At 29.1% G+C, this 111,878-nt stretch carries 130 protein-coding genes and 1 other RNA gene (1 of these 131 running past the window's edge); 69 read left to right on the top strand and 62 right to left on the bottom strand.

The window, feature by feature from the left end:
* On the top strand, nt 1–685 hold a 685-nt coding region (locus ACFO3U_RS11710), incomplete at its 5' end, for an OmpA family protein (RefSeq protein WP_379742484.1).
* Nucleotides 686–762: 77 nt separating this feature from the next.
* On the opposite strand, the gene ACFO3U_RS11715 is transcribed toward ACFO3U_RS11710, so the two are convergent.
* The 6 genes from ACFO3U_RS11715 to pyrR all read right to left on the bottom strand — a co-directional run bounded on the left by ACFO3U_RS11715 (nt 763) and on the right by pyrR (nt 5,063).
* A complete protein-coding gene (locus ACFO3U_RS11715) occupies nt 763–1,257 on the bottom strand; it encodes a CAP domain-containing protein (RefSeq protein ID WP_379742487.1) in 495 nt (164 codons plus the stop codon).
* Between the two features lie 161 nt (nt 1,258–1,418).
* Nucleotides 1,419–2,063, bottom strand: coding sequence for a pyridoxamine 5'-phosphate oxidase (pdxH, locus tag ACFO3U_RS11720; protein WP_379742490.1), 645 nt, complete (start codon nt 2,061–2,063; stop codon nt 1,419–1,421).
* A gap of 168 nt (nt 2,064–2,231) precedes the next feature.
* On the bottom strand, nt 2,232–3,137 hold the full coding sequence (locus ACFO3U_RS11725; RefSeq protein ID WP_379742493.1) for a ribonuclease Z: 906 nt from the start codon (nt 3,135–3,137) through the stop codon (nt 2,232–2,234).
* A 36-nt stretch (nt 3,138–3,173) separates the two neighbouring features.
* Complete coding sequence (locus ACFO3U_RS11730; RefSeq protein WP_379742496.1) at nt 3,174–3,506, bottom strand: ribonuclease Z; 333 nt, start codon at nt 3,504–3,506, stop codon at nt 3,174–3,176.
* A gap of 44 nt (nt 3,507–3,550) precedes the next feature.
* Nucleotides 3,551–4,480, bottom strand: coding sequence for an aspartate carbamoyltransferase catalytic subunit (locus ACFO3U_RS11735; RefSeq protein WP_379742499.1), 930 nt, complete (start codon nt 4,478–4,480; stop codon nt 3,551–3,553).
* Between the two features lie 43 nt (nt 4,481–4,523).
* Nucleotides 4,524–5,063 (bottom strand): bifunctional pyr operon transcriptional regulator/uracil phosphoribosyltransferase PyrR, encoded by a 540-nt coding sequence (gene pyrR, locus ACFO3U_RS11740; protein WP_379742502.1) that lies wholly within the window; start codon nt 5,061–5,063, stop codon nt 4,524–4,526.
* Nucleotides 5,064–5,221: 158 nt separating this feature from the next.
* Between pyrR and rlmD the strand changes: the two genes are divergently transcribed.
* The 4 genes from rlmD (at nt 5,222) to ACFO3U_RS11760 (ending at nt 9,033) form a co-directional block, all read left to right on the top strand.
* The gene (rlmD, locus tag ACFO3U_RS11745) at nt 5,222–6,634 is read left to right on the top strand and encodes a 23S rRNA (uracil(1939)-C(5))-methyltransferase RlmD (protein WP_379742505.1); all 1,413 of its coding nucleotides are present in this window, start codon (nt 5,222–5,224) and stop codon (nt 6,632–6,634) included.
* Nucleotides 6,635–6,704: 70 nt separating this feature from the next.
* Nucleotides 6,705–7,202, top strand: a complete 498-nt coding sequence (locus ACFO3U_RS11750) for a DUF6452 family protein (RefSeq protein ID WP_379742508.1) — start codon at nt 6,705–6,707, stop codon at nt 7,200–7,202.
* On the top strand, nt 7,183–7,869 hold the full coding sequence (locus ACFO3U_RS11755; RefSeq protein WP_379742511.1) for a DUF6048 family protein: 687 nt from the start codon (nt 7,183–7,185) through the stop codon (nt 7,867–7,869). The genes ACFO3U_RS11750 and ACFO3U_RS11755 overlap by 20 nt, the downstream gene beginning before the upstream one ends.
* A gap of 105 nt (nt 7,870–7,974) precedes the next feature.
* Nucleotides 7,975–9,033 (top strand): glycosyltransferase family 9 protein, encoded by a 1,059-nt coding sequence (locus tag ACFO3U_RS11760; protein WP_379742514.1) that lies wholly within the window; start codon nt 7,975–7,977, stop codon nt 9,031–9,033.
* A gap of 3 nt (nt 9,034–9,036) precedes the next feature.
* On the opposite strand, the gene ACFO3U_RS11765 is transcribed toward ACFO3U_RS11760, so the two are convergent.
* Nucleotides 9,037–9,270, bottom strand: a complete 234-nt coding sequence (locus ACFO3U_RS11765) for a hypothetical protein (protein ID WP_379742517.1) — start codon at nt 9,268–9,270, stop codon at nt 9,037–9,039.
* A gap of 42 nt (nt 9,271–9,312) precedes the next feature.
* Nucleotides 9,313–10,482, bottom strand: a complete 1,170-nt coding sequence (locus ACFO3U_RS11770) for a THUMP domain-containing class I SAM-dependent RNA methyltransferase (protein ID WP_379742519.1) — start codon at nt 10,480–10,482, stop codon at nt 9,313–9,315.
* 131 nt (nt 10,483–10,613) lie between these two features.
* Between ACFO3U_RS11770 and ACFO3U_RS11775 the strand changes: the two genes are divergently transcribed.
* The 8 genes from ACFO3U_RS11775 to ACFO3U_RS11810 all read left to right on the top strand — a co-directional run bounded on the left by ACFO3U_RS11775 (nt 10,614) and on the right by ACFO3U_RS11810 (nt 15,558).
* The gene (locus ACFO3U_RS11775) at nt 10,614–11,378 is read left to right on the top strand and encodes a class I SAM-dependent methyltransferase (RefSeq protein ID WP_379742522.1); all 765 of its coding nucleotides are present in this window, start codon (nt 10,614–10,616) and stop codon (nt 11,376–11,378) included.
* Nucleotides 11,378–12,112, top strand: coding sequence for a ZIP family metal transporter (locus ACFO3U_RS11780; RefSeq protein WP_379742525.1), 735 nt, complete (start codon nt 11,378–11,380; stop codon nt 12,110–12,112). The genes ACFO3U_RS11775 and ACFO3U_RS11780 overlap by 1 nt, the downstream gene beginning before the upstream one ends.
* Before the next feature lie 3 nt (nt 12,113–12,115).
* Nucleotides 12,116–12,610 carry a hypothetical protein gene (locus ACFO3U_RS11785; protein WP_379742527.1) on the top strand — a complete coding sequence of 165 codons (495 nt, stop codon included), beginning with the start codon at nt 12,116–12,118 and terminating at the stop codon, nt 12,608–12,610.
* 29 nt (nt 12,611–12,639) lie between these two features.
* Nucleotides 12,640–13,452, top strand: a complete 813-nt coding sequence (gene murQ, locus ACFO3U_RS11790) for an N-acetylmuramic acid 6-phosphate etherase (RefSeq protein ID WP_379742530.1) — start codon at nt 12,640–12,642, stop codon at nt 13,450–13,452.
* 63 nt (nt 13,453–13,515) lie between these two features.
* On the top strand, nt 13,516–13,743 hold the full coding sequence (locus ACFO3U_RS11795) for a DUF6095 family protein (RefSeq protein WP_379742533.1): 228 nt from the start codon (nt 13,516–13,518) through the stop codon (nt 13,741–13,743).
* Nucleotides 13,730–14,305: a DUF1572 family protein gene (locus ACFO3U_RS11800; RefSeq protein ID WP_379742536.1), complete on the top strand. Its 576-nt coding sequence runs from the start codon at nt 13,730–13,732 to the stop codon at nt 14,303–14,305. Before ACFO3U_RS11795 ends, ACFO3U_RS11800 begins: the two co-directional genes overlap by 14 nt.
* A 48-nt stretch (nt 14,306–14,353) precedes the next feature.
* The gene (locus tag ACFO3U_RS11805; protein WP_379742539.1) at nt 14,354–14,767 is read left to right on the top strand and encodes a DNA topoisomerase IV; all 414 of its coding nucleotides are present in this window, start codon (nt 14,354–14,356) and stop codon (nt 14,765–14,767) included.
* 20 nt (nt 14,768–14,787) lie between these two features.
* Nucleotides 14,788–15,558 carry a TerC family protein gene (locus ACFO3U_RS11810; RefSeq protein ID WP_379742542.1) on the top strand — a complete coding sequence of 257 codons (771 nt, stop codon included), beginning with the start codon at nt 14,788–14,790 and terminating at the stop codon, nt 15,556–15,558.
* Nucleotides 15,559–15,614: 56 nt separating this feature from the next.
* Here the strand turns inward: ACFO3U_RS11810 and ACFO3U_RS11815 are convergent, their stop codons facing one another.
* From ACFO3U_RS11815 to ACFO3U_RS11835, 5 genes are all read right to left on the bottom strand, one after another.
* On the bottom strand, nt 15,615–17,405 hold the full coding sequence (locus ACFO3U_RS11815) for a cytochrome-c peroxidase (RefSeq protein WP_379742545.1): 1,791 nt from the start codon (nt 17,403–17,405) through the stop codon (nt 15,615–15,617).
* A gap of 1 nt (nt 17,406) precedes the next feature.
* Nucleotides 17,407–18,858 carry an alkaline phosphatase PhoX gene (locus tag ACFO3U_RS11820; RefSeq protein WP_379742548.1) on the bottom strand — a complete coding sequence of 484 codons (1,452 nt, stop codon included), beginning with the start codon at nt 18,856–18,858 and terminating at the stop codon, nt 17,407–17,409.
* 209 nt (nt 18,859–19,067) lie between these two features.
* On the bottom strand, nt 19,068–20,006 hold the full coding sequence (locus ACFO3U_RS11825; protein WP_379742551.1) for a TlpA family protein disulfide reductase: 939 nt from the start codon (nt 20,004–20,006) through the stop codon (nt 19,068–19,070).
* A 152-nt stretch (nt 20,007–20,158) separates the two neighbouring features.
* Entirely contained in the window at nt 20,159–22,861 is a 2,703-nt protein-coding gene (locus tag ACFO3U_RS11830) for a DNA gyrase/topoisomerase IV subunit A (RefSeq protein ID WP_379742554.1), read from the bottom strand.
* A gap of 73 nt (nt 22,862–22,934) precedes the next feature.
* The gene (locus ACFO3U_RS11835) at nt 22,935–24,791 is read right to left on the bottom strand and encodes a DNA topoisomerase IV subunit B (RefSeq protein ID WP_379743515.1); all 1,857 of its coding nucleotides are present in this window, start codon (nt 24,789–24,791) and stop codon (nt 22,935–22,937) included.
* Between the two features lie 259 nt (nt 24,792–25,050).
* On the opposite strand from ACFO3U_RS11835, the gene ACFO3U_RS11840 reads away from it, so the two are divergent.
* The 3 genes from ACFO3U_RS11840 to ACFO3U_RS11850 all read left to right on the top strand — a co-directional run bounded on the left by ACFO3U_RS11840 (nt 25,051) and on the right by ACFO3U_RS11850 (nt 26,347).
* The gene (locus ACFO3U_RS11840) at nt 25,051–25,707 is read left to right on the top strand and encodes a hypothetical protein (RefSeq protein ID WP_379742557.1); all 657 of its coding nucleotides are present in this window, start codon (nt 25,051–25,053) and stop codon (nt 25,705–25,707) included.
* 122 nt (nt 25,708–25,829) lie between these two features.
* On the top strand, nt 25,830–26,066 hold the full coding sequence (locus ACFO3U_RS11845; protein ID WP_379742560.1) for a hypothetical protein: 237 nt from the start codon (nt 25,830–25,832) through the stop codon (nt 26,064–26,066).
* Nucleotides 26,048–26,347: a type II toxin-antitoxin system RelE/ParE family toxin gene (locus tag ACFO3U_RS11850; RefSeq protein WP_379742563.1), complete on the top strand. Its 300-nt coding sequence runs from the start codon at nt 26,048–26,050 to the stop codon at nt 26,345–26,347. Before ACFO3U_RS11845 ends, ACFO3U_RS11850 begins: the two co-directional genes overlap by 19 nt.
* 98 nt (nt 26,348–26,445) lie before the next feature.
* Here ACFO3U_RS11850 and ACFO3U_RS11855 read toward each other — a convergent pair whose 3' ends face one another.
* Nucleotides 26,446–27,369, bottom strand: a complete 924-nt coding sequence (locus tag ACFO3U_RS11855) for a winged helix-turn-helix domain-containing protein (protein ID WP_379742566.1) — start codon at nt 27,367–27,369, stop codon at nt 26,446–26,448.
* A gap of 119 nt (nt 27,370–27,488) precedes the next feature.
* On the opposite strand from ACFO3U_RS11855, the gene ACFO3U_RS11860 reads away from it, so the two are divergent.
* Entirely contained in the window at nt 27,489–28,055 is a 567-nt protein-coding gene (locus tag ACFO3U_RS11860) for a hypothetical protein (RefSeq protein ID WP_379742569.1), read from the top strand.
* An 81-nt stretch (nt 28,056–28,136) separates the two neighbouring features.
* Here ACFO3U_RS11860 and ychF read toward each other — a convergent pair whose 3' ends face one another.
* Both ychF and ACFO3U_RS11870 read right to left on the bottom strand, forming a co-directional pair.
* A complete protein-coding gene (ychF, locus tag ACFO3U_RS11865) occupies nt 28,137–29,231 on the bottom strand; it encodes a redox-regulated ATPase YchF (RefSeq protein WP_379742571.1) in 1,095 nt (364 codons plus the stop codon).
* A 42-nt stretch (nt 29,232–29,273) separates the two neighbouring features.
* Nucleotides 29,274–30,392, bottom strand: a complete 1,119-nt coding sequence (locus ACFO3U_RS11870; protein ID WP_379742573.1) for a hypothetical protein — start codon at nt 30,390–30,392, stop codon at nt 29,274–29,276.
* A gap of 262 nt (nt 30,393–30,654) precedes the next feature.
* Between ACFO3U_RS11870 and ACFO3U_RS11875 the strand changes: the two genes are divergently transcribed.
* On the top strand, nt 30,655–31,188 hold the full coding sequence (locus ACFO3U_RS11875; protein WP_379742575.1) for a hypothetical protein: 534 nt from the start codon (nt 30,655–30,657) through the stop codon (nt 31,186–31,188).
* A gap of 59 nt (nt 31,189–31,247) precedes the next feature.
* Here ACFO3U_RS11875 and ACFO3U_RS11880 read toward each other — a convergent pair whose 3' ends face one another.
* Nucleotides 31,248–31,598 (bottom strand): 4Fe-4S dicluster domain-containing protein, encoded by a 351-nt coding sequence (locus ACFO3U_RS11880; RefSeq protein ID WP_379742578.1) that lies wholly within the window; start codon nt 31,596–31,598, stop codon nt 31,248–31,250.
* A 134-nt stretch (nt 31,599–31,732) separates the two neighbouring features.
* Between ACFO3U_RS11880 and ACFO3U_RS11885 the strand changes: the two genes are divergently transcribed.
* Nucleotides 31,733–32,791 carry an acyl-CoA reductase gene (locus ACFO3U_RS11885; protein ID WP_379742581.1) on the top strand — a complete coding sequence of 353 codons (1,059 nt, stop codon included), beginning with the start codon at nt 31,733–31,735 and terminating at the stop codon, nt 32,789–32,791.
* 62 nt (nt 32,792–32,853) lie between these two features.
* Here the strand turns inward: ACFO3U_RS11885 and ACFO3U_RS11890 are convergent, their stop codons facing one another.
* Nucleotides 32,854–33,420: a fasciclin domain-containing protein gene (locus ACFO3U_RS11890; protein ID WP_379742584.1), complete on the bottom strand. Its 567-nt coding sequence runs from the start codon at nt 33,418–33,420 to the stop codon at nt 32,854–32,856.
* A 229-nt stretch (nt 33,421–33,649) separates the two neighbouring features.
* On the opposite strand from ACFO3U_RS11890, the gene serC reads away from it, so the two are divergent.
* The 5 genes from serC to ACFO3U_RS11915 all read left to right on the top strand — a co-directional run bounded on the left by serC (nt 33,650) and on the right by ACFO3U_RS11915 (nt 37,252).
* The gene (serC, locus tag ACFO3U_RS11895) at nt 33,650–34,726 is read left to right on the top strand and encodes a 3-phosphoserine/phosphohydroxythreonine transaminase (RefSeq protein WP_379742587.1); all 1,077 of its coding nucleotides are present in this window, start codon (nt 33,650–33,652) and stop codon (nt 34,724–34,726) included.
* A gap of 33 nt (nt 34,727–34,759) precedes the next feature.
* On the top strand, nt 34,760–35,716 hold the full coding sequence (locus tag ACFO3U_RS11900; protein WP_379742590.1) for a D-2-hydroxyacid dehydrogenase: 957 nt from the start codon (nt 34,760–34,762) through the stop codon (nt 35,714–35,716).
* A 45-nt stretch (nt 35,717–35,761) separates the two neighbouring features.
* Nucleotides 35,762–36,409: a DUF937 domain-containing protein gene (locus ACFO3U_RS11905; RefSeq protein ID WP_379742593.1), complete on the top strand. Its 648-nt coding sequence runs from the start codon at nt 35,762–35,764 to the stop codon at nt 36,407–36,409.
* 86 nt (nt 36,410–36,495) lie between these two features.
* Entirely contained in the window at nt 36,496–36,924 is a 429-nt protein-coding gene (locus tag ACFO3U_RS11910; RefSeq protein ID WP_379742596.1) for a DUF6146 family protein, read from the top strand.
* Between the two features lie 4 nt (nt 36,925–36,928).
* Complete coding sequence (locus tag ACFO3U_RS11915) at nt 36,929–37,252, top strand: DUF6787 family protein (RefSeq protein ID WP_379742599.1); 324 nt, start codon at nt 36,929–36,931, stop codon at nt 37,250–37,252.
* Between the two features lie 35 nt (nt 37,253–37,287).
* Here ACFO3U_RS11915 and ACFO3U_RS11920 read toward each other — a convergent pair whose 3' ends face one another.
* Nucleotides 37,288–37,596, bottom strand: coding sequence for a hypothetical protein (locus tag ACFO3U_RS11920; protein ID WP_379742602.1), 309 nt, complete (start codon nt 37,594–37,596; stop codon nt 37,288–37,290).
* 48 nt (nt 37,597–37,644) lie between these two features.
* Nucleotides 37,645–38,301 (bottom strand): peptide-methionine (S)-S-oxide reductase MsrA, encoded by a 657-nt coding sequence (msrA, locus tag ACFO3U_RS11925; protein WP_379742606.1) that lies wholly within the window; start codon nt 38,299–38,301, stop codon nt 37,645–37,647.
* Between the two features lie 278 nt (nt 38,302–38,579).
* Here msrA and ACFO3U_RS11930 point away from each other — a divergent pair, with 278 nt between their 5' ends.
* The 4 genes from ACFO3U_RS11930 (at nt 38,580) to ACFO3U_RS11945 (ending at nt 41,909) form a co-directional block, all read left to right on the top strand.
* On the top strand, nt 38,580–38,741 hold the full coding sequence (locus ACFO3U_RS11930; RefSeq protein WP_379742609.1) for a DUF1328 family protein: 162 nt from the start codon (nt 38,580–38,582) through the stop codon (nt 38,739–38,741).
* Nucleotides 38,742–38,884: 143 nt separating this feature from the next.
* Nucleotides 38,885–39,547 (top strand): ABC transporter ATP-binding protein, encoded by a 663-nt coding sequence (locus ACFO3U_RS11935; protein WP_379742612.1) that lies wholly within the window; start codon nt 38,885–38,887, stop codon nt 39,545–39,547.
* A complete protein-coding gene (locus ACFO3U_RS11940; RefSeq protein WP_379742615.1) occupies nt 39,547–41,151 on the top strand; it encodes an LIC_10190 family membrane protein in 1,605 nt (534 codons plus the stop codon). The genes ACFO3U_RS11935 and ACFO3U_RS11940 overlap by 1 nt, the downstream gene beginning before the upstream one ends.
* Nucleotides 41,148–41,909, top strand: coding sequence for a TIGR02757 family protein (locus ACFO3U_RS11945; RefSeq protein ID WP_379742618.1), 762 nt, complete (start codon nt 41,148–41,150; stop codon nt 41,907–41,909). The genes ACFO3U_RS11940 and ACFO3U_RS11945 overlap by 4 nt, the downstream gene beginning before the upstream one ends.
* A gap of 62 nt (nt 41,910–41,971) precedes the next feature.
* Here the strand turns inward: ACFO3U_RS11945 and ACFO3U_RS11950 are convergent, their stop codons facing one another.
* Nucleotides 41,972–42,313 carry a DUF2853 family protein gene (locus tag ACFO3U_RS11950; protein WP_379742621.1) on the bottom strand — a complete coding sequence of 114 codons (342 nt, stop codon included), beginning with the start codon at nt 42,311–42,313 and terminating at the stop codon, nt 41,972–41,974.
* A gap of 48 nt (nt 42,314–42,361) precedes the next feature.
* Nucleotides 42,362–44,014: a 2-succinyl-5-enolpyruvyl-6-hydroxy-3-cyclohexene-1-carboxylic-acid synthase gene (gene menD, locus ACFO3U_RS11955; RefSeq protein ID WP_379742624.1), complete on the bottom strand. Its 1,653-nt coding sequence runs from the start codon at nt 44,012–44,014 to the stop codon at nt 42,362–42,364.
* 116 nt (nt 44,015–44,130) lie between these two features.
* Here menD and ACFO3U_RS11960 point away from each other — a divergent pair, with 116 nt between their 5' ends.
* The gene (locus tag ACFO3U_RS11960; protein ID WP_379742627.1) at nt 44,131–44,640 is read left to right on the top strand and encodes a GNAT family N-acetyltransferase; all 510 of its coding nucleotides are present in this window, start codon (nt 44,131–44,133) and stop codon (nt 44,638–44,640) included.
* On the opposite strand, the gene ACFO3U_RS11965 is transcribed toward ACFO3U_RS11960, so the two are convergent.
* Both ACFO3U_RS11965 and ACFO3U_RS11970 read right to left on the bottom strand, forming a co-directional pair.
* A complete protein-coding gene (locus tag ACFO3U_RS11965; RefSeq protein WP_379742630.1) occupies nt 44,637–45,059 on the bottom strand; it encodes a hypothetical protein in 423 nt (140 codons plus the stop codon). The genes ACFO3U_RS11960 and ACFO3U_RS11965 overlap by 4 nt on opposite strands.
* On the bottom strand, nt 45,059–46,228 hold the full coding sequence (locus ACFO3U_RS11970; protein ID WP_379742633.1) for a hypothetical protein: 1,170 nt from the start codon (nt 46,226–46,228) through the stop codon (nt 45,059–45,061). Before ACFO3U_RS11970 ends, ACFO3U_RS11965 begins: the two co-directional genes overlap by 1 nt.
* Nucleotides 46,229–46,344: 116 nt before the next feature.
* Between ACFO3U_RS11970 and ACFO3U_RS11975 the strand changes: the two genes are divergently transcribed.
* The gene (locus ACFO3U_RS11975; protein ID WP_379742636.1) at nt 46,345–46,686 is read left to right on the top strand and encodes a helix-turn-helix domain-containing protein; all 342 of its coding nucleotides are present in this window, start codon (nt 46,345–46,347) and stop codon (nt 46,684–46,686) included.
* Between the two features lie 63 nt (nt 46,687–46,749).
* Here ACFO3U_RS11975 and ACFO3U_RS11980 read toward each other — a convergent pair whose 3' ends face one another.
* Together ACFO3U_RS11980 and ACFO3U_RS11985 are read right to left on the bottom strand one after the other, a co-directional pair.
* Nucleotides 46,750–47,358, bottom strand: a complete 609-nt coding sequence (locus tag ACFO3U_RS11980) for a hypothetical protein (protein ID WP_379742639.1) — start codon at nt 47,356–47,358, stop codon at nt 46,750–46,752.
* 18 nt (nt 47,359–47,376) lie between these two features.
* Nucleotides 47,377–47,964, bottom strand: a complete 588-nt coding sequence (locus ACFO3U_RS11985; RefSeq protein WP_379742642.1) for a glutathione peroxidase — start codon at nt 47,962–47,964, stop codon at nt 47,377–47,379.
* 111 nt (nt 47,965–48,075) lie between these two features.
* Here ACFO3U_RS11985 and prmA point away from each other — a divergent pair, with 111 nt between their 5' ends.
* Together prmA and ACFO3U_RS11995 are read left to right on the top strand one after the other, a co-directional pair.
* The gene (gene prmA / locus ACFO3U_RS11990) at nt 48,076–48,909 is read left to right on the top strand and encodes a 50S ribosomal protein L11 methyltransferase (protein WP_379742645.1); all 834 of its coding nucleotides are present in this window, start codon (nt 48,076–48,078) and stop codon (nt 48,907–48,909) included.
* A gap of 40 nt (nt 48,910–48,949) precedes the next feature.
* Nucleotides 48,950–49,225 carry an ATP-dependent Clp protease adaptor ClpS gene (locus tag ACFO3U_RS11995; protein WP_379742648.1) on the top strand — a complete coding sequence of 92 codons (276 nt, stop codon included), beginning with the start codon at nt 48,950–48,952 and terminating at the stop codon, nt 49,223–49,225.
* A 36-nt stretch (nt 49,226–49,261) separates the two neighbouring features.
* Here the strand turns inward: ACFO3U_RS11995 and ACFO3U_RS12000 are convergent, their stop codons facing one another.
* The 3 genes from ACFO3U_RS12000 to ACFO3U_RS12010 form a co-directional block, all read right to left on the bottom strand.
* A complete protein-coding gene (locus ACFO3U_RS12000; RefSeq protein ID WP_379742651.1) occupies nt 49,262–49,690 on the bottom strand; it encodes a lipocalin-like domain-containing protein in 429 nt (142 codons plus the stop codon).
* Between the two features lie 99 nt (nt 49,691–49,789).
* A complete protein-coding gene (locus tag ACFO3U_RS12005; RefSeq protein ID WP_379742654.1) occupies nt 49,790–50,203 on the bottom strand; it encodes a DUF6691 family protein in 414 nt (137 codons plus the stop codon).
* A gap of 2 nt (nt 50,204–50,205) precedes the next feature.
* Nucleotides 50,206–50,763 carry a YeeE/YedE family protein gene (locus ACFO3U_RS12010; protein ID WP_379742657.1) on the bottom strand — a complete coding sequence of 186 codons (558 nt, stop codon included), beginning with the start codon at nt 50,761–50,763 and terminating at the stop codon, nt 50,206–50,208.
* Between the two features lie 86 nt (nt 50,764–50,849).
* On the opposite strand from ACFO3U_RS12010, the gene ACFO3U_RS12015 reads away from it, so the two are divergent.
* The 4 genes from ACFO3U_RS12015 (at nt 50,850) to ACFO3U_RS12030 (ending at nt 53,557) form a co-directional block, all read left to right on the top strand.
* A complete protein-coding gene (locus tag ACFO3U_RS12015; protein WP_379742660.1) occupies nt 50,850–51,332 on the top strand; it encodes a DUF4199 domain-containing protein in 483 nt (160 codons plus the stop codon).
* Between the two features lies 1 nt (nt 51,333).
* Nucleotides 51,334–51,783 (top strand): 2-dehydro-3-deoxyphosphooctonate aldolase, encoded by a 450-nt coding sequence (locus ACFO3U_RS12020; protein WP_379742663.1) that lies wholly within the window; start codon nt 51,334–51,336, stop codon nt 51,781–51,783.
* Nucleotides 51,784–51,878: 95 nt separating this feature from the next.
* Nucleotides 51,879–52,697, top strand: a complete 819-nt coding sequence (kdsA, locus tag ACFO3U_RS12025) for a 3-deoxy-8-phosphooctulonate synthase (protein ID WP_379742666.1) — start codon at nt 51,879–51,881, stop codon at nt 52,695–52,697.
* A gap of 14 nt (nt 52,698–52,711) precedes the next feature.
* Nucleotides 52,712–53,557, top strand: coding sequence for a hypothetical protein (locus ACFO3U_RS12030; protein ID WP_379742669.1), 846 nt, complete (start codon nt 52,712–52,714; stop codon nt 53,555–53,557).
* A 57-nt stretch (nt 53,558–53,614) separates the two neighbouring features.
* Here ACFO3U_RS12030 and ACFO3U_RS12035 read toward each other — a convergent pair whose 3' ends face one another.
* From ACFO3U_RS12035 to ACFO3U_RS12055, 5 genes are read right to left on the bottom strand one after another with little or no spacing between them, the layout of a single operon-like run.
* Nucleotides 53,615–55,072, bottom strand: coding sequence for a MoxR family ATPase (locus tag ACFO3U_RS12035; protein WP_379742672.1), 1,458 nt, complete (start codon nt 55,070–55,072; stop codon nt 53,615–53,617).
* A 1-nt stretch (nt 55,073) separates the two neighbouring features.
* Complete coding sequence (locus tag ACFO3U_RS12040) at nt 55,074–55,559, bottom strand: hypothetical protein (RefSeq protein ID WP_379742675.1); 486 nt, start codon at nt 55,557–55,559, stop codon at nt 55,074–55,076.
* A 24-nt stretch (nt 55,560–55,583) separates the two neighbouring features.
* Nucleotides 55,584–56,702: a vWA domain-containing protein gene (locus ACFO3U_RS12045; protein WP_379742678.1), complete on the bottom strand. Its 1,119-nt coding sequence runs from the start codon at nt 56,700–56,702 to the stop codon at nt 55,584–55,586.
* A gap of 57 nt (nt 56,703–56,759) precedes the next feature.
* Nucleotides 56,760–57,113 carry a DUF1801 domain-containing protein gene (locus ACFO3U_RS12050; RefSeq protein WP_379742681.1) on the bottom strand — a complete coding sequence of 118 codons (354 nt, stop codon included), beginning with the start codon at nt 57,111–57,113 and terminating at the stop codon, nt 56,760–56,762.
* Entirely contained in the window at nt 57,110–57,307 is a 198-nt protein-coding gene (locus tag ACFO3U_RS12055) for a hypothetical protein (RefSeq protein ID WP_379742684.1), read from the bottom strand. Before ACFO3U_RS12055 ends, ACFO3U_RS12050 begins: the two co-directional genes overlap by 4 nt.
* Nucleotides 57,308–57,451: 144 nt before the next feature.
* Here ACFO3U_RS12055 and ACFO3U_RS12060 point away from each other — a divergent pair, with 144 nt between their 5' ends.
* The 6 genes from ACFO3U_RS12060 (at nt 57,452) to creD (ending at nt 61,323) form a co-directional block, all read left to right on the top strand.
* The gene (locus ACFO3U_RS12060) at nt 57,452–58,087 is read left to right on the top strand and encodes a hypothetical protein (RefSeq protein ID WP_379742686.1); all 636 of its coding nucleotides are present in this window, start codon (nt 57,452–57,454) and stop codon (nt 58,085–58,087) included.
* Between the two features lie 79 nt (nt 58,088–58,166).
* Nucleotides 58,167–58,463 carry a winged helix-turn-helix domain-containing protein gene (locus ACFO3U_RS12065; protein ID WP_338377255.1) on the top strand — a complete coding sequence of 99 codons (297 nt, stop codon included), beginning with the start codon at nt 58,167–58,169 and terminating at the stop codon, nt 58,461–58,463.
* A 55-nt stretch (nt 58,464–58,518) separates the two neighbouring features.
* Nucleotides 58,519–58,974, top strand: a complete 456-nt coding sequence (locus tag ACFO3U_RS12070; RefSeq protein WP_379742689.1) for a hypothetical protein — start codon at nt 58,519–58,521, stop codon at nt 58,972–58,974.
* A gap of 125 nt (nt 58,975–59,099) precedes the next feature.
* A complete protein-coding gene (locus ACFO3U_RS12075; RefSeq protein ID WP_379743518.1) occupies nt 59,100–59,633 on the top strand; it encodes a DUF1361 domain-containing protein in 534 nt (177 codons plus the stop codon).
* Nucleotides 59,634–59,637: 4 nt separating this feature from the next.
* Nucleotides 59,638–59,940 carry a hypothetical protein gene (locus ACFO3U_RS12080; RefSeq protein WP_379742692.1) on the top strand — a complete coding sequence of 101 codons (303 nt, stop codon included), beginning with the start codon at nt 59,638–59,640 and terminating at the stop codon, nt 59,938–59,940.
* Nucleotides 59,941–59,967: 27 nt separating this feature from the next.
* On the top strand, nt 59,968–61,323 hold the full coding sequence (creD, locus tag ACFO3U_RS12085; protein ID WP_379742695.1) for a cell envelope integrity protein CreD: 1,356 nt from the start codon (nt 59,968–59,970) through the stop codon (nt 61,321–61,323).
* A gap of 89 nt (nt 61,324–61,412) precedes the next feature.
* Here creD and ACFO3U_RS12090 read toward each other — a convergent pair whose 3' ends face one another.
* Complete coding sequence (locus ACFO3U_RS12090) at nt 61,413–62,615, bottom strand: NAD(P)-dependent oxidoreductase (protein WP_379742698.1); 1,203 nt, start codon at nt 62,613–62,615, stop codon at nt 61,413–61,415.
* 167 nt (nt 62,616–62,782) lie between these two features.
* Between ACFO3U_RS12090 and ssrA the strand changes: the two genes are divergently transcribed.
* Nucleotides 62,783–63,180, top strand: a transfer-messenger RNA (tmRNA) gene (ssrA, locus tag ACFO3U_RS12095).
* Nucleotides 63,181–63,202: 22 nt separating this feature from the next.
* Here ssrA and ACFO3U_RS12100 read toward each other — a convergent pair.
* From ACFO3U_RS12100 to ACFO3U_RS12110, 3 genes are all read right to left on the bottom strand, one after another.
* A complete protein-coding gene (locus tag ACFO3U_RS12100) occupies nt 63,203–64,984 on the bottom strand; it encodes an ATP-binding protein (protein ID WP_379742701.1) in 1,782 nt (593 codons plus the stop codon).
* Between the two features lie 299 nt (nt 64,985–65,283).
* The gene (locus ACFO3U_RS12105) at nt 65,284–65,490 is read right to left on the bottom strand and encodes a hypothetical protein (RefSeq protein ID WP_379742704.1); all 207 of its coding nucleotides are present in this window, start codon (nt 65,488–65,490) and stop codon (nt 65,284–65,286) included.
* Nucleotides 65,491–65,760: 270 nt separating this feature from the next.
* Nucleotides 65,761–66,456 carry a LytR/AlgR family response regulator transcription factor gene (locus ACFO3U_RS12110; protein ID WP_379742707.1) on the bottom strand — a complete coding sequence of 232 codons (696 nt, stop codon included), beginning with the start codon at nt 66,454–66,456 and terminating at the stop codon, nt 65,761–65,763.
* A 78-nt stretch (nt 66,457–66,534) separates the two neighbouring features.
* Between ACFO3U_RS12110 and ACFO3U_RS12115 the strand changes: the two genes are divergently transcribed.
* The 5 genes from ACFO3U_RS12115 to ACFO3U_RS12135 all read left to right on the top strand — a co-directional run bounded on the left by ACFO3U_RS12115 (nt 66,535) and on the right by ACFO3U_RS12135 (nt 69,791).
* Nucleotides 66,535–67,206, top strand: coding sequence for a response regulator (locus ACFO3U_RS12115; RefSeq protein WP_379742711.1), 672 nt, complete (start codon nt 66,535–66,537; stop codon nt 67,204–67,206).
* 43 nt (nt 67,207–67,249) lie between these two features.
* Complete coding sequence (locus ACFO3U_RS12120) at nt 67,250–68,143, top strand: phospholipase A (RefSeq protein ID WP_379742714.1); 894 nt, start codon at nt 67,250–67,252, stop codon at nt 68,141–68,143.
* 82 nt (nt 68,144–68,225) lie between these two features.
* Nucleotides 68,226–68,588, top strand: coding sequence for a hypothetical protein (locus ACFO3U_RS12125; protein WP_379742717.1), 363 nt, complete (start codon nt 68,226–68,228; stop codon nt 68,586–68,588).
* Between the two features lie 3 nt (nt 68,589–68,591).
* Nucleotides 68,592–69,284, top strand: a complete 693-nt coding sequence (locus ACFO3U_RS12130) for a DUF4339 domain-containing protein (protein ID WP_379742720.1) — start codon at nt 68,592–68,594, stop codon at nt 69,282–69,284.
* Nucleotides 69,285–69,332: 48 nt separating this feature from the next.
* Entirely contained in the window at nt 69,333–69,791 is a 459-nt protein-coding gene (locus tag ACFO3U_RS12135) for an RNA methyltransferase (protein WP_379742723.1), read from the top strand.
* Nucleotides 69,792–69,822: 31 nt separating this feature from the next.
* On the opposite strand, the gene ACFO3U_RS12140 is transcribed toward ACFO3U_RS12135, so the two are convergent.
* From ACFO3U_RS12140 to trxA, 3 genes are read right to left on the bottom strand one after another with little or no spacing between them, the layout of a single operon-like run.
* Nucleotides 69,823–70,035, bottom strand: a complete 213-nt coding sequence (locus ACFO3U_RS12140) for a YgaP family membrane protein (protein WP_379742726.1) — start codon at nt 70,033–70,035, stop codon at nt 69,823–69,825.
* 18 nt (nt 70,036–70,053) lie between these two features.
* Nucleotides 70,054–70,440 (bottom strand): rhodanese-like domain-containing protein, encoded by a 387-nt coding sequence (locus tag ACFO3U_RS12145; RefSeq protein ID WP_379742728.1) that lies wholly within the window; start codon nt 70,438–70,440, stop codon nt 70,054–70,056.
* A gap of 37 nt (nt 70,441–70,477) precedes the next feature.
* Nucleotides 70,478–70,780 carry a thioredoxin gene (gene trxA / locus ACFO3U_RS12150; RefSeq protein WP_379742731.1) on the bottom strand — a complete coding sequence of 101 codons (303 nt, stop codon included), beginning with the start codon at nt 70,778–70,780 and terminating at the stop codon, nt 70,478–70,480.
* Between the two features lie 134 nt (nt 70,781–70,914).
* On the opposite strand from trxA, the gene hemN reads away from it, so the two are divergent.
* Nucleotides 70,915–72,279 (top strand): oxygen-independent coproporphyrinogen III oxidase, encoded by a 1,365-nt coding sequence (gene hemN, locus ACFO3U_RS12155; RefSeq protein WP_379742734.1) that lies wholly within the window; start codon nt 70,915–70,917, stop codon nt 72,277–72,279.
* A 200-nt stretch (nt 72,280–72,479) separates the two neighbouring features.
* On the opposite strand, the gene ACFO3U_RS12160 is transcribed toward hemN, so the two are convergent.
* The 8 genes from ACFO3U_RS12160 to ACFO3U_RS12195 form a co-directional block, all read right to left on the bottom strand.
* Nucleotides 72,480–73,181 carry a sulfite exporter TauE/SafE family protein gene (locus tag ACFO3U_RS12160; protein ID WP_379742737.1) on the bottom strand — a complete coding sequence of 234 codons (702 nt, stop codon included), beginning with the start codon at nt 73,179–73,181 and terminating at the stop codon, nt 72,480–72,482.
* A 190-nt stretch (nt 73,182–73,371) separates the two neighbouring features.
* Nucleotides 73,372–73,818: a FixH family protein gene (locus ACFO3U_RS12165; RefSeq protein WP_379742740.1), complete on the bottom strand. Its 447-nt coding sequence runs from the start codon at nt 73,816–73,818 to the stop codon at nt 73,372–73,374.
* Nucleotides 73,819–73,829: 11 nt separating this feature from the next.
* Nucleotides 73,830–75,248, bottom strand: coding sequence for a cytochrome c oxidase accessory protein CcoG (gene ccoG / locus ACFO3U_RS12170; protein WP_379742743.1), 1,419 nt, complete (start codon nt 75,246–75,248; stop codon nt 73,830–73,832).
* Between the two features lie 53 nt (nt 75,249–75,301).
* Entirely contained in the window at nt 75,302–76,243 is a 942-nt protein-coding gene (locus ACFO3U_RS12175) for a cbb3-type cytochrome c oxidase N-terminal domain-containing protein (protein ID WP_379742746.1), read from the bottom strand.
* 5 nt (nt 76,244–76,248) lie between these two features.
* Entirely contained in the window at nt 76,249–76,428 is a 180-nt protein-coding gene (locus tag ACFO3U_RS12180) for a CcoQ/FixQ family Cbb3-type cytochrome c oxidase assembly chaperone (protein WP_379742749.1), read from the bottom strand.
* 2 nt (nt 76,429–76,430) lie between these two features.
* Nucleotides 76,431–78,626, bottom strand: coding sequence for a cytochrome-c oxidase, cbb3-type subunit I (gene ccoN, locus ACFO3U_RS12185; protein WP_379742752.1), 2,196 nt, complete (start codon nt 78,624–78,626; stop codon nt 76,431–76,433).
* A 3-nt stretch (nt 78,627–78,629) separates the two neighbouring features.
* Nucleotides 78,630–78,815: a cbb3-type cytochrome oxidase assembly protein CcoS gene (ccoS, locus tag ACFO3U_RS12190; RefSeq protein ID WP_379742755.1), complete on the bottom strand. Its 186-nt coding sequence runs from the start codon at nt 78,813–78,815 to the stop codon at nt 78,630–78,632.
* 90 nt (nt 78,816–78,905) lie between these two features.
* On the bottom strand, nt 78,906–81,284 hold the full coding sequence (locus tag ACFO3U_RS12195) for a heavy metal translocating P-type ATPase (protein WP_379742758.1): 2,379 nt from the start codon (nt 81,282–81,284) through the stop codon (nt 78,906–78,908).
* Between the two features lie 107 nt (nt 81,285–81,391).
* On the opposite strand from ACFO3U_RS12195, the gene ACFO3U_RS12200 reads away from it, so the two are divergent.
* Nucleotides 81,392–82,066, top strand: coding sequence for a Crp/Fnr family transcriptional regulator (locus ACFO3U_RS12200; protein ID WP_379742761.1), 675 nt, complete (start codon nt 81,392–81,394; stop codon nt 82,064–82,066).
* 35 nt (nt 82,067–82,101) lie between these two features.
* Here the strand turns inward: ACFO3U_RS12200 and ACFO3U_RS12205 are convergent, their stop codons facing one another.
* Nucleotides 82,102–82,407 (bottom strand): rhodanese-like domain-containing protein, encoded by a 306-nt coding sequence (locus ACFO3U_RS12205; protein WP_379742764.1) that lies wholly within the window; start codon nt 82,405–82,407, stop codon nt 82,102–82,104.
* Nucleotides 82,408–82,539: 132 nt separating this feature from the next.
* On the opposite strand from ACFO3U_RS12205, the gene ACFO3U_RS12210 reads away from it, so the two are divergent.
* From ACFO3U_RS12210 to ACFO3U_RS12220, 3 genes are read left to right on the top strand one after another with little or no spacing between them, the layout of a single operon-like run.
* On the top strand, nt 82,540–82,995 hold the full coding sequence (locus ACFO3U_RS12210) for a MarR family winged helix-turn-helix transcriptional regulator (RefSeq protein WP_379742767.1): 456 nt from the start codon (nt 82,540–82,542) through the stop codon (nt 82,993–82,995).
* A gap of 19 nt (nt 82,996–83,014) precedes the next feature.
* Entirely contained in the window at nt 83,015–83,647 is a 633-nt protein-coding gene (locus tag ACFO3U_RS12215; protein ID WP_379742770.1) for an NAD(P)H-dependent oxidoreductase, read from the top strand.
* 30 nt (nt 83,648–83,677) lie between these two features.
* Nucleotides 83,678–84,244, top strand: a complete 567-nt coding sequence (locus tag ACFO3U_RS12220; protein ID WP_379742773.1) for a YceI family protein — start codon at nt 83,678–83,680, stop codon at nt 84,242–84,244.
* 65 nt (nt 84,245–84,309) lie between these two features.
* On the opposite strand, the gene ACFO3U_RS12225 is transcribed toward ACFO3U_RS12220, so the two are convergent.
* On the bottom strand, nt 84,310–85,368 hold the full coding sequence (locus ACFO3U_RS12225) for a sialidase family protein (protein WP_379742776.1): 1,059 nt from the start codon (nt 85,366–85,368) through the stop codon (nt 84,310–84,312).
* A 169-nt stretch (nt 85,369–85,537) separates the two neighbouring features.
* Between ACFO3U_RS12225 and ACFO3U_RS12230 the strand changes: the two genes are divergently transcribed.
* The 3 genes from ACFO3U_RS12230 to ACFO3U_RS12240 all read left to right on the top strand — a co-directional run bounded on the left by ACFO3U_RS12230 (nt 85,538) and on the right by ACFO3U_RS12240 (nt 89,304).
* Nucleotides 85,538–86,842, top strand: coding sequence for a hypothetical protein (locus ACFO3U_RS12230; RefSeq protein ID WP_379742778.1), 1,305 nt, complete (start codon nt 85,538–85,540; stop codon nt 86,840–86,842).
* Nucleotides 86,843–86,954: 112 nt separating this feature from the next.
* On the top strand, nt 86,955–88,169 hold the full coding sequence (locus ACFO3U_RS12235; protein WP_379742781.1) for an RsmB/NOP family class I SAM-dependent RNA methyltransferase: 1,215 nt from the start codon (nt 86,955–86,957) through the stop codon (nt 88,167–88,169).
* Nucleotides 88,170–88,179: 10 nt separating this feature from the next.
* A complete protein-coding gene (locus ACFO3U_RS12240; RefSeq protein WP_379742785.1) occupies nt 88,180–89,304 on the top strand; it encodes an endonuclease in 1,125 nt (374 codons plus the stop codon).
* On the opposite strand, the gene ACFO3U_RS12245 is transcribed toward ACFO3U_RS12240, so the two are convergent.
* On the bottom strand, nt 89,301–90,029 hold the full coding sequence (locus ACFO3U_RS12245) for a biotin--[acetyl-CoA-carboxylase] ligase (protein ID WP_379742788.1): 729 nt from the start codon (nt 90,027–90,029) through the stop codon (nt 89,301–89,303). The two genes, ACFO3U_RS12240 and ACFO3U_RS12245, sit on opposite strands and share 4 nt — an antisense overlap.
* 85 nt (nt 90,030–90,114) lie before the next feature.
* Here ACFO3U_RS12245 and rsfS point away from each other — a divergent pair, with 85 nt between their 5' ends.
* The 8 genes from rsfS (at nt 90,115) to ACFO3U_RS12285 (ending at nt 96,770) form a co-directional block, all read left to right on the top strand.
* Nucleotides 90,115–90,486, top strand: a complete 372-nt coding sequence (rsfS, locus tag ACFO3U_RS12250; RefSeq protein ID WP_379742791.1) for a ribosome silencing factor — start codon at nt 90,115–90,117, stop codon at nt 90,484–90,486.
* Nucleotides 90,487–90,488: 2 nt separating this feature from the next.
* On the top strand, nt 90,489–92,438 hold the full coding sequence (gene ftsH, locus ACFO3U_RS12255) for an ATP-dependent zinc metalloprotease FtsH (RefSeq protein WP_379742794.1): 1,950 nt from the start codon (nt 90,489–90,491) through the stop codon (nt 92,436–92,438).
* 97 nt (nt 92,439–92,535) lie between these two features.
* Complete coding sequence (locus ACFO3U_RS12260; protein WP_379742797.1) at nt 92,536–93,129, top strand: lactate utilization protein B/C; 594 nt, start codon at nt 92,536–92,538, stop codon at nt 93,127–93,129.
* 1 nt (nt 93,130) lies between these two features.
* Nucleotides 93,131–93,949, top strand: a complete 819-nt coding sequence (locus tag ACFO3U_RS12265; protein WP_379742801.1) for a phosphatidate cytidylyltransferase — start codon at nt 93,131–93,133, stop codon at nt 93,947–93,949.
* Nucleotides 93,939–94,586: a phosphatidylserine decarboxylase family protein gene (locus ACFO3U_RS12270; RefSeq protein WP_379742804.1), complete on the top strand. Its 648-nt coding sequence runs from the start codon at nt 93,939–93,941 to the stop codon at nt 94,584–94,586. The genes ACFO3U_RS12265 and ACFO3U_RS12270 overlap by 11 nt, the downstream gene beginning before the upstream one ends.
* A 5-nt stretch (nt 94,587–94,591) precedes the next feature.
* A complete protein-coding gene (locus tag ACFO3U_RS12275; protein WP_379742807.1) occupies nt 94,592–94,879 on the top strand; it encodes an acyl-CoA-binding protein in 288 nt (95 codons plus the stop codon).
* Nucleotides 94,880–94,899: 20 nt separating this feature from the next.
* Nucleotides 94,900–95,667 carry a superoxide dismutase gene (locus tag ACFO3U_RS12280; protein WP_379742810.1) on the top strand — a complete coding sequence of 256 codons (768 nt, stop codon included), beginning with the start codon at nt 94,900–94,902 and terminating at the stop codon, nt 95,665–95,667.
* Nucleotides 95,668–95,672: 5 nt separating this feature from the next.
* Nucleotides 95,673–96,770: a hypothetical protein gene (locus ACFO3U_RS12285; protein WP_379742813.1), complete on the top strand. Its 1,098-nt coding sequence runs from the start codon at nt 95,673–95,675 to the stop codon at nt 96,768–96,770.
* Here ACFO3U_RS12285 and ACFO3U_RS12290 read toward each other — a convergent pair.
* Together ACFO3U_RS12290 and ACFO3U_RS12295 are read right to left on the bottom strand one after the other, a co-directional pair.
* Nucleotides 96,767–97,822 (bottom strand): RluA family pseudouridine synthase, encoded by a 1,056-nt coding sequence (locus ACFO3U_RS12290; protein WP_379742816.1) that lies wholly within the window; start codon nt 97,820–97,822, stop codon nt 96,767–96,769. The genes ACFO3U_RS12285 and ACFO3U_RS12290 overlap by 4 nt on opposite strands.
* A 2-nt stretch (nt 97,823–97,824) precedes the next feature.
* On the bottom strand, nt 97,825–98,463 hold the full coding sequence (locus ACFO3U_RS12295) for a PASTA domain-containing protein (protein ID WP_379742819.1): 639 nt from the start codon (nt 98,461–98,463) through the stop codon (nt 97,825–97,827).
* A 173-nt stretch (nt 98,464–98,636) separates the two neighbouring features.
* On the opposite strand from ACFO3U_RS12295, the gene ACFO3U_RS12300 reads away from it, so the two are divergent.
* The 3 genes from ACFO3U_RS12300 to ACFO3U_RS12310 all read left to right on the top strand — a co-directional run bounded on the left by ACFO3U_RS12300 (nt 98,637) and on the right by ACFO3U_RS12310 (nt 101,973).
* Nucleotides 98,637–99,626 carry a D-alanine--D-alanine ligase gene (locus tag ACFO3U_RS12300; protein ID WP_379742822.1) on the top strand — a complete coding sequence of 330 codons (990 nt, stop codon included), beginning with the start codon at nt 98,637–98,639 and terminating at the stop codon, nt 99,624–99,626.
* 90 nt (nt 99,627–99,716) lie between these two features.
* Nucleotides 99,717–100,172, top strand: a complete 456-nt coding sequence (gene coaD / locus ACFO3U_RS12305; protein WP_379742825.1) for a pantetheine-phosphate adenylyltransferase — start codon at nt 99,717–99,719, stop codon at nt 100,170–100,172.
* Nucleotides 100,173–100,437: 265 nt separating this feature from the next.
* The gene (locus tag ACFO3U_RS12310; protein ID WP_379742828.1) at nt 100,438–101,973 is read left to right on the top strand and encodes a SulP family inorganic anion transporter; all 1,536 of its coding nucleotides are present in this window, start codon (nt 100,438–100,440) and stop codon (nt 101,971–101,973) included.
* Between the two features lie 267 nt (nt 101,974–102,240).
* On the opposite strand, the gene ACFO3U_RS12315 is transcribed toward ACFO3U_RS12310, so the two are convergent.
* From ACFO3U_RS12315 to ACFO3U_RS12335, 5 genes are all read right to left on the bottom strand, one after another.
* Nucleotides 102,241–103,773, bottom strand: a complete 1,533-nt coding sequence (locus ACFO3U_RS12315) for an ATP-binding protein (RefSeq protein ID WP_379742831.1) — start codon at nt 103,771–103,773, stop codon at nt 102,241–102,243.
* Between the two features lie 6 nt (nt 103,774–103,779).
* A complete protein-coding gene (locus tag ACFO3U_RS12320) occupies nt 103,780–104,658 on the bottom strand; it encodes a hypothetical protein (RefSeq protein WP_379742834.1) in 879 nt (292 codons plus the stop codon).
* A gap of 1 nt (nt 104,659) precedes the next feature.
* Complete coding sequence (locus ACFO3U_RS12325) at nt 104,660–105,577, bottom strand: DNA-methyltransferase (RefSeq protein ID WP_379742837.1); 918 nt, start codon at nt 105,575–105,577, stop codon at nt 104,660–104,662.
* Nucleotides 105,578–105,802: 225 nt separating this feature from the next.
* On the bottom strand, nt 105,803–106,432 hold the full coding sequence (locus ACFO3U_RS12330) for a class I SAM-dependent methyltransferase (protein ID WP_379742840.1): 630 nt from the start codon (nt 106,430–106,432) through the stop codon (nt 105,803–105,805).
* Between the two features lie 369 nt (nt 106,433–106,801).
* Nucleotides 106,802–108,148, bottom strand: a complete 1,347-nt coding sequence (locus tag ACFO3U_RS12335) for a DEAD/DEAH box helicase (protein ID WP_379742843.1) — start codon at nt 108,146–108,148, stop codon at nt 106,802–106,804.
* Between the two features lie 292 nt (nt 108,149–108,440).
* Here ACFO3U_RS12335 and ACFO3U_RS12340 point away from each other — a divergent pair, with 292 nt between their 5' ends.
* Together ACFO3U_RS12340 and ACFO3U_RS12345 are read left to right on the top strand one after the other, a co-directional pair.
* Nucleotides 108,441–110,162, top strand: a complete 1,722-nt coding sequence (locus ACFO3U_RS12340; protein WP_379742846.1) for a M14 family zinc carboxypeptidase — start codon at nt 108,441–108,443, stop codon at nt 110,160–110,162.
* 168 nt (nt 110,163–110,330) lie between these two features.
* Nucleotides 110,331–110,462 carry a hypothetical protein gene (locus ACFO3U_RS12345; protein ID WP_379742850.1) on the top strand — a complete coding sequence of 44 codons (132 nt, stop codon included), beginning with the start codon at nt 110,331–110,333 and terminating at the stop codon, nt 110,460–110,462.
* A gap of 111 nt (nt 110,463–110,573) precedes the next feature.
* On the opposite strand, the gene ACFO3U_RS12350 is transcribed toward ACFO3U_RS12345, so the two are convergent.
* The 3 genes from ACFO3U_RS12350 to ACFO3U_RS12360 form a co-directional block, all read right to left on the bottom strand.
* On the bottom strand, nt 110,574–111,020 hold the full coding sequence (locus ACFO3U_RS12350) for a ferritin-like domain-containing protein (protein ID WP_379742853.1): 447 nt from the start codon (nt 111,018–111,020) through the stop codon (nt 110,574–110,576).
* A gap of 84 nt (nt 111,021–111,104) precedes the next feature.
* Nucleotides 111,105–111,383: a heavy metal-binding domain-containing protein gene (locus ACFO3U_RS12355; RefSeq protein WP_379742856.1), complete on the bottom strand. Its 279-nt coding sequence runs from the start codon at nt 111,381–111,383 to the stop codon at nt 111,105–111,107.
* Between the two features lie 16 nt (nt 111,384–111,399).
* A protein-coding gene (locus ACFO3U_RS12360; RefSeq protein WP_379742859.1) for an NUDIX hydrolase crosses the window boundary here: on the bottom strand, nt 111,400–111,878 show its 3' portion. 124 nt of this gene lie beyond the right edge of the window; only the last 479 of its 603 coding nucleotides appear in the window; its start codon lies beyond the right edge, outside the window; it ends in the stop codon at nt 111,400–111,402.

Genomic DNA, 111,878 nt, shown 5'->3' on the forward strand with positions numbered 1-111,878 from the left:
CATTCCATTACCATACAAATGCGAGCAAACATTGGCAATTGCAGTTGTAGATCAAGAAACAGGAGAAGCAATTCCAAATGTTCAAATCACCTTAATGGATGAAAACATGCAAACTATTGAACAAGTATTTGCCGATGAAAAAGGAATGTATACTTTTGAAAAAGACAAAATAGAGTGTGATAAAGACTACACAGTTCGTGTAACAGGAATCAACGGTTACTCATCAAACGAAAAACCAGTTCACACTGCAAACAAAACAGGAGAAACATTTGTTGAAATTCCATTGGAAAAAAACACAAAGAAAATTGGACCTGAGACAGATTTAGCGGAGACTTTTGGCATTAAAAACATTCTATTTGATTTAGATAAATCAAACATCAGAAAAGATGCAGCAGCACAGTTAGCTCTTTTAGTTGAAGTGATGAATGATTATCCAACGATGAAAATTGATGTACGTTCACACACAGATAGTCGTCAAACACATGAGTACAACGAAAGATTATCAGAAAGAAGAGCCAAATCTACAATTGCATGGTTAGTTAAAAACGGAATTGCAAAAGACCGATTAACAGGTCGTGGATATGGAGAAACACAATTAGTAAACAAATGTGCTGATGGTGTTGATTGTACCGAAGAAGAACACCAACAAAACAGAAGAAGTCAGTTTATTATCCTAGAAATGTAAACTATAAACAAACTTTAAAATCATAAAAAAACCATCTCTTTTATTGAGATGGTTTTTTTATGCTGTATAATTTTATGTTACTTTTTAATAAAAATATTGGTGTAAAACTTTTGACCTGATTCGTTCTCTCGAATTGAAATTCCAAAGTGAGTATAATCACCATCTAAATTTGCTTTATGACTCGCACTTTTTATCCAAGCTTTAACTGCTGATTTTGGAGAACTGTAGTTAAATGCTACGTTCTCTCCTACTTTTAAAGCACCTAAAGCAGTATGCAAATTTGCTTGCCTTTCAGCAAAATTATCATGACCTACAATATTAGTTTCAACCATATATTCGGTATGTTCATAAGATTTATATGAAATATGGTTTATTTTTTCTAAAGTAGAAAGACCAACTGAGTCTCTATATCTATTAATTAAATCTAATGTTTCATTTTCTGCTTCATTGTATTCATAAAATTGAACAACTTCTACAGATTCAATTGAAGCCTCTTCAGGTGTAGAACAAGATACAGTAGTGAATAAAACAATTGCAACAATTGTAAATATTCTAAAAAATTTAGCATTCATAGTAGGTTAAGGTTTAAAAAGATAAAAGCTTTGGGGAACTTTTAAAACTTGTTATATTTAATATTTGTTTTGTTATACTAAATTATAAATATATTTCTTCTTAAAAAACAACCATTACAACATATGCATTAAAACAGTAAAAGCTTTACGGTAAAACCTTACTAAGGTGCTAATCTTTGAATTTTCCACAACATTTTATCACTTATCTTAAAAATAATTCTGTCATGAAGACGATTGGGACGACCTTGCCAAAATTCTACTGAAATAGGTCTCACTAAAAATCCACCCCAATTTTTAGGTCTTGTAATTTCTTTTCCTTCATAAGAAGTTTCTATTTCTTTTAATTTATTTTCTAAAAAACTTCTGTTAGGAATTATTTCACTTTGTGGAGAAACTATTGCTCCTAGTTTACTACCATCTGGTCGTGAAGCAAAATAATTATCTGAAATTGCTTCTGAAGTTTTTTCAGCAATTCCTTTTATGATAACTTGTCTTTCTGCAGCTGGCCAAAAAAAAGATAAACACACATTTGGATTTTGAAGAATAGATTTTCCTTTTTCTGAATTGTAATTGGTATAAAAAATAAAACCTTCTTCATTGAATTTTTTAAGTAGCACTACTCTACTTTTAGGAAAACCATCTAACCCTATTGTAGAGACTGTCATAGCATTAACTTCACTTGCAGTATCCATTGCTTCTACTTCATGAAACCATCTGTGAAATAAATTGATTGGATCTTCAGGTATTAAAGATTCTAATAATTCACTTTTTTCGTATGATTTTCTGTAGTTTCCTAAATCTTTCATGGTTTACCTTTATATGATTTGACAAATTTACGAAGAATAAACTTTACAAGTATGCCTAACAAAAGTTAAATAGCCCTGATGGGAATGGCATCCTTTTTTTGAAAAAAAAAGATAGAATGGACAGCAGGAAAATGGTAGCTAGATAAAGCCCAAGCGATTTGCTCCTACTTAAAACTCAAAACTTTTTCCGTCGTCAGCTAAATGGATATTTTCAAAGATAGTTCCTGCTTCTTCTTTAAACAAATCAATATTACCGTAACGTGTAGAATAATGTCCCATTATGAGGTTTTTGACATTGGCATTTTTTGCAATTTGGGCAGCTTGTTTAGCTGTTGTATGCATGGTTTTTTCAGCCAAATGAGCTTCTGTTTCTAGAAACGTACTTTCGTGATACAAGACATCTACATCTTTAATTATAGGTAAAATATCTTCATTATAAACCGTGTCACTGCAAAAAGCATAACTTTTTTCGTAATCTGGTTCAAAGGAAAGTTCAGCATTTGGAATGGTTCTTCCATCTTCTAAAGTTACATCACCACCAAATTGTATTTTTTGGTAATAACAGGTATCTATTTTGTACCTTTCAATGACTTCAAGATTTAATTTTCTTTTTACATTCTTTTCTTTAAACAAATAACCGTTTGTGTAAACTCTATGTTTTAAAGGAATTGTTTTAACTTGCACTTTTTCGTCTTCAAAAATTATTTCACTTTCTGTTGAACTTAATTCATGAAAATATAAGTTATAACCTGTGTAAGAATTGGAAATTTTAAGCTGTAATAAAATGATTTCTTTGATACCAACTGGACCATAAACATGTAAATCGTTTTCTCTATTTAAAAGGGTGAAAGTCGAGATTAAACCAATTAAACCATAAAAATGATCACCATGTAAATGTGAAATGAATATGTGATTAATGCGTGAAAATTTTATTTTTTGCTTGCGTAATTGGACTTGAGTTCCTTCTCCACAATCAATTAAAAAATGTTGGTTTTTTAGTTCTAAAACTTGAGATGTAGGATTAGTAAAGGTTCTTGGAGTAGCCGCATAACAGCCTAAAATATGAATTTTCAATTTATTTGTGTAATAAGTTATTTCTAAAAGTAGCGATTAAAAGCCTAAATCTCGCTCAATTTCTTCCATTTCTATGATATCTTGAGCTTCTAAAATAGAAGGAACTACTAATAAATAATCTGGAATTTCATTAAAATCAATATTTGAAGCGACAAAAACCATTGTTTTCTTTTCTTTTTTATGCTTTTTATTCAAATCCTTGGCAATTTTTAAATCCTTAATACTAAGATTTTCATCTTTAGAAACATCTAAAATTAGATTTTGTTCTTTAAAAGAATTGAATTGCTCTGTGATTTTTTCAATAAAATTTGAAAAACTACCTTGAGTATCTTTAAGAATTGTGGTATGTCCTTTTTGATCTACTTTCATTTTTTTTGAGTTTAAAAGTAACTTAGGTACTAAGCAACTTCTATTTATTGTTTAATCTTACTTGCCAAAAGATAAATTACAGCCATTCGAACTGCTACTCCATTTTCAACCTGGTTTAAAATTACTGAATGATTTGAATCTGCCACATCAGAAGTGATTTCCACTCCTCTATTAATTGGTCCTGGATGCATAATTACGATTTCTTTATTTAAAGAATCTAACAAGTTTTTATCCAAACCATATTGCTGCGCATATTCACGTGTTGATGGAAAATAATTAACATCTAAACGTTCATTCTGCACACGAAGCATATTAGCAACATCACACCATTTAAGTGCTTTTCTTAAATTTGGTTCCACTTTAACTCCTAGCGAATCAATGTATTTTGGAATCAATGTATTTGGTCCACAAACTTTTACTTCTGCACCTTGCATTTGCAAAGCATATATGTTAGATAAAGCAACTCTTGAATGCAATATATCACCCACAATTACAACTTTTTTTCCTCCAACATCTCCCAATTTTTCACGAATAGTGTAACTATCTAATAAAGCTTGTGTTGGATGTTCATGAGCTCCATCACCAGCATTTACAATACTTGCTTTTACATTATTAGCTAAGAAATGAGCTGCTCCAGGGTTACTATGTCTCATTACAACTAAATCAACTTTCATGGAAAGAATGTTGTTCACAGTATCAATAAGCGTTTCTCCTTTTTTAACTGAAGATTGAGCTGCCGAAAAACTAATCACATCAGCAGAAAGTCTTTTTTGAGCTAATTCGAAAGATAATTTGGTTCTAGTACTATTTTCAAAGAAGATATTAGCAATAGTTATATCTCGTAAAGAAGGTACTTTTTTAATGGGACGATTAATGACTTCTTTGAAATGGTCTGCTGTTTCAAAAATTAAATCAATATCGTTTTTATTGATATATTTTATGCCTAGTAAATGATTTACTGATAATTCTTTCATTTATTATGTTGTTGTGTGTTGTCTTTTCTCTTTCTTCTTTGTTCTATTTTCTTTCCAAATAAACAGCATCTTCTCCATCATTTTCTTGCCATTTTACTAGAACCTTTTCGTTGTTAATGGCATCTACTTGTCTTCCTCTATAATCAGGTTGAATGGGTAAATGACGACTAAATCGTCTATCTATTAAAGTTAAAAGTTCTATTTCTGAAGGTCTTCCAAACGATTGAATAGCTGTTAAAGCCGAACGAATACTTCTACCTGTATATAGTACATCATCAATGAAAACAATTTTTTTATCTTCAACTATAAAATCAATTTCGGTTCTATTGGCTTCTAACGTTTTTTCTCCTCTTCTAAAATCATCTCTAAAAAAAGTAATGTCTAAAAAACCCACTTTTAAATCTTTAATTTGGTACTCTTCTTTTAATATTGAAGCTAATCTATTGGCTAAATATGTTCCTCTTGGTTGAATACCAATAAGAATTGTATTTGAAAAATCGAGATGGTTTTCAATTAACTGACAAGCCAAACGATGCAGTATGATATTGACTTCCTTTGCAGTGAGCAATATTTTTTGACTCATAATGTAGTGTTGTGTTTGGTTGGTAAAAATACATAAAAAATTTTAGTTTAAAAGTTTAGAAGTTTAAAAGTTTAAGAGTTGAGCCTAAATATCTTTTAATATTCAAATCTTTCAATCCAATTACAAAAATCTATAAAAATTCTTTCTATTTTTGTGCCATGGGAAAAAGACGTACAGAAAAAATAATTTTCGAAAATATTGAAGTCCTTGATGCTGGTGCAAAAGGAGTTTCGGTGGCAAAAGCACCAGATGGAAAGGTAATATTTTTACCAAATGTTGTACCTGGTGATGTGGTTGATGTACAAACCATGAAGAAAAGAAAAGCTTACTACGAAGGAAGAGCTACAACTATTCATACATATTCTGAACACAGAACTGAGCCAGTTTGCCAACATTTTGGTGTTTGTGGTGGTTGTAAATGGCAGAATATGAAATATAGCCAACAACTTTTCTATAAAAATCAAGAAGTTTTTAATAATTTAAAGCGAATTGGTAAAATTGAATTACCTGAATTTGAGCCAATTTTAGGTTCTGAAAAACAATTTTTCTACAGAAATAAAATGGAATTTGGTTTTTCAGATTCACGTTGGATGACGAATGAAGAAATAGCTTCTGGTGTTGAATATGACAATAAAAATGCTTTAGGTTTTCATATTCCAAGAATGTGGGACAAAATTTTAGATATTGAAAAATGCCATTTGCAAGAAGATCCTTCAAATGCTATTCGTAATGAAGTTAGAAGTTTTGCCAATGCAAATAACATGACTTTTTTCAACCCAAGAAATCATGAAGGTTTATTGCGAACATTAATGATTAGAACAGCTTCAACTGGAGAAATCATGGTGTTGATTCAGTTTTTTGAAGATGATAAAGCTAATCGTGATTTGATGATGAATCATTTGGCTGAAACTTTTCCTGGAATTATTTCGTTATTATATGTAATTAACAGCAAACCGAACGATACTATTTACGATCAAGATATTAAATTATTTAAAGGTCGTGAATACATTTTAGAAGAAATGGAAGGTTTACATTTCAGTATAAATGCAAAATCTTTCTATCAAACCAACTCAGACCAAGCTTATGAATTGTATAAAATCACTAGAGATTTTGCCGGTTTAAGTGGAAATGAATTGGTTTATGATTTATACACTGGAACTGGAACAATTGCTCAATTTGTATCTAAAAAAGCAAAAAAAGTAATTGGTGTTGAAGCTGTTCCTGAAGCTATTTTGGATGCCAAAGCGAATGCTGAACGTAATACTATAACAAATTGTGAGTTCTTTGTAGGAGATATGAAAAATGTGTTCAATGATGAATTTATTGCTCAACACGGTCATCCTGATGTGATTATAACTGATCCACCAAGAGATGGAATGCATAAAGATGTTGTGGCTCAAATTCTAAAAATTGCTCCTGAAAAAGTAGTCTATGTAAGCTGCAACAGTGCTACACAAGCCAGAGATTTAGCTTTGATGGATGAACATTACAAAGTTACACGTGTTAGACCAGTAGATATGTTTCCTCAAACGCATCATGTGGAAAATGTTGTACTTTTAGAGAAACGTTAAATAATATTGTTTCAGGTTTAAAAATTGGTAACATTGTGTCTAAATTTTGAGCTTGTAATAGAAAATCAATATGAAAAAATATATAATCACATCACTAGTAATTGTTTTAGCAGTTTCTTTTTGGAATTGCGAAAAAGACGATATTTGTGCTCAAGAAACTCCTACAACACCTCGACTTATCATTGAGTTTTATGATGCTGCTAATCCAACAGAATTGAAAAACGTAACAAATCTCGGAATTGCAGAACCTACTTTTGAAACTGGTTATGCATTTAACGCTGTAAGTTCGATAACAATTCCATTAAGAACAAATCAAGATACTACTACTTTAAATTTTGTTTTAAATGGAAGTGATGAAGATGCTACTAATGATTTAACTGATGTTGTTACTTTTAATTATAGTAGAATTGAAACTTATATTTCAAGAGCCTGTGGTTATAAAACAACTTTTATTTTAAACGATACTGATGGATTAGTTATTCCAACATCAAATTGGATTTCTAGTTATGAAATTGTTCAAACAAACATAAATAATGAAGATGAAACACATGTCAAAATATATTTTTAGTCTAATTTGTCTGTGTTTTTCACTTCAAGGAATAGCTCAAGTAAAAGACACTATCAAACAAAAAGAACGTTATGGAGTTCGTGTAGGTGTTGATTTACACAGAATAACAAAATCATTCTACGATAAAGATTATCAAGGAATTGAATTTGTGGGTGATTATAGAATTTCACAAAAATTTTATCTTGCTGGAGAATTGGGTAATGAAGATAAAACTGTGGACGATGATCGATTTAATTTTACTACAAAAGGAACTTATTTTAAAGTAGGTTTTGATTATAATTCCTATGAAAATTGGTTAGACATGGAAAACATGATTTATGTAGGTATGCGTTACGGAGTTAGTTCTTTCAATCATACATTGAACACTTACTCTATTTATGATCCTACAAATTATTATGGATTAACTACTTTAGAATCTGGAGAGAAATTTGAAGGATTAAATGCCAGTTGGATTGAAATTATTGGAGGTTTAAAAGCTGAAGTTTTCAGTAATTTTTATGTGGGGTTTTCAGTTCGATTGAACTATTTAGTTTCAAATAAAAAACCAGAAAATTTCGACAATTTATTTATTCCTGGTTACAATAGAACTTATGATGGAAAATTTGGAGCTGGATTTAATTATACAGTTAGTTATATGATTCCACTTTATAAAAAAACCAAAAAATAGTTTTACATTTTTAATATTAAAAAAGTTATTAAAATATTAAATTCTCAATTAAATTTTTATTAGAGGCTATAAAATTTTATTTTTACTAAAATTAGACTCATAAAAATGAATTTATTAAGTAAAATAAATATTTATAGGAGAAAAGTAACTAAAAAATTGACCAATTCAATTGGAAACTCTGGTGGTTCGTTTTCAAACATTGAATTTATTGATGATTTTTCAAAAATTAAGCGTGTTTTAATTGTTAGACCCAATCATAGACTAGGTAATACTTTATTATATACACCTGTAGTTTTAGAAGTAATTGAAGCATTTCCACAAGCTTCTATAGACTTATTTGTAAAAGGAAAAGTAGCCAAAATAGTATTCAAAAATTATACTTCTGTTAATCGATTTATTGTTTTACCAAAAAAACACTTTAAAAAATTACATAAATACTTGTATGGTTGGTTTTCATTAATCACTAAAAGATATGATTTGGTAATTAATGTAGATGTAAAATCATCTTCAGGAAAAATTGCAACAAAAATATCCAATTCAAAATATAAATTCTACGGTTCTGAGTTTGAAAAAATAATAAAATTTAATGCCAAACAAAAGCATTTTGCAAAATTACCCGTTTACAAGCTTAGAAATTATTTATACAACTCTTCTGATAAAATAATTGAAAATCCAATAAAAGAATTAAATCTTCAATTAAGCAAAAATGAAATTTTAAGTAGTAAAGAAAAATTGAATTCAATTGTTAGTGATACTAAAAAAGAGACCATAGGCATTTTTACTTATGCAACTGGAAACAAATGCTATAGTGAAGATTGGTGGAATGAAATGTATTCAAAGTTATTAATTGAATTTAAAGACTACAACATTGTGGAAATTTTACCTGTAGAAAATATTTCACAAATTAATTTTAAAGCTCCAACATATTATAGTAAAGATATTAGAGAAATTGCTGCTTTCATTTCAAACACAAAATTATTTATAGGTGCAGATAGCGGAATGATGCATTTAGCTTGTGCCACTAAAACAGCTGTTATTGGTTTATTTTCAAAAACACCAAAAGAAAAATATGGTCCTTATGGCAAAAATAAATTTGGAATAAACACTAATGAAGTTTCAATTGATTCAACTATTGAAATCATTAAAAAAACACTCAAGAAATAACTGCTATTTAATCTCTCTCAACCCTTTTACAAACAACCATTTCATAAATAATTTTTCTCCTTCACTGGTCTTAACAGTTTGAAATTTTGGAGCTAGAATAGTTGAAATCACAAAACTTGTAGCTGCAATCCAAAGTCCTTGCAAACCACCAAATGTAATGATTAATGCATAAGCTATGATATAGAAAAAAGTAAATCCTAAAAGGTTAAATAAAAATGCTTTTGTTTTTTTACTCATTTTTTTAAGGTTAAAAGGTTAAAAGGGTTTGTCTGAAAATCCTTAATCCAAATCATTGGTTTGAAATTTCGTTCTCTTACTTCCAGCATACATTTCATATTTTACGAAACGAGCTTCTAGTTTTCCGTTAAATAATTTAATTTTTCTTGAAGGTCTTAATCCTACAAACTTCAAAGCTTCTAAATTAGCTGTAATAAACCAAGCATTTGTGTTGGAATAGTTATTCTTCAATATGTCACCAATTTCTCTGTAAAAACGTTCCATTTCAATATTCAAACGTTCGCCATAAGGTGGATTGAAAACCATGTGTAAAGGTCCATCCGTTTGTTTTTCAGTTTCAAAAAAGTTAGCTTCTCTAATTTTTACAAACTCGTCTAAATTGGCATTTTTAATGTTATCTTTTGCTTTCATTACAGCACTTGGAGCTTTATCATAACCTGTAATAGTGTAATGAAAATCACGCGTTTTCTTTAGTAAGGATTCTAAAATTTTATCAAATAATTCGCTATCCCAATCACTCCATTTTTCAAAAGCAAATTCTTTTCTATTGATATTAGCTGGAATATTACAAGCAATCATAGCAGCTTCAGCCAAAATAGTTCCACTTCCACACATAGGATCTATGAAATGAGAAGTTCCATCCCAACCTGACAATAACAACATTCCAGCAGCTAAAACTTCGTTTATCGGAGCAATGTTTGTAGCTGTTTTGTATCCTCTTCTGTGCAAAGATTCTCCTGAAGTATCTAAAGAAACCGTAACCAAATCTCTATCAATATGGACATGTATTTTCACATCTGGAAAATCTTTGTCAATATCTGGTCGTGTTCCTGTTTTTTCTCTAAATTGATCAACAATAGCATCTTTTGATTTCAAAGCCACAAACTGACTGTGATTAAAATGATCAGAATGCAAAGTCGTTTCGATTACAAAAGTTTGATGTTGTGTCAAATACTTACTCCAATCAATTCGTTGAATTCCATCATATAAAGATTTATCATTAAAAGCTTTAAATTCATGAATAGGTTTTAAGATTTTTAAAGCAGTTCTCAATGCTAGATTTGCTTTGTACATAAACCCTTTATCACCATAAAAAGTCACGACACGAGTTCCTGCTTTTACTTTTTGAGCACCTAATTGTGTTAATTCTTTTTCTAAAAGTTCTTCAAAACCAAATAAGGTCTTGGCAACCATTTTAAAATTATCTTCCATCCTATAAAATTCCAAATATTAAAATTCCAAATTCCAAAAAGCATAAATCTTATACATCAACTCTAAATTTTGGAATAAGTTCAGCAAAAATACACTAATTTTGCCACTTGAAAGAAATGAAATCAGAATAAATGTCAGAAATAAACCAACAACCATCAACCAAAAACAATCAACCATCAACTAATTGGTTTGCTTCATGGTTTGATACGAAGTATTATCACATTTTATATAAAGATAGAGATTATAAGGAAGCACAAACTTTCATGGATAATCTAACCCATTATTTAAACTTACCAGAAGAAGCCAAAATCTTGGATTTGGCATGTGGAAAAGGTCGTCATTCGGTGTATTTGAATTCTTTAGGTTATGATGTGACTGGTGCTGATTTATCCGAAAACAGTATAAAAGAAGCTTCAAAATTTGAAAATGAAAAACTGCATTTCAAAGTACATGATATGCGTGATGTTTGTGATTCAAAATATGATGCGATTTTTAATTTGTTTACCAGTTTTGGGTATTTTGAAAACGATGCGGATAATTTAACAACGCTAAAAGCTATCAAGCACAGTTTAACCGAATATGGTTTTGCTTGTATTGATTTCATGAATGTGGATTATGTGATTGATAATTTAGTTCCAGAAGAAGTAAAAACGGTTGAAAACATTGATTTTCATATCAAAAGATACGTAAAAGACAATCATATTTTCAAAGAAATTGATTTTGAAGATAATGGTGAAAAGTTTCATTTTACAGAAAAAGTACAAGCTCTGCGTTTAACTGATTTCGAAAAAATGATGGAAGAAGCCGATATTTATTTATTAGATATTTTTGGAAATTACAAATTACAACCTTTTTACAAAAATCAGTCAGAACGTTTAATTATGATTTTTAAATAATGAACTATTCGATTTACATTTATCCATTACTTTCAGTTGTTTTAGGTTATTTGATTGCGTTTTTTTTACAACCCAAAAACAAGAAAAATCTAAAATTACTTTTGGCTTTTAGTGGTGCCTTTTTGCTTTCTTTAACTGTAATGCATTTGTTACCTGAAGTTTATGCAGCAGAAGCTCTTTTGCATGAAGGTCACAATCACGCAACTCATGATCATAGTCACAATCATGGTACAAATACAATTGGGCTTTTCATAATGATTGGAATTGTGTTTCAAATTATTTTGGAATATTTTTCAAAAGGAGCTGAACACGGACACGTTCATGGCCATGATAAAATGGATACGATTCCTTGGTTGTTGTTTTTTAGTTTGTGTTTACACGGTTTGTTAGAAGGAATGCCAATAAGCCAACACAATGAATTAGCTTATGGAATTGCGATTCACCACTTCCCTATTGCTATTATTTTGACCTTATTTTTCATGAATGCTGAATTGAATAAAAAAGCTATTCTATTTTTTATGTTGATTTTTGCTTTCATGACACCTTTAGGAACTTATGTTTCTTCAAATTTAGGTTTCTTGACGCAATATTACACGCAAATTTCTGGAGTTGTAATTGGAATTTTATTTCATATTTCTTCAACTATCATCTTTGAAAGTAGCGAAGGACACAAATTTAATTTGGCTAAATTAATTGCTATTATTTTAGGGATTGCTTTAGCTGTTTTTGTTTAGATTATGAAAAAAATAATAATTTTATTAACTTGTATTTTTATATTCAGTTCATGTTCTATAATGAATATCAAAAATATTGATTCTAGTGTTGTTTTAAATAATGAAACAACATTTTGTATCGCTAATGATGAAGATAAAATTGGAACAGTTAAAAATTTAAGACAATTTTTGGAAGACCAAGACATATATATTGTACCATTTGAAAATGCAAAAAATGCAATCGAAAATAGACCAAATTATGCAAACAATATTGTTGTAAAAGATATTGAAAAAATATTTAACATAAAAAATATAAATTCAGTTTATTCTATTGTACTTGATTATCAATATGAAAGAGTTTTAGGAGAAACTATATTTAAGAGATTTAGATATAATATAGTTGATTTAAATTCTGGGAAAACTGTAATTTATGGAAATTCACATTCAAATGAATTGGGAAATACTAATATTACCCTAAAAACTTTAGCTAAAAAGATTAAAAAGCGAATGACTAATTAATATCTCTCAAAATTTTATTACTTTTAGAAATGAACTTCACTAAAACTACAGAACAGGCTTCCAAATATGACCATTTAGAAAAAATGGCTGTTTCGGAATTACTTTCCAATATTAATAATGAAGATAAAACCGTTCCATTTGCCGTTGAAAAAGCGTTACCACAAATTGAAAAATTAGTCGAAAAAGTGGTCGCTAAAATGAAACAAGGTGGTCGCTTGTTTTACATTGGAGCAGGAACTTCTGGTCGACTGGGCATTTTAGATGCTTCAGAATGTCCTCCAACTTTTGGTGTTCCGTTTGATATGGTAATCGGATTAATTGCTGGTCGTGATGTAGCTATAAGAAGAGCTGTCGAAAATGCAGAAGATGATACCGAACAAGCTTGGCACGATTTAAATGAATGCATGATTACAGAAAAAGATGTAGTCGTTGGAATTGCAGCTTCTGGAACAACTCCTTATGTAATTGGTGGTTTAGAGAAATGTAATGAAAACAACATCACTACTGCTTGTATCACTTGTAATGAAGGTAGTCCATTAGCAAAAGTGGCTAAATTCCCAATTGAAGTTGTAGTTGGACCAGAATTCGTTACAGGAAGTAGCCGAATGAAAGCTGGAACTGCTCAAAAATTGGTTTTAAACATGATTTCTACTGCAACCATGATTCAATTGGGAAAAGTGAAAGGCAACAAAATGGTTGACATGCAATTGAGCAATGATAAGTTGGTTGACAGAGGTATAAAAATGATTATAGATGAAATTGACGTAGATTATAAATTAGCTTCTATTTTACTAAAAAAATATGGCAGTGTAAGAAGTGCTGTTGAAAATTATAAACCTTGATTCAATTTCGAATTATCAATTACGAATTATCAATTACGAATTACCAATAGTCAATTAAATATCATGCCAACAAACAAAAAAATACTAGCTAAAGGAATTCAATATTTATCAGGAGCTTTGCCACTTTTATTTATTGGGCCAGTTGTGATCAATAGTTCCTTTAAAAACCAAGAGAATCCTTATTATGAAATTGTATTAGGAGTTGGAATATTATGTTGTGCTTTAGCTGTTTTTTTTATGTTTAAAGGAGTCAATACAATCGTTAAAAGTTTATTCGATGGAGATAAATGATATTTACTTAGTCAGTGTAAAGAAGCAAATGCTTTACTACAAAACCATAGCTGAAAAAGCCATCGAGCAATTGGAAGAAGAACAATTATTTGTTTCGGTCAATGAAGACACCAATTCAATTGCAACTATTATAAAGCATATGGCTGGAAACATGCTTTCACGATGGACTGACTTTTTAACTACTGATGGAGAAAAAGAATGGAGAAATCGCGATGGAGAATTTGAAAACACAGTTAATTCTAAAGAAAAATTATTAAAAATTTGGAATACAGGTTGGGAATGTTTTTTTAAAGCCATTGAAGAATTGAAACCAGGACAACTTTCACAAATAATTTACATCAGAAATGAAGGTCAGACTGCTTTAGATGCTATAAACAGACAATTGGCTCATTATCCTTATCATATTGGTCAAATCGTTTTTTATGCCAAAATGTTAAAAAAAGAAGAATGGACAAGTCTTTCTATTCCAAAAAACAAATCCAACAGTTATAATGCAGAAAAATTTGCCCAAGAAAAAAGCAATAAGCATTTTACAGATGATGAATTAAAAAAATTACAATAACAAGTGCAATGTCAATTACAAGTGCAAAAAATAATTACAAATTCAAATATGAAAATCAACTCAAAACATACAACTTACAACTTACAACCCATCACCTATTACCTATTAGCCATTAGCTTTTTACTAACTTCTTGCTACAACCAAGAACGAAATTGCCAAGATTTCAAAACCGGAAAATTTAAATCGGAAATTGAAGTTGATGGCAAAAAATTAGTTACTACTTTTGAGCGAAATGATTCTATTCAGATTGAAACTTTTGATGGTGTAACTGATACCTATGATGTACGCTGGACAAACGATTGCGAATATGTAATAAAAAACAGTGAACCCAAAAATATGGCTGAACGAAAAGCAGTTCAAGTAAAAATATTGACTACTTCAAAAAAATCTTATACTTTTGAATATAATTATATTGGAGAATCATTAAAACAAAAAGGTATAGTCTACAAGTTAGATAAATAACATATTAAAACCTCAAATCAATGGAAGTTTTTTTAAATGCTGATGCTTGGATTGCTTTACTAACCTTAACTTTTTTGGAAATTATTCTAGGTATAGACAATATTATATTTATCTCTATAGTTACAGGAAAATTACCAGAAGAGAAACGTAAAAAAGCTACACAAATTGGTCTGTTTTTAGCTATGTTTATGCGAATTGGACTATTATTTGGAATTACTTTATTAATTGCAATGAAAGCTCCTTGGTTTAGTTTTGATTTTGGGTGGTTTTCTGCAGAAATTACCGGTCAAGCTTTAATTTTATTGTTAGGTGGATTATTCTTAATTTATAAAAGTACTAAAGAAATTCATGAAAAAGTAGACCATAAAGGAGAAGAAGAAAAAGAATTAAAAGTTTCTGGTTCTGCTACATTTAGTAGTGTTATTACTCAAATTTTAATGATTGATTTAATCTTTTCTATAGATAGTATTTTAACTGCTGTAGGAATGACAAATGGTTTAGAAGGAGCTTTAATTATTATGATTACTGCTGTTGTTATTTCTGTGGGTATAATGATGCTTTTTGCAGTTCCTGTTGGAAATTTTGTAAACAAAAATCCATCGATACAAATTTTAGGATTAGCTTTCTTAATCTTAATTGGTTTTATGTTAATTACCGAAAGTATGCATTTATCAAATGCTGAATTAGCTGGTCAACATGTTGGTGCTGTTCCTAAAGGGTATTTGTATTTTGCCATAGCTTTTTCATTAGCTGTTGAGTTTTTAAACATGAAAATGAGAAAGAAAAAATAATATTTTTTTGAAATTATATCAAAAGAAAAGCTTCTCGTTATTGAGAAGCTTTCTTTTTATATCTTATCAGTTAGCGTTTTCATAAAAGCAACTAAATCTTTCTTTTCTTGATTCGTTAAGTTTAATTTATCAGATGGCAAAGTTTGGAATTCTAATTCAATTCCTAAACCAGCTGCTCCTCCTTTGTTATAAAAATCAACAATTTCTTCCAAAGTTGTATAAACTCCATTGTGCATGTAAGGAGCTGTTTTTTCAATATTTCTAATTGTTGGTGTTTTAAAAAAGTGCTTTTTTTGTTCGGTTTTATAGATTCCATATCGTCCTAAATCTGTACTAACAATTGCATTTATAGTGTCTTTAGAATTTGGAACACCAATTAATTCTAATTCAGATTCTTTGAAAACTGTTGGAACCAAACCGTTAAATAAGGGTGCAAAATGACAAGTAGCACATTTGGCTTTTCCCATAAAAAGATTAAATCCATTTTTTTCGCTCTGTGTCAACGAATTTTCTTTTCCTTGCATATTCTTATCAAATTTTGAATTAAATGGTGTTAATGACATTATATAAGAGGCAATTGCATTTCTAATCAACTGATTATTGATGGGTTCTGCATATACTTTTTCAAAGGTTTCTTGGTAAGTTGAATTTTCTAAAACTCGTTTTTCTAAATCATTCAAAGACAAGTGAAACTCATTTAGGTTATTCACCACATCAACAACTTGACCTTCTAAACTTCCGGTTCGTTTATCATGAAAAAAACCTTTTTGCAAAGCTGCATAAAATAATGTTGGAGAATTTCGTGTTGTGCCTGGAGATTTTGCTAAACCATCAGTAAAATACAATTCTTGTTTATGACACGTAGCACAGCTCATTGTTTTATCGTTAGACAAAGAAGTGTCATTAAATAATGTTTTTCCTAAAGCAACTTTGTCAGCTTCAATAGGATTTCCTTTTTGATCTGTGAAATAATTAATATTGAATGTTTTATCCGTAAATAAATTAGTAGCATTATTATAAATAGCTTTTTCAAATGGAAATTCAACTTGCCAATTCTTGACAATTTTATGCCATAAAATCAAACTTTGATGGGTGTTTTCTTTGATAAAAGTATAGCGATCAAACTTTTGAAACGTAGATTTACTTAATGCATTAATATTTGAATCTAATTGTTTATTCCATTGAAAAAATAGCTTTTCATCTTGAAATTCATTTTCAAAAAAAGAGATTATTTCTTTTACACTATTATAAACTGTAGTACTTTCTACTAAAGAATTTTCAAGAACTGGAGAATCAAAACCTGTTATTCCAGTTAAAGCTACTCTGTTTATTGCATCTCTAACAATCCATAAAACATGATGTTTCTTTAGAAATTTTAAATGTTGATTTTTATGGATGAATTTAATTCTGTTACTAGTAAGAGCCACATTTTTTTTCAATTCTTCTACATCTACTGTTTCATCAAAAAGAGTTTCTTCAATAACCTGAAATCCTGTTGGTTGTTTTATTTTTATATCTGTAAAATCTTCCTCTTCTACTTTTAGTAAATTGGGTTGATTTAAATAGAAATAACTATCAGAATCAATATAAGCTAAAATTGGTTCAACCTTTTTAAAATGCATTCGAGCCTTTTTATATAATCGTTTCTTCTCATTTAAAGAAGTTGAACTATTCAAACTATCTGAAACTTCAGAAGATTTTGCAAGTTGGTTTTTAAAATAGGTTTCTAATTTTATAAAACCCGAAACATCATCATACTTTTCTTTGTTTTGACAACCTACAGTAAAAACCAAAAGGCTATAAATGATTATAGCCTTTAAAGTATTGTTAATTAGATTTTTAATCATATTATCTTTCTAAACCTTTTATCAAATATAATTGGCTACCTTCATCACTGGCCGAATTTGGATTTGCTTTTGGATCTGTAAAATTAACATTAGACCAACCGTGATTTTGTGTGCAGATTAAGAAACTTCCTTCAACACCAATAATGTCAGAAACATCAATCATACCTGTTAATTCCCATAAATTTGAAGCAGTTCCAATTCCAGCAGTTTGAGCTGCATTTTGATCACATTCTAAAACTACTTTTAAAGCTCCAGTTGTAATATTATATTGATATAAATATGAAAAGTGAGTTTTATCTGCTGTATCAGGATATCCATTTGGATCTTCCATGATGTACACATAATTTTTAGTTACTACAACATTATCTGGACTGTGAAATTGTTTTGCAATTCCGTTTAATTTATCACCATCTAACACACAAGTAATTGTTGCTTGAGTTGGATCATTTTGATTTAAAACTACTTTATAAATTCTTCCATAAAAAGAACCTTTACCTGTTAAAGCTGTTTTCTTTCTACCAGTAACAGCAAAATAAATTTCTCTGTTGTTTGAACCTGAGCCTTTTCTATAATCGATATCTTCAACTCTTGAGAATCCCATAATTCCTTTATTTCTTGATTCAAGCTCTAATTCATCTAAAGTTCTTTCTTGATATTCTACAAACTCAGCTTGGTAAGTAACACCTTCTTGCATGTCCATTTCAAAGTTGATTCCAGCTGTGTTTACTTTTAAACCGTATAAACTTCCACTTGCTAAATCTCCTCTGTTTCCAACATACATTGCTAATTGACCAGATGGAGTTGTATCATCACTTGTATCATCACCAATAAAAGCAACAGTTTTTGTAGGATATGCATCTTTTCCAATCACAACTGCATTTTCAGTTGACCATTGACCTAAAGCTGGTAATAAAGTAGCTAATTCAGCATTTTCTGCACTTCTAAAAGGATCTGTTGCAAAAACTCCTTTTGAAGCTCCACCCCATTCTCCACCAGATAAATATAGTGGACCAAATCCATGCTCTTCTGGAGTAATTAAACTTCCTGAACATTGTGCTGTTGAAGCTGTTGCCAAAGCATTTAAGATATATTCTCCTTTAACTGGTTTAAACGTTTTATCAAATGTAATTCTAGCTACCGAATAATCTGCTTCAATATTATTGATTAAAGTGAATGTTCCGTCAGCGTTTTTCATTAAACCCATTCCATCAGCCATTGAACCATAAACAAATTCTGGAGATTCTGATAATTGATCTCCTGAACTTAATAGAGAATAAATTTCTAAATTTTCAAAACCCGACTTTTTTAATAAGAAAGGAGCTGTTGCTGAATGATTTGCCAAAGTAACTTTTGCGTCAGCTGCTGGTGTTGTTGCATTATCATCATCTTGATTACAAGAAATAATTGCAAATGAAGAAGCAATTAATAATAAGGCTTTAAAATTTGTTTTCATAAGTACTAGTTTGTTGTTTTTTAAGTTTTGTCAAAACTACTGCTAGACTGTAAACAAAAAGTAAACTCAGTTTTACTAAAAACAAACCAATAAATCATCAAAACGTTACCATCTTAATTAATTATCAACTAAAAATCAATTGAACGTTTAGAAAGAGCAAAAAAAAACTTCTCGAAGATGAGAAGTTTTGTATTTCTTAAAGCAATAAATTAATGTACATTATTAGAACTAGCAACCGTTTTAAATAAAGTACTTAAAACTAAATTCATTTCTTGTTTCAATGTACTATTAGAACCTCTCCATCTTCCAATAATGATTCCGTTCTTATCAATTAAAATTTTTTGTGGAATTGAGTTTACAAAATAACTTTCTAATAAAGGTACATCATTAATAATAATGGGAATGTTTTTAAACATATCAATCTTTTGAAAATCAATTGCTTTTCTTAAAACTTCCATATTTTCATCAATAGAGACATTTACAATTTCTAATCCGTTTTGATGGTATTTTAAATAAACTTCTTTTAAGTAATTATTTTCATCACTGCATACTTGTGAAGTGCTGTTCCAAAAAGACAATAAAATATAATTTTTGCCTTTAAATGAAGATAAATTCAATGTATTATTTCTAATGTCTTTAAGGGTAAAATCTGGTGCTTCGCTACCAACATTACTTTTCTTAAAATTAACTAGCATTTCTTTTAATTGAAGACCTTTTGGACTATTTTGCAAATCAAAAGTTAAACTTCCAAATAAAGAATTAAAAACTTCATATTTTAACGCTGCTTCTGGTTTTGTAATTTTATAATGTAATATATCTAGTGAAATTGGATTAGAAGAGAATTGTCTAATAAATCCAAATTCTCTATCTAATTCCTTTTCTGCATTTTGAGCTGCAGCAATGTCTAATTCATTAATTTTCTTAAATAAATTGTTTTTGATAATTGTATCGTTAGTATATCCAATCTTTTCATATATAGCTTTGTAAATTATAGCTAATGAATCTCTTGTCTTAAACGTAGACTTATGAATAATGTTTAATTTATTAATAATTTCTTTTTGCTGTTTCACATCTTGAGCAAAACTAGTTACTGTAGAAAAAAAGATAACAATAATTAAAATAATACACTTAAGTTGAGTAGCTTTCATATTATTTAGATTTTAGTTTTTTGTTGACTTATTAACAGTAAATTTAAATAAATTATCAACAACAAACAGCCCAATAATAAAGTAATAATCAATAATTATCAACAACAAAAAGGCTGTTTATCAACATTTTATCATCTCTGATTGAAATATATTTAATCTAAAGAAAGTGTAATTTGACCATCATCATCCAAATCCGTTTTTATATCTTCAGAAACATTATCTTCTCCTTCAACTTCCATTTCTTCTGGAATTTCAGGTGCTGGTTCCTCATAAGGTAATGGTTCTAACAAATTAACTTGTTTGACTTTATCTGTAGTCAATTGATTTCCTAAAGCTTTTATTCCTTTTACGGCAATAAATTCTTCCATATTGACTTGCATTGTTTCTTTTTGTTCTCCTTTTACTTTAGCAAAAACAACTTCAGCCATTGGTTTCCAATCCGTAGAAACAATTTCTAATTGCGATTTAGCATGTTCAGATATAAAAATTTCTTCTTTATTTTCATTTTCCACTAAGAAACGCTTGACATAATAACGTTCCTTTTCACCATCATAATAGATAGCAGAAATTGGTTTCTTTGGATTCCATTTTTCCAACACTATCATATCTTCATCAAAATGAGTTGTCAATTCTGGAATAATCGTCTTTAATTTACCTGATTGATTCACAATTAACAGTCTGTCATTAGGTCTAAATTCACCCAGCAACTCACCTCTTCCGTCAACGTTAAGTCTTTGAACGGTATCATCAAACCAAACTTTTCTTGGTCGTAAAGTCGAAATTCCTTTCTCTTTTAATTCAATTTTCTTGATAGGATATTTGGTAACTGTATTTCCTTTTGAACTTCTTCCTTTGATTAAAATTTCAGAGAAATCTAAATCCCATTTCAACTTTTTAACACTTCCCACTTGACGCAACAAAATAGTAACTGTTTCCGCTTCACCATTTGGATTAGCTGTAAAATATAAGATTTGAGAACCTGGTTTTTCTTGGGTTAGATGATAATCTTTATCACGTGTAACTCCAGAAACATTAAAACGTTTTACAAAAGAAGCACCATTTTTTCCATCACGATAAATAACGTTGTAAATCGTGCGTTTGTCATTTTTATCAAAAACGGCTATGTGAATGATGTCTTTTCCAACGAATTTTTTCTCATCTACTTTGGTAATAATCATTCGACCATCACGCAAAAAGACAATTACATCATCAATATCAGAACATTCTCCAACATATTCATCTTTCTTCAAACCTGTTCCTAAGAAACCTTCTTCTTTATTGACATACAATTTCGTATTTCTCAAGACTACTTTGGTAGCTTCAATGTTTTCAAAACTTCTCAATTCAGTTTGACGTTCACGACCTTTTCCGTATTTATCTTTCAAATTTTGGAAAAAAGCAATAGTAAAATCAATGATGTTGTCTAAATCATGTTTCACCTTTTCCATGTCAGCTTCTAACTTAGCAATAGCATCATCTGCTTTGTCTGAATCGAATCGAGTGATACGAATCATTGGAATTTGGGTTAACTTCTGTAAATCATCATCATTAATTTCTCTAACAAAGTCCTTTTTGAAAGGCTCAAAACTCTTATATAAATATTGGTATAAAGATTCTCTGTCGGAATATAATTTGAAATCAATGTACATTTCTTCGCGTATGAAGATTTTTTCTAATGTAGAAAAATGCCATTTGTTCTCCAATTCATCTAACTGAATTTCAAGTTCTCTTTTTAGTAGTTGAACGGTTCTGTTAGTCGAAATTTTCAACATTTCAGAAACACCAATAAACATTGGTTTATTATCACCGATTACACAACCTAAAGGAGCAATTGATGTTTCACAAGCCGTAAAAGCATATAAAGCGTCAATCATTTTATCTGGTGAAACTCCTGGTGTTAAATGAATTAAGATTTCAACCTCAGCAGCTGTGTTGTCTTCGATTTTCTTAACCTTAATTTTTCCTTTTTCGTTGGCTTTTAAAATACTATCAATCAACGTTGAAGTATTGGTTGAAAATGGAATTTGCGTAATGACTAAAGTCTGCTTATCCAATTGCGAAATTTTAGCACGAACACGAACTCTTCCACCACGAAGTCCATCGTTATAATTAGAAACATCCGCAATTCCAGCTGTTGGAAAATCGGGATAAAGTGTAAAAGGTTTTCCTTTTAATATTTTGATTGAAGAATCTATTAATTCGTTAAAATTATGAGGCAATACTTTTGTGGAAAGTCCAACGGCAATTCCTTCTGCACCTTGTGCTAAAAGTAACGGAAATTTTACAGGAAGATTTATGGGTTCAGCACGACGACCATCATAGGAAGTTCCCCATTCTGTAATTTTTGGAGAAAATAAAATATCGTGACCTAATTTTGAAATTCGTGCTTCAATATAACGAGAAGCTGCTGCAGAATCACCTGTAAGGATATTTCCCCAGTTTCCTTGCATATCAATCAACAAATCTTTTTGACCAATTTGCACCATAGCATCACCAATACTAGCATCTCCATGAGGATGATACTGCATGGTGTGACCAACAATATTCGCTACCTTATTATAACGACCATCATCCAACTCTTTCATGGAGTGCATAATTCGTCGCTGTACAGGCTTAAAACCATCTTCAATGGCAGGAACTGCACGTTCTAGAATTACATAAGAAGCATAATCTAGAAACCAATCCTTGTACATTCCAGTTACTTTCGTAATAGTATCTTCTGGATTTTCATTGTTTTCATAGAAATGATGTCCTGATGAAACATGAATATCATCAAAACCTTCTTCGTTTGTAGATTCATTCAACGGTTCGTTGTTTTCGTCTTCTGGTACTATGTTTTCTTCGTCTTCGTTCATTTATGCTGAATTATTTTCAGTATCTTTTATCTTAATTCAAAATCACTGCTCACTAAAAACTGAACACTGAACACTACTCCTTTTCAATCACATCCAATTCCACTTTCAAGTTATTGATGATGAACTCTTGTCGGTCTGGTGTGTTTTTACCCATGTAGAATTCTAGTAATGTTTCAATTGATGTGGCTTTATCTAACATAATTGGATCTAATCGAATGTCTTCTCCAATGAAATGCTTGAACTCATCAGGTGAAATTTCTCCTAATCCTTTGAATCGTGTGATTTCTGGTTTTGGTTTTAACTTTTCAATCGCATTAACTCTTTCTTCATCACTATAACAATAAATAGTTTCCTTTTTATTTCGGACTCTAAATAAAGGTGTTTGCAAAATATATAAATGTCCGTCTTTAATCAATTCTGGAAAAAACTGTAAAAAGAAAGTAATCAACAGTAAACGAATATGCATTCCATCGACATCGGCATCGGTTGCAATTACAATATTGTTGTAACGCAAATCACCCATATCTTCTTCAATGTTTAGAGCAGCTTGTAATAAATTGAACTCTTCGTTTTCGTATACAATTTTCTTGGTCATACCATACGAATTCAAAGGTTTTCCACGCAAACTAAAAACCGCTTGTGTATTTACATCACGACTTTTGGTAATGGAACCTGAAGCTGAATCTCCCTCAGTAATGAAAAGCGTACTTTCTAAACTTCTCGGATTTTTAGCATCGGTTAAATGCACTCTACAATCTCTTAATTTTTTATTGTGAAGACTGGCTTTTTTTGCTCTGTCTTTGGCTAACTTACGAATACCTGATAATTCCTTACGTTCTCTTTCGGCTTGCAAAATTTTACGTAGTAAAGCATCGGCAACTTCTGGGTTTTTGTGTAAATAATTATCAAATTTAGTTTTGATGAAATCATTTACAAAAGTTCGAACCGTTGGACCTTTCGGACCAATATCTGTTGAACCTAATTTGGTTTTCGTCTGACTTTCAAAAACAGGTTCTTCAACTTTTACCGAGATAGCAGAAACAATCGATTTACGAATGTCTGAAGCTTCAAAAGGTTTGTTGTAGAATTCTTTAATTACACGTACAATGGCTTCTCTAAAAGCACTTAAATGTGTTCCACCTTGCGTTGTATTTTGTCCGTTTACAAACGAATGGTATTCTTCTGAATATTGGGATTTACTGTGTGTTACTGCAATTTCGATATCATCACCTTCTAAGTGAATTATTGGATAGACCATATCTTCTTCAGCAATGTTTTCATCCAATAAATCTTTTAAACCATGTTCTGAAACGTATTTTTCACCGTTGTAATAAATGGTTAAACCGCGATTTAAGTAACAATAATTTTTAAGCATCTTAATGATATACTCATTGCGATACTTGTAATTTTTGAAAATTGTTTCATCAGCCACGAAAGAGACTTTGGTTCCTTTTCGTTTGCTTGATTCTTGAACCTCTTCTTCAATGGTAAGATTTCCTGCTGAAAATTCGGCTGCTTTTTGTTGGTTATCTCTAACGGATTCTACTCTAAAATAATTGGAAAGTGCATTTACGGCTTTGGTTCCGACACCATTTAAACCTACAGATTTTTTGAAGGCTTTGGAATCGTATTTTCCACCAGTATTCATTTTGGAAACTACATCTACTACTTTTCCTAAAGGAATTCCACGACCATAATCGCGAACGGTAACCATTTTATCTTTGATGGTGACTTCGATGGTTTTTCCTGCACCCATGACAAATTCATCGATACAGTTGTCGATAACTTCTTTGATTAAGATATAAATACCATCATCTGGAGACGAACCATCACCGAGTTTTCCAATATACATACCAGGACGCATTCGGATATGCTCTTTCCAATCGAGTGAACGTATGTTGTCTTCGTCGTATCTAGTTTCTACTGCCATGTGTTGTATAGGAATTTGTGCTAATATACTCAAATTGACTCCAATTTTAAAGGCTTAAAACCATAAGATATTAAGAATGTTATTCACAATTTTTAATTTAGAAGTTTGAATTTAGAAAAAAGAGGAAAGAAGCAAGAGAAAAGATTTTTGAATGGAAAATTGTTTATATTTGGAGTATTAACTTACAGATGATTATAAATTAATGTAAAAATTCATTAGTTATTTATATATTTAAGTATTAAACAAGTTGAAAAACAGAATGGAAAAAGAAGTATTTGGAAAAAGTTTTATTGAAAAATTAGATAAAAACTTTCCTGAACTATCGAAAAATTTTGACTTTAGATTTAAGATATTTTCTGAATTTAACACGTTAATTTTTGAATTAAACAAATGTCTAATTCTTGAATTAAATAGAGCATCAATTACTCTTACAAATCATTTACTTGAACGACTTTTAAAGTTAGCACTTATTTATGATGAATCAGGTTTTGGACCAACACCACTAGAGGAATGGAATAAAAAGTTTGGAGAACCGAACAAAAAATATAGTTCAATTTCTTTAGGTAATTCTATTGAATTATGTAAAAAGAAAGGACTAATTTCTGATTCTGAAAAAGATATTCTTTTCAATACAATAAGAGTTTTGATGAGAAATGGATTTTCTCACGCTGATTCAACTGATATTTTAGCTAATATTCCTGATGAAACTCCTATGTTCTTAGGAAATCTAAAAAGACCAAATGACAAATTGAAAGAAATTGGAGTGAATCAAAAAATAATTCCAACTTTTCAAGCCTTACAGATGGAAGATTTTGCTAAGGAAAATGCTAAACCATATTTCCATTTTGTTTTTAAATTAATTCATAAAATAGAAATTCGGATAATTGAAAGAAATAAAACCTTAAATAAACCTTAGCTTCTTCTATTTTCTATTCTCTTTGTTCTATATTCTAAAAACTTCACATTAAAAAAATTCAAACGAAAATTCAACTATTTAAAAATTATTCTTTAATTTTGATTACTACAAAAAGAATTCCTATGAATACAACTTCTCAAATAAAAAAGAATTTAATTTCTAGAATTAAGGAATCAAAAGACATCAATCTACTTAATGCGCTTCAAACTATTTTTGATTCTTCTGAACAAACGTTATTTCAATTATCATCTGAACAGGAGTCAGCAATTGAGGTTGGAAGAAATGAAATAAAAAACGACCAATTCTTTAAAAACGAAGAAGTAATTTCAGAAATGAAACAATGGTTAAAAAAGAAATAGTTTGGTCTAAATTGGCAAAAACGCAAGTTAAAGCTGTACTTGAATATTATGTACTGCAAAATGGAAATGCAAACTACAGTTTAAAACTTTTAAATCAAGTTGAAGATTTATTAAACACGCTTTCTAAATCTGAACTAATTGGCAGACTCACTTCCAATAAATTTACTCGAGTAATTGCTATGAAAAATTATTTGATTTTTTATGAAATCAATAAAAATAGAATTGAAATAATTTCTTTTTGGGATAACCGACAAAATATAAAAAACAGAAAGGTTCAATAACTCATTTTTTTTTTAATGGGTAATATAGATTAAAAAAACTGCAATCAAATCAAAGGTTTTTCTTTCTTCTTTACTCTTGTCTCTTTCTTCTAATATCACTATTCACTTATCTCCAACTTATACCCAACTCCATGAATATTAATAAGTTTAATCGATTCATCCGCTTTTAGTTTATTGCGAAGTTTTGAAATATAGGTATCCAAACTTCTTCCTACAAAAACTCCGTGATCTTCCCAAACTTTTTTGGTTAGTTCATCTCTTTTTATCACTTGGTTGGGTTGTTCCATAAAAATAGTTAACAACTCACATTCTTTTTTGGATAGACTGATTTCAACGGCTTCTTTAATCAATTTGTTTTGTTCTGGATAAAATTTGTATGTTCCAATTGTTGTGTAATTTGCTGTATTTTCTACAGATACTTCTTTAGTTTTTCGTTTAAAATAAAGAAATGTTAGTAATCCGATAATTCCTAAAATTAATAAAGAAATAATCCAAACATATAAAGAACTTTTGTTGGATTCCATGTTTTTATTAAATCTTACATTTATTAGATAACATTCTTTATGTAATTGCCTTCCACTGCAAGGAATAATGCCTTTTTCTACATTTTGGTTCATTTGGTAACTATAGGCAATTTCTTTGTCTTTGCATTGCACTACTTCAACCAAATAATCTTGTGGTAAATTGGCTTTTTGAAAACTTTTTTTAACTAAAATCACTAAACTATCAGGATTTATGGTTAATTGATTTTCAAAAGTCAATTGGTATTGTAAACCCTTTGCATTGGTAACAGGTTTTACCAAAGAAATAGAATCTTGATTGCTAAGTAACAATTGATGTCCAACATCGCGTAAAGCTACTTTTGTCAAAGCAGATAAGTCTTCATTTGATTCATGGGAACACGAAATCAAAGCAGTGAATAATCCGAAAAGCGTTAAAAAACGAAAGAAATATTTGATAGTGTAATTCATAATTAGTTGTAAATTACTTACATTTTCATGACATTTTACAACAGTTGACACTTTTTTTACATTTTTTTGACACTTTCAGGTTTTATGAATAGTAGTTTTACAATGTCATTAAATAATAGCTCAAAGTTTAGGGCATTTTAAATCAATATTAATTCCTAAAAAAATGAAAAATGAAAAAACTAATTTATGCACTGATTGCATCGTTGATTGTAGTAAGCGGACTGGTTTATGCTAATCGAGAAATTAAAACAGAAAGTTCTAATAAAGTTATCTCAAAAACTAACTCTTCTAAAGATAAAAATACTGAATTAAAAAAATGGGAAGCTTCACCAGATGGAATCATGTTCAACAATTGGAAAGAATCTCCAGCAGGAAAAAAAGTCCTTGAAAGTATTGCAAAAATAAGAAAACCAGTTAAGGAATTTAATGAAATGGAAGCTATTGTAACTTCACTTTCACTTCCTGAAGGTTCAAGATTGGGTTTTGGAATTATGGTGAAGATTGATGGTGAAGATTATATTTTAGCTTTTGGAGTAGAAAAATATGAGCCAAATAATTATAATTTAGGTGTAGAATTTGAGCAATTATATAGCTTGAAAGTAAACGACAAAATAATTATAAGAAGTCGAAGTGTTTCGTATGCTCCAAAGTATGCTTATCCAATAATAGCTGGTGATTATGTAGAAAAAGAAGGTAAAATTCTTTACAAAAGAGAACCAAATAAAGATGGTTGTTAAGCGAATAACAAACCAAAAAACCTGCAATTAAAATCGCAGGTTTTTCTATTTTCTATTCTATTTGTTCTATTTTCTAAAAAACTACACATTAAAACGGAAATGCATCACATCACCATCTTTAACGATGTATTCTTTACCTTCAACTCTTAGTTTTCCGGCTTCTTTTACTTTGGCTTCTGTTCCGTAAGTCACATAATCATCGTAGGCAATAACTTCTGCTCTAATGAATCCTTTTTCAAAATCGGTATGAATTACACCAGCTGCTTGAGGTGCAGTGTCTCCAATATTAATTGTCCAAGCACGAACTTCTTTTACACCAGCTGTGAAATACGTTTGTAAGTTTAATAATTTGTAAGCAGCACGAATTAAAACCGCTGAACCAGGTTCTGTTAATCCCATATCTTCTAAGAAAACTTGACGTTCTTCGTAGCTTTCTAATTCTGTGATATCTGCTTCTGCTCCTACAGAAAGGATGATTACTTCTGCTTGTTCATCTTTTACCAATTCACGAACTTGTTCTACATATTTGTTTCCACTTACTGCAGCTGATTCATCTACATTACAAACATATAAAACTGGTTTTGTTGTAATCAATTGAAATTCTTCCATCAAAGCTTCTTCATCTGCATTTTGAGGAATAACCGTTCTTGCTGATTTGGCTTGTAATAAAGCTTCTTTAATTCTATCTAATAAGGCTTTTTCAGCTTGTGCTTCTTTGTTTCCAGTTTTGGCTGCACGATTTGTTTTTTCTAAACGTTTTTCAACGGTTTCTAAATCTTTTAATTGCAATTCAATATCAATCGTTTCTTTATCACGAATTGGATTTACATTTCCGTCAACGTGAACTATATTATCGTTATCAAAACAACGTAACACGTGAATAATTGCGTTACATTCTCTAATATTTCCAAGAAATTGATTTCCTAAACCTTCACCTTTACTTGCTCCTTTTACTAAACCAGCAATATCTACGATATCAACGGTTGCCATTTGCACACGTTCAGGTTTCACTAATTCTTCTAATTTTGCGATTCTTGGATCAGGTACGTTTACTACTCCAATATTTGGTTCTATAGTACAAAAAGGAAAGTTAGCACTTTGCGCTTTTGCATTTGATAAACAATTAAATAAGGTTGATTTTCCTACGTTTGGTAATCCTACAATTCCTGCTTTCATCTTGAAATTTTAAATAAGAGTGCAAATATAGAAAATGTAGCGTTAGTTTTTCAAGTTATTGATAATATCTTTTTCGGTTTGCGTCAATAAAACACCTGTGTCGATTTCCCAATATTCTGTCAACACACTATCTTTTTTATTAAGGAGTGTTTTATCTTTAAAAATTTCAGCATCATCATATTTGAATATATTGGTTCTAAATTCTGTAGTGATTAAATAGTTACTTACTTCAAACTTAGTTTCTATTTTGTTTTTTTCTGTTGTAAAACCAATTTCTTCTTTGGAATTTGCTAAATAATAATCTCTCGTTTCAAGTCTATAAGTATTTTTAAAAACTGATTTATAAATTTTTCTATTTTTAAAATCTAAAAAAGTGGAATTATTTTGTGCTCTATCTTCAGGTAAAAATGAAGTAACTTCTAATATTATTTTCTTTTTGCTATCATATAAAATACTGTATTCTGACATAAAACCATCTATAGTTGTGTAAGGTTTCACTTTTATGAGTAAATAATTTTGATTTTGCGGATAGGTAAGTAATTGAAAATCATATTTTTTCTTGGCTCTAGAATCTAATATTTTATCCAAATATTTAAATTGATAATAATTTTCCATTAAATTATTCAAGTTGTAACCTAATAAATCTTTGTCAAATTCATCTATCAAACCAATAGTTCTATTTTGTTCCACTAAAATATCTGTTTTTATATTTCTTTTTTCATCTAAAATCTGAAAATTTACCAAACCATCATTATAAAATGAATATTTATCATCTGTCTTAAAAAATTCTCTCGTAAAAACACGTAAATTGGCTGGAACTGTTAATTTTTTTAATGAATTTTTTACCAAATCTTTCAAAATTTCTTGAGGATGTCTTTCCGTTAAAATTACTTCTTGTAAAATTTCTGTTTCTTTTTCAAGAGTAATTATATTAGTTCCATCTTCAATAAGCGTATTTGATTTAACTTGTAATTTTTTATAAGAAGTATGAGAAATTTCAAGTAGAGAAGGTCTAGTTAAGTTCAATTTAAAAACACCTTCTGCATTACTAATAAGTCCTTCGTTAGTTCTTAATATTGTAATTATAGCATCTCCAATAGGTAAATCTGTATCAGCATCTTTTAGAATTACAGTTATTTCAGACTGAGAAAAACCAATCATGCTAAAAAACATAAAAACAAAGAGGCAAATTTTCTTTATATGTTTTTCTTGCTTATACAATGGATTATGCGTTTAAAATTCTTAGCTAATTTATTACAAATTAAAGTATTATAACAGTCTTTTGAAAAGACTTTTTAACAAGAACTGCTTAAGTAATTAACAATTGAAGTGGTAATTATATAACGAATTTAAAAAATATTAAAACGTAAAATGCTATGAATCAGGTAATTTTGTAGTGTAATCAATTAAAACTTTAAAAATTATGAAAAATCTAATAGTAACTCTATCCTTAATCTTATGTACAAGTTATGGATTTGCTCAAAACAAGAATGTTCAAACTGAAGAAAAGACTACTGTGAGAACAGTAAGAGACTCTGATGGTGAGAAAAAAATAGTCAAAAAAGAAGAGAAACAAGAAGTACAAAACATTGAATTTGAAGACAATGGAAAAAATACACTTAACAAAGACATGAAAAATACTCCTGTAGAAGTAACTTCAAAAACTGAAGTTAGCGTTGATGGTGTAACACGTTCAATAGATGTTGACCGTTCTGCTTATTATAATTTAGATGGAACAAAATATGAAGTAGCAGTTGACAAAACAGGTTATAGTTTAAAAAATACTAAAGGTAAAAATCTTGGTATTTTAAGAAAAACATCTAACAATAATTATATTTATGTTGAAAATAATAAAGTTTCTGTTGGATATTTTGACAATGATGGAAATTTAATTTTGGAAACTTATGACAGTAAAAATGATGTTATGATTGTGGATAAATACATGGTTGTAAAATAATATTACCAAAACTTAACTATAAAAAAATCCTGAAGTTCGCTTCAGGATTTTTTTTTACTTTATTCGTTGTGCAAAAATGCTTGTCTATTTAAAAGTGTTTCTTCGCTTTCCACATGATTATCATCTGGAACACAACAATCCACTGGACAAACAGCTGCACATTGAGGTTCTTCGTGAAAACCTTTACATTCAGTACATTTTCCAGGAACTATATAATATAAATCATCTGAAATTGGAGTTTGAGCAGCATCAGCATCTACTTCTGTTCCATCAGGAAGAATAATTTTTCCAGAAAGTTTTGTTCCATCCTTATATCTCCAATCATCAGCACCTTCATAAATTGCAGTATTAGGACATTCTGGTTCACAGGCTCCACAATTTATACATTCATCAGTTATTATAATTGCCATTTATATTAAATTTAGAAATTAGAAGTTAGAATTTTGAAGTATTTATAAATCTACAATTAGCTTCCAACTTTATTGCTTATTTTTGTGCAAAATTACAATGTTATCTACTCATAAACAAGTTACAAATGTTACAAATGTCAAAAATTGAAATAAAAAACTGTTTTATCGATTTAGGAAAGTTCTTAAATCAATTTTCATTGGATAAAAATATCAAAAATGAAGATGTAAAAAACAATGAAATATTTTTTGATTCTTTTGTAGAATTAATTGCTTTATCACAATCACATAATGGTTGGTTTACACCTGAACAAGTTTATTTTTCAATACAATCTTGGGCAAATGCTCTAACAGAAGAAAACCTTACCAAATGGCTTTCTGCTTATAATTTTGAAGAATCTAAACCTAAAAAAATTGGTTTAATTTTAGCAGGAAATATTCCTTTAGTTGGCTTTCACGACTTTTTAACGGTTTTAATTACAGGAAATGACGTTTTAGTAAAAACATCTTCAAACGATCAACATTTAATAAAATTTTTAGCCAAATATTTAATTACTTTAGACGAAAGATTTTCTTCAAAAATAACTTTTGTAGAAGGAAAATTAGAAGGATTTGATGCCGTAATTGCAACTGGAAGTAATAACACTTCAAGATATTTTGATTATTATTTTAAAGATGTTCCTAATATTATTAGAAAAAACAGAAATTCAGTTGCAGTACTAAATGGAAAAGAAACTAAAGAAGATTTATTCAATTTAGGAGAAGATATTTTTAGATACTTTGGCTTGGGCTGTAGAAATGTTTCTAAACTTTTTGTTCCAAAAGGATATGATTTTAAGATGTTTTTTGAAGCTATCTTTTCGTACAAAGATGTAATTTTCTATGAGAAGTATGCCAATAACTATGACTACAATAAAGCTGTTTTTTTAATGAGTCTTTATAAATTATTAGATAATGAGTTTTTAACTTTAAAAGAAGATTCGAGTTACTCCTCACCTATTTCAAGTGTTTTTTATGAGTTTTATGAAGATTTAGAAGAAGTAAAATCACGCTTAAAAACTGATGAAGAACAAATTCAATGTGTTGTTTCCAATGATTTAGTTGAAAATAGCATTTCATTTGGGCAAACTCAAAAACCAATGCTTTGGGATTATGCGGATAATGTGGACACAATTAAATTTTTAAATAGTATCTAAAAAAAGAAAAGAGCTCCCTCTCGGTAAGCTCTTCTCAAACAAAAAACAAATCTAAACTAAAACTATGCTTTAGGTGTAACAACCGCGTCAATTACATGAATTACTCCATTTGACTGGTTTACATCTGAGATAGTAACTTTTGCCGACATTCCGTTTTCGTCTGTCAAATAAATATCTTTACCTTTCATCCAAGCTGTTAAAGTTCCACCACTAACTGTAGTCAATGAAGCTTTTCCATCTCCTTTTTTAATGGCAGCCATAATATCTTTTGCACTCATTTTTCCAGCAACTACGTGGTAGGTTAACACAGTTTGTAACAATTTCTTGTTTTCTGGTTTTAGCAAAGCTTCAACAGTTCCATCTGGTAATTTATCAAACGCTGCATTTGTTGGGGCAAAAACGGTGAATGGTCCTTCTGACATTAATGTTTCAACTAAGTCAGCTGCTTTTACGGCTGCTACTAAAGTTGTGTGATCTTTTGAATTAACTGCATTTTCAACAATGTTCTTTGATGGGTACATTGGAGCACCACCAACAGTTACAGTTTTTTCTTTTTGTGCGAAAGCATTTCCTGTTAACATTAACGTAAATGCAATCATTGCCACTGATAAAATTTTCTTAGTTTTCATATTTTTTTATTAAGTTATAATTTCATTTACGCAACATGTTTAAGTTTGGTTTTAAAAAAGTTTATTTTTTTTTAATTTTAACATATTAAATTATAAAAAAAGCAAATTTAGGCCCAACTAAAACGTTATAGTTAATAAGATAGACTTATTAGTTTTGTTTTAATACATTCATTTTATTTTCAATTTCCGAAATTTGCTTTATAGAATTAACTACTTTACACTACTTACAATGAAAAAACACAATTATAGCGCTGGGCCTTGTATTTTACCACAAGAAGTATTTGAGAAAGCTTCACAAGCCATTTTAGATTTTAATAATTCTGGATTATCTATTTTAGAAATTTCACACAGAAGTAAAGATTTTGTTGCTGTTATGGATGAAGCCAGAGCGTTGGTTTTAGAATTATTAGGATTAGAAGGTAAAGGTTATCAAGCTTTATTTTTACAAGGTGGTGCTAGTTTAGAGTTTTTAATGATTCCTTATAACTTAATGAAAATAGAAGGTAAAGCTGCCTATTTAGATACAGGAACTTGGGCAAGTGGAGCCATCAAAGAAGCAAAACCTTTTGGTGAAACTGTTATCGTTGCATCTTCAAAAGAAAGTAATTATACTTTTATTCCTAAAGACTATAGCATTCCTGCAGATGCTGATTATTTTCACTGTACATCAAATAATACCATTTTTGGTACACAAATGAAATCATTTCCAGAAACAAATGTTCCTGTTGTATGTGATATGAGTTCAGATATTTTCTCAAGAACTTTAGATTTTTCTAAATTTGATATCATTTATGCTGGTGCACAAAAAAATATGGGACCAGCAGGTACAACTTTAGTAGTTGTAAAAGAAGAAGTTTTAGGAAAATCAGGAAGAACTATTCCAAATATTTTAAACTATGAGCAACATATTGCTAAAGAAAGTATGTATAACACTCCTCCTGTTTTTGCGGTTTATACATCTTTACTTACCTTGCAGTGGTTGAAAAACAAAGGTGGAATTGCTGCTATTGAAAAAGAAAATGAATCAAAAGCTGCTTTGTTATATGCTGAAATTGACAGAAACTCTCTATTCAATGGTGTTGTTGCTACTGAAGATAGAAGTTTTATGAATGCAACTTTTACGTTAAAAAATATTGAACATCAAGAAACTTTTGATGCTCTGTGGAAAGCAGCAGGAATTTCAGGAATAAACGGACATCGATCTGTTGGAGGTTATAGAGCTTCAATGTATAATGCTTTACCAATTGAAAGCGTTCAAGTTTTAGTAGATGTAATGAAAGAATTTGAAAATAAAATAATAAAATAATATCGATAGATATCAAATTAAAATTATCAAAAAATGAAAGTATTAGCCAACGACGGAATTTCAAAAAGTGGAATAAAAGCCTTAGAAAAAGCTGGTTTTGAAGTTATCACAACAAAAGTAGCTCAAGAACAAGTTGAAAATTATATAAACTCTCACAAAGTAGATGTAATTTTGGTTAGAAGTGCAACAAAAGTTAGAAAAGACATTATAGATAATTGTCCTAGTTTAAAAATAATTGGTCGTGGTGGTGTTGGAATGGACAATATTGATGTCGATTATGCTCGTAGTAAAGGATTACATGTAATCAACACTCCTGCTTCATCCTCAGAATCTGTTGCTGAATTAGTTTTTGCTCATTTATTTAGTGGAGTTCGTTTTTTACATGATTCAAATAGAAATATGCCTTTAGAAGGTGATACCAATTTCAATGGTCTAAAAAAAGCTTATGCCAATGGAATGGAACTAAGAGGCAAAACATTAGGTATCATAGGTTTTGGTAGAATTGGTCAAGCTGTTGCAAAAATAGCTTTAGGATTAGGAATGAAAGTTATTGCATCTGATAAATACGTTGGTGAAGCTGTAATTCGTGTTGACTTTTATAATGGACAATTCATAAATGTTGATATTGCAACAGAACCTTTAGAAGATTTATTGAAACATTCAGATTTTATTACTTTACATGTTCCTTCCCAAGATGGTTATGTTATTAGTAGAGAAGAATTAAAAATAATGAAAGAAAATGTTGGAATAGTAAATGCTGCAAGAGGTGGAGTAATTGATGAAGTAGCACTAATAGAAGCTTTAGATGAAGATAAAGTATTGTTTGCTGGTTTAGATGTTTTTGAAAATGAACCAACTCCAGAAATACGAATATTAATGCATCCAAAAATTTCATTAACACCACATATTGGAGCTGCTACAGATGAAGCACAAGATAGAATTGGAACAGAACTTGCTGAACAAATTATCAGTTTACTTAAAAACAATTAATATTTTTATTATCTTTATGTACTAACCAAAATAAATAAAAAAATTATGTCAGGAATATCAGATTTATTAAATAGTGAAATAGGAAAACAATTAGTGAGTAATATTTCACAAAAAACTGGAATTAATCCTGTTCAAGCTAGTGATGTAGTTTCTTCAAGTGTACCAGCATTATTAGGCCAAATGCAAAACAACGTTCTTTCTGGTGAAGGTGCAAGTGGATTATTAAGTGCTTTAACAAGCGGAAAACATGATGGAAGTATTTTAGATAACCTAAGTGAATTTTTAAACGGTGGTGATTTTTCTGATGGAAATAAAATTCTTAATCATGTTGCTGGCAATAATCAAGATTCAATGGTTCAAGGATTAAGTGCTAAAACTGGTGTAGATTCTAGTATTATATCTAAAATTTTACCGATGCTTGCTCCAATAATTATGGGCTACTTAGGAAAACAAACCAAAAATAAAGGAGTATCTTCAACTCCAGATTTAGGAGGTCTTTTAGGAGGTTTACTTGGTGGTGGAAATAGCTCTGATAAAGGAAGTTCGCTTGGTGGTTCCTTATTAACTTCCGTATTAGATCAAAATGGAGATGGAAAACTAGATGTTAGCGATGCTATGTCTGCCTTAAGTGGTAATAATAAGAAAAAAGGTGGTTTAGGAGGTCTTCTAGGAGGTCTTTTCGGAAAAAAATAATATCCATTAAAATACAAATTCAAATGTTAAAAGCATCGGCTATGTCGATGCTTTTTTTTATCTTTATAATCTAAATTAATAATACTATGAAAACATACATTTTTATATTTACATTAGTATTTATTTCTTTAATTAGTTGTAATTCAAGTAAAGAAATTACTAATAATGACGATCCTAAACTTGTAAGTGATACTGTTCGTATTGCAAATGACGAAATTGAATATGAAGTAATAATTATTGATGGTGGTTTTACTAGTTGGTTCAATTCTATGGCAAAACCAAGAAGTTTCTACACTCAAAGTTATCTTGAAGCTAGAAATCGTTTTTGGGTTTTAGAATGGAATAGAAGAGCTAATTTGCCTACGGTTTATAATTCAAATTTATATGAAATGCCTATTAATTATGAAACGGGAATCGATTATGGTTTTGAAGTTAATTATATGATATACAACTACCTAACTTATTTTCAATTAACAAATAAACAACAATTAGGAGGTTTTCCTGCTCGATTATAGAAGAATGAACAAACTTAAGAAACGCTGGAATATTACCTCAAATTGGCAATTGATACTAATTTTTGTTGTTTTTGCAATTACTGGTTCAACTGCAGCCTATCTATCAAAACCTTTTACAGATTTTATTGGTTTACACAAAGAATCTGTTTCTTTATGGCTTTATTGGCCTATTCGATTATTAATAATTTTTCCAATTTATCAAATAATGTTAGTTCTTATTGGAGCACTGTTTGGTCAGTTTAAATTCTTTTGGGAATTTGAAAAGAAGATGTTAGAGAGATTAAAACTTGGCTTTATAGCTGATTTTGTTGATAAAAAAATTAAATAAAAAAGACATATTTTTCAATATGCCTCTTTTTAAAATTAATCCTTATCTTTTTTAATTTTATATTTATAAATCCATGTTAAAGTAAATGTTGGAATAAAATCTATAAAAGGAAACGCTTCTTCAATAAAACTAATAATTCCAGCTACTTTTCCTGTTGTTCCTTTATACATTGCCATCATAATGAATCCAGAAATTGGGGCCCAAACAATGTCTGTTGCTTCAGCAAAAACTGGAACTAAATAAGAAAGCATTCCAATTAAATCAAAAACAATTCCTAAAATTAGTTTTGTTTTCTTATTACTTTTTGATTTAGGTTGAATAATCTCAACTTTTGGTTCATTCATTTAATCTTTTTTTTAATTCAATTAAGAACTTACAAATAAGATGCCAATTTATTTTAATTTTGATTTATAATATTTTCTCAATTTTTCTAATTTAGGTGCAATAACCATTTGGCAATATCCTTGAGATTTGTTTTGATTATAGTAATCTTGATGATAATCTTCTGCTTCATAAAAAACAACAGCTGGTGAAATCTTTGTAACAATAGGATCATCATACAATTTTTCTTTTTCTATCAAAGCAATGTACTCTTCAGCAGCTTTTTTTTGTGCTTCAGAATGGTAAAAAATTTCACTTCTATATTGTGTACCAACATCAGCTCCTTGTCTATTTAAAGTAGTTGGATTATGTGAACTAAAAAAGATTTCTAACAAATCTTCATAGGCAATTAATTTTGGGTCATAAGTAATCTGAATTGCTTCTGCATGTCCAGTAGTTCCATTACAAACTTCTCTATAAGATGGATTTTTTACAGTTCCACCTGTATAACCAGAAACAACACTTTCAACTCCTTTTAATTCTAAAAAAACTGCTTCAGTACACCAAAAACAGCCACCTGCAAAAGTTGCAATTTCTTTTCCTTCTTTAATATTCATTTTAATAGGTTCTTTATAAATTTTATTTTCATTAATGTTAGTTTGATCTTCATTTTTAACTTTTCCATTACAGGAAGATATTAAAATTAGTGATAATAATAGGCTTTTCATAATAATATTATTTTTTATACAAATTTAATCAAGTGTAACTAAAACTTATGTTAATTAGCTTACACATTAACATTTACGTAAAGAAAATAAGTTTAGTTTTTAATTTAATGAAACCTTAATAATAGTCATTGAAGAGCAACAAATGGTAATACTATAATATATAGCTAAAATATTGTAAATAAAACTATTGGGTGATTCTTAAATTTGTATAGTAATGCTAAAGTAATTATTTCTTTTCCATTGCAAAAAAAAACAATACTAACTAAAAACAATTTATTATGTTAAGATGGACAATCATATTTATTATTCTAGCCATAATTGCTGGAGTTTTAGGTTTCGGAGGAATTGCTGCTGGTGCAGCTAGTATAGCTAAAGTATTATTCTTTATTTTTATCGTTCTTTTTATTTTATCGCTCATAAGTGGAAGGAAACGTATTTAAAATGGCATACTTTAGAAGATTGTGTAAGTTGATTAATACTAATTGACTTACACAATTGCTATTATATATAATTTACTCAAATTAATTGGTAACAGTTTTACAAAACACAAAAAATCTTTGTTTCTTTGTATAAATAGTCAAAAATGATATCAGTTACTCAATTACATAAATACTATGGAGATTTACAAGTTCTAAAAGGTGTAAATCTTCATATCAAATCTGGTGAAATCGTTTCAATTGTTGGAGCTTCTGGAGCAGGTAAAACTACTTTGCTACAGCTTTTAGGAACATTAGACAAACCAAACATTGAAAATAACTCATCTCTCACCATCGATGGAACAGATGTTCTGAAATTAAACGATAAAGAATTATCTAAGTTTAGAAATTTAAACTTGGGATTTATTTTTCAATTTCATCAATTATTACCTGAATTTACTGCTTTAGAAAATGTATGCATTCCTGCTTTTATTGCCAATAAAAACAAGGTAGAAACCGAGACTGAAGCAAAACGTTTGTTAGATTATTTAGGTTTAAAAGATAGAATACATCACAAACCTAGTGAACTTTCTGGTGGTGAACAACAACGTGTTGCAGTTGCAAGAGCTTTGATTAATAAACCAAAAATCATTTTTGCTGATGAACCTTCTGGAAATTTAGATACCCAATCAGCTGAACATTTACACCAATTATTTTTTAAATTGCGAGATGAATTTGGTCAAACATTTGTAATCGTAACTCATAACGAAGAATTAGCTGATATGGCTGACAGAAAGTTAGTTATGAAAGACGGAAATATCATGGTTTAATGCTTATACTTTTAGTTTATTGGTTCATTTTATTTCTGTTTGCTTCTTTATCAGGAATTGCATTTCAAAATTTATGTGGCCTTTCTAAAAGTAATTCTTCTTTTACATTATTATTTGGAATAATTTTTCAAACACTTTTTTTAAGCTTTTGTGCTTTTTTTTTCAATATAAATACAGAAGTTTTTATTTTAAATTGTGCTTTTCAAATTGCTTTCGTCCTTAAATATAAGTCTGAGTTTTTATTTTTCTTAAAATCAATTTTTAAATCTTTTTCAAGAAAGCAATTTTATTTATTTTTTGGATTAACACTTTTACTTGCTTTAAAATCAGCTCAAACACCCACAATATTTGATAATGAAAGCTATTATATTCAAACTATTAAATGGTTAAACGAATATGGTTTTGTAAAAGGTGTTGCCAATGTCCATCCTTTTTTAGCACAATTTTCATTTTGGCATGTGTTGCAAAGTGGTTTCAGCTTTTCATTTTTGCCCATAAATTTTAATGATATCAATGGATTTATAGTTTTAATTGGAATTCTTTATTTCATAGAGAATTACAATAAAACAGGATTTAATTGGACTTTTTTTGGAATACTATTTCTTATTTTTTATTATCAATTTATAGATGCTCCTTCACCAGATTTACCTATTCTCATCTTTTCAGTTATAATATTTAATGAATTTATTCAAGAAACTAAAGATGTAAAAACCATCTTTATTTTTATCATTTATATGATATTCTTAAAAGTTACCATTGCTCCTATTCTATTACTTGCAATTATATACCTTTTTAGAAATCAAAAAACAGTTCCCTTTTTTGGATTTATTTCTTTATTTTTTGGAACTATTTGGATAGCAAAAAACCTAATAATAACAGGCTATCCATTATTCCCTTTATCATTTTTAGAGACTAATTTTGATTGGAAAATGAGTAATAACGTTTTAAATAAATTAGCTCAAATTACTGTTGATGCTGGTTATGCTGAAAACTTATTGGAAACTAAAAATTTAACTCTTTTGGAAAAAATAAAGCTTTGGATAAATCTTGAAGGAATAAATTCGATTTTTAACAAAGGCATTTTACTATTGTTTTTAGTTGTTCCCTTTACAAAGTTTTTTAAACAAACTTCAAAATTCAGAATACTGTATTTTATATTATTATTTCACTTTATATTCTTACTTGTAATTTCACCTCAATATCGTTTTTTCTTACCTACATTTATTTTATTTTCTACTATAATCATTTATGAAATAGCAACTTATTTAAAATTCTCAATTAAGAATAGTGTTATCATAATTTCTTTGTTATTAGTTTCTTTTAGCACATTTATAGATATAAAAAGTGGTGCTAACAAAAGTACATTTGCATTAAATCAATTAATCATTCCAGAATCAATAACAAAATACAAAATCAACAATTTTGAAGCGAAAAAAATAGAGAATTTCTATTATAATGATCCTAAACTTCCTAATTTATATGAAACTTCAAATGGAAATTTACCATGTGTAAATGAAAAATTGTTTCATTATTACAACTATTTTCCACAACAGCGAACCAATCAATTAAAAGATGGTTTTTATGCAAAAGAGTTAAAACAATGAATAAATCCGAATTAAAAGATTTTCTTGACGAAAAAGTCATTCAGTACAATAATTTTGATTTTATTGAAAGTGATCCTATTCAAATTCCACATTCCTTTTCACAGAAAGAAGATATTGAAATTGCTGGTTTTCTAAGTGCAACAATTGCTTGGGGAAATAGAAAAATGATTATCAATAATTCTAAAAAACTAATGGATTTAATGGGAAATTCTCCTTATGATTTTGTGATGAGTCATTCGGAAGATAATTTAGATTCATTAGACAAATTTGTGCATAGAACGTTTAATGCACTTGATGCTAAAACTTTTATAAAATCGTTACAACATATTTATAAAAATCATAATGGTTTAGAAGCTGTTTTTTCAAAAAACCAAGAAGAAAATAGTATGCAAAAAAGCATTCATGAATTTAAAAAAATCTTTTTTGAAGTTGAACATTTACAACGAACACAAAAACATATTTCAGATCCTTTAAACAATAGTGCTGCCAAAAGAATCAACATGTACTTACGTTGGATGGTTCGTAATGATAACAAAGTTGATTTTGGAATTTGGAAAACCATTCCAACCTCAAAATTATCATGTCCTTTAGATGTACATTCTGGAAATGTGGCTCGAAAACTTGGTTTACTTAAAAGAAAACAAAACGATGGAAAAGCGTTAGCTGAATTAGATTTAGCTTTACGAAAATTAGATAAAACCGATCCTGTTAAATATGACTTTGCCTTATTTGGCTTAGGAGTTTTTGAAGGTTTTTGACATAAAAAAATCCTAAACGAGTTAGGATTTTTAATAGTTTGGTTGGTTTGGTTATTGGAATCTTATTTATAAACAGATTCTTTTTTGAAATGAACAGCAAGTAAATAATATACTACTGCTCTATATTTATTTTTGTTTGAGCGACCATACTTTTCAATCACTGCATCAATTGCTTTGTCTAATTCAGGACCGTCTTTTAATCCTAATTTTTTTACTAAGAAGTTATTTTTTACAGTAACTAATTCTTTTTCATCAGAACCTGCAACAGTAGCTGAGTCTGCATTGTATATTGATGGTCCACATCCAATAGTTACTTTTGTTAGCAAATCCATGTTTGGAGTAACACCGCATTTATCTTTTAAATCTGCAGCGTATTTAGTGATTAATTCGTCTCTTTTACTCATTTTAATATAGTTTTTTATTTATAGTGAACCCAAATTTAGTTAAAAAAATTAACTTTTAAAATAGTTAATCAATATTTTATCATTAATTTTCTCAGGAGTAAAAATTTCGAGAATAGAAGGAATATTATTTTGATTTATAAATGATTGCCACTTGTTTTCAAGACTTTTTTCATCTTTGGCATCAAAGTAATTAAATCCAAACATTTTGGCTAAATGTGATGCATTCAACTGATGCGAAGTTTCAAAAAATGTATTAAAAACTTCCGTTTCTTGATGACCTGGTAAAATTCTAAAAATACCACCACCAGAGTTGTTTATCAATATAATTTTGAAATTTTTTGGAATATAGTTGTTCCACAAAGCATTGCTATCATAAAAGAAACTAATATCTCCAGTAATAAAAATAGTTGGTTTATCATATTGCAAAGCTGCTCCAATGGCTGTTGAAGTTGAACCATCTATTCCACTAGTTCCACGATTGCAAAAAACTTCGATAGATGTATCAATATCAACTAACTGCAAATAACGAATAGCTGAACTATTACTAACTTGTAATTGAATGTCTTTTGGTAAATGTTGACTCACAAATTCAAAAACTTTAAAATCTGAAAACGGAATTTCAGCAACATATTTTGAATGCTTTTCTTTTCTAAGTTGATTAACAGCAGAATAAGTTGGCTTATAATTACTAACCAAAGAATTCTTATCAATCAATAATTGCTTAAAAAAACTGTTTGGATTTGTTTGAAAGTGTTCAGATAAACTTCCATATGTATCATAAGCTCTTAATTCATCAATATGCCAATGTTCTTTAGGTTTATATTTTCTCAAGAAAGCTTTAACTCTCTTTGAAACAACCATTCCTCCAAAAGTTACTAAAATATCAGGTTGAAAATCTTTAAAATTTTCATCTGAAAATGGAGTAATCAAAGTATCAATCGTATCAATAAAAGTTTCATGATGCAAATTAGAAGTTTTTTCAGTTAAAACTACAACTGAATCATCTTTTGCCAACTTTTCAATAATTGAATTTTCAATAGAATTTGGTTTTAATTCTCCTACTAAAATTAATTTCTTTGCTGCAAAATTCCAGTTTTCTATGAACTTTTTGTCTAAAAAAAAATCATTAACTTCATTTTCATAAGGAAGCAATTTTGGTTCAACCGAAAGTTCAGTAACCAAATCATACAAAGGTTCTTCAAACGGAACATTGATGTGTGTTGGCCCTTTTTTCACAATAGCTTCATGAATGGCAACGTTAATTTTAATATCGTTTTCGTTTGAAGCATATTCAGTTAAATTCGCATTATATAAACTATGGTTAGCAAAAACATTTTCTTGACGAATAGTTTGTCCATCACCAATATCAATCTTGCTTTGAGGTCTATCAGCACTAACAATAATCAAAGGAATTTGACTGTAAAATGCTTCAGCAACAGCTGGATAATAATTTAACAAAGCTGAACCCGAAGTACAAACAACTGCAACAGGTTGGTTTAATTGTTGAGCCATTCCCAATGCGAAAAAAGCAGCACAACGTTCGTCTGCAATACTATAACATTTAAAAGTCTCTTGTTGATTAGAAAAACCAATGGTCAAAGGTGCATTTCTTGAACCTGGAGAAATTACAATATGATGGATTCCTTTTGCTTTAAAAATTTCGATTACACTTTGAGCTAAAGGTATTTTTGGATAAATCATTTTTAAATTTTCTGAATTACAAATATACGAATTAGAGTGATTAGTAAATAGTGATTAGTAATTAGTAATTTTCATTCTCAAACTTTGTAACTTTGAAACTCTGAAACCTTATAAAAATGAATTATATCATTCGAAAAGCAACTGAAAAAGATTTAGAATCAATTTTAGAAATTGTAAATTATAATATTCTAAATACTACTTCTATTTATGATTATGAGCCTAGAACTTTAGCACAACAAAAAGAAATTTTTGATGAGAAAACAAAATCAGGTTTTCCTTTAATTGTTATTCAAATTGATAATGAAATTGCTGGTTTTGGAACATATGGAACTTTTCGTTTTAAAGAAGGTTATAAATTTACGGTTGAACATTCGGTGTATGTTTCGATAAATCATCAAGGAAAAGGTTTGGGAAAATTTTTATTGGCTGAATTAATTGAATTGGCTAAAAAACAAAAACTCCACACTATGATTGCGGTTATTGATGCCGAAAATCAAAATAGTGTGGAATTTCATAAACAGTTTGGATTTGAAACTGTTGGTGTTATTAAAGAATCTGCCTTTAAGTTTAATAAATGGCTGGATACTGTTTTTATGCAATTAATTTTAAAAAAAAATCCTGATTAATCAGGATTTTTAGTTTTAGTTAAAAATGTTATATTATTTATATATTCATCATTTTCACAAAGTTTTACTTTCTGAATATTTAAAAGAGTATTTTTATTTATAAAAAAATCTTTTTTAATATGATTATTATTTTGAACATAAATTAATGAAATTTTGTTTTTATTATAATTCCATCTTCCTTTAAAATTATTAACAGAATTATCGCTATTAATGTCTTTTAAATAAAAAACACTATCACATCTTAATGTTAAAATATATTTACCTTTATTTTTTCTTAAATATTTTAGTGAATCTAATTTTTCTTGTAATATTTCTTTTTCAAATTTTGTGCTATCAAGAATTTCATAAGTTCCACAAATTTGATTTTTGCAACTTAACATGAATGGTAAAATAAGAAAAATTAAAAAATTTGATTTCATTAATTATTTAATTGATATATTATCTCTCCTTTAGTTTTGTTTTTATATGATTGTAAATCTATTTCAAATTTATTAAAAATGTTTTGATAAACTGAACTACTATCATAAACTTTATATTTATTAATTAAGGATTGTAAATATGTAGCATCTGAATTATTAAGAATAATTGTTGAATTGTCTGAGAAAACAAACTTAATAGCTTTACTTTCAATAAAATCAAACAAAAGTTTTAATTCATCTCTATTAGTATTATATAAATTATTATCTTCAAATAACTGACTTAATGCGTAATACATATCAACATATTCTTCTCCCTTGGTTGAATTACTAAAAATGAAATACTTAATATAATACATTGCATCTCTTCCTTTTATATCCTCATCATCAGACTTAACTTGTCTTCTTCCACATATTGGTTCTTCACCTTCTTCAGTTCCTCCATCTTCTATATATGATGAAGCATTGCAAATCACATCTCTAACACCCTCATCAAAAGCACAAAAACCATCATTACCAGAACATTCTGTACAAGCATGTGAAATATTTAATTTTGAAAATAATATATCATTTTTTATTTCTGGATAAAGAATACTAATGTTGTTAATATTTAGCTTATTTTTTAAACCCTTTCTTTTATTAATTTTACTATTCTCCAAACAAATTATACTTACAAATGAATTGTTATTAGCATTTATAACTTTAGACATATATCCAAAATGTTGAGTTAATAAAAAATCATATGATTTTGAATATTTATCTAATTTATTTAAATTATTTCCTTTGGTTTGAAATATTTCTTGGAAATAACCATCTTCTCCAGTTGATATAACAGAAATACCTTTTATTTCATTAATATTTCTTATTTCTAAACCATTTCCGAAAAAAGTAATTATTTTATTATTTTTGTTATATTCTATATTAAATTTTTCTTTTAACTCAACCAAAACATTGTTAAAATCATTTTCAGAAACATACAGAAAGTTGGAAGAAATCTTATCATTTATACCGAAAATAGTTGGTGAACTTTCACTTTTACTATAGTTAACAAAACTATAATTTTTTCCGAATATAGTTAGACTATCATTAAATTCATTTGTGGACTCATTTTTATCACAATTTGATAAAATTAACAAGAAAAAAAAACCTAAAAGACAATTTTTAATTTTCATAATATAAAAAAATTTAGTTAATATTACCAAAATTGGATTAAAAAAAAATATTTCTTCATAATAAAAATTATTATTACAATAATAAATCTTATTTTATTAAATTTGATAAAAAAAACATGGAAGTTGGAACAAAAATTCAGAAATTAAGAGAACAAAGAAAAATTACTCAACAAGAATTTGGTAATATAATTGGTGTAAGCCAAGTTACAGTAGCTAATTGGGAAAAAGGTAAAACTATTAAACATACTCATTTAAAAGAAATAGCAGATAATTTTGATATTCCTATTGACTTTCTACTTGATAATAACAAAAAAATAAAAATAATACAAAAGAATAAAGACACTTCTAAAGATAATATAAATGGTTATGAAATAACTATAAATACACCCTCAACTCTAATAACTGAATTATTTAATAAGCTAGATAATATGATTGAATTACTAAAAAAGGATAATTAAAGAATCAGCCTATAAATTTAATAAATGGCTGGATACAGTTTTTATGCAATTGATTTTAAAAAATTAGAACTTAATTTTTCCAGTTTTTAAATATTCTATTGTGTTTTCAATAGATTTTTCAGTGGCTCTTTCAACAATTTTTTTATAATCACTTTCTGAATAATCTGATTCACCTATTACATAAAACTCGGCAAAAGCTTTTTTTGAAACTTTATCATAAACCTTTATTCTAGTTTTAACAGAACTCTTTTTTTTATAAGAATTTCCTAAGTTTACTGCATAACTATTATTTTGAGAACTTTCAAAATAGGCAGCAATTTTAAAATCTTCAATTGAAATTATTAAATCAACCTTATTGTTCGAAAAAATACTTTCAATGTCATATTTCCCTTCTGATGAAATAACTTCTTTAAAAAGATTATTAACAGTTAATTGTTTATCAAAATTGTTTGTGTAATACTCCGAAAATTCTTTTTTATCTTTAAAGTTTTTGGAAAATTCTTTGTCAAATTCATATAAAATAACTTCATCTTTGGAAATCACTACTACAGATTTTGAAGCATCTGCAATAGGTTCTGAAGGCTTTTTTAATTCTTCAACATATTTTTTTGCACATGAAGTACTTGCTGAAACCAGTAGAAATACACAAAATAATTTTAATAGTTTAATCATATAAAAATAATTTTAAAATTAACCTTCAATCCATTTTATTACTGAATCATCAGTTGGTAAAGTTCTTGGAGCAATTACTTTTTCTAATTCTCCATTTTCGTTAATCAAATATTTTTGAAAGTTCCATTGCACTTCACTATCTTCTAATCCATTCTTACTTTTTTGAGTTAAAAACTGATAGATTTCATGCATATCATTTCCTTTTACTGAAATTTTAGACATCATTGGAAAAGTTACTCCATAATTTTTTTCGCAAAAAGCTGCAATTTCTTTATCACTTCCTGGCTCTTGCGAACCAAAATTGTTTGCAGGAAATCCAACAATTACAAAATTTTTGTCTTTGTATTTTTCGTAAATAGTTTCTAAGTCTTTGTATTGAGGTGTTAATCCGCATTCTGAAGCTGTGTTAACAATCATAATTTTCTTTCCTTTTAAAGTAGAGAAATCAAATTCTTCTCCATACAAATCCGTTACTTTAAATTGATAAATAGTTTCTTTTGCCATAATTGAGTTGTTGTTTGCAACAGAAGTAACTTTATTTTGTGCTTTATTTTGACAACTAAATAAAAGAGTAGTTAAGACAATTGCAATAAATGATTTTTTCATAATTTTTCTTTTTTATTCAAATATACACAATCAAAAGGTTTTTGGTTGTTAACAAATGATAAATTATTCTAAAAAACGAAAGCTTTGTTTACCTTTGCAAAAAATAAATTTATGTCAAACAATTATATAGGATATCATTTTACAATTAGTCCAAAAGAATTAGGAAGCGAAATTTTAGTAGCTGAATTAGAAGACAAAGCTTTTGAAAGTTACATGGAAACGGAAGAAGGAATTTCGGCTTATGTTCAAAAAGAATTATGGTCTGAAAATATATTAGATGATGTTTCAATTTTAAAAAATAAGGAATTTCAAATTTCTTATAAAATTGAAGAAATTGAACAAGTAAATTGGAATGAAGAATGGGAAAAAAACTTTGAACCTATTGATGTTGATGGAAAATGCCATGTTAGAGCACCTTTTCATTCGATGACAGATGCTGAGTTTGATATTGTAATTGAACCAAAAATGAGTTTTGGAACTGGTCATCATGAAACAACTCATATGATGATTCAACATTTATTAGAAACTGATGTTATCAATATGAAAACTTTAGATATGGGTTGCGGAACAGCCATTTTAGCCATTTTAGCCGAAATGAAAGGAGCAAAACCTATTGATGCAATCGATATTGACAATTGGTGCTATTTGAATTCAATTGAAAATGCAGAACGCAATAATTGCAAAGAGATTAAAGTATATCAAGGTGATGCTTCATTGTTAGTTGGAAAAAAATATGATCTAATAATTGCTAATATCAATAGAAATATTTTATTGAATGATATGCAACAATATGTAGATTGTCTAAATCCAAAAGGAACAATTTTATTCAGTGGTTTTTATACAGAAGACATTCCATTTATTGATGAATCTTGCACAAGCAAAGGATTAACATATGTTAAAAAGTTTGAAAGAAATAATTGGGTATCTTTAAAATATGTAAATTAGCATTATAAACCTATTACCCATAACCTATTACCAAAAAGAAATGAGTACTAGAGAAAAAATACAAGAAGAAGTTGATGTCTTAGAAGAGATATCAAACAACAATGAAATTGTTTTATACAATGATGATGTAAACACTTTTGATCATGTTATTGATACATTAATCAGAGTTTGTGATCATACTAATGAACAAGCCGAGCAATGTGCTATTCTAGTTCATTATAAAGGAAGATGCACTGTTAAAACAGGAAGTTATGAAGAACTAAAACCACAATGTTCTTCTTTACTCGATGCTGGTTTAAGTGCAGAAATACAATAAAAAAATCCCTTTCAAATTTGAAAGGGATTTTTAAATTTATTTTCTGGTAAAAACAATAATTCCTACTTCATTTGTATCAGGATCAGTCGCTTTAACTTTCAAAGTTGTATTGTTTAATTCTAATATTTCACCACCTTCAGTATAACCTGAATAGGTCGCCAAAAAAGAATTTCCATCTTTTACCCAAGTTCCTGTTTCACTTTCTTCATAACATCCATCACCATCATCATAAAAGTAATGATCAACTATAGCACCTCCTGATTTAATTTCAATAAAATCTTTATTACAACCTGGTGTATGTTCATAATCAACTAAAAATTCTTGTCCAGACAAAATACCTCCATATTTTGAAAATTCCCAATTTCCTTCAATTGAACCTGAACCTGAATCATCATCTTTGTTACAAGAAACAATCGTTACTGATGCTAGTAAAAACAGTATCAACAATTTTTTCATTTTTTTCATCTTTTTTTATTTTCTATTTGTTTAATATTTTACAAAAGTATTTTTTTTCTTACATATCGAACTAATACAAAAAAAATATTTATAGTACTACAACAACAATTAATGAGGTAACTTATCCTTGAGTAAACCATAAATAAAATTACCTAAAAGAGCTCCAAAAAGGACAATTAAAATTGGAGTAATTCCAGCTCCTAATAAAACAAAAATTGGTCCCGGACAGCAACCTACTAATGCCCAACCTAATCCAAACATAATTCCACCAATTATATAACGAAAAGGTGCTAATTCTTTATCTAAAATTTCAATTGAATGTCCTTTATAGTCTTTTATATCTCTTTTCTTTAGAAATCTAATTCCAATAACTCCAGTTATAATAGCGGTAAAAATTACACCATACATGTGAAAAGATTGAAAATGAAACATTTCATATATTCTATACCAAGAAATAGCTTCTGTTTTTGTTAAAACGATTCCAAAGATAAATCCAACAAGTAAAAAACGAAATAATTTCATAGTCAAAATAATAAAGGAATTATAAAATAAGAAGTAATTAACCCTCCGATAAAAAAGCCAATTACAGCTATCAATGAAGGTAATTGCAAATTACTTAAACCCGAAATAGCATGACCTGAAGTACATCCACCAGCATAAGGTGTTCCAAACCCAATTAATAAACCTCCTATTAACAATATTGAAAATCCTTTTGGAGTTTGCATCGCTTCTATACTAAATAAAGCATCAGGGACAATTTTCCCTTCTGGTGCATCAATATTTAACTTACTTAATTGTTCAATTGTTTTAGGGTTAATGTTAACAATATTTGGACTACTTAAGAATTGAGTAGCAAAATATCCTCCTAAAATTGCCCCTAGAACCATGGCTAAATTCCATTTTTGTTCTCTCCAATCAAAATCAAAAAAATCACTAAATCGTTTTGCTCCACCAATAGTACAAAGTGTTCTCAAATTAGATGACATTCCAAAAGATTTACCAAAATAAACCAATAATAACATTATCATTCCTATCAAAAAACCTGAAATTGACCAATGCCAAGTTCCATATATAAAATCCATAATTTTAATTTTAAGCAAATATAATTAATGTATTCAATTTGATAAACATTTATTACTTTTATAGCGTTTTAATTTAAAATAAAAAAATGGAAAAATTTAAAATCGAATTAAAATGGGCTGTTATTTATTCAATATGCTTATTAATTTGGATGTATTTTGAAAGAACTATGGGTTGGCATACTGAAAAAATTAAATTTCAACCTATTTATACTATGCTTTTTGGCATTGTAACTATTATAATTTACATTTTAGCACTTATAAATAAAAAGAAAGATTACTACAACAATCAAATAGAATGGAAACAAGGTTTTTTATCTGGTGCAATACTTTCATTACTTATTGCAATCCTAACTCCTGTTGTTTTATTTATAACATTTGAATACATTTCCCCTGATTTTTTCTCAAATATTATTAATTATAAAGTTGAAAATTCAAAAATGACATTAGAAGATGCTCAGAAATATTTTTCGTTTTCTAACTACATTTATACCAATACTTTTTCAACCTTATCAAATGGAATAGTTCTAAGTGCAATTATTTCTTTTTTCATAAAATCTAAAACCAAATAAAATGAAAAAAATAATTTTGATTCTATATATTTTAGCATTTACTTCATGTGTCAGTACAAAATCAACAATAAAAAATATTGATAATGATGCAATAAGACCTCCTATTAAAAATGGAATGTTTATAATCACAGAATACGCAACAGATTCAAAATACGGAGTTGATGCCGATTATCCTGTGAATATTGGATTATTGAGTGCAGCTTCTGAAGAATCTTATGTGAAATACTATTTTAATGGTTTAGAAGGTCCAAATGGGGAAAAAATTGAATTTAAAAAGACTGAAACTTGCTGTCCTTTTCCAACTGAACATTCTAACATGGGAGTTGGATTACTTTCTTTGTATGAGGTTAATTTTGAAGGCTCTACCAAAAAACAGACTTTTTATTTCAATACGTATGAAAAAGGAAAAGTAGTTTGTCCAAAAGGTTTTTCAATAAAAAAACAACCATAAATATTAAAATTGTCTTAATGTAACATAAGTAACCTTTTAAACTTCGGTTTGGAAGGTATTTCTTTTTATCTTTGCCACTTCAAAAACAATATTTTATGAACATAAATAATATTCCACAAATAAAACATACAACTAGTGGTAATTTCTTCTTATTAGCTGGTCCTTGTGCCATTGAAAGCGAAGAAATGGCTATGAAAATTGCCGAAAAACTAGTAAAAATTACTGATAAATTAGAAATTCCTTATGTCTTTAAAGGTTCTTTCAAAAAAGCAAATCGTTCTAGAATTGACAGTTTTTCTGGAATTGGAGACGAAAAAGCTTTAAAAATTTTACAAAAAGTTTCTAAAGAATTTGGAGTTCCAACTGTTACAGATATTCATACTAATGAAGATGCTCCAATGGCTGCTGAATATGTTGATATTCTTCAAATTCCTGCATTTTTGGTTCGTCAAACGGATTTAGTAGTTGCTGCTGCAAAAACAGGAAAAACAGTAAACTTAAAAAAAGGACAATTTATGAGTCCAGAAAGTATGAAACATGCTGTTCAAAAAGTATTAGATTGCCAAAATGAAAACGTTATGGCAACTGATAGAGGAACAATGTTTGGCTACCAAGATATGATTGTTGATTATAGAGGAATACCGACCATGCAACAATTTGCTACAACTGTTTTAGATGTAACACATTCCCTACAACAACCTAATCAAACTGCTGGTGTAACTGGAGGAAGACCAGATATGATTGAAACCATAGCAAAAGCAGGAATTGCAGTTGGTGTAGACGGAATTTTCATTGAAACTCATTTTGATCCAGCTAATGCTAAAAGTGATGGTGCAAATATGTTGCATTTAGACTATTTTGAAGCTTTAATGACCAAATTAGTAGCAATTCGTAAAACTGTAAATCAATTTTAATTATTTATACTTTAATGAAACAATCATTTTTAATGGTTGTACTAACTTTTTGTGTTTTTTCACAGTACACCTTTTCACAAGAAACAGTTGAAAATCCTGAAAAATACACGGCAAACAACAAAGGTAAATTTTATATTTATTGGGGAGGAAATAGAGAGTCATATTCTAAATCAGATATTCGTTTTAAAGGAGCTGATTATGACTTTACCATTTATGATGTTGAAGCTCACGATAAACCAAAAGGATTGCATGTAGACTATATCAATCCGGCTAGAATGACTATTCCACAAACCAATTTTAGAATTGGTTATTATATTAGTAATCATTACAACGTTTCTCTTGGTGTTGATCACATGAAATATGTAATGTATCAAGATAGAAGGGTAAATTATTCTGGTTATTATCCAAATGCTGGAAGTTACAATGAAAATCCATCAAGTAATCAATTGACTTTAGATTACCAGTTTTTAACTTTCGAACATACAGATGGTCTAAACTATATTAATACAGAAATAGCAAGAGTAGATGATATTTCTTTTATTTTTAAACTTCCTAATACAGACAAATTTCAGATAAACACAGTAGCAGGAATTGGTGGTGGTATTCTGTTTCCAAAAACTAACGCAAAAGTATTAACTATGGAGCGTCATGATGATTTTCATGTGTCTGGTTTTGGTGCTTCTGCAAAAGTGGGTTTAAATTTCACTTTCTTTAAACACTTTTTTATTCAGGCAGAATATAAAACAGGTTATATAGAAATGAACGATATTAGAACAACCAATAATCCTGTAGACAAAGCTGAACAAAACTTTTGGTTTGTTCAAAGATTAATTAATATTGGTGGAATTTTTAGAATTTAAATATATTAAACTTTATAAAAAAAGTCGCTTTATTAATTTAAAACGACTTTTTTGTTTTTATAACTTACTGATAAAATTACTATACAAATCTTTGTATTGATAGCCCGAATTCACTCGATTTTTGGTAAGTTTTTTATATTCCACTAAAGCCCAAAGAATGAATTCTTTCATAAAATAAATATCTTCTTTTGGTGTATCAGGTTGGTATTTTTTGACTAAAACATCTAAAGGTTTTACATCATCTAGTATTTTTTGATATTCAGCATTACTTTCATCATCTAATAATTCAAAACCACTTTCATTGAAAAACCATTCTAGTAAATCCGTGTAAGCGTTTTTTTCATTTTCTTTTTCCAACTTTTCTATCTTTGGAAAATATCCGGGAAATAAAGTATGAATAGCATCACCAATTAAATATTGAGCAACCGTAGCTGCACCTTCTTGTTCGCCTTCATAAACCAATTCTACTTTTCCAGTAATGGCAGGAATTATTCCCATAAAATCAGATAATCTTACCGTTGTTTTTTCTTCACCAGCTAATAAAGTTCTTCGTTCAGCTGTGGAAATTAAGTTTTCATAAGCTGTAATACTCATACGAGCTGAAACTCCACTTTTAGCATCTATAAATTCGCTATCTCTGGCTTCAAATGCGATTTGCTCCAACAAATCTTTAGCTAAAGCTGGTACATAAACTGCTTCGGATTGATTTTGATCTAATTTTGATTCTTGTTGAGTAATGGTTCTAGCAATTCCAATACTTTCAGGATAATGCGTTAAAATTTGTGAACCAATTCGGTCTTTCAAAGGTGTTACAATACTTCCTCTATTAGTATAATCTTCAGGATTCGCAGTGAAAATAAATTGTAAATCTAAAGGCATTCTCAATTTAAAACCGCGAATTTGAATATCACCTTCTTGCAAAATATTAAATAACGCAACTTGAATTCGAGCCTGTAAATCGGGTAATTCATTAATCACAAAAATACAACGATTGGCTCTTGGAATCATTCCGAAATGAATTACTCGTTCATCAGCATAATTTAGTTTCAAATTTGCTGCTTTTATAGGGTCAACATCTCCAATTAAATCGGCAACAGTAACGTCTGGAGTTGCCAATTTTTCAAAGAAACGTTCACTTCTGTGCAACCATGTAATTGGAGTATTATCACCTTTTTCTTCAATCAAATCTTTGGCAAATCTAGAAATTGGATTTAATGGATCATCATTAATTTCTGAACCCTCAACAACAGGAATATATTCGTCTAAAAGTTCTATCATTTTACGAGCCAAACGTGTTTTAGCTTGACCACGAAGTCCTAATAAATTAATATTATGTCGTGATAAAATAGCTCGTTCCAATTCAGGAATTACCGTGTTTTCAAAACCATGAACACCTTCAAAAGTAGTTTCACCTGCTTTTATTTTGTTACGTAAATTGGTTCTTAATTCGTCTTTTATGTTTTGGGATTTGTATCCTGATTTTTTTAATTCTCCTAATGTTTTTATTTCTTTCATTTCAATTTTTTATTTTTTTTTTACTTTCCTGAATACTTTTTGTCGTTTTATTTAGAATATCAATTCCTTCTCTAAAGCCAATTGATGTTGAACAATCTCCGATACATTTATAGAGTTCTCTTGTTTCTAAATAATTTTTATTTTTTTCTAAAGTCCAATTATAACATTCAAAACCATTAGATAAATAAAAATAAGTCCCTTCATTTGCTAATATTGTTGCCATTTCTTTCAATCTATCAAATATTTGATTTCTTATATCTGTAAAATCTATCTTTTCTTTCACATTATACATAATTTCTAATGTATTTAGACATTCCCAAATAGTATTCAATTGTAAATCTTTAAAGACTGGATAATCTGGTAGAACTAATGGTTTAGATAATTCAAATCTTCTATTATAAATATCTAAGGCTAATGAATTTGAATCATTTTGACTAAAAGTTAAATTTGAAATTAGAACTATAGAGAATAGAATTATTTTTTTCATTATTGCTTTTATTTAAACTGAACATTAGCGTAACTTCTTCTTTCTATTCGCCTCATAATCTTGAAAAATCATTTCTCCCAAACCTTTTAAACCTGTGTAAAATGCTTTTCCTTGATTGGCTTCTGTAAAATGATTTACAAATTGCTGTAAATAAGGATCTTTAGCAATCATAAACGTAGTGATTGGAATGTGTAATTTTCGAGCTTGAGCGGCTTGGTTATAGCATTTATCTACAATATATTGATCTAAACCATTACTGTTCATGTAATATTCACCATTTTTCTCACGTACACAACTTGGCTTTCCATCCGTAATCATGAAAATTTGTTTGTTGGTGTTTCTTTTTCTGCGAAGAATATCCATTGCTAATTGTAAACCTGCAACCGTATTGGTATGATAAGGTCCAACTTGCAAATAAGGTAAATCTTTGATTTTGATTGTCCAAGCATCGTTTCCAAATACTAAAATATCTAGCGTATCTTTTGGATAACGAGTTGTGATTAATTCAGCTAAAGCCATGGCAACTTTTTTAGCTGGTGTAATTCGGTCTTCACCATAAAGAATCATGCTGTGTGAAATATCAATCATCAAAACCGTACTCATTTGGGATTTATGATGACTTTCTTCAACAATCAAATCGCGTTCAGTGAGCGTAAACTCACCTACTCCATTATTCACTTGTGCGTTTTTGAGACTTTCCGTCAAAGAAATTTGCTCTACTGAATCACCAAAGTGAAATTCTCTAAAATCACCTGTTTGTTCATCTCCTTTTCCAGTATGTTTTGATTTATGATTTCCTGAAGAAGCTTTTTTAAGATTTCCAAAAATTTGATCTAAAGCAGCCTGACGAATGGCTCTTTCTGTTTTAGATGTAATTCCCACTCCACCTGTTCCATCAGGTTTAATTTCTTCTCTGATGTAACCTTTTCTCTTTAAATCTTCTATAAAGTCATTGATAGTGTAATCTGGTGTTGTTAACTTATATTCAACATCTAACTGACGTAACCAATCGATAGCTTCATCAAAATCTCCAGAAGTATGAGTAATTAATTCTTTAAAAATCGTAAACAACTTATCGAAAGGTGATTCGTAAGGAGCTTCGTAATTCTTAAAATAAAATCCTGATTTATTCGCTTTATTCATAGACATAAAATTATGAATAAATGAGCAAATAAAATTATAACGAATATTAATGTTTAGTTAAAGATAATGTGACTTAACTTCCATCAAAACTTCACTTAAAATGGTATTGTTTATCTTTTTTAAATCATCATATCTAAGGGAAGTGACCAATTTTCTGTCTTTATCAATCATCACATTTCTGTGTTTTTTTAGTAAATGTCCTTTCATGAAACACAAATCAATAGCATTTTCTTTTTTTATGACATTTAAATAGCAAAACGGTTTCTTTTTGTAGTAATAGAAAGGCAATTTCCATTTAAAAAGCAGTTCAGATTCTGGAGCAACTTGTTCAATCACTGCACAAAGATGCAACATAATTACTTGAAAATGTTCAGATTGATTTAGAATATACTGCTCTGCTGGTTTCATCATTCTTTTCCAATGGTTGCAATTTCAATATTACTTTTTGATTTTGAAATCAATCTATTGCTATATTTAAGTAAACTTAAAGAACCCCAAAAAAACAAACATAAACTTAATATACTACCCATAATATAACCTATTAAAAAAGCAGAATCTTCGTTTTTATTATTGATTATTCCTGTAATTGCAGTTACTATCGACATACAAGAAATAATTAGAAAAAATATACTAATAATTTTTAATATATAACCCAAAATCTTCATAATTACTTTTTTTCAAAAATAATCAAAATAATTTGTTCAACATTAAAAAATTTTTATTTACTTTGCAATTCAAAGTACTTTAAAATGGAAAACAAAAAATACCTTCAAGACATTGCTGAAATAAAAAACATGATGAACAAATCATCGCGTTTTTTATCATTAAGTGGATTATCTGGCATTTTAGCTGGTTTTTATGCTTTAATTGGAGCTTTTTTAGCCAATAACATTATCAAGTATACTTATGACTCGAGATATGTTATTGTTAGAGGCCAAATGAATTCGGAATCAACAGAAAATGCAATAAAACAATTGTTTATTATTGCTGCAGTTGTTGTAATTTTATCCATTATAACTGGAATTGTTTTGAGTTCTACAAAAGCTAAAAAATTGGGTGAGAACCTTTGGGATGTGTCTTCAAAACGATTGGTGGTTCAGTTTTCAATTCCATTAATCAGTGGTGGTTTGTTTGCTTTGGCTCTACTCTATCAAGGTTATTATGGTTTAATTGCACCTGTTACCTTGATTTTTTATGGCTTAGCTTGTGTAAATGCGAGTAAATACACTTTAGGTGATGTAAAATATTTGGGATTAACGATGATTGTATTGGGATTAATCTCAACCTTTTTTGTAGGTTATGGCTTATTCTTTTGGGCAATTGGTTTCGGATTATGTCACATCGGTTATGGATATGTTATGTATCGAAAATATGACAGGAAATGAGTTATGAGTCGTTAGTTATGAGTTAGTAATTATAACATTTAACCTCATAACCTTTTAAACTTTTAACACAAAAAATAAAATGAAAAACATCATACAAAACATAAACAAAGCCTTTGATCACCGAATTCGTCTTGGGATAATGTCTGTATTGATGGTGAATGAAAGTGCTGATTTTTCTACTTTAAAGGAATTATTAGGTGTGACTGACGGAAATTTGGCCAGTCATGCAAAAGCTTTGGAAAATGAAAATTATATAACTGTGGAAAAACAATTTATTGGCAAAAAACCAAATACCAGTTACATCGCAACTAAAGAAGGAAGAATTGCCTTCAAAAATCATATTGACGCGCTTGAAAAATTAATCTCAAAATCATAGAACCTTTTTTTTATCCATTAACTTTGAAATTCAAAGTACTTTTAAATACTAAATTATGAAAGAAATCATCATCGAAAAACTGTACAAAATTGTAAAAGTACCTTATGAGTACTTTTTTAAAAATCAAGAAGCTTGGGATGTTACTATCTCTGATTTTATCAATTTACCTGAAGAAAGTTTAGGGTTTCATTTGGGTTGTTTTTTATTAAAGTATAATTTGGAACCTCAACCAAGGTTAGAAGAACACGACATCTATCATGTTTTAACAAACACAGGAGTTTTAGTAACTGACGAAATTAACATGCAATTCTATTTGCTAGGAAATGGAAAAAAATCACCTTTTGTATTTATGGTTATTGCAACTGGTTTGGTCTTCTACCCTTTCAGGATAAAAACCTATTTAGAATCTTATAGAAAAGGAAAACAAGCCCATCAATTTTATCATTTGGATTTTTTGAAGATGCTAGCGATTCCTTTAGAAAACATTAAATCAACTTTTAATATTCATTAAGTATGAAAACAATTTTTGAACTCTATCAGTCCAATAAAAGACTAAATAATTTATTATTTATATTCGGATTTTTTTGTCTTTTATTATCGTTAATTCGAGTCAAATTAACAACTTCGATTTATTTGATGTTTCTAATTTGGAATTTATTTTTAGCTGTAATTCCGTTTCTTTTGACAACTTATTTAAAAACAAGAAATCTTTTGGAAAACAAATTCAAAAACGGATTGGTTATTTTAATTTGGCTGCTATTCTTACCAAATTCCTTTTACATCATAACCGATTTTGTGCATTTGTCACTATCTAATTCTTATACATTTTGGTATGATTTATTATTGATTAGTTCGTATGCTTCACTTGGTTTTTTACTAGGAATTATTTCATTGAAAGATATCGAAGAATTACTATCTCATAAATTAAATACTTCAATCAGTAGCTTTCTAATATTTAGTATTTCTATTTTATCAGGTTTTGGAATCTATTTAGGAAGAATACTTCGTTACAACAGTTGGGATATTTTAAAAAATCCGATAGAACTGTTTACCGATTTATGGAACATTTTTTTCACCACAAAATCATTAGGTTTTTCAATTCTATATGGATGTTTCATTTATTTCATTTTTCGAATTTCTAAATATTTTTTAATAACTATTAATCAATAATAATATGGAAGAAATAACTCCTGAAACATTTATTGAAAAAAATATACTTTCAATTGGAACCTTTTTATTTGGAACAATAATATTAATAAGTTTCTTAATTTCTAATTGGGATTTTTTAATTATTGTTGGAATTCTTTATGTAAGTGCAGCAATTATTGTTCACGTTTTTCACTTTTTTGCAACAATAATTTTTCATTTTATTGAAAAGCGAAATCCTATAGATACTTCAATCAAAATCTTCTTAATCTTATCAAATATACCCATTACAATTCTTTACATATATATAGTTTTAAATTTAAAATTATAATCAAAAACCTTAAACAATTATAAAATCATGGAAAATCAAACACATAACCCACAACAAAAAACTTCGTTTTTTCAATCTAACACAGCCAAAATGATTATGGTTGGATTGCTTTGTTTATTCTTATTAATTCCGTTAGAATTAGTCAAAGGATTGATTTCAGAACGTTCTCAACGCAAAAAAGAAATGACTCAAGAAGTCAACACACTTTGGGGTTCAAACATTAAATTTTATGGGCCAATATTAAATGTTCCTTATTATGATTATGAATCATATAATGTAGAAGATGCCAATACACACAACGTAACTATTCAAACCAAAAAAGTCATTAAGCATGCTTATTTCTTTCCTGAAATTTTGAATAATTATTCAAATATCAAGAAAAGTCAGCCTTTAAAAAGAGGATTATATGAAAATGTTGTTTTCACTTCTACAATGAATTTTGATGGAAATTTTGAAAAACCAAATTTTGATAAATTAAATATCAATCCAGAATCTGTCATTTGGGAAAAAGCAACTGTTATTGTCAATACAACCAATTTGAAAAGTATCAAAAGTGATTTGAAAATTTCTTTGAATGATCAATTTTTCTCATTTGAATCAAAGTCTAATAATCAATCAAATTATGGTGTTTTAGAGTCAAATCAGTTTGATTATAATACATTACAAAGTCAAGATAAAATCAATTTTAAGTTTCAGATGAAGTTTAATGGTAGCGAAAGTGTACAATTCATTCCTATTGGGAAAACAACTAATGTAAAAATTGATTCGGATTGGAAATCACCAAGTTTGATGGGAACTTTTGCTGCTAATGAAGAAAACAAAAAAATAGACAGTACAGGTTTTCATGCAGAATGGAAATTATTGGAAATAAACAGACCCTTTTCACAACAATATGAAGAACAATTGCCTAATTTAAATGAGTATTTATTTGGAGTAAGACTATTAGAAACAGTTGATCAATACCAACAAAATGAAAGAGCTTCCAAATATGGTTTCTTGGTTATTGGGTTAACGTTTTTAGTCTTCTTTTTAATACAATCTATCAGTAAAATAAACATTCATATTTTTCAATATACAATGATTGGTTTGGCTTTAGTGATGTTTTATACTTTATTGATTTCGATAACAGAACATTCTACTTTTTCAATAGCTTATTTAATTGCTGCAATTGCTGTTATTGTTATGATTGTACTTTATTCGATTTCTATACTAAAGAATAAAAAATTTCCAATGTTTATTGGAATTTCATTAACTGCCTTATATAGTTTTATTTTTGTAATTATTCAATTAGAAGATTATGCTTTGTTGGTAGGAAGTATCGGTTTATTTGCCATTTTAGGAGCAGTAATGTACTTTTCTAAAAAGATTGATTGGAATAATTAATTAGATTTTCGGATAAAAAAACCACAGATTCTCAGATTTTATTCTTTGAATTTGTGGTTTTCTATTTTCTATATTCTTTTCTCTATTTTCTATTTCCCATCAACATAATCTTGCAAATAAGCAAAACGTGCTGTTAGTTTTCCTTTTTCAGTTACTTTGGCTCTTGCTAAAACACCATCTTTATCCTCATTAAAAAAAGCAGGAATTACTCGTTCTAAGAAAACTTCACCGAAACCTTCACTGGCATCTTTTGGTAATTCACAAGGCAAATTATCTACAGCCATAACTACAACAGCAGAAGGATGTGTAAAAGGAACTTCTTTATCTTCACTAGCTAAATATCCATATAAAGGTTCAGCAATTGTACTTGCTCTAATTGTACATGCAACTGGTCCATCAATATCACATGAAATATCTGCTACAACTTTTAATTTGCATTTTGGAGATTTCAACATTTCTTTATTCAAGATAATTGGAGCTCCATTGCCATAAAAATGTCCAGCTATAAAAATATCAGAAACATTGGCAAAACGCTCAAAATCTGATTCATATTCAGAAGGATTATTATAAAAATCATGCTTTTCTAAAACTTGTCCGTCTTTCCTTTTGTTATAATCTAAAACATCAATTATTGTGTAAACAGGAACATCGTATTTTTTATTCAAATAATTTTCAACTGAAACTTCTTTCATTTTCATGGCATCTAACATTTCTTTGGCACCATGAGCTACTTTTCCACTTCCTGTTAAAACAATTTTTATATTGGGTAATTGATTCCTTTTTAATCTTTCAATTAATGTTTTTTGATCTGGTAATGTTTCGGCTTTCGCTAAATTGAACAATTCATATTTCATTCCAAAAGCTCTTATACCATTATAAGCACCAACAATACCTGCATAACGACCAAAACCAATTAAACGATGATTCTCTTCATTCACTATTGTTTCATGGTCATATAATTCAATATTTTTTTCTAAAATAGCCAATAATAAACTTCTATTATAAGGTTGTTTTTTTATAGTATGTGAAAAGAAAAAGTACTTTTTATTCGGAATCAAAGCGTCTAAAGGAACTTCTTTAACACCAATTAAAACATCACAATCTGACATATCTGTAACAACATCAATACCTTTTTCTTTGTATTGTTCATCAGAAAATATTCGAACATCTGAAGATTCAACTTTAATTTCAGCTTGTGGAAATTCATTTTTAAAAGCTTCTAATCTGAAAGGAGAAAAAACAACTCTTCTATCAGGTGGATTTTTACGTTCTTTAATTATTCCGAATTTCATTTTATATTGTTTAGTTATGCGTATTATTTTAAAGCACACAAATATAGCTTTAGAATATCTATTAACAAAAGATTTTTTAATTGATAAATTTGTGGTAATTTTGGCAAACCTTTAGAAGTTAAAAGTTTTCTGAATTCAAAATTCTATCTTCTAAATTCTAAGAAAAAGGGGTCGACTGGTTTTGACAGCGAGTGGAATTAACTAGTAAGCACGTCGAGCATTGTATGTTTTGCTCGTAAATCCAAACGTACAACATTTTACACGGCGAAAATAATTACGCTTTAGCTGCATAATCCGAATTATAGTAAGATAGTGCCAAGTTCCTACTAGGTAGGAAAGCTGGATTCTCCTTAAAAGCCTTGGTTTATGGCGTTTAGTTTAGGAGAACCGTAAAAGTAAACCTAGAAACGGTAATACTTTAAATCCGTTTTGAACTGGTAAAGTTAAGCAAAGAGTGGTTGTTTCTGACCTAGCTTTTTGTCGAAAATCTAATTAGAAACTAAGCGCGTAGAAAGCTTTTTGATTGCTTGTTTGGACGGGAGTTCGACTCTCCCCGGCTCCACTTACAAAAGACTTATAAAATTATATTATAAGTCTTTTGTTTTTACAGGTATTTCTATAAAGACTTTAGTTCCTTTTCCTTGACTGCTTTCAATTATAATTTTCCCTTTAATGGTGGCTATTCTTTGTTTTATATTTTTCATACCAATTCCATCTGTAATTTTTGATGTGTCAAATCCGATACCATCATCGATAACAGAAATTGAAATAGGGTTTGCTTGCGTATCTATTACGATATCACAATAATCTGCATTTGCATATTTATTAACATTTGAACAAAGCTCTTGCAAAATTCTGTAGATGTTAATTTTAACAACTGAACTATATTCATTCCAGTTTATTGGATGTTCAACTGTACATTTAATGGTATAAACCGTTGAAGATATATCGTTTATAGATTCAACAAGATTAGTCAATAAGTAACTATAATCTATTCTATTAAAATCTGTTTCGTGATTTAAATCATGAGAAAGTTCTCTAATTTCCTTTTCTATTTTCTGTAATTCTGTTATATACAAAAGACGTTTTTCTTTCATAGCTTCATCGTCTGAACTATTTAGAAATCCTAAATTTAAACGAACACTATAAATATTATTCATTACACCATCATGTAATTCTTTTGCAATTCTATTTTGAACATTTTCTTTGGTTTTAACTAACTGAATTTGATAATCTTTAACCAATTCAAACAATTCATTATCAGCTGCTTTTCTTAATTCTAAAAACTCTATTTCTCTCTTTTTAGCTTTTCTATGTCTTATACCTAAAATAATTAAAAACACAATAATTAATAAAGATCCTGCACTAAAAAGATAAAAATTTCTTTTGGTTAACAATTCATTAGCATCTTCTAATTTATTGGTTTCATATTCAATTCGTGCAAATTTATTACTACTTGCTCTTTGTGCTTTTATAATACTATCACTTATTTTGATGTATTCATTTTTGTAGTAAGCACTTTTCTTTAAATCTGTTTTAGATAAAAAATCTAATGATTTAAGAATCTCTTTTCCATTTTTTATTTTTTTAGATAATTCTAATGCTTCTAAAAAGATTTTTTTGGCTTTTGTAGTGTCTTTTAAAATTAAATTAAATTCTCCATAATGCAATATTTTGTACAAATAGCCTCTATCTAACTTATTTTTTTTAGCCAAATTAATAGCTTCTTCAAATAATTTTTTTGCTTCTTGCAAATCTCCGTTTTTCATTTTAGAATAAGCTAAATTACCAATGACTTGAGGATACAAGTTTGGCCATTTTTCTTTTAATTCTGGTAAATCAATTTTTGAAAACTCATTAATGGATTTTTTGTATTCACCTATATTGTCATAAACATTGCATAAATTAATAACATTTAAAACATAATAATCATACAATAATTCATCATTATTACTTTGATTAATTAAATCATAATATGTTTGTTCTGCTAAAATAAAATAGTCTAAAGCTTTTTCATATTCTTCTAATTCGTTGTGGATTGATCCTTGTAAAGTATAACAAGAATATTTAAGCTTATAATTTTTTGAATTCTTTAAATTTTTGAGAGCTTTAATTACTTCAAATTCACTTTCAACAAAGTTTCCTTCATAAAATAATAAATAGGCTTTATTAAAATAAACTTTTGCTAATCGTTCTTCATTATTTATTAATCTAAAAATTTTTTCAGCTTCTTTATAATAATAATATGCACTATCCTTTTTTGATAATTCATAACAATCACCCATATAATACAAAGCTCTACCCATATCTGTAGAGTCAGATTGACTTTTTGCAAGTTCGTAGGCAATTTTACTTAATTTAAAAGACATTTTGTTATCTTTTAAATAGTAGTATTCATTTGAAATTTTGAAAGCTAGTCTTTTGGTTAAAGAATCTTTGGGTAAATTATTTATTTTTTCTGAAATAGAATCCAAAAAAAATACTTTGTCTTCCTTAGAAGACAAAGCATACTTTTTAGATTCTAAAAAATCAATTAAATTACTCTTTTTCTCCTTTTTTGAGCAAGAAAGAAAAAAAATAAATAGAAATAGAATTGAGAAATATATTCGTTTTTGTTTCAATTATCATTTTTATCAAATATATAAAATCTATTTGATAATATTAATCATTAGTCTCTATCTTTTTTGATTACAGGTTCTCCTTCATTTGGATTAGTATTACTACCTAATGAATCTCCTTCTCTTAAAAAAGATGATTCATCAATATTTTGATTTAATTCTGAATTTTGAATTGGTTCAATTGACTCAGTTTCAGCTGTACATGAAACTAAAAATAATCCTGATGCTATAGCAGCTAATGTTAAAAATTTTTTCATAATAAGTAATTTTAGATTTGTTTTTTTGTTTTAGGGTATCAAAACAAATTTTTTAGAAACAAGTTTTAATATAAAAGCAGGGAAACTTTTATATAGTAATTAAAGAATTCCCTTTCCTTAAATACTAATTGTATTGTTTAAAATCATTGTTTTGATAGTCCAAAATTATAAAACATACTACCAACCAAAGAAGAAATGAAGTAACAGTTAGTAAATGACAGATAGGATTAAGTAAGTAACAGTAAATTTAGTGTAACTAACAAATTACAATTAGACAATTCGTCTAATAATTGTTTCAATATTCTCTTTGTAAGTTCTAGAATAAGGCAATTTGTATTCATTGTTAAACAAATAACAATCTGATTTACTTGTATTTATTCTACTTACATAATTAATATTGACAATATAACTGTTATGAATTCTAAAAAAATAAAAAGGCAATTGTGCTTGAAAGAATTTTAAAGTCTTAAATCCAGAAACTACTTTGCCGTTTTTTAAATAAAAGTCAGTTGTATTATTATCAGCCATCAAATACATAATATCATCAAATGGAATAAAATAATAGTCACTATTGGTTTTAATACATAAGTTTTCTTGTACTGTTTTTTTAGAAAACATACTGTATTTCATGAATGCCTTTCTAATTTCTATTACGGTCAAAGGAAGTAGAATATAATCCATTACACCATATTTTATTGCTTTATAAGCATTTTTATCTTCTTTATTTATTGCAATTACATAAGGAATATCGTCAATATATCGTTGTAATTCTAATAAAAAGTGAAGAGGAATATCATCTGTAAAATGAAAAAAAACTAATTGAGGCTTTTTTTCAATAATTGCATTAAGAGCACTATCAAAATCAGTAAATATTCCTAAACACACAAAGTCAACAAATTGCTGAAAATCAGACATATGACTTTCAACCGTTTGGGTTGAATCAATAATAATATAGGAATTTAGCACTATTTGATTAATTTTATACAAAATTAACAGTCTTAACTGGATAATTGTTACGGTTTTTATGTGAAATACTTACGGTTTATGTCAAATGCATTAAATGTCTTAGTTGTAGACGATCATCCAATGACTAGTGATGCTTATATCAACTTAATTACAATGGCTTGTTCTGATGTGAAATTCAACTTTGAAAAAGCAATTGATTGTGAAACAGCTTTTAGACAAATTGAATTATATACAAAATTTGAAAACCAAATTGATATTGCTATAATTGATATTGGTTTGCCTCCTTTTAGAAATGAAAAAATCACTTCTGGGACAGGTATTGCCAAACTAATAAAAGAAAAATTCGTGTCATGTAAAGTTATAATTTTGACGATGCATCATGAAGCACTATTATTAAATGACATCTTCAAAACAATAAACCCAGAAGGATTTCTTTCCAAAAACGATATTGACTTTGTTACTTTTCCAAAGATTTTTTCAAGTATTTTAAATAATAATCGTTACATAAGTAAAACTATTTATGAAGCATTAATCTCTTTATTTAAACAAAATATTAATTGGGATGAATATGATAGTCAGATAATGCTTTTTCTAAAAAAAGGGATTAAAACCAAAGAACTACCCAATTATATTGCTTTATCTTTAAGTACTATTGAAAAAAGAAAAGCAAATATTAAGCATCAACTTTTAAATAAAAAAGGAACAGATAATGAATTAATTGAAGTTGCAAAAAATTTGAACTTAATCTAGTAAAATTGACTAATTTTAGAATCTCAAATCTAAACAATTTTCAATGTCAAACTTTTGCAAATTTTTACTTTCAACTGTTTTCTTATTTTGTGGTTATCAAAGTATTTTTTCGCAAAATATTTTAGATAATTTAATTATAAAAAAAACATTATCTCAAGATTGGGAATTGGATAGTGTTGATAAAAAAGGAACATTTAAATTAGTTTCTTATAAACCTATTTATGTTACTGCTGGAAGATGGACAAGCAAACCAAATGTATTGCCATATAGCGAAAATCCAGATTATTCAGCTACAGAAATTGATGATTACAACAAGTATGAAGCTAAATTTCAGATAAGTTTTAAAACAAAAATACTTCAATCTGCGTTTTTTGGGTTGGGTGATATTTGGGTTGGTTATACGCAAAAAGCTCATTGGCAAGTGTACAATAAAAAATTCTCAAGAGCTTTTAGAGAACTGAATTATGAACCAGAAATTATTTTTAATTTTCCATTAAAAACAAAACTCTTTACTGGTAATATTCGAACAGTTGGGTTTGCATTGAATCATCAATCTAATGGTAAAGATTTGCCCAATTCTAGAAGTTGGAACAGAATTATTTTTAATATTGGTTATGAAAGTGATGATTGGATTGTGAATTTTAAACCTTGGATTCGATTAAAAGATGAAGATGATGAAAATCCTGAAATAACCAAATACATTGGTGACTCAGAGCTTTATGTAGGTTATCATTATCTAAAACATGAGTTTTATGCTATTGCAACTCATCCATTAACTTCATTAGAAAAAGGAGGAATTCAATTAAATTATGTATTTCCTATTAAAGGTCACATTCGAGGACATGCTCAATTTTTTCATGGATATGGGGAAACCTTATTAGATTATAATCATAAACAAACTACTTTAGGAATTGGTATATCTTTTGCCAATTGGTAATATAAAATATCTATAAATTTAAACGAAAATCAATTGTAATTAATTAGATTTTCCTATTTTTAAGTTCAATTTACTTTTAGATATGAAAAAACTCTTTTTCACGTTACTTTTTATTTATGTTACTAATTTAGTATCATCTCAGACTGTTTCTATTGATAGTTTACAGTATTATGAAGGTAAACAAGTAACTGTTTGTGCTAAAGTGCAAGGTGTTTTTGTATCCAATAAATCTAAGAAAACTACGTTTATTAATTTTGGAAAACCATATCCAAATCACAAATTTGTAGTTGTTATTTTTGAAAAAGATTTGGTAAATTTCAAATATGATCCTGCTATATTCTTAAAAAACGAAACAGTTTGCATTACAGGAATTGTAAAAATGTACAAAGGTTTACCCGAAATAATTGCCACAAAAGAAGAACAAATTATCATCCAGAAAAAATAAAACATGATGAAAATCTATTACTTACATGAAAACAATGTCAACATTGGTCCATTTAGTATTGAAGAATTAAAAGAAAGAAAAATCACTTCTTTTACTCCTATTTGGTGTGAAGGTTTTGACAGTTGGAAAACTGCTGGAGAAATTGAAGAATTAAAACCTATTGTCACTGAATTACCTTCACCAACTGAACAATTAACTAATATTCCAAAAAATACTTTTCTTGGTTTTAATAAAAAAGGTGTTTTAGTTGTTATGGTAGTTTTTCTAATTTTATTAATTACTTTAACATTGATGAACTATCAGTCGCAAAAAATAATTGATATTGAGAAAACAAATAAAGAAATTCAAAAAGAGAATTATATAAAAGAAATTGAAAAACAAAAACAAAAAATAGAAGAACAAACTAAAGTCTTAACTGAAAAAGAACAACGTGAAAAAGAACGCTTCAATTCTGGAAGAAGAAAAGCCGATGAAGATACATATCGAGAAATATTAAGTGCTATTTCAAACAGCTACAGTGGATTAGAAGAAGCAAAAAAAGATTTAGAAAAAGCAAAAGGATATCGACTTTTCCGTTCGGCTAAGAAAAAAGAGCAACAAATCAACGAAGCAGAATACGAAATTGAAATTTGGCAACGTAAAATTGAATTATTAAAATTAGAAAAACGAGAAATAGAAATTCGTTTGAATCAATAATATTAAAAAAATTTTGTCACTTAATCATTGACATTGTACTTTTGCCCCATGAATGATAATTTCACTAATGAATACTTCGGTATTGGAATTCAAAACGGAAAAACTCCAGAAAACTTAGGTGTTTTGTGGAGATCAGCTCAAAATTTAGGAGCAAGTTTTATTTTTACCATAGGAAATAGATATGCTAAACAAGCAAGTGATACTCATAACGCAGTAAAATCAATGCCTTATTTTCACTATGAAAATTTTGACGATTTTTTTAAAAACCTACCAAAAGGTGCTCGTTTAGTTGGTGTGGAATTAGATGAAAAAGCAGAAAATTTAGAAACATTTCATCACCCAAGAAGATGTGTTTACCTTTTAGGAGCAGAAGACAATGGCTTAACTAAAGCTGCGATTGAAAAATGTCATTCTTTAGTTAAATTCAAATCTGAAAAAAGCTTAAATGTTTCTGTAGCAGGAAGCATTGTACTTTATGACAGAGGAATTAATAAACCTAGATCATAAAAAAAACCGAAACTTTAGTCTCGGTTTTAACTTATTTTTTTTGTTTTACTTTACAAGTATTAATTCCAAGCAATGTGTAAGCTGGACAAAATTGCAAAGAAGAACTTACAACCATTATTAACCCTACAGCTAAAGCAACCCACATCAAAGTTCCTTCAACGACATTTCCCATTACTAAAATCAAGGCAATAATTCCTATCATTATTCTTAAGAATCTATCACCATTTCCAACATTTTTTTTCATATTTTAATTTTATTGAGGTTAGTATTCTATTGGTTTTTTAGCATCATTCCATCCTATCATTCCTCCATCTAAGTCGTACACTTGTTTAAATCCATTGTCTCTTAGAATAGCTGCAGCTTTTGCACTTCTACCACCAGCTTTACAATATACCATTACTGGTTTTTCTTTATCTAAAGTTGCAATTTTAGATTCAAAATCATCTGAAGTAACATCCATATTTACAGCGTTAGCAATATGTCCTTCAGTGTATTCTTCTGAAGTTCTTACATCAACAATTTGACTTGTTGGTTCTTTCATTTGTTCTTCAAACTTATTGGAATCAACAACTGAAATCCCTTCTTGTTGTTTTGCACATGAACAAGCTACTAATAACAAAACACCTAAACTAAACATTAAATTTTTCATTTCTACTCTATTTTTTCATAAAAATAATAAAAAATATTTAATTTTTGTGCTGATTAATAATTTCTATGAGTTGGTCCTTACTTAAAACACCAGATTGTCTCCACAACATTTTGCCTTCTTTAAAAAGCATTAACGTTGGAACACCTCTTACCATAAACTCAGAGGCTAAATCTTGATGCTGATCTACGTTAACTTTTATGATTTTTACATCATCTTTTACTACTGTTTTTGTTTCCTGTAAAATAGGTGACATCATTTTACACGGACCACACCAATCTGCATAAAAATCTACTAAAACCAATTGTTTTTGACTAATTATTTCGTTGAATTTTGTATTCATTTTATTTTAATTTAGTATCAAATTTACAAAAATTACTATCCAATTTATGTAATATTTGTTACAAATCTCAAATATGACAATTATCATTTTTTATATGTAAAAGTGGCTGTACTTTTGACTTAATTATGAATACTATGTCGCAATCACTCGTACAAAAATATAATGTTCCTGGTCCAAGATATACCAGTTATCCTACTGTTCCTTATTGGGAAGAAGATTTGTTTTCAGTAGAACAATGGAAATCATCATTTATAAAATCTTTTGAAGAATCTAATGCTACTGAAGGAATCAGCTTATATATTCACTTGCCTTTTTGTGAAAGTTTATGTACGTTTTGTGGTTGTAACAAGCGAATTACCAAAAGACATGAGGTTGAACATCCATACATTGATGCTGTTTTAAAAGAATGGAATTTGTATTGCGATTTATTTTCAGAAAAACCAATTATTAAAGAAATTCATTTAGGTGGTGGAACTCCAACATTCTTTTCTCCAAATAATTTAGAACAATTAATTAACGGCATTTTTAAAAGAGCAGAAAAAGCACCTCAACACGAATTTAGTTTTGAAGGTCATCCTAATAATACAACTCGTCAACATCTTCAGACTTTATATGATTTAGGATTTAGAAGAGTGAGTTTTGGTGTACAAGATTATTCAGAAAAAGTGCAAGAAGCTATTCATAGAATTCAACCATTTCATAATGTGGCAAAAGTGACGTTTTGGGCTAAAGAAATAGGATACACTTCTGTGGGACACGATTTGATTTTTGGATTACCTTTTCAAACTTTAGATGACGTTTTAGATACTATTGATAAAACAAAATCATTACAACCTGATAGATTAGCATTTTACAGTTATGCACATGTGCCTTGGATTAAAGGAAACGGTCAACGTGGTTTTAAAGATGAAGATTTACCCAAAAGTGATGAAAAACGTAAATTGTATGAAGAAGGAAAAATTCAATTAGCTAAAAATAATTATGTTGAAATTGGAATGGATCATTTTTCTTTGAAAGAAGATAGCATGACAAAATCTTTTGAAGCAGGAAAATTACATCGCAATTTTATGGGTTATACCTCATCTAAAACTCAATTAATGATAGGTTTAGGAGTTTCTTCTATTAGTGACAGTTGGTATGCTTTTGCTCAAAATGAAAAGTCTTTAGAAGACTATTATAATCATTTAGATAAAAATGAATTACCTGTTTTTAGAGGTCATATTTTAACTGATGAAGACTTAATAATAAGAAAACATATCTTGAATTTGATGTGTCAATTTTCAACTTCATGGGAAAATGATGCAATGAAGTTTGGTGAAATTAATGAAGTATTGGAACATCTTCAAGAAATGGAAGAAGATGGTTTATTAGCAATTGTAGGAAAATCAATTATAGTAACTGAAAAAGGAAAACCATTTGTTAGGAATATTTGTATGGCTTTTGATTTGAGATTGATTCGAAAAGCTCCGCAGACACAGTTGTTTTCAATGACGATTTAGATTTTTAGATTTAGGAACACTGATTGAAGAAATTTGAGAAATCTAAAAAAATTACTTGAATTATGTGTCTTGAAATTTTAACGTAAAGAAGCAAAGTTATTCGTAAAGTTCAACAAGGTTTATATATTTAAGAAATTAAGTATTCTCAAAACCTTTTAACCTCATAACCTTATAACCATTTAACCTAACTCTTATCCTTTTCAATGGCAATTCGCTTCAGCTTGAACAAACAAACTCATGTTACTTGGAGAAAGATAAGGAATATCTAATCCTAAGCCTCTTACTATGAATAACATTCCAATAGCAATTGTCAAGATTGGAATTGCTTTTTGAATAGTGTTTCTGGTTTTTGGTGTGATAAAATTGGCTATATAAACCACAGCGCTCATCATTGGAATTGTTCCTAAACCAAATAAAAACATGTAGAATGTTCCAAGTAATACACTTTGCATAGCAATAGCTCCAAATAAGGCAACATAAACCATTCCACATGGTAAATAACCATTTAGTAATCCAATAGTGAAAAGTGATTTATAGTTTTTATTTTTGAACTGTTTTCCTAAACTCGATTTTACTTTTGAAATGACTTTGTAAACAGGTTTAGAAAAATTATATTTAGTAAAAACCTTTTCAGGAACAATCGCAACTGTTATCATTAATAATCCAACAATAATTGAAAGTTGTTGTTGAAAACCAGCAATGAATAATCCTTTACCTAAAAGTCCAAATAACAAACCTAAACTTGAATAAGCGGTTAATCTTCCTAATTGATAGGTTAAAATTTGTGTTGTTTTTTTAGCTGGATTATTTCTATCTACAGGTAACATCATAGCAATTGGACCACACATTCCTATGCAGTGAAAACTACTGATTAAACCTAATATGATAGCTGAATAAATCAAAAATGTTTGTTGTTAATAGTTAATTGTTTGTAGTTGTTATTGAAATTAAAAAAGTGCGTTTTAGGTAAAAGGTTTAAAAAAAATACTAATAACCAATAAACTAATTAAGAATCGCCAATTACCTAAAAGCACACCTTTTTTTAAAATTTCAATATTTAAAATTCCAAATTCCAACCTGAAATTCAGAAAATTAATAATATATTGTTTCTTTATTTAAATACTTTGAATTTTCATACGTCCAATCTACAGAAATGTCCCAAAGACCGCCAACCAAGTTACTATTAGGTATGAGCAAATTTGAAGAAGATAATGAAATCGGAATTTCAAAATCTAGCTTTTGGCTTGACGGTCTATATAAGGACACTTTTCCTTTTATGTTTTTATAATCAAAATCTGTTGGAAATTTTACCACAATTCCTTCAGTAGTTTTTTGAAAAACAAGTTTGTTTTCTAATTGATTAGCACTTTGTTGTTTTTCAATATTTCCTTGTACCAATAATTCTTTTTGGTAATAATCTTCTGTCACCAATTCATTATCATAAGTCGAATCTGACTGCACTTTAAATACAAAATACAATATGAATGTCATGAATAGTCCAAAAGCAATCACGATTCCTGTTCCCCAATTTATTTTCATAACTTCTTATTTTAATTGAAACTTCTTGGTCCTAAAAAGGTTGTTGTAGCTGTTTCAATGAGTTTATCTTCATTGTAAATTCCGATTTTTATTTTCATTTTATCTTGAGTAATCAAAGCTTTATTAATTTCAATAAATAAAGTTCCTTGATACAAGCCTTCTTTTTTTACTTTAATATTTGGATTACCTACTAATTTGATTGTTCCTTTAGTTTTTTCTAATTTAATAGTCACATTATCAAAATCTTTCACCGTTTTGTTGATGATTTTATAAGTAAATATATTACTGATGTTGTTTCCTTTAACTTCATAAAGTTGGCCTGGTAAACGAAGAACTGTTGCTTCAACATCATTTCTCAAGAATAACAATCCGATTAACATTCCAATTAAAATGGTTAAAACAGCAATATAACCTTTCATTCTTAGGGTTAATTTGAACTTTTCTTTCTTAACAATTTCATCTTCACTGGCATAACGAATTAGTCCTTTTGGTAAACCAACTTTATCCATTATGGTGTCACATTCATCAATACAAGCAGTGCAATTGATGCATTCTAATTGCGTTCCATTTCTAATATCAATTCCGGTTGGACAAACCACTACACATTGATTACAATCGATACAATCTCCTTTTCCGGTTTGTTCTCTGTTTTCACGTTTATCCCATTTAGCTCTTCCTGTTTCACCTTCACCTCTTTTGTGATCGTAGGCAACATTGATAGATTTATTGTCCAATAAAACTCCTTGCATTCTTCCATAAGGGCAAGCTATAATACAAACTTGTTCTCTGAACCATGCAAAAACAAAATAGAAAACACCCGTAAAAATTAACAAAGCAATTAAGGTACTTTTATTTTCCAAAGGACCTTCATGAATGTATTCTAGTAGTTTATCACTTCCAATTAAATAAGCTAAAAAGACATTGGCAATTAGAAATGAAATAATGAAAAAGATAATCCATTTGGTAACACGTTTTCTAATTTTTTCGGCATTCCATTCTTGTTTTGCTAATCTAATTTGAGCACCTCTATCACCATCAATCCAGTATTCAATTCGTCTGAAAACCATTTCTAAAAAAATAGTTTGTGGACAAAACCAACCGCAAAATATTCGACCAAAAGCAACTGTAAATAATGTCAATCCAACAACACCAATTATCATTGAAATGACAAACAAGTAAAAATCTTGTGGCCAAAAAGGAAATCCAAAGATGGAAAATTTGCGTTCTAAAACATTGAATAATAAAAATTGATTGCCGTTTATTTTTATAAATGGTGCAGATAAAAGAAATATTAGTAAAAAATAGCTTAGTATTTTTCTTTTATCATAAAATCTTCCTGAAGGTTTTTTGGGATAAATAAAATTTCTCTTTCCTTCAGTATTGATGGTAGAAATAGTATCTCTAAAACTTTCGTCTGGTAATTTTGACATGGTTTAAATTTCTAAAAAAGGTCTTAAATATTCACTCAAAACCTTTTTGTTATTTATTTAATATCTACTTCTTTAGTAGTAATGGAATCTTTAGTTTGAGTTGCTTCTTCTGTAGTTGTTGCTTCCCAAATTTCTCCTTCAGGATCTTTTGCGTTTGCAGGATTTGTTCCTTGCATAGAAAGAATATAACTAGCTACTTTTTGAATTTCAGTAGGTTTAATTACAGCTTTCCAAGGTGCCATTACAGGATTATTGGTACTTCCTTCAGAGATTACTGTGAAGAGATTTTTAACATCTCCACCATTAATCCAATTTTTATCTGTTAGATTTGGACCAATTCCACCTTCAAGGTTACTTCCATGACAAGAAATACAATTGTTTGCAGTAAAAATATTTTTACCTTCTGCAATGCTTCCTGCATCGGTTAATAGCACAACATTATCTACATTAACTGGGTCAGGTTTAATTAAATTATAAGCTGCAATATCTTTATCTGCTTGTGCAACTTCTGCTAAGTATTCCTCTTCTTGTGTATAATCTCCCACAATATGGAACCTAATTAAATAAACAAAAGCAAAGACTATACAACCATAGAATAAATACACCCACCAAGGAGGCAAAACGTTGTCTAACTCTTTAATGCCATCATAATCATGATCTAGCATTACATCAGCTTCTTGTTCTATTGTTTTAGAACGAGTTAACTTTTTAAGTATACCTTTATAAAATTTACTTTCTGTAAATGGTAGAGCTTGAGCCTCCTTTAATTGCTTTTTTTGTTCTTCTGTTAATAAATGATAAGTAACATTATCGACAGCATCAACTACAATTTCAATTGCAATTAACAAGAATAAAAATACTCCAAGAAATAAAGATACCATTGGGTACTTTAGAAAAGCAGGTTTATCACCTGAGTCGATAAAATATTCCATAGCTGCAAATACAATTGCAAACAAAACAGGAATTCTTACATAAGAAGGAATTATTTTTCTCATTTTTACTATTTTAAGTTATTGTCTTTTAAGGGTAATTCACTCAATTCTTTGATTTTATCTTTTTTATAGGTAAAAACCCAAAAGAATAGTCCAACAAAGAAGGTAAAAAATATCAGTAAGGAAATGATTGGATAAATTTCAACACCCGATATAGTTTCTAAATTATGTTTTATAAATTTTAACATCGTTATTCTTTTTTATCGATTTTTGTAATATCTGTTCCTAATCTTTGTAAGTAAGCAATTAATGCTACAATTTCTCTCTCTTTTACCGGAACAAATTCATTTCCATTTGCTGTTTTTTGATCTTCAAATGATTTTTTAATGTTATTGTTTTTCATTAAATTATCACTAATTTTTGAAGCTTGCACATCTAACGTTTTTAATGCATTGTCAATTTCTTCTTGCGTGTAAGGAACTCCTAAAGTCACCATAGCTTCCATTTTATCTTGTGTTTTAGAAGTATCTAATTTGCTTCTAATAATCCATTTATAACCTGGCATAATTGAACCTGATGAAGTACTTTGTGGATCCCATAAGTGATTAAAGTGCCAGTCATCTGAACGTCCACCGTTATTTGGTTTACCAGAAACTCCTTCTCTAGCTAAATCGGGTCCAGTTCGTTTTGAACCCCATAAGAATGGATGATCATAAACAAATTCTCCTGCTTTAGAATATTCACCATAACGAACTACTTCAGAACGGAAAGGCCTAATCATTTGTGAGTGACAGTTGTTACAACCTTCTCTTATGTATAAATCTCTACCTTCTAACTCTAAAGGTGTGTAAGGTTTAACGCTTGAAATAGTTGGAATGTTAGATTTCACCATAATCGTTGGTACAATTTGAATTACACCACCAATTAAAATAGCAACAGTTGCTAAAAGTGTCATTTGAATAGGTCTTCTTTCTAACCAAGGATGGAATTTTTCTCCTTTTAATCTTCCTGAAGTGATTTTAACTAATGCTGGTGCTTCTGCTAATTCATCTTCAACTGAAGAACCAGCCATAACTGTTCTTATGATATTATAAACTAAAACTAATAAACCAACGAAGAATAATGTACCACCAATTGCTCTCATCGCATACATTGGCATAATTTCAGTTACTGTTTCAAGGAAGTTTCCGTATTGTAAATTTCCATCTGGTTTAAATTGTTTCCACATAGAAGCTTGCATAAAACCAGCCACATACATTGGTAAAGCATATAAAATAATACCTAAAGTACCAATCCAGAAATGGAAGTTTGCTAATGCTGTAGAATATAATTTTGTTTTAGTCATTCGAGGAATTAACCAATAAATCATACCAAATGTCATGAAACCATTCCATGCTAATGCACCAACGTGAACGTGAGCTACAATCCAATCTGTAAAGTGAGCAATAGCATTTACATTCTTAAGAGAAAGCATTGGACCTTCAAAAGTTGCCATACCATAACCCGTTATACCTACAACAAAGAATTTTAAAACGGGTTCTGTTCGTACTTTATCCCAAACACCTCTTAATGTTAAAAGTCCATTAATCATTCCACCCCAAGATGGAGCAATTAACATAATTGAAAATACAACTCCTAAATTTTGAGCCCAATCTGGCAAAGCTGTGTATAATAAATGGTGTGGTCCAGCCCAAATATAAATGAAGATTAATGACCAAAAGTGAATAATGGATAATCTATATGAATAAACAGGTCTATTAGCTGCTTTTGGAACAAAGTAGTACATCAATCCTAAAAAAGGTGTTGTAAGGAAAAACGCTACTGCATTATGACCATACCACCATTGCACTAAAGCATCTTGAACACCTGCATAAACTGAATAACTTTTTAAAGCAGAAACTGGTAATTCTAAACTATTAAAAATATGTAAAACGGCAACCGTTACGAAAGTTGCTATATAAAACCAAATAGCTACATATAAATGACGTTCTCTTCTTCTTAAGATTGTCATTATCATATTTATACCAAAAACTACCCAAATTAAAGCAATGGCAATATCAATTGGCCATTCCAATTCGGCATATTCTTTTGAAGTGGTAATACCTAATGGTAATGTTATAGCTGCTGCAACAATTATTAATTGCCAACCCCAAAAATTTATATTACTTAATAAATCGCTATACATTCGGGTTTTTAACAAACGTTGCAAAGAGTAATAGACTCCAGCAAAAATAGCGTTACCTACAAAGGCAAAAATAACTGCATTTGTATGCAATGGTCTCAATCTACCAAAACTTAACCATGGAATTCCATCGGTCACATTGGGAAAAAGAAACATAAAAGCCACTGTTAGTCCAACTAACATACCTACAACACCAAACAAGATGCTTGCATAAAGAAACTTCTTTACAATTTTGTTGTCGTAATAAAATTGTTGCATTTCCATAATTTAAATTGATTTTTGTTTTTCTGTTTTTATTGATTTGTTGGGTTTCAATTCATCATCAAAAAGCATTCTGACTGATGGTGTATAGTCGTCATCATATTGTCCACTCTTAACTGCTTTTATAAAAGCAAACAAGAAGACAACCGCTACTACTATACTTACTGTAATTAATATATAAATGACACTCATACCTTAAATTTGTGTAAACAAAGTTACTTTGACTGATTTGTTTAAAATATGATATTTGTCATACTTTAAAATTTTGTTAAAATATTTAATTTAAAATCTTTTCCTTGCATAAAAATTACTCATAACAGTAACAAAACTAACTACGGTTATGGAGCTCAAAGGCATTATAATGGCAGCTACTAAAGGAGATAAATTTCCAGAAATCGCAAATGATAATCCAACAATATTATAAAGCAAAGACAAGCCAAAACTCATGTAGATAGTTAGCAAAGCGTTCTTCGAATAATTCAAGAAATAATAAATTTTTGAAAATTGAGAAGCATCTAAAATTCCATCACAAGCAGGTGAAAAAACATTTACGTTTTCTGAAATGGATATTCCCACATTACTTTGAGCTAGAGCACCTGCATCGTTTAATCCATCACCAATCATCATTACATTTTTGCATTGCTTTTGCAATTGCTCTATGTATTCGAGTTTTTGTTCTGGTTTTTGATTGAATACTAGTTGTGTTTGTTCAGGAAGCATTTTTTCAAGAATTCTTCGCTCCCCATCATTATCTCCTGATAATACTACTAAATTGTATTTTTTAGCTAAATTTTCAAATAACCGTTCTAAGTCTTTTCTGTATTGATTATTGAAAATATAACTACCTTTATATAATCCATCAATTTCAACATGAACTTTAGTTTTTTTATGTGTATTTTCACTCATATGTTGCAAAAATTGAGAAGATCCTAGTTTAATTCTCATATCATTACATGTAGCATAAATTCCTTTTCCAATTACTTCCTCAAAACTTGACACTTCCATCCTATCTTTATTCGGAATGAAATCATACAATCTTCTACTCAATGGATGATTAGAACCTCTCAAAACATTTTTTAAAGCTCCCAGCTCTTTTTCATTCAGTATTTCACCTTCATAAGTTATAGCTGTCTTTTTGTTTGTAGTTATAGTTCCTGTTTTATCAAAAACTATGGTATCCACTTTGGCTAATTGTTCAATTACAGTTGCGTTTTTGAGATATAATTTTTTGTTTCCCATTATTCTCAAAACATTTCCTAAAGTAAAAGGTGCAGTTAAAGCTAAAGCACACGGACAAGCCACAATTAAAACTGCTGTCAAAACATTAAAGGCAGTGGATACATCAATGAATAACCAAAAAGCAAAGACTACAATTGCTAATAGTAATAAAATAGGAGTAAAATATTGACTTACTTTGTCAGTAATCGTTTTGTGTTTTTGATCGATTTTCTTTTGAAATATATCGTTGCTCCATAATTGGGTTAAATAACTTTGGGAAACCGAAAACAAAACTTCCATTTCTATGACACTTCCTATCATTCTTCCACCAGCAAAAAGTTTGTCACCCGATTTTTTCTCAATTGGAATAGCTTCACCTGTAACAAAACTATAATCAATAGATGATTTTTCAGAAATAAGAATTCCGTCAACCGGAATCAATTCTTGATTTCGAATTAAAAGCCTATCTCCTTTTTCGATATCATATACTTGAACAGGAATTTCAGTTCCATCTGAATTTAATTTAGTAATTGCAATTGGAAAATAGGATTTATAATCGCGTTCAAAAGAAAGAAAACTGTATGTTTTTTGTTGAAATAATTTTCCTAACAACATAAAGAATATCAAACCTGTAAGACTGTCGAAAAATCCTTGTCCGTAATCAAATACAATATCTACAGTACTTCTTACAAACATGACTAAAATTCCTAAAGCAATAGGAATATCAATATTTAAAATTTTTGACTTAATACTTTTGTAAGCAGACACATAATAATCTGAAGCTGAATAAATAAATGACGGTAAGGACAAAGCAAAAATCAGCCATCTAAAAAAACCTCTATATTGATTAATCCAAAATTCATTTACTTCAAAATATTCTGGAAATGATAAAAGCATAATATTACCAAAACAGAAAAAAGCAACACCAGCTTTATAGATTAAACTTCGGTCAATTTCTTTTTTGCCAGTTTCGTAATTATCTAAACTAATATAGGGTTCATATCCAATAGAACTCAGAAGATAAACAATATCTTTTAGAGAGGTTTTTGTTGAATTGAATGTAATTCTAACTTTTTTTTCTGGAAAATTTACTTGAGATGAACTTATTCCGTTTTGAAGTTTTTGTAAATTTTCCAAAATCCAAATACACGAACTACAGTGTATATGAGGAATGTAAAGTGAAACAATAGCTGTTGTATCTTCTTGAAATTCGAGAAGTTTTGCAATAATTTTTTCATCGTCTAAAAAATCATATTTTCCTATAATCTCTTGTGGCGTTGCACCTGGTGCATTTTCAAAATCATAATAACAAGATAAATCATTTTGACTAAAAATTTCGTAAACCGTTTTACAACCGTTGCAACAAAAACTTTTTTCGTCAAAAATGACCTCCTCTTTTTTTACAATTTCATTACCACAATGGAAACAGTTGTTTGTGTCCATAAATTTGCTCTTTTACCTGCAACAAAGGTTACAAAAGCATTTAAAAAAAAATATGATATTTGTCATACTTTGAATATCTTTGAAATCAGAATAAATACTAATTATTTATGAGTAAATGCGAGCAATGTATAGTTAGACAATTTAGTTCATTAAAAGCCCTAACTAAAGATGAATTAATAAAAATGGCAGATTGTAAGACTTCTTATACCATTAAGAAGGGTGAGCCTATTTTTGAAGAAGGAGAAACCGTTAATGGTGTTTATTGTGTGAAGGAAGGTGTTTGTAAAATGACAAAACTGAGTGACAACGGTAAAGATCAAATTGTAAAATTGGCAAAATCTGGTGAACTTTTAGGGCAACGTTCAATGATAAGTGACGAAGCAGCTAATTTGAGTGCAATTGCTCTTGAAGACATGCAAGTTTGTTTTATTCCAAAATCTGAAATCATGGGATTTTTTAATCAAAATAATCAATTTTCAATGAATATGATGAAAACCATTTGCGGAGATTTAAAAGATGCTGATGATCATATGGTTGATATGGCTCAAAAAAACGTCAAGCAACGATTAGCTGAAACATTAATATATTTAGAAGAAAATTTCGGAATTAATGAAGATAAAACCTTAAAACTTCAACTCTCCAGAGAAGAATTAGCCGGAATAATAGGTACAGCCACAGAAAGTTGTATTAGATTATTATCCGAATTTAATAAGTCTGGAATCATCGAATTAGCTGGCAAAAAAATTATATTAAAAGACAAAGCTAAATTAAAAAGAGTATAAAAAGAACTAAAATAAATTAGTTCTTTTTATTCAAATTATTCAATTGGTCCATCCCATTGAGACATTCCTCCTAATAAATTGTATGCAGTTTCAAAACCTAACTGATTCATAATACCACAAGCTTGTGCACTTCTTCCACCTGCAGCACAATAAACATAATAGTTTTTGGTTTTATCCAATTCTTCTAACATATAAATAAAACCTTGACCTTTATAAATATCCATATTTATTGCTCCAGGTATTTTACCACTGTTAAATTCATCATCAGTTCTAACGTCTAAAATAACTGCATTATCATCTGCTAAAAAGGTATTCCACCATTCGTTTTGTTCTAAATTCATCTTCTAAATATTTTTTATCAAATGTACGCTCAAAAATATTATTTAAAAAATTTAACAAAAAATTAATCAACATTTGTATATACAATTAAAAAATATACTACATTTGTACCGTTAATATTTGTATATACAATTATGAAAATTGAAGATATTATAAAAAGTAAAACTCCTATAGCAATTGAAAAGAAAACATTACTTAATGTGATGTATTCTCAGAATGTTATTGCAGAAAAATTTAATGATTTATTGAAACCGTTTGATTTATCTGCAGAGCAATTTAATGTTTTACGCATTCTTAGAGGACAAAATGGAAAATCTATCAATATGTGCGATATACAAGAACGTATGATTGCTAAGACAAGTAACACTACTAGATTAGTTGATAAACTTCTATTAAAAGAACTTGTTACAAGAGAAATTTGTCCTGAAAATAGAAGAAAAATGGAAGTGGCTATCACCCAAAAAGGGTTAGATGTTTTAAGTGATCTTGATCCATCCATAACAAAACATGAAAGAAGTTTTGCTCAAAACTTATCTAAAATTGAATTAATTACATTAAACGAATTATTAGAAAAATTTAGAAAAATATAAATTAAACATTAATTACAATATGAATACATTTTTAGAAAATCAAAATTGGCGTTATGCTACTAAAAAATTTGATGCCTCAAAAAAAATATCAGCACAAGATTTGGAAACTTTGAAAGAAGCAATTCAATTAAGCACTTCCTCTTATGGTTTACAACCTTACAAAGTTTTAATTATTGAAAATCCAGAAATAAGAACACAATTACAACCTGTCTCTTGGGGACAATCTCAGATTGTTGAGGCTTCTCACCTATTTGTATTTGCAAATATCATCGATGTTCAAGATAATCATATTGACAATTACATGAGCAACATGGCACAAACAAGAGGTTTAGCTATTGAAGACTTAAAAGGATATAGCGATTTCATGAAGTCAAAAATTACTCCTTTACCAACAGATATTAAAGCAACTTGGACTTCAAAACAAACTTATTTAGCATTAGGAAATTTATTAAATGCTGCTGCTGAACTAAAAATTGATGTAACTCCAATGGAAGGTTTTGAACCAGAAAAATATAATGAAATTTTAGGATTAGATAAACTAGGTCTTAATGCTTCATTAGTAGCAACTTTAGGGTATCGTCATGAAGAAGATGCAACGCAACACTATCCAAAAGTAAGAAAACCAATCGACGAATTATTTGAAACAATCTAATAAAAACAATCACTAAAAATTAAAACAAAAATGAAAAATTTAAAATCAATCGCATTAACATTAGTAGCATTCGTTACATTTTCAGCTACAGCACAAAAAACAGTAAAAGTAGATGCTGCAAAAAGTACAATCAACTGGGTTGGAAAAAAAGTAACTGGTAAACACGAAGGAACAGTAAGCTTAAAAGAAGGAGCTTTAGTATTTGACGGAAAAAAATTAGTTGGTGGAAATTTCACAGTTGACATGACATCAATCAATGTTACAGATTTAGAAGGTGGAATGAAAGGAAAATTAGAAGGACATTTAAAAGCAGATGATTTCTTTGGAACTGACAAATACCCAACTTCTAAATTAGTTTTCAAAAAAATCGCTACTAAAGAAAATAACACATACACAGTTTATGCAGATTTAACTATTAAAGACAAAACAAATGAAGTTGTTTTTGATATTGTGGTTAAAGACAAAACTGCTACTGCTGAAGTTGTAATAGACAGAACAAAATACGGAATTGAATATAACTCTGGAAGTATTTTTGATGGTTTAGGAGATAGAGCTATCAATGATGATTTTACTTTAAATGTAGTTTTATCATTCTAATTTAAAAAGGGAAAAATTGCTATAAAAAAAGGCTATTCAAATAACATGAATAGCCTTTCTCTTTTTTATTCTGTAAAGTTAAGTTTGATAATTTTATTTCTTCCAGCTGCAAAGGCTGTTTTTGAATCTAAAAATCGAATGGTGTAAAGTTCTTTATCTTCATTCAATTGTTTCCATGAATTTCCAAAATCATTGGAATATTGAATTCCATTTGCACCAACAGCAACTAATGCTTTTCCACTACTTTTTGGAACAAACTGCACACAAGAACCATATCCAAATCCTTCACTATTAGCCACTAATTTCCAAGTTTTTCCTCCATCAAAAGTTATGGCTTTGTTATTAGTATTGTCGTTTGGTTTCATGTAATTCCCACCAGCAATAAATCCGATTTTATCATTGTAAAAATCAGCCGTAAAAATTCCAGTCATTTCTTCACCTTGAATTATTGGTGTATTATAAACTTGCCAAGTTTTTCCAAAATCATCACTTGCAAATAATCTTGATTTTTTTCCACCAGAAACCATGAATGATTTTGATTTTTCTAACATTAAATTTGAATTACTAGCTGCAAAAGCGGCTTCTCCTTCAACTACTTTTGGCAAATTATCACAATTGATTTTTCTCCAAGAATTTCCTCCATCATTAGTAACAATTACAGACAAACAATTATTTGTTGGATCACCCATTGCCATTCCATTTATCTCATCTTTAAATTGCATAGAATCATAAAATGCTTTTTCATTTACCTCAGTATATACTATTTTTTGTGAGTTATCCTTCTTAGAAATTTTATAAACATTTGCTGGATTTGCTACTGGTAATAAAAAAATATATTCTTTTGTTTGAGCTATACTTCTAATTTCATTTACAATTGTATCAGATTGAATTTTAAACTTTGAAACTTCATTAGTCTTTAAATTTATTTTTCCATAATTGCCATTATCTCCAGCATACCAAAGATAATTATCATCGGTCAAAATAGCTCTAATACTTATTTTTTCGTTTAAAAGTGATTGGGTTTCGACTTTAGTATAATTAGTCATTTCAGTTTTATTTGAAGCACAAGAATAGAACAATATACTACCAACAAAACTCAAAATTGAAACTTTATATTTCATCATATTTATATTTTTAGGTAAAGCTATTAAAAAATAAATTAGATTTCTTTAAAAAAAATAATTTTTATAATAAGCTGATTTACAATATTATAAATCTAACCAAACGTTTTTGGCACAGAAATTGGTAATTATTATTTGAAACAAAATTCAAGAACAATTAATACTTATAGATATGAAAAAATTATTCACCCTAGCCTTTTTACTTAGTGCTTCACTAATGAGTGTATTTGCACAAGATAAAACTACCGTTACAGCTAATAATTCTGAAATCAGTGATAATTTAGATTTAAGAGCTATTGCAACTATCTTTGGAGAAGCTTCTGATTTAGAAGATTTTGAAAAAAGAATTAATGACCCAAAAGCACAAATTAGTAATTTGGACTTAAACGGTGATAATTATGTAGACTATTTACGTGTGATTGAATCAATCGAAGGAAATGATCATATTATCATTGTACAATCAGTTATTGACAAAGATTTATACCAAGATGTTGCTACAATTGAAGTACAACGTGATAAAAACAATAAAGTTCAAGTTCAAGTGGTTGGTGATGTTTATATGTATGGTGAAAATTATATTTACGAACCAGTTTATGTTCACACTCCAGTTATATACACAACTTTTTGGGTTACAAATTATCGTCCATATTATTCAAGTTGGTATTGGGGTTATTATCCTTCATACTATTCATATTGGAGTCCATTTCCAGTATTTAGATATAGAAATCACATAAATGTCTATATTGGTGGATATGGTCACGTTTATAACTACGTAAACTATAGAAATTGCAGAGTTTCATACAATGCATATTATGGAAGAAGAGCAAACGCTTATGAAGTAAGATATCCAAATCGTTCATTCTCGCACAGAAATGCATCTGTAACTAATAGATATGAATTAGACAGAACAAGAAGTACAAGAACAGTAAATGCAAGAGAAAGAGGAAATACACAACCTAGAATTGAATCTTCAACAAGAAGCAACAACTCTACTAGAAGTAATAATTCAACAAGAAGCGAAGTTTCAACTAGAGAAGGAAGTACTAGAGCAACTAATTCTACAAGAAACACAACTGCAACTAGAGAAGGAAATACAAGAGCAACAACTTCAACAAGAGGTAATAGCGTTTCGGTAGAAACACCAAGAAATACTACTTCGACAAGAAGTGAAAGCACAAGAGCAAATAGTTCAACAAGAAATACAACTTCAACCAGAAGTGGAAATTCTAATAGTAATTCTTCACCAAGAGTTAGTACTTCTACAAGAAGTTCTTCTCCAAAAGCAATAACTTCAAATAGAGGTTCTTCCTTAACCAGAACAAGTGCTCCTTCAAGAACGAGTTCACCATCTAGAGCAAGTGCTCCATCTCGTTCAAGTTCACCTTCAATGGGAAGTTCAAGAGGTTCTTCATCAAATAGAGGTTCTTCCACTGGAAGTTCGTCTAGAGGAGGTTCATCAAGAAGCGGAAGAGGATAAAATTCAAATTAAATATAAAAATGAAGACTGCAGCAATGTGGTCTTTTTTTATGATTAAAAAATTCTATAAACACATTATTAATACTATCTTTGCAAGCTGATTAAAAAAGAAATGAGATTACACAGAAATTTAGTATTTACAGTTATTGATTCATTAATGGCCATCTTCAATGAAGGTGCTTATGCCGATAAAATGGTTGCACAAGCCTTGAAAAAAGACAAACGTTGGGGAAGTCATGACCGTAAATTTGTTGCCGAAACTATTTACGAAATTGTTCGTTGGAAAAGATTATATACCGAAATTGCAGAAGTAAAAGAACCCTTTACTAGAGATGATGTTTGGAGAATTTTTGCTGTTTGGGCTGTTTTAAGAGGAATAAAATTACCCGATTGGAAATATTTTGAAGCTACTCCAACCAGAAAAATTAAAGGACGTTTTGATGAATTGACAAAAATTAGAAAATTCAAAGAAGCTATTCCAGATTGGATGGATGAATTAGGTTTAAAAGAACTTGGAAAAGAAGTTTGGGAAAAAGAATTAGCGGCTCAAAATGAACAAGCAAAAGTAATTTTGAGAGTTAATACTTTAAAAACTACCAAAGAAAAAGTACGTTCCATTTTAATGGATCATAATATTGAAACTGAATATTTAAAAGACCAACCAGATGCTCTTGTTTTAAAAGAAAGAGCAAACGTTTTTCTTATACCAGCTTTTAAAGAAGGTTTATATGAAGTTCAAGATGCTTCTTCTCAATTAGTAGCTTATTTTTTAGATGTAAAACCAGGTATGAGAGTCGTTGATACTTGTGCTGGTGCTGGTGGAAAAACATTGCATTTAGCCTCTTTAATGGAAAACAAAGGACAATTAATTGCCATGGATATTTATGAAAGTAAATTGAAGCAATTAAAAATCCGTGCCAAAAGAAATGGGGTTTTTAATGCTGAATTTAGAGTAATTGATTCAACTAAAGTCATTAAAAAAATTCACGAAAAAGCAGACAGAGTTCTTATTGATGCTCCTTGTAGTGGACTTGGTGTTTTAAAAAGAAATCCAGACAGTAAATGGAAATTGCAACCTGAATTTATTGAGAATATCAAAAAAGTGCAAGAAGAAGTGTTGCATAATTATTCCAAAATTGTAAAACCAGGTGGGAAATTAGTTTATGCTACCTGTTCCATATTACCTTCAGAAAATCAAGAACAAGTTCAAAAATTCTTGAAAACTGAAGAAGGAAAAAAATTCAAATTAGTAAAAGATAAAAACGTATTTGCTCACCAATCAGGTTTTGATGGGTTTTATATGGCACTAATGGAAAAAAATTCATAATTAAATAGATATGAAAAAGAATTACATTTTATTATTTATAATGAGCATTTCAATTGGTTTTGCTCAAATTCCAACAGGATATTATAATACTGCTACAGGAAGTGGTTATACTTTAAAAACACAGTTATACAACATCATTAAGAACCATAATGATCAAGGATATGCTGCACTATGGACTTTATATACAGATTCTGCATTTAGAGATAATTATTATGAAAATGATGGCTCATTATTAGATATGTATTCAGAAAAACCTGCTGGTCCAGATAACTATCAATATACAACAACTTCTCAGCAATGTGGAAACTATAGCGGTGAAGGAATTTGTTACAATCGAGAGCACTTAGTTCCTCAATCGTATTTTGATAATTATGCGGTTGACCCAATGAAAAACGATGCTTTTCACGTAGTTCCATCTGATGGTTATGTTAACGGACAAAGAAACAATTTACCTTTTGGAAGAGTTAGTACAGCAACATACACTTCTACAAATACTTCTAAAAAAGGAGATAATCTAAATTCAGGATATTCTGCAGGATATAGTGGAACTGTTTTTGAACCAATTGATGAATTCAAAGGAGATATTGCAAGAAGTTTCTTTTATTTTGCAACTAGATATGAAAACATCATGTCCAATTTTTACAACACAACAAATGGTTCAACAACTCAAGCAAAAGCAATGTTTGATGGTTCTAATAATAAAGTTTTTTCAGATACCTTTTTAAATATTCTAATAACTTGGCATTTGAGTGACCCTGTTTCTACTAGAGAAATGGCAATTAATAACAGAGTATATCAACATCAAGGAAATAGAAATCCATATATTGATCATCCAGAATATGTTTGCCAAATTTGGCCAACACAATGTGCAGCATTAGCGTCAAATACATTTGCTAAATTGGAAGAAATTTCAGTATATCCAAACCCAACTAACGACAATAAAATCAACATTGAATCTGAAATTACTTTAGATGAAATTCAATTAATAAACTTAAACGGTCAATTAATTCAAGTTGTTCAAAAACCAGAATTCACTAATAATACATATAGTTTAGACAATTTACCTCAAGGCTTTTATTTATTGAGATTAAGTTCAGAAAATCAATCGGTAATTAAAAAAATTATCGTTAATTAATACAACATCTTAATTTCTTTAACTCCATAATTTTGTATGGAATCATCTTCAAGCAAAACCTGAAGTTGACCAATTGAAGAAACACCTTTAATAATTCCCATAAATTTTTGCTGATTTTCATCTTCAAAGGTTGTGGGAATTTCTTTTTTAAACAAGTTTTCTAAATATTTTTCCCATAAAACTTCTTTATTACTTCGAACCAAAGAAATATTTTGTTTCAAATTTTCTAAAAGTAAATTCAAGACTCTATCTAAATTAAAATCTATATTTTCTAATAGTTTTAATGAAGTGATATTTTTAGCCAAATTAAAATTAATTTGATTTACATTAAGTCCAATTCCAATAACCGAATAAATTTCACCATTTTGTTGAATGGCATTTTCAATTAAAATTCCAGCAATTTTCTTGTTATCTGCCATAATGTCGTTAGGCCATTTTACAGCAGTTTTTTTTCTTGTCAGTACGTTTAAAGTTTCAAAAACACTTAAAGCAACAGCAATATTTAAAGTAAATAATTCCGCTGGACTCATTATCAAATCCCTTACTAAAACACTAAATGTTAAGTTTTTACCTGATTCACTAAACCATTCCGCTTCGCGTTGACCTCTACCTTTTTCTTGATTACTTGCAATCACAATTGTAAAGTTATCAACAAACTGTTTTCGCATTAAATCCTTTAAATAGTCATTAGTTGAGTTTGTGGCATTTAGTTTGATGATATTCATGTGCAAAAATAATTTTTGTAAACTTTTGTTAACGTTCAAATGTAAAGACAAATTTTGGTAAATTTGCATAAAGTAAAAAATTTAGATGACTAAAAAGAAAGTAAGTAATGATGATTTAATAGCAAATATCATCAAAGGTATAGAAGATGTAAAAGGGAATGATATTGATATTCTTGATCTTAGAGAAATTGACAACACCGTTAGTGATTACTTTATCATATGCAACGGAAATTCTAACACACAAGTCAATGCAATCGTTAACTCTATCCAAAAAGTAGTTTCAAAAGAATTAAAAGACAAACCTTGGCATGTTGAAGGTTCTGAAAATGCCGAATGGGTACTTATGGATTATGTTAACGTAGTAGTTCATGTTTTTCAAAAACACATTAGAGAATATTATAACATTGAAGGTTTGTGGGGAGACGCAAACATCATTTCATTAGAAAATAAAAATTAAATATGTCAAACGATAATAATAAAAAACCAGGCTTTAAATTTAGTCCTTGGTATATATTTCTTTCAGTTCTTGCCTTATTTTTCATTATTCAAGTGGCATCATCTGGAGTTGATTTAAGCAACCCTAAACCAACAACCATTTCAAAATTCAATCAACTATTAGATTCTTCTCAAGTTGATAAAGTTGTTGTTTTCAATGGTAAAACTGCCGAAATTTTCTTAAAAAAAGAAGTTTTAAGCGACAAAAAATATGATGCTGTAAACAAAGACGTTTTAGGTAAAATAAATGAAAAAGGACCTCACTATTTATTAGAAAATATTGGTAATGAAGAGTTGTTTCAAAAGAAGTTAGTTGAAGCATCTGATAAAGGTTTAATAACTAATTATGATTTTAAATCATCTGGTGATTGGACAGAAATATTCCTTTCATTCTTACCAATTTTGGTATTAGTTGGTCTTTGGATTTTTATGATGAGAAGAATGTCTGGTGGTGGAGCTGGTGGTGGTGGAAGTCAAATTTTTAGCATTGGAAAATCTAAAGCTAAATTATTTGATGAAAAAACAGATGTAAAAACAACATTTGCCAATGTAGCAGGACTTGAAGGAGCAAAAGAAGAAGTACAAGAAATTGTTGAATTTTTAAAAACTCCAGAAAAATATACTTCATTAGGTGGTAAAATTCCAAAAGGAGCCTTATTAGTTGGTCCTCCAGGAACAGGTAAAACATTATTAGCAAAAGCCGTTGCTGGTGAAGCTAAAGTTCCTTTCTTCTCTTTATCTGGTTCAGATTTCGTGGAAATGTTTGTAGGTGTTGGTGCTTCTCGTGTTAGAGATTTATTCAAACAAGCCAAAGAAAAATCTCCATCAATCATTTTTATTGATGAAATTGATGCAGTAGGTAGGGCTAGAGGAAAAAGTAACATGTCAGGTGGAAATGATGAAAGAGAAAATACTTTAAATCAACTTTTAACTGAAATGGACGGTTTTGGTACAAATACAAATGTAATTGTAATTGCTGCTACCAACAGAGCTGATGTTTTAGACAAAGCATTATTAAGAGCTGGTCGTTTTGACCGTCAAATTTATGTTGACTTACCAGACATTAGAGAACGTAAAGAAATTTTTGAAGTACATTTAAAACCTCTAAAAAAAGCAGAAGGTTTAGATACGGAATTTTTAGCAAAACAAACTCCAGGATTTTCAGGTGCTGATATTGCAAACGTTTGTAATGAAGCTGCTTTAATTGCTGCTAGAAATAACAAAAAAGCAGTTGATAAACAAGATTTCTTAGATGCTGTTGATAGAATCATTGGTGGTTTAGAAAAGAAAAATAAAATCATCACAAAAGAAGAAAAAAGAGCCATTGCAGTTCACGAAGCTGGTCATGCAACTGTTAGTTGGATGTTAGAACATGCTGCACCGCTGATTAAAGTAACTATTGTTCCTCGTGGACAAAGTCTTGGAGCTGCTTGGTATTTACCTGAAGAAAGACAAATTGTTCGTCCAGAGCAAATGTTAGACGAAATGTGTGCTACCATGGGTGGTCGAGCTGCAGAAAAAGTAATGTTTAATAATATTTCTACAGGAGCTTTAAGTGATTTGGAAAAAGTTACAAAACAAGCAAGAGCAATGGTAACTATTTATGGTTTAAATGAAAAATTAGGAAACATAACTTATTACGATTCATCAGGGCAAAATGATTACAATTTCTCTAAACCTTATTCTGAAGATACTGCTAGAGTTATTGATAGTGAAATATCAATCTTAATTGAAGGTCAATACCAAAGAGCTATTAAACTTTTGGAAGAAAATAAAGACAAATTAAATCAACTAGCTGATATTTTGATTGAAAAAGAAGTCATTTTTAAAGATGATTTAGAAACAATTTTTGGTCATAGAAATTTCAAACCAGTTGATGAAATTTCAACTCCTACAAACGAAGATATAGCCTAAGGTTATTAACAATTGTTTATTAATAAAAAATCTTAATTCATATTTAATTTGAGTTAAGATTTTTTATCTTTGGTTAAATTCAAAAATCCAGCCATACATGAACATATTCAAAAAAATATTTGGCAACACTTCAGAAGACGATAAAGATTCACAAGGAAGTCCTTATGAACCACAAATAGATACTCCAATTGACGAAAAGTTTACTTTTAATTTTAAAAATAATGGTGGTAAGTTTTTATACTGCGAAAATCTTAATGAATTAAAAGAACAATTTGAAAATATACTTGAAGAAAACGACTGGTTTGAAAGTGAAGTATTGTGTCATGATGAAAAATTATTTTCTCTTTTAGACGAAAACAAATTAGATTATAAAGAAATTAAGAAACCTAGATTCTTTTTTACCATTTGCGAAGATTTAATTTCAGATGATGGCTCAATTTTATTTTCATCTAAACAATTTAAACAATATAAAGCTAACGAATTACCTTGTGATATGGTTGTTTTTGCCACCACAAGTCAAATTGTTGGAAACAAAAGTGATGGTCTTAGAAATATTAAAAAAAGATACGACAAAGAATATCCGTCCAATATAACTACTATTAAATATTTTGAAAAAGCAAAAGAAGAAGACTTTCTGCATTATGGAAGTAGTCACAAAAACTTATATCTATTGCTGTTAGAAGATTTATAAAATGAACGAAACTTTAACCAGATTGTTATCGGGTGTAGTTTATATAGTTTTGTTACTGTTTGCTATCTCCTATTCTACCACTAGTTTTTTTTTACTATTTGGTGTTTTTATGGTTATTGCCATAAACGAATTTTGCAATCTTGTTCAAATTTCAAAAATAGCTCCCTTTATTGTTGGAATAGTTTTATATTATTTCTTCACTTTTGGCAATGTAGATTCAATAAATCTCGTTCAAGTTACTTTAACGATTACGTTACTAGTTTCGATAAAAGCAATAGCCTTTTTGTTTTCCAAAGAAAATAAACCTTGCTCTACTATAGACAAATACTTTTATACATTAGGTTATATTATTCTTTCATTTGTTTTTATTACTAAAATACCGTTTGGAATTAATGGCTACAACCCAAAAATTATTATTGGTATATTTATATTAATTTGGACTAATGATACTTTTGCCTATGTTGTTGGCAAATCAATTGGAAAAAACAAACTTTTTGAGCGAATTTCACCAAAAAAAACCATAGAAGGATTTCTTGGTGGTTTAGTATTTAGTATCTTAGCGAGCGTTTTAATAGCAAAATATTTTATAGGTTCTGATAATAAAGAAACTATGTATATATGGATAGGAATTGCTTTTATTGCAAGTGTTTTTGGTACAATGGGAGATTTAGTGGAATCCAAATTTAAGAGAATTGCACAAGTAAAAGATAGCGGAAACATTATGCCTGGTCATGGTGGTGTGTTAGATAGGCTAGATAGTATTATATTTGTTGCTCCGTTTGTATATTTATTTTATCAAATTTTATATTATGTTTCATAAAGAAGGTGGAAAAATTATTTTAGCTACAGTTATTATTTCAGTAGCATTGTTATTATTATCAGATGTTTTTGATAATTTTTGGATAAGAAAATTTATTCAGGTTTTAGCCATAGTTATTTTAATATTGGTTTTACAATTTTTTAGAAATCCTAAAAGAAAAGTAGACAATAGTGACAATCATGTTATTGCTCCAGTGGATGGAAAGGTTGTTGTGATTGAAGAAGTTTTTGAACCTGAATATTTCAACGACAAACGATTAATGGTCTCTATTTTCATGTCACCTATCAATGTTCACGTTACACGTTATGCTTTAAATGGAATTGTAAAATACAGCAAATATCATCCAGGAAAATACCTTGTAGCTTGGCATCCAAAAGCAAGTGAAGAAAATGAAAGAACAACAGTAGTAATTGAAAATCGTATTTATGGTGAAGTAATGTATCGTCAAATTGCTGGTGCATTAGCTCGTAGAATTGTCAATTATGCACAAGTTGGAATGCGTGTTGTTCAAGGAAAAGATGCTGGTTTTATTAAATTTGGGTCTAGAGTAGATTTATATTTCCCAATTGGAACTCCAATTGATGTTAAATTAGGCCAAAAAACCATTGGAGGAGTTACTGTACTAACAAAAAAATAGTAAAATTGAATAGTGAAGCGTTAAATATATTATTTGATGAAGCATTTGAAAATGCTAATAAGATTCCAAAAGAATCTGTTCCACCAAATGTACAATTAGTACTTTATGGTTTATATAAGCATGCTACTTCAACAAGACCTTCATTAACTATTGAAGCTTCTCAAGATTCTAATGATTTAAAAAACGCTTTCAAGATGAATGCTTGGATGCAAGTAAATCATCTAACTATTGATGAAGCTAAAGAACAATATATTGAATTGATAAATTCACTACTAAAAGAAAGAAAACTTTAATTGTCAATAAAAATACCTCAATGAAAAAAGTAGTACTATTATGTTTATTTTCTATTTCATTATTAATTGGATGTAAAAAAGAAAAACAACTACAAGAAGTACAATTACCCGATCCAAATGTTGTTGAAGAAGTAATATATGGTAACCCAGCTGATGTTAAAACTACAACTGGTCCATTTAAAATGAATGGTTTATCGTATCAATACAATGATTTAGAACCTTATATTGATGCAACAACAATGGAAACTCATTATTCAAAACATCATTTAGGATATGCCAATAAATTAAACACAGCAGTCAATGACACTGAGTTTAAAACAAAAACAATTGAAGAAATCTTAAGTCAATTAGACATCAACAATTTATTTCTACGTAATAATGCTGGTGGATATTACAATCACAATCTGTTTTTTGAAATTTTAAGTCCAAAAAAAGACACCAAACCAACAACAGCTTTAACTGAAGCTATTGATAGAGATTTTGGTTCATTTAATAACTTAAACTCAAAACTATCAGAAGTAGCTACAAACCTTTTTGGTTCTGGTTGGGTTTGGTTAATTGTTGATAAGGACGGAAAATTAAAAGTCACACAAACTACAAATCAAGATAATCCTTTAATGTCAAATGCTGTTGAAAAGGGAACTCCTATTTTAGCAATTGATGTTTGGGAACATGCTTACTATTTAAAATACAAAAATAAAAGAACCGATTATATTTCTGGAATTTTTAATATAATCAACTGGAAAACTGTTTCTCAAAAATTTGACAACGCTATAGCTACTAAGTAACAATTATGAAAAAACTATTCGTTTTATTTTGCTTGACTTCAATACTAATTTCTTGCAAGAAAGAAAAAACAACAGAAAATAATGATGATACAGGAACTTCAAGAGCACATTCTGAATGGAATGATTTTGGTTTAAAAGGAAACGTAAAATCAACTTTAGAATACACAACTGAAGAAAAAAAAGATGGTGGAAACACTAGTTCGGTACGTAAGTTTGAAAACCAATTTAGTCCAGATATTGCTTTAAAGTTTGATAATAAAGGTAAGCTAATTAACAAAATTTCCTATAAAGAAAATGGAAATGTAGCCGAAGATATAGTCTATGATGGAAAAGATAAAATGATTTCCAAAAGAAACTTTACAACTGCTACTGAATATGTAGAAACGAAATACACTTGGGAGGGTGATAAAAATACTATTATCGCAAGACGATTCAATGGCTCTAGATTGTTAGATAAAGAAGTATTTCAGTACAATAATGGACGATTGGTAGAACACTACAAATATGATGGCAACGAAAAACAAGCAAATAGAACTAGCTTTAGTTATGATGATAACAATAGAGTTAGTGAAGAAAGTTATTTTCGAAATAAGCCAACCATGCAAACAAGACTTTCTATTGAATATGATGATAACGGCAACAAAACTTCGGAAATATACTATGACAAAAATTTCAAAGTAATTTCAAAAACAAATTCCGTTTATAACAGTTACAATCAGATGCTAACTTCTCAAACTTTTACTGACAATGGAAGTTTAGATGTTGAGTTGTCTAGAACTTATGATGATAAAAAGCGTTTAATTACTAAAGAAAGTTTTGAAGTTTATGATAACTCTAAAAACAAAGAAGAGTTTGAATATGACCAAAATGACAATACAACAGTTTGGAAAGTATATAAAAATGGAAAATTAGTCTCTGAAACAGTTTATAAATACGATTTTAAAAACAATTTAATATACCAAATTGTCACAGATGGAAAAGGCAACGAAATCTACAACAAACAGATTGAATATACTTATGACGATAATAACAATTGGATTGGTAAAAAAACAACAGTAAATAATATTGTTTTCTATACTTCAAGAAAAATTGAATATTATTAATCTTCTAAATCTTCAATACTTTTTGCATTAGAATACGTTCTCCATTTTTCAATACAATCTTGTATGTCTTGAGGAATTTCTGAATCAAAACGCATAAACTCTTTTGTAGTTGGATGTTCAAAACCTAAGGTTTTTGCATGAAGTGCTTGTCTTGGTAATACTTTAAAACAATTATCTACAAATTGTTTGTATTTGGTAAAAGTTGTTCCTTTTAAGATCAAATCACCACCATAACGGTCATCATTAAACAACGTATGACCAATGTGTTTCATGTGTACACGAATCTGATGAGTTCTTCCTGTTTCTAACTTACAAGAAACCAAAGTAACGTATCCTAAACGTTCAAGAACTTTATAATGTGTTATAGCAGGTTTTCCTTTATCACTATCCACATCATAAACTGCCATTTGCATTCTATTACTCACATGTCTGTCGATGTTTCCTTCAATGGTGCCTTCATCTTCTTCTATATTTCCCCAAACAATAGCTATATATTCTCTTTCAGAAGTTTTATCGGCAAATTGTTTAGCTAAATATGTCATAGCAGATTCTGTTTTTGCCACAACCATCAAACCAGAAGTATCTTTGTCAATTCGATGGACCAATCCTGGTCGTTCTGAACTGTTCATAGGTAAATTATCAAAGTGATAAGCCAAAGCGTTTACAAGGGTTCCAGTATAGTTTCCATAACCTGGATGAACTACTAAACCTGGTGGCTTATTGATAACCAATAACTGATCATCTTCATACACTATATCTAAAGGAATATTTTCGGGAATAATTAAATTCTCAAATGGAGGATATTCTAACAAAACACGAACCACATCAAAAGCCTTTACTTTGTAATTTGACTTTACAGGAATATCATTTACAAAAATATTTCCGTTTGTTGCTGCTTGTTGGATTTTATTTCGAGTAGCGTTTTCAATATAATTCATTAAAAATTTATCAACTCGCAATGGTGCTTGACCTTTTGTGGCTTCAAATTTAAAATGCTCATGTAGCGAATCTTCTTCCAATTCAGCATCAATATTTTTCTCTTCTTCGTTCATTATTATTCTCCTTCAGTTGTTGGAACATCCACATCAATTTCTGGGTTTGAAACGCTAATCGTATCAATTCCTAAATCTGAATCTTCAAAAGTTCTTTTTCCATCACCTAATTCTAAATCCAAAACAGAATTTTTAAGAATCTTATCTCCTTTTTTAACTACTTTTCCTTTATGTTTCACAACTAAAACTAAGTCTTTTGCTAAATTTGGCTTGTAGGTAATATCTCCTTCTTGTAAACCTAAAGCTCTAAAAGTAGCTTGAATTTGTCTGTATGTTTTCTCTTCCAAATCTGGTAAAGTAATCATGGCATAACCACCAGCATTAATCTTTACATATATTTTTCGACCATCTTTTACTTTTTCACCAACTTCTGGATCTTGTTCAACTATAGAAAAAGGAGGAAAGTCTTTATTATAATCAATTGTATCTAAAACTAAAGCTTCTATCCCAAAATCGGCTAATTTTTCTTCAGCAATTTCAATTTTCATTTTCTTTAAATCTGGCACTTCAATTTCTTCACCATGTCTGGTTCTAAAATCTAAAAAATTTACCAATAAAAAGCCCAATACACCAACTATCAATACAGCAATTAATACTTGTCTGAAAAAAGCCCAACTCTTTAAAAATTCAAAAAACCTCATACATTTTAATTTTAGCAAAGATATAAATTTATAGTTTGATTTAACTATCAAATAATAACCACAAAAGTACCATTTTATTATTTGTTCAATTATTTTTAATAAAACCACAAATCCTAACCATCAAATAAATAAATTATGATATTTTTGTATAGAAGTATATATTCAATTTTTATATGAACATAGCAGTTGTAATGGGTGGATATTCTGATGAATCAGTAATTTCACTTCGAAGCGGACAGTTAATTTTAAACAATTTAGACAAAGAAAAATATAACATTTATGAAATTCATATTTTGTTAGAAGGTTGGCATGCCATTGTCGAAGATGAAAAATTTCCAATCAATAAAGCCGATTTTTCATTCTTTGACGGATTTTCAACCATTCATTTTGATGTGATTTTAAATACGGTTCATGGAACTCCAGGTGAAGATGGTCATTTGCAAGCTTATTGGGAATTGTTAGAAATTCCTTATGCTGGATGTAATTATTACCAATCAAGTTTGACTTTTAACAAACGTGATACTTTATCTGTTTTGTCAAAATTTAATATTCCTAGAGCTAAATCTATTTATGTCTCTGAAGGAAATATCGATTTTACTTATGATGATATTGTAAAAGAATTGGGATTACCATTCTTTGTAAAACCCAATCAATCTGGAAGTAGTTTAGGAATTTCAAAAGTGCATTCTAAAGATGAATATGAAAAAGCCTTGGTTTTTGCTTTTGCGGAAGACAAAGATATTTTAATTGAAAGCTTTTTAGATGGCATGGAAGTTTCGGTTGGTGTACTGAATTACAAAGGAAAAACGACTGTTTTAGGCATCACAGAAATTGTCTCTCACAATGCTTTTTTTGATTATGAAGCGAAATATTTGGGAAAATCAGAAGAAATAACACCAGCTAGAATTAGCGATGAAATGACCGAAAAAGTCAAAAAAACAGCTATAAAAGTCTACGATTCTTTAAGAATGAAAGGGTTTTCAAGAGCTGAATATATCATCATGAATGACGAACCTCATTTTATTGAAATCAATACCAATCCAGGATTGAGTCCACAAAGTATATTTCCACAACAAGCAGATTATGCAAAAATTCCAATGAAAGACTTGTTAGATAGTGAAATTGAATTAGCTTTACATAACAAACCTATTTGGAAGAAATAGAATAGTTAATTGTTAATAGTTTATTGTTAATAGTTCTAACCATAAACTATTAACGACAAACGACAAACGACAAACAACAAACTCAAAATAATGAAAAAAGCAATTTTCCCAGGTTCATTCGACCCTATTACAAACGGTCACTTTGACATCATTAAGAGAGGAGTTTCCCTATTTGATGAAGTGATAGTTGCCATTGGAGTCAATGCCGAAAAGAAATACATGTTTTCACTAGAAGACCGAAAACGCTTTATCGAAGAAGCTTTTAAAGACGAACCAAAAGTAAGAGTCATAACTTATACAGGTTTGACGATAGATTTATGCAAAAAAGAAAAAGCCGAATTCATCTTAAGAGGTTTGCGTAATCCAGCTGATTTTGAATTTGAAAAAGCCATTGCTCACGCCAACAGAACCATGTCTAAAATAGAAACAGTGTTCTTACTAACAGCAGCAAGAACTTCTTATATTTCATCAAGCATTGTAAGAGATGTTTTGAGAAATGGTGGTGATGCTTCTAAAATGGTTCCTGATTCTGTTTTGAAAAAATAAATTTTTGGTAATAAAAAAGGAACACAGATTTAAGAAATTGAAGAAATTGTTAAAATCTGTTGATGTAAGCTTTGCGAAAACTTTCAAACTTTGCGTTAAAAAAATCCGTGAAAATATACCAAATCAGCGTCATCCGCGTTCCATTTCTCAGATTTCTCCAATTTCTCAAATCTGTGTTCCAAAAAACTTCATTACAAAAGTAGCTTCTATCTTTAAATTGAAAACCTTACCTTTGCCGCTTAATTTTTTCTAAGCCCAAATTGTAATGCAAAAAGTACTCAACCTTTTCGATTTCAAACAAAAAGTAGATTATAAAACCGAAGTTTTAGCAGGTTTAACTGTTGCTATGACTATGATTCCAGAATCGTTGTCGTTTGCCATATTAGCTGGTTTTCCTCCTTTAGTTGGATTGTATGGTGCTTTTATCATGGGAATTATCACCGCTATTTTTGGTGGTCGTCCTGGTTTAATTTCTGGTGGTGCTGGTGCAACCGTAATCGTTTTGATTGCTTTAATGAATTCTCACGGTTTAGAATATGTCTTTGCAGCTGTGGCTATGGCTGGAATTATTCAAATTATAGTTGGTTTACTCAAATTAGGTAAATTCATCCGATTGGTGCCACAACCTGTAATGTTTGGTTTCGTAAATGGTTTAGCGGTAATCATTTTCATGTCGCAATTAGAACAATTTAAAACCATTGTTAACGGACAAAGTGAATTATTATCAGGTTCAGCCTTGTACATTATGGCTGGATTAGTGGCTTTAACTATTGCGATTATTCTTTTATTTCCAAAAATTACTAAAGCGGTTCCTGCTTCGTTAGTTGCGATTATTGTAGTTTTTGCGGTTGTACTAATTTTTAATATTGATACTAAACAAGTTGTGGATATTGCTTCTGTTAGTGGAAGCTTTCCTCCTTTTCATATTCCTGAAATTCCTTTTACGTTTGAAACCTTTAAAATCATTTTGCCTTATGGATTGATTATGGCTGCTGTAGGTTTAACAGAAGGTTTGTTAACATTAAATTTAGTAGACGAAATCACAAACACAAAAGGAAACAGCAACCGCGAATGTTTAGCACAAGGAACAGCCAACATAGCCAACGGATTTTTCTTTGGAATGGGTGGTTGCCCAATGATTGCTCAAACTTTAGTTAACTTATCTTCAGGTTCAAGAGCTAGATTATCTGGAATTGTGGCTGCTTTGACCATTTTAGCGATCATTTTATTTGGAGCACCAGTCATTGAATTATTACCTATGGCTGCTTTAACTGGAGTAATGATTATGGTTGCGATTGGAACCTTTGAATGGGCTAGTTTTAAAGCGTTTACCAAAATGCCAAAATCTGATATTTTTGTGATGTTGGTCGTGACTTTTGTTACCATTTTAATGCACAATTTAGCTTTAGCGGTTTTAATTGGAGTGATTATTTCGGCTTTGGTTTTTGCTTGGGAAAATGCCAAACGAATTCGTGCAAGAAAATATGTAGATGAAAATGGTGTGAAACATTACGAGATTTTTGGCCCTTTATTTTTTGGTTCTACAACTGCTTTTGCCGAAAAATTTGATGTACAAAACGACCCCAACGAAGTAATCATAGACTTTGCCGAAAGCCGAATTGCCGATATGAGTGCTATTGATGCTGTAAACAAAATAACCGAACGCTACGCAGCCGTAAACAAAGTAGTTCATTTAAAACACTTGAGTAATGATTGTGTAGAATTGCTTAAAAATGCCGAAGCGATTATAGATGTAAACATTATGGAAGATCCTACTTATAAGGTTGTTCCTGGTAAATAATTTTTTCGTTAATTCGAGTGATTTTTTTGTGTAATGCAATGAAACAAAAAATGTATCGAGAACCTTTATATAGAATAAGAAAGCTAAAAGTTAGAACTAATTTTTAGCTTTTTTTTGTTTTATGCGAAAAACCGTAATAATTGTGTGTTTTTTTATCTATTTATGTTAATTACATGAGATTAGAAACATTGTAATTCTCATTAATAAGCAGAATATTGCATGTAAATTAACCTAAAAGTAAAAGTTTAACCTTAAAAATTGTTGTATTTATTCTCTAAACTTGTTATTAGTTATTTCAAACGGCAATCTTAATAAAATATCTTTTATGTATTTAACTGTATCATGATTTAATCTACCTAATTTTTTTGAAGCTTTCCACTCAGAAATTCCATCATAAACACAATGTCTTATAAACGTTAAGTAACTATCTAAGTTCTTTAATTCTTGCCAATATGGGTGGAGTAAATTAATTATCACAAGTAATGTATTATTTTCAATTGATGATTCTATAAGTACGTAAGGCTCAAACTCTGAAACATTCCTAAAGAAAACTTTTATAAAAATAACATCCTCATCCTCTCCAATACTAACTTCAATAACAGGTTCATCATTCCTTTGAGTTGTTTCAATTAAATTCTGAAAAGAAGCAGTTATTGCTCTGTCATCAGGAATTATTTCGTTAAATAATTTATCTCTAATTTCACTTGATTTTAATTCGGATTCAAACAATGATAATGCTTCATATCTAATTGCATCAGAATTATCATCAACAACATTAAAGGATGAAACTCTAATATAACCTGCTAATGCTTTAGCATCAGCACATAATTCACCAAGTTTTAACTCTAATTCTTCTTCTTCATCATCTACCCAAAGAATATTATCTTTTGTATGACTTACCGCAAAACCATCCATAAATAATTCTCCAACTAATCTTTGATTAACTAAATCATTAGTCCCATCATCTCCAAAAATTGAAGAAGGTTTATAAGCAGATGGCCAACCTCTAATAATTCTATTATTTTGAATAATTGAAAAACCAGCATCTTTACGACTTCCTTTTGCTAAAACTCCTACCCAACCAGTAACAACTTTATTTTCACCAATTGTAAATGAAAGAGGTTTTTTATAGGGTTTTCCATCTTGCGTTATATAAAATCTACCCTCAAAACCTTTCCAACTAATATCTTCACCTTGCCATCTCAACAAAAGATTTATATTATCAAAATCAAATCTATATAAAGAAGAAAGGAATTCTTTAATTTTATTAATAGTTTTTCCATGATATTGTCTATTTAAATCTTGAATACAAATTTTAGTATAATGCTTTTCAGGAGATGAATCTATAATATCTGTGGGTAATTTAAAAACTCTCTCTTTAGCTATTTTATTTACATCAACTGTAACTTTATATGCTGAACTTTCTCCTAGCTTTTTAGTTTCAATAGTCCAAAAATTTCCAAACCAACATGCAGCTGTTTTTAAACCTAATCCATACTTTGATCTACCTTTATCATAATCTGGAGGTACTCCTATCATTAAAGCATTTCTTAATTCTTCACCAGACATCCCAATAGAATTATCAGATATTGTTATTGTATTATTTGTTCTATTGTAATTAATATCAACTGTCAACCTTTCACCATCTTTTCTAAGTTGCTCCTCTATTGCTGCTTGATTATTAAAATAAGCTTGAGTAGAATTATCTACAAATTCTGCAAGTGCATACCAAGGTGAATATGAGAGTCTTTTATAAGATAAAATGACTTCAATACCTACTTTTATTTCTATATCTTCCATAAAATACTATTTTACTAGGTGAATTTGTTTTTTGCTATTTAATATGACCTTATATCTTTTTATTGTCATATCTAAAGGAGGAATGTCCTCTAAATATTCTAAATAAGATTTATCTCCATACTCCATAAATCGCCACTCTTCAAATTCAAACCTATAATAAATTTTAACCTTGTCACCAGAATTATATCCCGCATTTTTGAAAAAATTACCATTATCAATTTCTAGAGCTCTTATTCTTTTATCGAAATTACAATAAGTAAAAGTACTATATTCTTGAGGAAATTCCCCTCCAATTCTGTATAAAAAATTTTCATCATCATCAACATATATTTGTAATGTTGCAAAATAACATTCATATTTTTGAAATTCATCATACCACGTAGGATGAATTCTATCTGAAATTAGCATAATTTTAGGTTGAGTGTTAATCAACATTTCTTTAAAACTGATTTGATTAAACATAGTTTTAACCTTAGAATTCACATAATCAGTTATTCCATCCACATCAGAATAATCACCTTCATAAAAGTTCTTAAGCTGTATATCAATATGATTAACACTATGATTTATTAATTCTACTTCAATAACGTACCACTCTGTATAATCATTTTTCCAAAGCAAAAAATCTGGTTTAGACTTTAATTTTTTGATATTTTTATGTGAAATGTTTTTATCATAATAAATGGCTGTATGATTTGGCAACAAAGCTTGAAACTTATATAATAAAATTCTTTGTAAAGTTATTTCGTCAAAATGTTTTGATGCTTTTAATTGATAGAACCATTTATTAAAAGTTACTGTATATATTTTATTTATAATCCAACCAACTGGTTTATATACTTGATGTCTGATTTCCAATATTTTTGGATTAAAAATACTTGCCATGTTAAATATTACTTATTTCAAAATCATATTTAGATAATTTCTCAAATCTTCCAATTGAACCTTTAATATATTCAATATTAGGCTCAACAGAAATCCATTTCCTATTAAGTCTTTCTGAAACTGCACCAGTTGTGTTACTTCCTCCAAATGGATCTAATACTAAATCATTTTCATCTGTTAAGAATTTAATAAAAAATTCTGGTAAAGCTTCAGGCATTCTTGCAGGGTGTGGTATTATATTTTTTTCAATGCAGTATTTTTGATAGCTAGTATTAGATTGTGTATTTGCTGCTGTAATAACATTCGAAGGGATAGCACCTTTATTATTAGTCAAAAACGATTTTTCTCCAATGTTATGTTCCGAAGGTCTAGAGCCAGAATTATACTTTTGACTTTTTAATAGGCTTTTCATTGACTTACTATATTCGGTCAAAACATTTCTATTATCAGCCTTTGGAAATGGAGTTTTACTCATCCACCAAAAATAAGTAAAAGAATCTTTTACTCTGTTTCTTTCTACATTAACCCATTGTGCAGGGCTTGGCAATTTTGCAGGATTATTCCATACAAATTGTTGACAGAGATGATATTCTCCCTTTTCTAAAAATGCTAATAAAGATTTTAATGCCAAGGTAGACATAACTGGTACACCAGATTCCCATGAATTTCCAACTTCTATGACAATTGAACCATTTTCTGCAAGAAATTCTCTAAATAAAATAGATAAACTTGAAAGCCAATCTATGTATTCCTCACCTTGTAAATTTCCATATTTTTTTTTCCTATTCAAAGGAAATGGTGGTGAAAAAAAAATTAAATTTATTTTACCTTTATATTTATCAAACTTTTTGGAAGTTAAAACCTTTTCAATCTTCCCTTTATAGAATATTCCGTTATCAGTTTTATATGCAATTTTCATGGATATAAAATTGATACATTTAAACGTATTAACCAAATTTATTTTTAAAATAATTGAAGATTACAAAAGTAACTAAGTCTGCTAAAACAGGTTTTATGCTATTTCTATGCTTAACCTATTTTTTTATGTTATTGTGAAATTGTTTTTACCTTATTAATTAAATTTTATCTTTCAAAGTTTTCTGTTTATTTGTCAATACCAGTCTTAAAAAAGACTCAACAAATCTTATCCCTCAAAAACAACAACCTTATCCAAAAACCCAACCTTCTTAAACCCAAGATTCTTTTGTATCCAATGCAAAGTCGCTTCTTGGTAAATAAAAATATGCGTTAAGTCATTTTTGTAATACCAATTTTCAAAAGGGGTTTGGTTGTTGTAGATTTCGGTTTTGCAAATTAGTTTCCCTTTTGGTTTTAGCATCTTTTGCAATTGTTGAAACTCTTTCAAAGGTTCTTTAAAATGTTCCATTACTTCACAACAAGTTATGTAGTCGTATTTTTGTTGCAATAATTCGGGTTTATTTTCAAAATACAAATCGTAATTTTCTACTTGGTAGTTTTGTTCCCGCAACAATTTGGCAATCACTGGTCCAGTTCCAGAACCAAAATCCAAACCTTTATCTTCAGCAGAAAAATGATCCAAAACAGCTTTCACCACAGGAAAAACAAACTTTTGATACCCTAAATCATTCACATCATTGTTGTGGTTTTCGTAATGAGCTTTTTCAGCAGTTGTATCTAGATGTGTATGTTTTGGTCTAAAAATGCCTTCACAAGTGTCACATTTGTAGAATAAATGATTGGGCTTTTCGCAAAAAACCGTAGCATTTTCGTTACATAAAGGACAGTTTATCATATATTTTTTTTTTACCACATAGGCACATAGGTTTCTTTGAGTATAGTCAGACGCTTTGCTTTTTATAGGTAACATAGCGATGTTTATATAAAAGATTTGCGAATTTGCGGTTAAATTTATTACACAAAGTTACTCAAAGTATGGCACAGAGTTTCGCTAAGTTTTTTTTAACCACATAGACACATAGGTTTCTATATATTGAATTGAGAAGCTTTGCTTTACATAGTTAAACATAGTTTCTTTGTGAACTTTGCGAAAAACTTTTACTCTTTGTGTGAAAATAAAAATCCGTGAAAATCTGCCAAATCAGCGTCATCTGCGTTCCATTTCTCACATTCCTCCAATTTCTCAAATCTGTGTTCCAAAAAACTACTCTTCCTCTTTCTTCACAACCTTCCTTGCAACTTCAATCTTATACTTCTTCCCTTTCATCTTCTCATCGCGAATGTTCTTCAAAAAATCATTCACTTTTCCATATTTCACAGCAGCAAATGAAATAAAATCCTTCACTTCAATTAAACCCAAATCCCCTTTTTCCAATTTCCCTTTTTGCGAAAAGAAACCTACAATGTCAAATTTATTCAACTTGTTTTTCTTTCCACCACTGATATAAATCGTCTGAAATTGCGGTGGTCTTGGCAATCTTGTCGTTTCGGTAACCACTAATTTTTCTAAACTATAATCGAAATAATCCAATTGCTTTTCACTTTCATGAATCAAGGCATAAGCCGTTCCAGAAGCTTGCATACGAGCGGTACGACCATTTCGGTGTGTAAATTCATCTTCTTTCAAAGGCAAATGATAATGAATCACATGTTTCATTTCTGGAATATCCAAACCACGAGCCGCTAAATCGGTTGTAATCAAATAACTCATACTTCCATTTCTAAACTGAATCAAAGCACGTTCTCGTTCCTCTTGATCCATTCCACCATGATAAAATGTAGCATAAATTCCTTTTTCGTTCAGCATATCACTAATGCGTTCCACAGCATCACGATGGTTGCAAAACACAATCGCACTTTCTCCTTTTAAAGTACAAATCAACTGAAAAAGGGTATTTATCTTATCTTTTTCTTTCGAAACGACCAATTTTATATCTAAATTCGAGTTTTCTTCTTCTTCCACAATAAAATCCAAAACCGTTGGATTCACAACTCGTGTGTATTTCGGAATTTCAATGCCAGCTGTAGCGGAAACTAAAACACGTTTATTCAATTTCGGCAAACGACCAATAATAAAAGACATTTCTTCATGAAAACCCAGTTGCAAAGACTTATCAAATTCGTCTAAAACTAAAGTCGTGATATTCTCCACCTCAAACGATTTTCTTTCCAAGTGGTCTTTAATTCTTCCTGAAGTTCCAATTAAAATCGCTGGTGGATTGCTTAAATTCTTAATTTCTGTATCCAATGAATGACCACCATAACAAATATTGACTTTATAATTCGTTCCCATTTTCTTCCAAACTTGTTCAATTTGCAATCCCAATTCTCGTGAAGGAACCAAAATTAAACACTGAACAGTATGGATATTTTCTTCCAAAAGTTGAAAAATAGGCATCAAAAAAGCCAAGGTTTTTCCAGAACCTGTTGGAGAAAGCAATAGAACGTTATTATCTTGAAGAATAGTAGTTTGCGCTACTTCTTGCATTTCATTTAGACTATCAATGCCTAAATTGACCAATAAATTAGTCGAATGGTGATTTGTATTCATTTGGCAAAGATAGGGTTTGAAATAGTAATTACGAATTAAGAATTACGAATTATGATATAATCCGTCACTTCGAGTGGTTTTTAAAATGAAAAACGCTAGTTTTTGATTTTGAAAATTGTATCGAGAAGTCGTGAACTGAAATCAATTTCCAAAGCAAAAGTTCTCGATACATTTTTGCTACATTTCATTCCACAAAAACACTCGAACTGACGAAAAAAAAATAAATCATCTTCTAAAAATCTGCGAATCTGTGGTAAAAAAAATCTATTTTTGAACTAATAAACTAAACATCATGCGTTACATATTTAAATTATTCTTTTTAATCTCATTTGTTTCCTATTCCCAAGAAAAATACCTGACACCTTTTGAAAAAGGAAACGGCAATCAATCCACGACTTATGAAGAATGTATTGCTTATTATCAAAAATTAGATAGTGCTTTTGAAACGATTTCTGTAAAAGAAATGGGTAAAACAGATAGTGGTGAACCGTTGCATATTGTGATTTTTAATCCAGATAAGCAATTTAGTTTTCCGCAAATCAATAAAGACAAAGCAGTAATTTTAGTCAACAATGGCATTCATCCAGGTGAACCAGACGGAATTGATGCTACCATGATGTTGATGCGTGATTTGGCTACCAAAAAAGTTTCCGTTCCAAAAAATACAGTTTTAGTTGCGATTCCAGTTTATAATATTGGTGGAAGTTTGAATCGAAATTCGTATTCAAGAGCCAATCAAAATGGTCCAGAAGAATATGGTTTTAGAGGAAATGCCAGAAACTATGATTTGAACCGTGATTTCATCAAAACAGATTCTAAAAATTCGAAGAGTTTTCAAGAGATTTTTCATTTGGTAAATCCAGATATGTTTATTGACAATCATGTGAGTAATGGAGCTGATTATCAATATACTTTCACTTGTATCGCTACACAACATCAACGTTTAGGTGGAAAATTAGGAGAATTTTATAAAACCGAAATGCATCCAGAAATCGTGAAAGATTTACAGAAAAAAGACATTGAAAGTGTGCCTTATGTAAACATTCACGGTGACAAACCAGACGAAGGTTTTGCGCAATTTATGGATACACCAAGATACGCAACAGGTTACACTACTCTATTCAACGCAATTGGTTCTGTACCTGAAACACATATGTTGAAAGATTTTGCCAGTCGTGTAAAAGTGACTTATGAATACATGGTTTCAAGTTTGAATTATGTGGATAAAAATTACAAGAAAATCAAAGCTCTAAAAGCTGAAAACTTAGAGAATTATAAAGTTGGAAATCTTTATCCTTTGCAATGGGAAATTGATTCCTCAAAAGTTTCTACTATTGTTTTTCAAGGTTACGAAGGTGATTACAAACCAAGTGATGTTTCTGGAAAACCAAGATTGTTTTATGACCGAGCAAAACCTTTTACCAAAAATATTCCGTTTTATAATGATTATAAAGCGACAAAAGAGGTTGTGATTCCAGGTTATTATGTAGTTCCAAAATCACAATGGACGATTTTAGAGTTGCTAAAAGTCAATCAAATTGAAATGACTGAAATCAAAAACGATACTGTAATTGAAGTCGAAAGTTATAAAATTGCAGATTATAAAACTTCTAAAAATCCTTATGAAGGACATTATGGACATTACAATACAGTTGTGACTTCAAGTCAAGAAAAAACAGGCTTTAGAAAAGGTGATTTCTTAATCAAAACCCAACAAAAAGGTGTGAAATATTTGTTAGAAACTTTAGAACCAGAAGCTGTTGACAGTTACTTCAACTGGAATTATTTTGATCCTATTTTACAACAAAAAGAATATTTTTCGGCTTATGTTTTTGAAGATTTAGCCAAAGAAATTTTAGATAAAAATCCGACTTTAAAAGCAGAATTTGAAGCTAAAAAGAAAAACGAAAAAGACTTCTCTCAAAACGGTGATTGGCAGTTAGATTGGATTTACAAACATTCTCCATATTACGAAAAAGCGCATTTGCAGTATCCTATTTATAGGATAAAATAATTTATAATATCAATTGTAAAACAATACTCTATGAAAAAAAATAAAATTTCGAAATGGATTTATATATCTATAGGTGGAATATTATTTTTTCTATTTAGTTTTACTATAATTTATAATTTGTTAATTCCAGATGTTTGTTATTATCACACTCATAAAATGAATTTAATAATGAATCTGTTTTACAGTGCAGGTCCAGCTGATAACGGTCATCCTGAACCTAATTTATTAAATTTTATATTTTCATTTTTTATTGGAGGTCTCTTAGGTAATGAATTATATAAATATAAAGAATGTAAGTGATTAAAATGCAGTTTATCTTGAAAAAGCACATTTGCAGTATCCTGTTTATATAATTAGGTAAATAAAAAAGTCTTTCTTTCGAAAGACTTTTTTTGTTATTCAAAGAATGTATTAAGCATCAATTGTTTTTAAAGATTTTATTTTAGCCAAAGCTCTTTCAATCATGGCTAATTGAGAAACTACAACTGTTTCGGTTGAAGCTGAAAAAGATTTATTATCTAATGCTTTTTTATACGTTGCAATTGCATATTGTTCTCCAGTCATACAAGCTTCGATAATAGCATCATTATCATGTCCTGTAATTAATGATTTAAAGTCAATCCAAACTCTGTGTACAGCACCTAAAGGTCCATCTGTAGCGTCTGTTGATTGTCCTAAATCTTTAACTTCATCTTGTAATTGAACAATCATTAGTGCTCTTTCTCTTGCAATAGATAGAAATTCAGTTTTTAGAGATTCATCTTCACAATTTTCGGCTGCATTGGTATAACCAACTTTTCCATCATCAAGAATTGAAATTAATCCATTTAAAATTTTTACGTTTTCTGTAGCTTTCATAGTTTTATTTTTTTGATTCTTTACAAATTTCAATAAAAAACTAGAGGAAACTGTTACAAAATTATAAGTATAAATTATAGAATATTAATGGTTATGTCCTTCGTGCATTTCTCCATTTTCCACTAAATCCATTTCACAAACTGGACATTTCCCTGGTGCATCATAGGTTTTTCCTTTTTCGCAATCCATTGGACAAGCATAACTTGCCATGTGCATTTCTCCAGCTTCATGATCATGACCAGCATGTTCGTCTGTAGCTTCAATAGTTGCCTCAGTTGTTGTTTCATCTTTAGCTTCTTCTTTACATGAAACAAATGATAATGTTGCGATTGCGAAAGCAAATAATACGATTGATTTTCTCATTTTTATATAGTTTAAATTAAAAATTTATTTTTTCCGTTTCAAACAACAATTTAATATTCTCATAAGAGTTTTCTAAAAGTGTTGGAATATCTTTTGGATTTATCCATTCCACTTTTTCAATTCCTTCTTCTTCTTGACCTTCTGGAGTTCCTTCAAAAGTAGAATTCATTTCATACCAAGTCGTAACTTTTAACTTATATCTACCATTACGTTTAAAAACATGATACGTTTTTTGTAATTTTTCAACTATGGATAAACCATTTATACCAGTTTCTTCTTCAACTTCTCGCATGGCTGTTTCTTCCATGGTTTCGTTTTTTTCAGTTCCACCTTTTGGCAAATCCCATTTTCCATTACGGAATATGAATAAAATCTCACCTTTTGCATTTTTTACTAATCCACCACCAGCTTTTACAACAGGAATTTTTGATTTCAATGTCTTTAACAACAAAGATTCATCAGGATGATATAAAAAGGCTTTTTGAATTTTATTTT

It is taken from the genome of Flavobacterium ponti, assembly GCF_042652765.1.
Lineage (GTDB): Bacteria > Bacteroidota > Bacteroidia > Flavobacteriales > Flavobacteriaceae > Flavobacterium > Flavobacterium ponti.

What these genes read in the sequence shown, in the direction of transcription:
- ACFO3U_RS11715 (WP_379742487.1), bottom strand. Translation starts at nt 1,257, where the DNA reads ATGAATGCTAAATTTTTTAGAATATTTACAATTGTTGCAATTGTTTTA.
- pdxH (WP_379742490.1), bottom strand. Translation starts at nt 2,063, where the DNA reads ATGAAAGATTTAGGAAACTACAGAAAATCATACGAAAAAAGTGAATTA.
- ACFO3U_RS11730 (WP_379742496.1), bottom strand. Translation starts at nt 3,506, where the DNA reads ATGAAAGTAGATCAAAAAGGACATACCACAATTCTTAAAGATACTCAA.
- ACFO3U_RS11735 (WP_379742499.1), bottom strand. Translation starts at nt 4,480, where the DNA reads ATGAAAGAATTATCAGTAAATCATTTACTAGGCATAAAATATATCAAT.
- pyrR (WP_379742502.1), bottom strand. Translation starts at nt 5,063, where the DNA reads ATGAGTCAAAAAATATTGCTCACTGCAAAGGAAGTCAATATCATACTG.
- rlmD (WP_379742505.1), top strand. Translation starts at nt 5,222, where the DNA reads ATGGGAAAAAGACGTACAGAAAAAATAATTTTCGAAAATATTGAAGTC.
- ACFO3U_RS11750 (WP_379742508.1), top strand. Translation starts at nt 6,705, where the DNA reads ATGAAAAAATATATAATCACATCACTAGTAATTGTTTTAGCAGTTTCT.
- ACFO3U_RS11755 (WP_379742511.1), top strand. Translation starts at nt 7,183, where the DNA reads ATGTCAAAATATATTTTTAGTCTAATTTGTCTGTGTTTTTCACTTCAA.
- ACFO3U_RS11760 (WP_379742514.1), top strand. Translation starts at nt 7,975, where the DNA reads ATGAATTTATTAAGTAAAATAAATATTTATAGGAGAAAAGTAACTAAA.
- ACFO3U_RS11765 (WP_379742517.1), bottom strand. Translation starts at nt 9,270, where the DNA reads ATGAGTAAAAAAACAAAAGCATTTTTATTTAACCTTTTAGGATTTACT.
- ACFO3U_RS11770 (WP_379742519.1), bottom strand. Translation starts at nt 10,482, where the DNA reads ATGGAAGATAATTTTAAAATGGTTGCCAAGACCTTATTTGGTTTTGAA.
- ACFO3U_RS11775 (WP_379742522.1), top strand. Translation starts at nt 10,614, where the DNA reads ATGTCAGAAATAAACCAACAACCATCAACCAAAAACAATCAACCATCA.
- ACFO3U_RS11780 (WP_379742525.1), top strand. Translation starts at nt 11,378, where the DNA reads ATGAACTATTCGATTTACATTTATCCATTACTTTCAGTTGTTTTAGGT.
- ACFO3U_RS11785 (WP_379742527.1), top strand. Translation starts at nt 12,116, where the DNA reads ATGAAAAAAATAATAATTTTATTAACTTGTATTTTTATATTCAGTTCA.
- murQ (WP_379742530.1), top strand. Translation starts at nt 12,640, where the DNA reads ATGAACTTCACTAAAACTACAGAACAGGCTTCCAAATATGACCATTTA.
- ACFO3U_RS11795 (WP_379742533.1), top strand. Translation starts at nt 13,516, where the DNA reads ATGCCAACAAACAAAAAAATACTAGCTAAAGGAATTCAATATTTATCA.
- ACFO3U_RS11800 (WP_379742536.1), top strand. Translation starts at nt 13,730, where the DNA reads ATGGAGATAAATGATATTTACTTAGTCAGTGTAAAGAAGCAAATGCTT.
- ACFO3U_RS11805 (WP_379742539.1), top strand. Translation starts at nt 14,354, where the DNA reads ATGAAAATCAACTCAAAACATACAACTTACAACTTACAACCCATCACC.
- ACFO3U_RS11810 (WP_379742542.1), top strand. Translation starts at nt 14,788, where the DNA reads ATGGAAGTTTTTTTAAATGCTGATGCTTGGATTGCTTTACTAACCTTA.
- ACFO3U_RS11815 (WP_379742545.1), bottom strand. Translation starts at nt 17,405, where the DNA reads ATGATTAAAAATCTAATTAACAATACTTTAAAGGCTATAATCATTTAT.
- ACFO3U_RS11820 (WP_379742548.1), bottom strand. Translation starts at nt 18,858, where the DNA reads ATGAAAACAAATTTTAAAGCCTTATTATTAATTGCTTCTTCATTTGCA.
- ACFO3U_RS11825 (WP_379742551.1), bottom strand. Translation starts at nt 20,006, where the DNA reads ATGAAAGCTACTCAACTTAAGTGTATTATTTTAATTATTGTTATCTTT.
- ACFO3U_RS11830 (WP_379742554.1), bottom strand. Translation starts at nt 22,861, where the DNA reads ATGAACGAAGACGAAGAAAACATAGTACCAGAAGACGAAAACAACGAA.
- ACFO3U_RS11835 (WP_379743515.1), bottom strand. Translation starts at nt 24,791, where the DNA reads ATGGCAGTAGAAACTAGATACGACGAAGACAACATACGTTCACTCGAT.
- ACFO3U_RS11840 (WP_379742557.1), top strand. Translation starts at nt 25,051, where the DNA reads ATGGAAAAAGAAGTATTTGGAAAAAGTTTTATTGAAAAATTAGATAAA.
- ACFO3U_RS11845 (WP_379742560.1), top strand. Translation starts at nt 25,830, where the DNA reads ATGAATACAACTTCTCAAATAAAAAAGAATTTAATTTCTAGAATTAAG.
- ACFO3U_RS11850 (WP_379742563.1), top strand. Translation starts at nt 26,048, where the DNA reads ATGGTTAAAAAAGAAATAGTTTGGTCTAAATTGGCAAAAACGCAAGTT.
- ACFO3U_RS11860 (WP_379742569.1), top strand. Translation starts at nt 27,489, where the DNA reads ATGAAAAAACTAATTTATGCACTGATTGCATCGTTGATTGTAGTAAGC.
- ychF (WP_379742571.1), bottom strand. Translation starts at nt 29,231, where the DNA reads ATGAAAGCAGGAATTGTAGGATTACCAAACGTAGGAAAATCAACCTTA.
- ACFO3U_RS11870 (WP_379742573.1), bottom strand. Translation starts at nt 30,392, where the DNA reads ATGATTGGTTTTTCTCAGTCTGAAATAACTGTAATTCTAAAAGATGCT.
- ACFO3U_RS11875 (WP_379742575.1), top strand. Translation starts at nt 30,655, where the DNA reads ATGAAAAATCTAATAGTAACTCTATCCTTAATCTTATGTACAAGTTAT.
- ACFO3U_RS11880 (WP_379742578.1), bottom strand. Translation starts at nt 31,598, where the DNA reads ATGGCAATTATAATAACTGATGAATGTATAAATTGTGGAGCCTGTGAA.
- ACFO3U_RS11885 (WP_379742581.1), top strand. Translation starts at nt 31,733, where the DNA reads ATGTCAAAAATTGAAATAAAAAACTGTTTTATCGATTTAGGAAAGTTC.
- ACFO3U_RS11890 (WP_379742584.1), bottom strand. Translation starts at nt 33,420, where the DNA reads ATGAAAACTAAGAAAATTTTATCAGTGGCAATGATTGCATTTACGTTA.
- serC (WP_379742587.1), top strand. Translation starts at nt 33,650, where the DNA reads ATGAAAAAACACAATTATAGCGCTGGGCCTTGTATTTTACCACAAGAA.
- ACFO3U_RS11900 (WP_379742590.1), top strand. Translation starts at nt 34,760, where the DNA reads ATGAAAGTATTAGCCAACGACGGAATTTCAAAAAGTGGAATAAAAGCC.
- ACFO3U_RS11905 (WP_379742593.1), top strand. Translation starts at nt 35,762, where the DNA reads ATGTCAGGAATATCAGATTTATTAAATAGTGAAATAGGAAAACAATTA.
- ACFO3U_RS11910 (WP_379742596.1), top strand. Translation starts at nt 36,496, where the DNA reads ATGAAAACATACATTTTTATATTTACATTAGTATTTATTTCTTTAATT.
- ACFO3U_RS11915 (WP_379742599.1), top strand. Translation starts at nt 36,929, where the DNA reads ATGAACAAACTTAAGAAACGCTGGAATATTACCTCAAATTGGCAATTG.
- ACFO3U_RS11920 (WP_379742602.1), bottom strand. Translation starts at nt 37,596, where the DNA reads ATGAATGAACCAAAAGTTGAGATTATTCAACCTAAATCAAAAAGTAAT.
- msrA (WP_379742606.1), bottom strand. Translation starts at nt 38,301, where the DNA reads ATGAAAAGCCTATTATTATCACTAATTTTAATATCTTCCTGTAATGGA.
- ACFO3U_RS11930 (WP_379742609.1), top strand. Translation starts at nt 38,580, where the DNA reads ATGTTAAGATGGACAATCATATTTATTATTCTAGCCATAATTGCTGGA.
- ACFO3U_RS11935 (WP_379742612.1), top strand. Translation starts at nt 38,885, where the DNA reads ATGATATCAGTTACTCAATTACATAAATACTATGGAGATTTACAAGTT.
- ACFO3U_RS11940 (WP_379742615.1), top strand. Translation starts at nt 39,547, where the DNA reads ATGCTTATACTTTTAGTTTATTGGTTCATTTTATTTCTGTTTGCTTCT.
- ACFO3U_RS11945 (WP_379742618.1), top strand. Translation starts at nt 41,148, where the DNA reads ATGAATAAATCCGAATTAAAAGATTTTCTTGACGAAAAAGTCATTCAG.
- ACFO3U_RS11950 (WP_379742621.1), bottom strand. Translation starts at nt 42,313, where the DNA reads ATGAGTAAAAGAGACGAATTAATCACTAAATACGCTGCAGATTTAAAA.
- menD (WP_379742624.1), bottom strand. Translation starts at nt 44,014, where the DNA reads ATGATTTATCCAAAAATACCTTTAGCTCAAAGTGTAATCGAAATTTTT.
- ACFO3U_RS11960 (WP_379742627.1), top strand. Translation starts at nt 44,131, where the DNA reads ATGAATTATATCATTCGAAAAGCAACTGAAAAAGATTTAGAATCAATT.
- ACFO3U_RS11965 (WP_379742630.1), bottom strand. Translation starts at nt 45,059, where the DNA reads ATGAAATCAAATTTTTTAATTTTTCTTATTTTACCATTCATGTTAAGT.
- ACFO3U_RS11970 (WP_379742633.1), bottom strand. Translation starts at nt 46,228, where the DNA reads ATGAAAATTAAAAATTGTCTTTTAGGTTTTTTTTTCTTGTTAATTTTA.
- ACFO3U_RS11975 (WP_379742636.1), top strand. Translation starts at nt 46,345, where the DNA reads ATGGAAGTTGGAACAAAAATTCAGAAATTAAGAGAACAAAGAAAAATT.
- ACFO3U_RS11980 (WP_379742639.1), bottom strand. Translation starts at nt 47,358, where the DNA reads ATGATTAAACTATTAAAATTATTTTGTGTATTTCTACTGGTTTCAGCA.
- ACFO3U_RS11985 (WP_379742642.1), bottom strand. Translation starts at nt 47,964, where the DNA reads ATGAAAAAATCATTTATTGCAATTGTCTTAACTACTCTTTTATTTAGT.
- prmA (WP_379742645.1), top strand. Translation starts at nt 48,076, where the DNA reads ATGTCAAACAATTATATAGGATATCATTTTACAATTAGTCCAAAAGAA.
- ACFO3U_RS11995 (WP_379742648.1), top strand. Translation starts at nt 48,950, where the DNA reads ATGAGTACTAGAGAAAAAATACAAGAAGAAGTTGATGTCTTAGAAGAG.
- ACFO3U_RS12000 (WP_379742651.1), bottom strand. Translation starts at nt 49,690, where the DNA reads ATGAAAAAAATGAAAAAATTGTTGATACTGTTTTTACTAGCATCAGTA.
- ACFO3U_RS12005 (WP_379742654.1), bottom strand. Translation starts at nt 50,203, where the DNA reads ATGAAATTATTTCGTTTTTTACTTGTTGGATTTATCTTTGGAATCGTT.
- ACFO3U_RS12010 (WP_379742657.1), bottom strand. Translation starts at nt 50,763, where the DNA reads ATGGATTTTATATATGGAACTTGGCATTGGTCAATTTCAGGTTTTTTG.
- ACFO3U_RS12015 (WP_379742660.1), top strand. Translation starts at nt 50,850, where the DNA reads ATGGAAAAATTTAAAATCGAATTAAAATGGGCTGTTATTTATTCAATA.
- ACFO3U_RS12020 (WP_379742663.1), top strand. Translation starts at nt 51,334, where the DNA reads ATGAAAAAAATAATTTTGATTCTATATATTTTAGCATTTACTTCATGT.
- kdsA (WP_379742666.1), top strand. Translation starts at nt 51,879, where the DNA reads ATGAACATAAATAATATTCCACAAATAAAACATACAACTAGTGGTAAT.
- ACFO3U_RS12030 (WP_379742669.1), top strand. Translation starts at nt 52,712, where the DNA reads ATGAAACAATCATTTTTAATGGTTGTACTAACTTTTTGTGTTTTTTCA.
- ACFO3U_RS12035 (WP_379742672.1), bottom strand. Translation starts at nt 55,072, where the DNA reads ATGAAAGAAATAAAAACATTAGGAGAATTAAAAAAATCAGGATACAAA.
- ACFO3U_RS12040 (WP_379742675.1), bottom strand. Translation starts at nt 55,559, where the DNA reads ATGAAAAAAATAATTCTATTCTCTATAGTTCTAATTTCAAATTTAACT.
- ACFO3U_RS12045 (WP_379742678.1), bottom strand. Translation starts at nt 56,702, where the DNA reads ATGAATAAAGCGAATAAATCAGGATTTTATTTTAAGAATTACGAAGCT.
- ACFO3U_RS12050 (WP_379742681.1), bottom strand. Translation starts at nt 57,113, where the DNA reads ATGATGAAACCAGCAGAGCAGTATATTCTAAATCAATCTGAACATTTT.
- ACFO3U_RS12055 (WP_379742684.1), bottom strand. Translation starts at nt 57,307, where the DNA reads ATGTCGATAGTAACTGCAATTACAGGAATAATCAATAATAAAAACGAA.
- ACFO3U_RS12060 (WP_379742686.1), top strand. Translation starts at nt 57,452, where the DNA reads ATGGAAAACAAAAAATACCTTCAAGACATTGCTGAAATAAAAAACATG.
- ACFO3U_RS12065 (WP_338377255.1), top strand. Translation starts at nt 58,167, where the DNA reads ATGAAAAACATCATACAAAACATAAACAAAGCCTTTGATCACCGAATT.
- ACFO3U_RS12070 (WP_379742689.1), top strand. Translation starts at nt 58,519, where the DNA reads ATGAAAGAAATCATCATCGAAAAACTGTACAAAATTGTAAAAGTACCT.
- ACFO3U_RS12075 (WP_379743518.1), top strand. Translation starts at nt 59,100, where the DNA reads ATGTTTCTAATTTGGAATTTATTTTTAGCTGTAATTCCGTTTCTTTTG.
- ACFO3U_RS12080 (WP_379742692.1), top strand. Translation starts at nt 59,638, where the DNA reads ATGGAAGAAATAACTCCTGAAACATTTATTGAAAAAAATATACTTTCA.
- creD (WP_379742695.1), top strand. Translation starts at nt 59,968, where the DNA reads ATGGAAAATCAAACACATAACCCACAACAAAAAACTTCGTTTTTTCAA.
- ACFO3U_RS12090 (WP_379742698.1), bottom strand. Translation starts at nt 62,615, where the DNA reads ATGAAATTCGGAATAATTAAAGAACGTAAAAATCCACCTGATAGAAGA.
- ACFO3U_RS12100 (WP_379742701.1), bottom strand. Translation starts at nt 64,984, where the DNA reads ATGTCTTTTAAATTAAGTAAAATTGCCTACGAACTTGCAAAAAGTCAA.
- ACFO3U_RS12105 (WP_379742704.1), bottom strand. Translation starts at nt 65,490, where the DNA reads ATGAAAAAATTTTTAACATTAGCTGCTATAGCATCAGGATTATTTTTA.
- ACFO3U_RS12115 (WP_379742711.1), top strand. Translation starts at nt 66,535, where the DNA reads ATGTCAAATGCATTAAATGTCTTAGTTGTAGACGATCATCCAATGACT.
- ACFO3U_RS12120 (WP_379742714.1), top strand. Translation starts at nt 67,250, where the DNA reads ATGTCAAACTTTTGCAAATTTTTACTTTCAACTGTTTTCTTATTTTGT.
- ACFO3U_RS12125 (WP_379742717.1), top strand. Translation starts at nt 68,226, where the DNA reads ATGAAAAAACTCTTTTTCACGTTACTTTTTATTTATGTTACTAATTTA.
- ACFO3U_RS12130 (WP_379742720.1), top strand. Translation starts at nt 68,592, where the DNA reads ATGATGAAAATCTATTACTTACATGAAAACAATGTCAACATTGGTCCA.
- ACFO3U_RS12135 (WP_379742723.1), top strand. Translation starts at nt 69,333, where the DNA reads ATGAATGATAATTTCACTAATGAATACTTCGGTATTGGAATTCAAAAC.
- ACFO3U_RS12140 (WP_379742726.1), bottom strand. Translation starts at nt 70,035, where the DNA reads ATGAAAAAAAATGTTGGAAATGGTGATAGATTCTTAAGAATAATGATA.
- ACFO3U_RS12145 (WP_379742728.1), bottom strand. Translation starts at nt 70,440, where the DNA reads ATGAAAAATTTAATGTTTAGTTTAGGTGTTTTGTTATTAGTAGCTTGT.
- trxA (WP_379742731.1), bottom strand. Translation starts at nt 70,780, where the DNA reads ATGAATACAAAATTCAACGAAATAATTAGTCAAAAACAATTGGTTTTA.
- hemN (WP_379742734.1), top strand. Translation starts at nt 70,915, where the DNA reads ATGTCGCAATCACTCGTACAAAAATATAATGTTCCTGGTCCAAGATAT.
- ACFO3U_RS12165 (WP_379742740.1), bottom strand. Translation starts at nt 73,818, where the DNA reads ATGAAAATAAATTGGGGAACAGGAATCGTGATTGCTTTTGGACTATTC.
- ccoG (WP_379742743.1), bottom strand. Translation starts at nt 75,248, where the DNA reads ATGTCAAAATTACCAGACGAAAGTTTTAGAGATACTATTTCTACCATC.
- ACFO3U_RS12175 (WP_379742746.1), bottom strand. Translation starts at nt 76,243, where the DNA reads ATGAGAAAAATAATTCCTTCTTATGTAAGAATTCCTGTTTTGTTTGCA.
- ACFO3U_RS12180 (WP_379742749.1), bottom strand. Translation starts at nt 76,428, where the DNA reads ATGTTAAAATTTATAAAACATAATTTAGAAACTATATCGGGTGTTGAA.
- ccoN (WP_379742752.1), bottom strand. Translation starts at nt 78,626, where the DNA reads ATGGAAATGCAACAATTTTATTACGACAACAAAATTGTAAAGAAGTTT.
- ccoS (WP_379742755.1), bottom strand. Translation starts at nt 78,815, where the DNA reads ATGAGTGTCATTTATATATTAATTACAGTAAGTATAGTAGTAGCGGTT.
- ACFO3U_RS12195 (WP_379742758.1), bottom strand. Translation starts at nt 81,284, where the DNA reads ATGGACACAAACAACTGTTTCCATTGTGGTAATGAAATTGTAAAAAAA.
- ACFO3U_RS12200 (WP_379742761.1), top strand. Translation starts at nt 81,392, where the DNA reads ATGAGTAAATGCGAGCAATGTATAGTTAGACAATTTAGTTCATTAAAA.
- ACFO3U_RS12205 (WP_379742764.1), bottom strand. Translation starts at nt 82,407, where the DNA reads ATGAATTTAGAACAAAACGAATGGTGGAATACCTTTTTAGCAGATGAT.
- ACFO3U_RS12210 (WP_379742767.1), top strand. Translation starts at nt 82,540, where the DNA reads ATGAAAATTGAAGATATTATAAAAAGTAAAACTCCTATAGCAATTGAA.
- ACFO3U_RS12215 (WP_379742770.1), top strand. Translation starts at nt 83,015, where the DNA reads ATGAATACATTTTTAGAAAATCAAAATTGGCGTTATGCTACTAAAAAA.
- ACFO3U_RS12220 (WP_379742773.1), top strand. Translation starts at nt 83,678, where the DNA reads ATGAAAAATTTAAAATCAATCGCATTAACATTAGTAGCATTCGTTACA.
- ACFO3U_RS12225 (WP_379742776.1), bottom strand. Translation starts at nt 85,368, where the DNA reads ATGATGAAATATAAAGTTTCAATTTTGAGTTTTGTTGGTAGTATATTG.
- ACFO3U_RS12230 (WP_379742778.1), top strand. Translation starts at nt 85,538, where the DNA reads ATGAAAAAATTATTCACCCTAGCCTTTTTACTTAGTGCTTCACTAATG.
- ACFO3U_RS12235 (WP_379742781.1), top strand. Translation starts at nt 86,955, where the DNA reads ATGAGATTACACAGAAATTTAGTATTTACAGTTATTGATTCATTAATG.
- ACFO3U_RS12240 (WP_379742785.1), top strand. Translation starts at nt 88,180, where the DNA reads ATGAAAAAGAATTACATTTTATTATTTATAATGAGCATTTCAATTGGT.
- ACFO3U_RS12245 (WP_379742788.1), bottom strand. Translation starts at nt 90,029, where the DNA reads ATGAATATCATCAAACTAAATGCCACAAACTCAACTAATGACTATTTA.
- rsfS (WP_379742791.1), top strand. Translation starts at nt 90,115, where the DNA reads ATGACTAAAAAGAAAGTAAGTAATGATGATTTAATAGCAAATATCATC.
- ftsH (WP_379742794.1), top strand. Translation starts at nt 90,489, where the DNA reads ATGTCAAACGATAATAATAAAAAACCAGGCTTTAAATTTAGTCCTTGG.
- ACFO3U_RS12260 (WP_379742797.1), top strand. Translation starts at nt 92,536, where the DNA reads ATGAACATATTCAAAAAAATATTTGGCAACACTTCAGAAGACGATAAA.
- ACFO3U_RS12265 (WP_379742801.1), top strand. Translation starts at nt 93,131, where the DNA reads ATGAACGAAACTTTAACCAGATTGTTATCGGGTGTAGTTTATATAGTT.
- ACFO3U_RS12270 (WP_379742804.1), top strand. Translation starts at nt 93,939, where the DNA reads ATGTTTCATAAAGAAGGTGGAAAAATTATTTTAGCTACAGTTATTATT.
- ACFO3U_RS12280 (WP_379742810.1), top strand. Translation starts at nt 94,900, where the DNA reads ATGAAAAAAGTAGTACTATTATGTTTATTTTCTATTTCATTATTAATT.
- ACFO3U_RS12285 (WP_379742813.1), top strand. Translation starts at nt 95,673, where the DNA reads ATGAAAAAACTATTCGTTTTATTTTGCTTGACTTCAATACTAATTTCT.
- ACFO3U_RS12290 (WP_379742816.1), bottom strand. Translation starts at nt 97,822, where the DNA reads ATGAACGAAGAAGAGAAAAATATTGATGCTGAATTGGAAGAAGATTCG.
- ACFO3U_RS12295 (WP_379742819.1), bottom strand. Translation starts at nt 98,463, where the DNA reads ATGAGGTTTTTTGAATTTTTAAAGAGTTGGGCTTTTTTCAGACAAGTA.
- ACFO3U_RS12300 (WP_379742822.1), top strand. Translation starts at nt 98,637, where the DNA reads ATGAACATAGCAGTTGTAATGGGTGGATATTCTGATGAATCAGTAATT.
- coaD (WP_379742825.1), top strand. Translation starts at nt 99,717, where the DNA reads ATGAAAAAAGCAATTTTCCCAGGTTCATTCGACCCTATTACAAACGGT.
- ACFO3U_RS12310 (WP_379742828.1), top strand. Translation starts at nt 100,438, where the DNA reads ATGCAAAAAGTACTCAACCTTTTCGATTTCAAACAAAAAGTAGATTAT.
- ACFO3U_RS12315 (WP_379742831.1), bottom strand. Translation starts at nt 103,773, where the DNA reads ATGGAAGATATAGAAATAAAAGTAGGTATTGAAGTCATTTTATCTTAT.
- ACFO3U_RS12320 (WP_379742834.1), bottom strand. Translation starts at nt 104,658, where the DNA reads ATGGCAAGTATTTTTAATCCAAAAATATTGGAAATCAGACATCAAGTA.
- ACFO3U_RS12325 (WP_379742837.1), bottom strand. Translation starts at nt 105,577, where the DNA reads ATGAAAATTGCATATAAAACTGATAACGGAATATTCTATAAAGGGAAG.
- ACFO3U_RS12330 (WP_379742840.1), bottom strand. Translation starts at nt 106,432, where the DNA reads ATGATAAACTGTCCTTTATGTAACGAAAATGCTACGGTTTTTTGCGAA.
- ACFO3U_RS12335 (WP_379742843.1), bottom strand. Translation starts at nt 108,148, where the DNA reads ATGAATACAAATCACCATTCGACTAATTTATTGGTCAATTTAGGCATT.
- ACFO3U_RS12340 (WP_379742846.1), top strand. Translation starts at nt 108,441, where the DNA reads ATGCGTTACATATTTAAATTATTCTTTTTAATCTCATTTGTTTCCTAT.
- ACFO3U_RS12345 (WP_379742850.1), top strand. Translation starts at nt 110,331, where the DNA reads ATGAATCTGTTTTACAGTGCAGGTCCAGCTGATAACGGTCATCCTGAA.
- ACFO3U_RS12350 (WP_379742853.1), bottom strand. Translation starts at nt 111,020, where the DNA reads ATGAAAGCTACAGAAAACGTAAAAATTTTAAATGGATTAATTTCAATT.
- ACFO3U_RS12355 (WP_379742856.1), bottom strand. Translation starts at nt 111,383, where the DNA reads ATGAGAAAATCAATCGTATTATTTGCTTTCGCAATCGCAACATTATCA.